107 protein-coding genes (1 of these 107 running past the window's edge) are annotated in these 115343 nt (G+C 54.1%); 38 read left to right on the forward strand and 69 right to left on the reverse strand.

What is annotated here, in order from left to right:
* From ABU190_RS12435 to fkpA, 9 genes are all read right to left on the reverse strand, one after another.
* The coding region (locus tag ABU190_RS12435; protein WP_354691491.1) for a GTP-binding protein at positions 1 to 334 on the reverse strand (334 nt) is incomplete at its 3' end.
* 70 nt (positions 335 to 404) lie between these two features.
* Entirely contained in the window at positions 405 to 2519 is a 2115-nt protein-coding gene (gene fusA / locus ABU190_RS12440; RefSeq protein ID WP_041851438.1) for an elongation factor G, read from the reverse strand.
* Positions 2520 to 2607: 88 nt separating this feature from the next.
* Positions 2608 to 3078: a 30S ribosomal protein S7 gene (gene rpsG, locus ABU190_RS12445; RefSeq protein WP_035894363.1), complete on the reverse strand. Its 471-nt coding sequence runs from the start codon at positions 3076 to 3078 to the stop codon at positions 2608 to 2610.
* 95 nt (positions 3079 to 3173) lie between these two features.
* Positions 3174 to 3548, reverse strand: a complete 375-nt coding sequence (gene rpsL, locus ABU190_RS12450; protein ID WP_000246815.1) for a 30S ribosomal protein S12 — start codon at positions 3546 to 3548, stop codon at positions 3174 to 3176.
* A gap of 124 nt (positions 3549 to 3672) precedes the next feature.
* Complete coding sequence (gene tusB, locus ABU190_RS12455) at positions 3673 to 3960, reverse strand: sulfurtransferase complex subunit TusB (RefSeq protein ID WP_041851437.1); 288 nt, start codon at positions 3958 to 3960, stop codon at positions 3673 to 3675.
* A gap of 7 nt (positions 3961 to 3967) precedes the next feature.
* On the reverse strand, positions 3968 to 4327 hold the full coding sequence (tusC, locus tag ABU190_RS12460) for a sulfurtransferase complex subunit TusC (RefSeq protein ID WP_354691492.1): 360 nt from the start codon (positions 4325 to 4327) through the stop codon (positions 3968 to 3970).
* The gene (gene tusD / locus ABU190_RS12465; RefSeq protein WP_354691493.1) at positions 4327 to 4713 is read right to left on the reverse strand and encodes a sulfurtransferase complex subunit TusD; all 387 of its coding nucleotides are present in this window, start codon (positions 4711 to 4713) and stop codon (positions 4327 to 4329) included. Before tusD ends, tusC begins: the two co-directional genes overlap by 1 nt.
* Entirely contained in the window at positions 4713 to 5435 is a 723-nt protein-coding gene (locus tag ABU190_RS12470) for a transcriptional regulator (RefSeq protein ID WP_041851434.1), read from the reverse strand. Before ABU190_RS12470 ends, tusD begins: the two co-directional genes overlap by 1 nt.
* Before the next feature lie 282 nt (positions 5436 to 5717).
* On the reverse strand, positions 5718 to 6575 hold the full coding sequence (gene fkpA, locus ABU190_RS12475; RefSeq protein ID WP_041851433.1) for an FKBP-type peptidyl-prolyl cis-trans isomerase: 858 nt from the start codon (positions 6573 to 6575) through the stop codon (positions 5718 to 5720).
* Between the two features lie 234 nt (positions 6576 to 6809).
* Here fkpA and ABU190_RS12480 point away from each other — a divergent pair, with 234 nt between their 5' ends.
* Positions 6810 to 7028 carry a protein SlyX gene (locus ABU190_RS12480; protein WP_041851432.1) on the forward strand — a complete coding sequence of 73 codons (219 nt, stop codon included), beginning with the start codon at positions 6810 to 6812 and terminating at the stop codon, positions 7026 to 7028.
* 159 nt (positions 7029 to 7187) lie between these two features.
* On the opposite strand, the gene slyD is transcribed toward ABU190_RS12480, so the two are convergent.
* The 4 genes from slyD to kefG all read right to left on the reverse strand — a co-directional run bounded on the left by slyD (position 7188) and on the right by kefG (position 10440).
* A complete protein-coding gene (gene slyD, locus ABU190_RS12485; RefSeq protein WP_012135442.1) occupies positions 7188 to 7775 on the reverse strand; it encodes a peptidylprolyl isomerase in 588 nt (195 codons plus the stop codon).
* A 94-nt stretch (positions 7776 to 7869) separates the two neighbouring features.
* Positions 7870 to 8070 carry a YheV family putative zinc ribbon protein gene (locus ABU190_RS12490; RefSeq protein WP_041851430.1) on the reverse strand — a complete coding sequence of 67 codons (201 nt, stop codon included), beginning with the start codon at positions 8068 to 8070 and terminating at the stop codon, positions 7870 to 7872.
* Positions 8071 to 8080: 10 nt separating this feature from the next.
* Positions 8081 to 9886 (reverse strand): glutathione-regulated potassium-efflux system protein KefB, encoded by a 1806-nt coding sequence (gene kefB, locus ABU190_RS12495; protein WP_354691494.1) that lies wholly within the window; start codon positions 9884 to 9886, stop codon positions 8081 to 8083.
* Positions 9886 to 10440 (reverse strand): glutathione-regulated potassium-efflux system ancillary protein KefG, encoded by a 555-nt coding sequence (gene kefG, locus ABU190_RS12500; RefSeq protein WP_072039772.1) that lies wholly within the window; start codon positions 10438 to 10440, stop codon positions 9886 to 9888. Before kefG ends, kefB begins: the two co-directional genes overlap by 1 nt.
* A 170-nt stretch (positions 10441 to 10610) precedes the next feature.
* On the opposite strand from kefG, the gene ABU190_RS12505 reads away from it, so the two are divergent.
* Positions 10611 to 12515 (forward strand): ABC transporter ATP-binding protein, encoded by a 1905-nt coding sequence (locus ABU190_RS12505; protein ID WP_041851427.1) that lies wholly within the window; start codon positions 10611 to 10613, stop codon positions 12513 to 12515.
* A gap of 18 nt (positions 12516 to 12533) precedes the next feature.
* The gene (locus ABU190_RS12510) at positions 12534 to 13466 is read left to right on the forward strand and encodes a LysR family transcriptional regulator (protein WP_354691495.1); all 933 of its coding nucleotides are present in this window, start codon (positions 12534 to 12536) and stop codon (positions 13464 to 13466) included.
* 12 nt (positions 13467 to 13478) lie between these two features.
* On the opposite strand, the gene mdcH is transcribed toward ABU190_RS12510, so the two are convergent.
* The 10 genes from mdcH to prs form a co-directional block, all read right to left on the reverse strand.
* A complete protein-coding gene (gene mdcH / locus ABU190_RS12515) occupies positions 13479 to 14381 on the reverse strand; it encodes a malonate decarboxylase subunit epsilon (RefSeq protein ID WP_354691496.1) in 903 nt (300 codons plus the stop codon).
* The gene (locus tag ABU190_RS12520; protein WP_354691497.1) at positions 14382 to 14996 is read right to left on the reverse strand and encodes a malonate decarboxylase holo-ACP synthase; all 615 of its coding nucleotides are present in this window, start codon (positions 14994 to 14996) and stop codon (positions 14382 to 14384) included.
* A gap of 3 nt (positions 14997 to 14999) precedes the next feature.
* Positions 15000 to 15959, reverse strand: coding sequence for an AEC family transporter (locus ABU190_RS12525; protein ID WP_041851423.1), 960 nt, complete (start codon positions 15957 to 15959; stop codon positions 15000 to 15002).
* 130 nt (positions 15960 to 16089) lie between these two features.
* Complete coding sequence (gene mdcE / locus ABU190_RS12530; RefSeq protein WP_354691660.1) at positions 16090 to 16890, reverse strand: biotin-independent malonate decarboxylase subunit gamma; 801 nt, start codon at positions 16888 to 16890, stop codon at positions 16090 to 16092.
* On the reverse strand, positions 16890 to 17723 hold the full coding sequence (locus tag ABU190_RS12535) for a biotin-independent malonate decarboxylase subunit beta (RefSeq protein WP_041851421.1): 834 nt from the start codon (positions 17721 to 17723) through the stop codon (positions 16890 to 16892). Before ABU190_RS12535 ends, mdcE begins: the two co-directional genes overlap by 1 nt.
* The gene (gene mdcC / locus ABU190_RS12540) at positions 17716 to 18015 is read right to left on the reverse strand and encodes a malonate decarboxylase acyl carrier protein (protein WP_041851420.1); all 300 of its coding nucleotides are present in this window, start codon (positions 18013 to 18015) and stop codon (positions 17716 to 17718) included. Before mdcC ends, ABU190_RS12535 begins: the two co-directional genes overlap by 8 nt.
* A 9-nt stretch (positions 18016 to 18024) precedes the next feature.
* Entirely contained in the window at positions 18025 to 18882 is an 858-nt protein-coding gene (locus ABU190_RS12545) for a triphosphoribosyl-dephospho-CoA synthase (protein WP_354691498.1), read from the reverse strand.
* Positions 18882 to 20537, reverse strand: coding sequence for a malonate decarboxylase subunit alpha (gene mdcA, locus ABU190_RS12550; protein ID WP_041851418.1), 1656 nt, complete (start codon positions 20535 to 20537; stop codon positions 18882 to 18884). Before mdcA ends, ABU190_RS12545 begins: the two co-directional genes overlap by 1 nt.
* Before the next feature lie 211 nt (positions 20538 to 20748).
* Entirely contained in the window at positions 20749 to 22239 is a 1491-nt protein-coding gene (locus tag ABU190_RS12555) for a nicotinate phosphoribosyltransferase (protein WP_354691499.1), read from the reverse strand.
* A gap of 13 nt (positions 22240 to 22252) precedes the next feature.
* Positions 22253 to 23113, reverse strand: a complete 861-nt coding sequence (prs, locus tag ABU190_RS12560) for a ribose-phosphate diphosphokinase (RefSeq protein WP_354691500.1) — start codon at positions 23111 to 23113, stop codon at positions 22253 to 22255.
* Between the two features lie 192 nt (positions 23114 to 23305).
* On the opposite strand from prs, the gene ABU190_RS12565 reads away from it, so the two are divergent.
* The 4 genes from ABU190_RS12565 to ABU190_RS12580 all read left to right on the forward strand — a co-directional run bounded on the left by ABU190_RS12565 (position 23306) and on the right by ABU190_RS12580 (position 26272).
* A complete protein-coding gene (locus ABU190_RS12565; RefSeq protein WP_041851415.1) occupies positions 23306 to 24025 on the forward strand; it encodes an NUDIX domain-containing protein in 720 nt (239 codons plus the stop codon).
* Between the two features lie 90 nt (positions 24026 to 24115).
* Complete coding sequence (locus ABU190_RS12570; protein WP_354691501.1) at positions 24116 to 25132, forward strand: hydrolase; 1017 nt, start codon at positions 24116 to 24118, stop codon at positions 25130 to 25132.
* A complete protein-coding gene (locus ABU190_RS12575; protein ID WP_041851414.1) occupies positions 25133 to 25351 on the forward strand; it encodes a YheU family protein in 219 nt (72 codons plus the stop codon).
* A gap of 51 nt (positions 25352 to 25402) precedes the next feature.
* Positions 25403 to 26272, forward strand: coding sequence for a phosphoribulokinase (locus tag ABU190_RS12580; RefSeq protein WP_041851413.1), 870 nt, complete (start codon positions 25403 to 25405; stop codon positions 26270 to 26272).
* Between the two features lie 100 nt (positions 26273 to 26372).
* On the opposite strand, the gene ABU190_RS12585 is transcribed toward ABU190_RS12580, so the two are convergent.
* Positions 26373 to 26777, reverse strand: coding sequence for an OsmC family protein (locus ABU190_RS12585; protein WP_041851412.1), 405 nt, complete (start codon positions 26775 to 26777; stop codon positions 26373 to 26375).
* Positions 26778 to 27086: 309 nt separating this feature from the next.
* Between ABU190_RS12585 and crp the strand changes: the two genes are divergently transcribed.
* Both crp and ABU190_RS12595 read left to right on the forward strand, forming a co-directional pair.
* A complete protein-coding gene (gene crp / locus ABU190_RS12590; protein ID WP_000242758.1) occupies positions 27087 to 27719 on the forward strand; it encodes a cAMP-activated global transcriptional regulator CRP in 633 nt (210 codons plus the stop codon).
* 51 nt (positions 27720 to 27770) lie between these two features.
* Entirely contained in the window at positions 27771 to 29849 is a 2079-nt protein-coding gene (locus ABU190_RS12595; protein WP_354691661.1) for a YccS/YhfK family putative transporter, read from the forward strand.
* Here ABU190_RS12595 and ABU190_RS12600 read toward each other — a convergent pair.
* The 6 genes from ABU190_RS12600 to ABU190_RS12625 form a co-directional block, all read right to left on the reverse strand.
* A complete protein-coding gene (locus ABU190_RS12600) occupies positions 29846 to 31066 on the reverse strand; it encodes an aspartate aminotransferase family protein (protein WP_354691502.1) in 1221 nt (406 codons plus the stop codon). The two genes, ABU190_RS12595 and ABU190_RS12600, sit on opposite strands and share 4 nt — an antisense overlap.
* Before the next feature lie 79 nt (positions 31067 to 31145).
* Positions 31146 to 31718, reverse strand: coding sequence for an aminodeoxychorismate synthase component 2 (gene pabA / locus ABU190_RS12605; RefSeq protein ID WP_354691503.1), 573 nt, complete (start codon positions 31716 to 31718; stop codon positions 31146 to 31148).
* Positions 31719 to 31748: 30 nt separating this feature from the next.
* Complete coding sequence (locus ABU190_RS12610) at positions 31749 to 32351, reverse strand: putative adenosine monophosphate-protein transferase Fic (protein WP_296439890.1); 603 nt, start codon at positions 32349 to 32351, stop codon at positions 31749 to 31751.
* Complete coding sequence (locus tag ABU190_RS12615; RefSeq protein ID WP_064572417.1) at positions 32341 to 32511, reverse strand: YhfG family protein; 171 nt, start codon at positions 32509 to 32511, stop codon at positions 32341 to 32343. The genes ABU190_RS12610 and ABU190_RS12615 overlap by 11 nt, the downstream gene beginning before the upstream one ends.
* A 106-nt stretch (positions 32512 to 32617) precedes the next feature.
* Positions 32618 to 33190, reverse strand: a complete 573-nt coding sequence (gene ppiA / locus ABU190_RS12620; protein WP_132440287.1) for a peptidylprolyl isomerase A — start codon at positions 33188 to 33190, stop codon at positions 32618 to 32620.
* A 152-nt stretch (positions 33191 to 33342) separates the two neighbouring features.
* Positions 33343 to 34638, reverse strand: a complete 1296-nt coding sequence (locus ABU190_RS12625) for a cytosine deaminase (protein WP_041851406.1) — start codon at positions 34636 to 34638, stop codon at positions 33343 to 33345.
* 240 nt (positions 34639 to 34878) lie between these two features.
* Between ABU190_RS12625 and nirB the strand changes: the two genes are divergently transcribed.
* From nirB to ABU190_RS12670, 9 genes are all read left to right on the forward strand, one after another.
* The gene (gene nirB / locus ABU190_RS12630; RefSeq protein ID WP_354691504.1) at positions 34879 to 37422 is read left to right on the forward strand and encodes a nitrite reductase large subunit NirB; all 2544 of its coding nucleotides are present in this window, start codon (positions 34879 to 34881) and stop codon (positions 37420 to 37422) included.
* Positions 37419 to 37745, forward strand: a complete 327-nt coding sequence (gene nirD, locus ABU190_RS12635) for a nitrite reductase small subunit NirD (RefSeq protein ID WP_041851404.1) — start codon at positions 37419 to 37421, stop codon at positions 37743 to 37745. Before nirB ends, nirD begins: the two co-directional genes overlap by 4 nt.
* Positions 37746 to 37945: 200 nt before the next feature.
* Positions 37946 to 38755, forward strand: coding sequence for a nitrite transporter NirC (gene nirC / locus ABU190_RS12640; protein ID WP_354691505.1), 810 nt, complete (start codon positions 37946 to 37948; stop codon positions 38753 to 38755).
* Positions 38756 to 38829: 74 nt separating this feature from the next.
* Positions 38830 to 40194 carry a siroheme synthase CysG gene (gene cysG, locus ABU190_RS12645; protein ID WP_354691506.1) on the forward strand — a complete coding sequence of 455 codons (1365 nt, stop codon included), beginning with the start codon at positions 38830 to 38832 and terminating at the stop codon, positions 40192 to 40194.
* A gap of 312 nt (positions 40195 to 40506) precedes the next feature.
* Positions 40507 to 41847 carry a fructoselysine/psicoselysine transporter FrlA gene (gene frlA, locus ABU190_RS12650; protein ID WP_354691507.1) on the forward strand — a complete coding sequence of 447 codons (1341 nt, stop codon included), beginning with the start codon at positions 40507 to 40509 and terminating at the stop codon, positions 41845 to 41847.
* A gap of 21 nt (positions 41848 to 41868) precedes the next feature.
* Positions 41869 to 42891 carry a fructoselysine 6-phosphate deglycase gene (gene frlB, locus ABU190_RS12655; RefSeq protein WP_041851400.1) on the forward strand — a complete coding sequence of 341 codons (1023 nt, stop codon included), beginning with the start codon at positions 41869 to 41871 and terminating at the stop codon, positions 42889 to 42891.
* Positions 42892 to 42941: 50 nt separating this feature from the next.
* A complete protein-coding gene (frlC, locus tag ABU190_RS12660; protein ID WP_354691508.1) occupies positions 42942 to 43772 on the forward strand; it encodes a fructoselysine 3-epimerase in 831 nt (276 codons plus the stop codon).
* A complete protein-coding gene (frlD, locus tag ABU190_RS12665; RefSeq protein WP_354691509.1) occupies positions 43769 to 44554 on the forward strand; it encodes a fructoselysine 6-kinase in 786 nt (261 codons plus the stop codon). The genes frlC and frlD overlap by 4 nt, the downstream gene beginning before the upstream one ends.
* Before the next feature lie 96 nt (positions 44555 to 44650).
* Positions 44651 to 45382: a GntR family transcriptional regulator gene (locus tag ABU190_RS12670; RefSeq protein ID WP_041851397.1), complete on the forward strand. Its 732-nt coding sequence runs from the start codon at positions 44651 to 44653 to the stop codon at positions 45380 to 45382.
* Positions 45383 to 45496: 114 nt separating this feature from the next.
* Here the strand turns inward: ABU190_RS12670 and trpS are convergent, their stop codons facing one another.
* From trpS to ABU190_RS12730, 12 genes are all read right to left on the reverse strand, one after another.
* Complete coding sequence (gene trpS / locus ABU190_RS12675; protein ID WP_041851396.1) at positions 45497 to 46501, reverse strand: tryptophan--tRNA ligase; 1005 nt, start codon at positions 46499 to 46501, stop codon at positions 45497 to 45499.
* The gene (gene gph / locus ABU190_RS12680) at positions 46494 to 47255 is read right to left on the reverse strand and encodes a phosphoglycolate phosphatase (protein ID WP_041851395.1); all 762 of its coding nucleotides are present in this window, start codon (positions 47253 to 47255) and stop codon (positions 46494 to 46496) included. The genes trpS and gph overlap by 8 nt, the downstream gene beginning before the upstream one ends.
* On the reverse strand, positions 47248 to 47925 hold the full coding sequence (gene rpe / locus ABU190_RS12685) for a ribulose-phosphate 3-epimerase (RefSeq protein WP_041851394.1): 678 nt from the start codon (positions 47923 to 47925) through the stop codon (positions 47248 to 47250). Before rpe ends, gph begins: the two co-directional genes overlap by 8 nt.
* Positions 47926 to 48004: 79 nt before the next feature.
* Positions 48005 to 48826 (reverse strand): adenine-specific DNA-methyltransferase, encoded by an 822-nt coding sequence (dam, locus tag ABU190_RS12690; protein WP_354691510.1) that lies wholly within the window; start codon positions 48824 to 48826, stop codon positions 48005 to 48007.
* A 123-nt stretch (positions 48827 to 48949) separates the two neighbouring features.
* Positions 48950 to 50284, reverse strand: a complete 1335-nt coding sequence (gene damX, locus ABU190_RS12695) for a cell division protein DamX (RefSeq protein ID WP_354691511.1) — start codon at positions 50282 to 50284, stop codon at positions 48950 to 48952.
* Positions 50285 to 50374: 90 nt separating this feature from the next.
* On the reverse strand, positions 50375 to 51463 hold the full coding sequence (gene aroB, locus ABU190_RS12700) for a 3-dehydroquinate synthase (protein ID WP_071194942.1): 1089 nt from the start codon (positions 51461 to 51463) through the stop codon (positions 50375 to 50377).
* Positions 51464 to 51518: 55 nt separating this feature from the next.
* Entirely contained in the window at positions 51519 to 52040 is a 522-nt protein-coding gene (gene aroK / locus ABU190_RS12705; protein ID WP_035892101.1) for a shikimate kinase AroK, read from the reverse strand.
* Positions 52041 to 52334: 294 nt separating this feature from the next.
* Positions 52335 to 53573, reverse strand: coding sequence for a DNA uptake porin HofQ (gene hofQ / locus ABU190_RS12710; RefSeq protein ID WP_354691512.1), 1239 nt, complete (start codon positions 53571 to 53573; stop codon positions 52335 to 52337).
* Entirely contained in the window at positions 53536 to 53892 is a 357-nt protein-coding gene (locus ABU190_RS12715) for a HofP DNA utilization family protein (protein WP_232034373.1), read from the reverse strand. The genes hofQ and ABU190_RS12715 overlap by 38 nt, the downstream gene beginning before the upstream one ends.
* Positions 53879 to 54343 carry a hypothetical protein gene (locus ABU190_RS12720; protein WP_354691513.1) on the reverse strand — a complete coding sequence of 155 codons (465 nt, stop codon included), beginning with the start codon at positions 54341 to 54343 and terminating at the stop codon, positions 53879 to 53881. Before ABU190_RS12720 ends, ABU190_RS12715 begins: the two co-directional genes overlap by 14 nt.
* Positions 54327 to 54866: a PilN domain-containing protein gene (locus ABU190_RS12725; RefSeq protein ID WP_354691514.1), complete on the reverse strand. Its 540-nt coding sequence runs from the start codon at positions 54864 to 54866 to the stop codon at positions 54327 to 54329. Before ABU190_RS12725 ends, ABU190_RS12720 begins: the two co-directional genes overlap by 17 nt.
* Positions 54866 to 55651: a DNA utilization protein HofM gene (locus ABU190_RS12730; RefSeq protein WP_354691515.1), complete on the reverse strand. Its 786-nt coding sequence runs from the start codon at positions 55649 to 55651 to the stop codon at positions 54866 to 54868. The genes ABU190_RS12725 and ABU190_RS12730 overlap by 1 nt, the downstream gene beginning before the upstream one ends.
* A gap of 120 nt (positions 55652 to 55771) precedes the next feature.
* Between ABU190_RS12730 and mrcA the strand changes: the two genes are divergently transcribed.
* Positions 55772 to 58324 carry a peptidoglycan glycosyltransferase/peptidoglycan DD-transpeptidase MrcA gene (gene mrcA, locus ABU190_RS12735; RefSeq protein WP_354691516.1) on the forward strand — a complete coding sequence of 851 codons (2553 nt, stop codon included), beginning with the start codon at positions 55772 to 55774 and terminating at the stop codon, positions 58322 to 58324.
* A gap of 98 nt (positions 58325 to 58422) precedes the next feature.
* Here the strand turns inward: mrcA and nudE are convergent, their stop codons facing one another.
* The gene (gene nudE, locus ABU190_RS12740; RefSeq protein WP_041851386.1) at positions 58423 to 58983 is read right to left on the reverse strand and encodes an ADP compounds hydrolase NudE; all 561 of its coding nucleotides are present in this window, start codon (positions 58981 to 58983) and stop codon (positions 58423 to 58425) included.
* A 320-nt stretch (positions 58984 to 59303) separates the two neighbouring features.
* Here nudE and ABU190_RS12745 point away from each other — a divergent pair, with 320 nt between their 5' ends.
* The 5 genes from ABU190_RS12745 (at position 59304) to pckA (ending at position 65461) form a co-directional block, all read left to right on the forward strand.
* Positions 59304 to 61442, forward strand: coding sequence for an intracellular growth attenuator family protein (locus ABU190_RS12745; protein WP_354691517.1), 2139 nt, complete (start codon positions 59304 to 59306; stop codon positions 61440 to 61442).
* A 64-nt stretch (positions 61443 to 61506) separates the two neighbouring features.
* Positions 61507 to 62187 (forward strand): GMP/IMP nucleotidase, encoded by a 681-nt coding sequence (gene yrfG, locus ABU190_RS12750; protein WP_271849270.1) that lies wholly within the window; start codon positions 61507 to 61509, stop codon positions 62185 to 62187.
* A complete protein-coding gene (gene hslR / locus ABU190_RS12755; RefSeq protein WP_041851383.1) occupies positions 62187 to 62588 on the forward strand; it encodes a ribosome-associated heat shock protein Hsp15 in 402 nt (133 codons plus the stop codon). The genes yrfG and hslR overlap by 1 nt, the downstream gene beginning before the upstream one ends.
* Before the next feature lie 24 nt (positions 62589 to 62612).
* Entirely contained in the window at positions 62613 to 63491 is an 879-nt protein-coding gene (gene hslO / locus ABU190_RS12760; protein WP_041851382.1) for an Hsp33 family molecular chaperone HslO, read from the forward strand.
* A 350-nt stretch (positions 63492 to 63841) separates the two neighbouring features.
* The gene (pckA, locus tag ABU190_RS12765; RefSeq protein ID WP_041851381.1) at positions 63842 to 65461 is read left to right on the forward strand and encodes a phosphoenolpyruvate carboxykinase (ATP); all 1620 of its coding nucleotides are present in this window, start codon (positions 63842 to 63844) and stop codon (positions 65459 to 65461) included.
* 47 nt (positions 65462 to 65508) lie between these two features.
* On the opposite strand, the gene envZ is transcribed toward pckA, so the two are convergent.
* Together envZ and ompR are read right to left on the reverse strand one after the other, a co-directional pair.
* Positions 65509 to 66861, reverse strand: coding sequence for a two-component system sensor histidine kinase EnvZ (envZ, locus tag ABU190_RS12770; protein ID WP_041851380.1), 1353 nt, complete (start codon positions 66859 to 66861; stop codon positions 65509 to 65511).
* Positions 66858 to 67577, reverse strand: coding sequence for a two-component system response regulator OmpR (ompR, locus tag ABU190_RS12775; RefSeq protein ID WP_001157751.1), 720 nt, complete (start codon positions 67575 to 67577; stop codon positions 66858 to 66860). Before ompR ends, envZ begins: the two co-directional genes overlap by 4 nt.
* 216 nt (positions 67578 to 67793) lie before the next feature.
* Here ompR and greB point away from each other — a divergent pair, with 216 nt between their 5' ends.
* The 5 genes from greB to feoC all read left to right on the forward strand — a co-directional run bounded on the left by greB (position 67794) and on the right by feoC (position 74033).
* On the forward strand, positions 67794 to 68267 hold the full coding sequence (greB, locus tag ABU190_RS12780) for a transcription elongation factor GreB (protein ID WP_041851379.1): 474 nt from the start codon (positions 67794 to 67796) through the stop codon (positions 68265 to 68267).
* Between the two features lie 98 nt (positions 68268 to 68365).
* Positions 68366 to 70696: a Tex family protein gene (locus ABU190_RS12785; RefSeq protein ID WP_354691518.1), complete on the forward strand. Its 2331-nt coding sequence runs from the start codon at positions 68366 to 68368 to the stop codon at positions 70694 to 70696.
* Between the two features lie 503 nt (positions 70697 to 71199).
* Positions 71200 to 71427 (forward strand): ferrous iron transporter A, encoded by a 228-nt coding sequence (gene feoA / locus ABU190_RS12790; protein ID WP_041851377.1) that lies wholly within the window; start codon positions 71200 to 71202, stop codon positions 71425 to 71427.
* Between the two features lie 30 nt (positions 71428 to 71457).
* Positions 71458 to 73776: a Fe(2+) transporter permease subunit FeoB gene (gene feoB / locus ABU190_RS12795; protein ID WP_354691519.1), complete on the forward strand. Its 2319-nt coding sequence runs from the start codon at positions 71458 to 71460 to the stop codon at positions 73774 to 73776.
* Between the two features lie 11 nt (positions 73777 to 73787).
* The gene (gene feoC, locus ABU190_RS12800) at positions 73788 to 74033 is read left to right on the forward strand and encodes a [Fe-S]-dependent transcriptional repressor FeoC (RefSeq protein WP_354691520.1); all 246 of its coding nucleotides are present in this window, start codon (positions 73788 to 73790) and stop codon (positions 74031 to 74033) included.
* A 28-nt stretch (positions 74034 to 74061) separates the two neighbouring features.
* On the opposite strand, the gene ABU190_RS12805 is transcribed toward feoC, so the two are convergent.
* Entirely contained in the window at positions 74062 to 74331 is a 270-nt protein-coding gene (locus ABU190_RS12805; protein ID WP_041851374.1) for a YdgH/BhsA/McbA-like domain containing protein, read from the reverse strand.
* A gap of 117 nt (positions 74332 to 74448) precedes the next feature.
* The gene (bioH, locus tag ABU190_RS12810) at positions 74449 to 75222 is read right to left on the reverse strand and encodes a pimeloyl-ACP methyl ester esterase BioH (protein WP_354691521.1); all 774 of its coding nucleotides are present in this window, start codon (positions 75220 to 75222) and stop codon (positions 74449 to 74451) included.
* Between the two features lie 38 nt (positions 75223 to 75260).
* Between bioH and gntX the strand changes: the two genes are divergently transcribed.
* The 3 genes from gntX to gntT all read left to right on the forward strand — a co-directional run bounded on the left by gntX (position 75261) and on the right by gntT (position 78226).
* Positions 75261 to 75944 carry a DNA utilization protein GntX gene (gene gntX / locus ABU190_RS12815; RefSeq protein WP_354691522.1) on the forward strand — a complete coding sequence of 228 codons (684 nt, stop codon included), beginning with the start codon at positions 75261 to 75263 and terminating at the stop codon, positions 75942 to 75944.
* A 58-nt stretch (positions 75945 to 76002) separates the two neighbouring features.
* Complete coding sequence (gene nfuA / locus ABU190_RS12820; RefSeq protein WP_041851371.1) at positions 76003 to 76578, forward strand: Fe-S biogenesis protein NfuA; 576 nt, start codon at positions 76003 to 76005, stop codon at positions 76576 to 76578.
* A 331-nt stretch (positions 76579 to 76909) separates the two neighbouring features.
* Positions 76910 to 78226, forward strand: a complete 1317-nt coding sequence (gene gntT, locus ABU190_RS12825; RefSeq protein WP_041851370.1) for a gluconate transporter — start codon at positions 76910 to 76912, stop codon at positions 78224 to 78226.
* A 67-nt stretch (positions 78227 to 78293) separates the two neighbouring features.
* Here gntT and malQ read toward each other — a convergent pair whose 3' ends face one another.
* Together malQ and malP are read right to left on the reverse strand one after the other, a co-directional pair.
* On the reverse strand, positions 78294 to 80381 hold the full coding sequence (gene malQ / locus ABU190_RS12830; RefSeq protein ID WP_354691662.1) for a 4-alpha-glucanotransferase: 2088 nt from the start codon (positions 80379 to 80381) through the stop codon (positions 78294 to 78296).
* Between the two features lie 9 nt (positions 80382 to 80390).
* The gene (gene malP, locus ABU190_RS12835) at positions 80391 to 82784 is read right to left on the reverse strand and encodes a maltodextrin phosphorylase (protein ID WP_354691523.1); all 2394 of its coding nucleotides are present in this window, start codon (positions 82782 to 82784) and stop codon (positions 80391 to 80393) included.
* Between the two features lie 640 nt (positions 82785 to 83424).
* Here malP and malT point away from each other — a divergent pair.
* On the forward strand, positions 83425 to 86130 hold the full coding sequence (gene malT / locus ABU190_RS12840) for an HTH-type transcriptional regulator MalT (RefSeq protein ID WP_193794546.1): 2706 nt from the start codon (positions 83425 to 83427) through the stop codon (positions 86128 to 86130).
* A 40-nt stretch (positions 86131 to 86170) separates the two neighbouring features.
* Here malT and ABU190_RS12845 read toward each other — a convergent pair whose 3' ends face one another.
* From ABU190_RS12845 to glpE, 3 genes are read right to left on the reverse strand one after another with little or no spacing between them, the layout of a single operon-like run.
* Entirely contained in the window at positions 86171 to 86929 is a 759-nt protein-coding gene (locus ABU190_RS12845; protein ID WP_041851366.1) for a DeoR/GlpR family transcriptional regulator, read from the reverse strand.
* Positions 86930 to 86946: 17 nt separating this feature from the next.
* Positions 86947 to 87777 carry a rhomboid family intramembrane serine protease GlpG gene (glpG, locus tag ABU190_RS12850; RefSeq protein WP_354691524.1) on the reverse strand — a complete coding sequence of 277 codons (831 nt, stop codon included), beginning with the start codon at positions 87775 to 87777 and terminating at the stop codon, positions 86947 to 86949.
* Between the two features lie 59 nt (positions 87778 to 87836).
* Positions 87837 to 88166, reverse strand: a complete 330-nt coding sequence (gene glpE / locus ABU190_RS12855; protein ID WP_090083957.1) for a thiosulfate sulfurtransferase GlpE — start codon at positions 88164 to 88166, stop codon at positions 87837 to 87839.
* A 241-nt stretch (positions 88167 to 88407) separates the two neighbouring features.
* Between glpE and glpD the strand changes: the two genes are divergently transcribed.
* Positions 88408 to 89913, forward strand: a complete 1506-nt coding sequence (gene glpD, locus ABU190_RS12860; RefSeq protein WP_041851363.1) for a glycerol-3-phosphate dehydrogenase — start codon at positions 88408 to 88410, stop codon at positions 89911 to 89913.
* Positions 89914 to 89961: 48 nt separating this feature from the next.
* Here the strand turns inward: glpD and ABU190_RS12865 are convergent, their stop codons facing one another.
* The 7 genes from ABU190_RS12865 to asd all read right to left on the reverse strand — a co-directional run bounded on the left by ABU190_RS12865 (position 89962) and on the right by asd (position 102437).
* Entirely contained in the window at positions 89962 to 91482 is a 1521-nt protein-coding gene (locus ABU190_RS12865) for a PstS family phosphate ABC transporter substrate-binding protein (protein WP_354691525.1), read from the reverse strand.
* 132 nt (positions 91483 to 91614) lie between these two features.
* Positions 91615 to 94062: a glycogen phosphorylase gene (gene glgP, locus ABU190_RS12870; protein WP_193794549.1), complete on the reverse strand. Its 2448-nt coding sequence runs from the start codon at positions 94060 to 94062 to the stop codon at positions 91615 to 91617.
* 19 nt (positions 94063 to 94081) lie between these two features.
* Positions 94082 to 95515 carry a glycogen synthase GlgA gene (gene glgA, locus ABU190_RS12875; RefSeq protein WP_041851360.1) on the reverse strand — a complete coding sequence of 478 codons (1434 nt, stop codon included), beginning with the start codon at positions 95513 to 95515 and terminating at the stop codon, positions 94082 to 94084.
* Between the two features lie 91 nt (positions 95516 to 95606).
* Positions 95607 to 96893 carry a glucose-1-phosphate adenylyltransferase gene (glgC, locus tag ABU190_RS12880; RefSeq protein ID WP_041851359.1) on the reverse strand — a complete coding sequence of 429 codons (1287 nt, stop codon included), beginning with the start codon at positions 96891 to 96893 and terminating at the stop codon, positions 95607 to 95609.
* 14 nt (positions 96894 to 96907) lie between these two features.
* Entirely contained in the window at positions 96908 to 98884 is a 1977-nt protein-coding gene (glgX, locus tag ABU190_RS12885; RefSeq protein WP_354691526.1) for a glycogen debranching protein GlgX, read from the reverse strand.
* On the reverse strand, positions 98884 to 101067 hold the full coding sequence (gene glgB, locus ABU190_RS12890; protein WP_354691527.1) for a 1,4-alpha-glucan branching enzyme: 2184 nt from the start codon (positions 101065 to 101067) through the stop codon (positions 98884 to 98886). Before glgB ends, glgX begins: the two co-directional genes overlap by 1 nt.
* 263 nt (positions 101068 to 101330) lie before the next feature.
* Complete coding sequence (gene asd, locus ABU190_RS12895; RefSeq protein ID WP_354691528.1) at positions 101331 to 102437, reverse strand: aspartate-semialdehyde dehydrogenase; 1107 nt, start codon at positions 102435 to 102437, stop codon at positions 101331 to 101333.
* A gap of 162 nt (positions 102438 to 102599) precedes the next feature.
* Between asd and ABU190_RS12900 the strand changes: the two genes are divergently transcribed.
* Positions 102600 to 103193, forward strand: coding sequence for a YhgN family NAAT transporter (locus ABU190_RS12900; protein WP_041851355.1), 594 nt, complete (start codon positions 102600 to 102602; stop codon positions 103191 to 103193).
* A 248-nt stretch (positions 103194 to 103441) separates the two neighbouring features.
* On the opposite strand, the gene gntU is transcribed toward ABU190_RS12900, so the two are convergent.
* From gntU to ABU190_RS12925, 5 genes are all read right to left on the reverse strand, one after another.
* A complete protein-coding gene (gene gntU / locus ABU190_RS12905; protein WP_041851354.1) occupies positions 103442 to 104782 on the reverse strand; it encodes a gluconate transporter in 1341 nt (446 codons plus the stop codon).
* A 12-nt stretch (positions 104783 to 104794) separates the two neighbouring features.
* The gene (gene gntK / locus ABU190_RS12910; RefSeq protein ID WP_354691529.1) at positions 104795 to 105316 is read right to left on the reverse strand and encodes a gluconokinase; all 522 of its coding nucleotides are present in this window, start codon (positions 105314 to 105316) and stop codon (positions 104795 to 104797) included.
* A gap of 136 nt (positions 105317 to 105452) precedes the next feature.
* A complete protein-coding gene (gntR, locus tag ABU190_RS12915; protein WP_041851352.1) occupies positions 105453 to 106448 on the reverse strand; it encodes a gluconate operon transcriptional repressor GntR in 996 nt (331 codons plus the stop codon).
* Between the two features lie 102 nt (positions 106449 to 106550).
* The gene (locus ABU190_RS12920) at positions 106551 to 107246 is read right to left on the reverse strand and encodes a pirin family protein (RefSeq protein ID WP_041851351.1); all 696 of its coding nucleotides are present in this window, start codon (positions 107244 to 107246) and stop codon (positions 106551 to 106553) included.
* A 123-nt stretch (positions 107247 to 107369) separates the two neighbouring features.
* Positions 107370 to 108407: an oxidoreductase gene (locus ABU190_RS12925; RefSeq protein WP_071194959.1), complete on the reverse strand. Its 1038-nt coding sequence runs from the start codon at positions 108405 to 108407 to the stop codon at positions 107370 to 107372.
* A gap of 298 nt (positions 108408 to 108705) precedes the next feature.
* Here ABU190_RS12925 and ABU190_RS12930 point away from each other — a divergent pair, with 298 nt between their 5' ends.
* Entirely contained in the window at positions 108706 to 109347 is a 642-nt protein-coding gene (locus tag ABU190_RS12930) for a polymer-forming cytoskeletal protein (RefSeq protein ID WP_354691530.1), read from the forward strand.
* A gap of 213 nt (positions 109348 to 109560) precedes the next feature.
* Positions 109561 to 110052, forward strand: a complete 492-nt coding sequence (yhhY, locus tag ABU190_RS12935; protein ID WP_041851348.1) for an N-acetyltransferase — start codon at positions 109561 to 109563, stop codon at positions 110050 to 110052.
* 66 nt (positions 110053 to 110118) lie between these two features.
* Here yhhY and ggt read toward each other — a convergent pair whose 3' ends face one another.
* On the reverse strand, positions 110119 to 111873 hold the full coding sequence (ggt, locus tag ABU190_RS12940; protein ID WP_079496994.1) for a gamma-glutamyltransferase: 1755 nt from the start codon (positions 111871 to 111873) through the stop codon (positions 110119 to 110121).
* Between the two features lie 121 nt (positions 111874 to 111994).
* Between ggt and ABU190_RS12945 the strand changes: the two genes are divergently transcribed.
* Positions 111995 to 112447 carry a DUF2756 family protein gene (locus tag ABU190_RS12945; RefSeq protein ID WP_041851447.1) on the forward strand — a complete coding sequence of 151 codons (453 nt, stop codon included), beginning with the start codon at positions 111995 to 111997 and terminating at the stop codon, positions 112445 to 112447.
* Here ABU190_RS12945 and ugpQ read toward each other — a convergent pair.
* The 4 genes in view from ugpQ to ugpA are tightly spaced (at most 1 nt apart) and all read right to left on the reverse strand, a layout consistent with a single transcriptional unit that may run on beyond the window.
* Complete coding sequence (gene ugpQ, locus ABU190_RS12950; RefSeq protein WP_354691531.1) at positions 112444 to 113184, reverse strand: glycerophosphodiester phosphodiesterase; 741 nt, start codon at positions 113182 to 113184, stop codon at positions 112444 to 112446. The two genes, ABU190_RS12945 and ugpQ, sit on opposite strands and share 4 nt — an antisense overlap.
* Complete coding sequence (locus ABU190_RS12955; RefSeq protein WP_107223573.1) at positions 113181 to 114254, reverse strand: sn-glycerol-3-phosphate import ATP-binding protein UgpC; 1074 nt, start codon at positions 114252 to 114254, stop codon at positions 113181 to 113183. The genes ugpQ and ABU190_RS12955 overlap by 4 nt, the downstream gene beginning before the upstream one ends.
* Before the next feature lies 1 nt (position 114255).
* On the reverse strand, positions 114256 to 115101 hold the full coding sequence (gene ugpE / locus ABU190_RS12960; RefSeq protein ID WP_271849291.1) for a sn-glycerol-3-phosphate ABC transporter permease UgpE: 846 nt from the start codon (positions 115099 to 115101) through the stop codon (positions 114256 to 114258).
* Positions 115098 to 115343: the end of a sn-glycerol-3-phosphate ABC transporter permease UgpA gene (ugpA, locus tag ABU190_RS12965; protein ID WP_041851343.1), read on the reverse strand. 642 nt of this gene lie beyond the right edge of the window; 246 of the gene's 888 nt are visible here — the last part of the coding sequence; its start codon lies off the right edge, out of view; it ends in the stop codon at positions 115098 to 115100. Before ugpA ends, ugpE begins: the two co-directional genes overlap by 4 nt.

Consider the following 115343-nt stretch of genomic DNA (forward strand, 5'->3'; position numbering starts at 1 on the left):
GGCCGTCAGTCGCAGCAACAACCAGGATCGCGCCGTCCATCTGCGCAGCACCGGTGATCATGTTTTTAACATAGTCGGCGTGGCCCGGGCAGTCTACGTGTGCGTAGTGACGGATCGCAGTATCGTATTCAACGTGAGAGGTGTTGATGGTGATACCACGTGCTTTTTCTTCCGGCGCGTTATCGATCTGGTCGAATGCACGAGCCTGGCCACCGTAAGTTTTGGACAGAACGGTAGTGATTGCAGCAGTCAGAGTAGTTTTACCGTGGTCAACGTGGCCGATGGTGCCGACGTTAACGTGCGGTTTTGTACGTTCAAATTTTTCTTTAGACACGGCTATATTCCTTACTATAGTGCTCCCCCCTTATGGAGGGAGCACGGGACTTTGGTTTTAACCCTGCGGCTTATTTACCACGGGCTTCGATTACGGCCTGAGCAACGTTGTTCGGCGCATCATCATACTTCAGGAATTCCATAGTGTACGATGCGCGACCTTTGGTCAGAGAACGCAGCTGAGTTGCGTATCCGAACATTTCAGACAGCGGTACTTCAGCGTGGATCTTAACGCCAGTCACTTCGGATTCTTGACCGCGCAGCATACCGCGACGACGGCTCAAGTCACCAATAACGTCACCAGTGTTCTCTTCCGGAGTCTCTACTTCAACCTTCATGATCGGCTCAAGCAGAACTGGTTTTGCTTTCTTAAAGCCTTCTTTAAAGGCAATAGACGCAGCCAGTTTAAACGCCAGTTCAGAGGAGTCAACGTCATGGTAAGAACCGAAGTGCAGACGCACGCCCATGTCAACTACCGGGTAACCAGCCAGCGGACCAGATTTCAGCTGCTCCTGGATGCCTTTATCAACGGCCGGGATGTATTCGCCAGGAATTACACCACCTTTAATGTCGTTGATGAACTCGTAACCTTTCGGATTTGAGCCCGGCTCCAGCGGGTACATGTCGATAACAACATGACCATACTGACCACGACCACCAGACTGTTTCGCGTGTTTACCTTCAACATCGGTAACTTTCTGACGAATCGCTTCACGGTAAGCAACCTGAGGTTTACCTACGTTAGCTTCAACGTTGAATTCACGTTTCATACGGTCAACGATGATATCGAGGTGCAGTTCACCCATACCAGCGATGATGGTCTGGTTAGATTCTTCGTCAGTCCATACACGGAAAGACGGGTCTTCTTTAGCCAGACGGCCCAGAGCCAGACCCATTTTTTCCTGGTCAGCTTTGGTTTTCGGTTCTACTGCGATGGAGATTACCGGTTCCGGGAATTCCATACGCTCCAGAATGATCGGGTGATCCGGGTTACACAGGGTGTCACCGGTGGTCACGTCTTTCAGACCGATAGCTGCAGCGATATCGCCCGCGCGAACTTCTTTGATCTCTTCACGTTTGTTCGCGTGCATCTGCACGATACGACCAAAACGTTCACGAGCCGCTTTCACGGAGTTCAGTACGGTATCACCAGAGTTAACCACGCCAGAGTACACGCGGAAGAACGTCAGGTTACCTACGAACGGGTCGGTAGCGATTTTGAATGCCAGCGCAGAGAACGGCTCGTCATCACTTGCGTGACGTTCAGCCGGGGTATCTTTACCGTCGTCCAGAATACCGTTGATTGCCGGTACGTCAGTCGGTGCAGGCAGGTAATCAATTACCGCATCCAGCATCGCCTGAACACCTTTGTTCTTAAATGCAGAACCACAGGTTACCAGGATGATTTCGTTGTTCAGAACACGCTGACGCAGCGCTTTCTTGATCTCTTCCTCGGTCAGCTCTTCGCCGCCCAGGTATTTTTCCATCAGCTCTTCAGACGCTTCAGCTGCGGACTCGATCAGGTTCTGGTGCCATTCATCAGCCAGGTCCTGCATGTCAGCCGGGATATCTTCGTAAACGAAGGTAACGCCCTGGTCTGCATCGTTCCAGTTGATGGCTTTCATTTTCACCAGGTCAACAACACCAGTGAAACCTTCTTCAGCACCAATCGCCAGCTGCAACGGAACAGGGTTCGCGCCCAGACGGGTTTTGATCTGACCAACAACTTTCAGGAAGTTCGCGCCCATACGGTCCATTTTGTTAACGAACGCGATACGCGGAACTTTATATTTGTTTGCCTGACGCCATACGGTTTCAGACTGCGGCTGAACACCACCAACTGCGCAGTAAACCATTACCGCGCCATCAAGAACACGCATGGAACGTTCTACTTCGATGGTGAAGTCAACGTGCCCCGGGGTGTCGATGATGTTTACGCGATGCGGTTCATACTGTTTGGCCATACCAGACCAGAACGCAGTAGTTGCAGCGGAAGTGATGGTGATACCACGTTCCTGCTCCTGCTCCATCCAGTCCATGGTAGCGGCGCCGTCGTGAACTTCACCGATTTTGTGGTTCACACCGGTGTAGAACAGAATACGTTCGGTAGTCGTGGTTTTACCGGCGTCGATGTGCGCACTGATACCGATGTTACGGTAGCGTGCGATGGGTGTTGTACGAGCCATTTGATTCCTCGTTTATTGCTTTAGACGTTCAGATTAAGTGAGCCAGAGCGGGCACCGAAGCGCCCGCCTGGTGACTAAACCGAAGGGATTACCAACGGTAGTGTGCGAACGCCTTGTTGGCTTCTGCCATACGGTGAACGTCTTCACGTTTCTTAACTGCAGTACCTTTGTTGTCTGCAGCATCAGAAAGTTCGTTCGCCAGGCGCAGAGCCATGGATTTATCACCGCGTTTACGAGCAGCTTCAACGATCCAACGCATTGCCAGAGCATTGCGACGAACCGGACGGACTTCAACTGGAACCTGATAAGTAGAACCACCAACGCGGCGAGACTTAACTTCTACAGTCGGGCGCACGTTTTCGAGAGCGACTTCGAATGCTTCCAGTTCGTTTTTACCAGAACGCTGAGCCAGGGTCTCAAGCGCGCTGTATACGATAGATTCGGCAGTAGATTTTTTACCATCTACCATCAGGATATTTACAAATTTAGCCAGCAGTTCTGATCCGAACTTCGGATCCGGCAGAATTTTACGCTGACCAATGACGCGACGACGTGGCATGGAAATACTCCGTTGTTAATTCAGGATTGTCCAAAACTCAAAGAGTTTAGTTTGACATTAATTTAAAACGTTTGGCCTTACTTAACGGAGAACCATTAAGCCTTAGGACGTTTCACGCCATACTTGGAGCGTGCTTGCTTACGGTCTTTAACACCGGAGCAGTCAAGCGCACCACGAACGGTGTGGTAACGAACACCCGGGAGGTCTTTTACACGACCGCCACGGATCAGGATCACGGAGTGCTCCTGCAGGTTGTGACCTTCACCACCGATGTAGGAAGTCACTTCAAAACCGTTAGTCAGACGAACACGACATACTTTACGCAGTGCGGAGTTCGGTTTTTTAGGAGTGGTAGTATATACACGAGTACATACGCCACGTTTTTGCGGGCATGCTTCCAGCGCAGGCACGTTGCTTTTCGCAACTTTGCGTGCACGTGGTTTGCGTACCAGCTGGTTAACTGTTGCCATTAAATAGCTCCTGGTTTTAGCTTTTGCTTCGTAAACACGTAATAAATCGACCTCATATAATATGAGGACGCAGAATTTTATGGCTGTGCTGAAAAGGTGTCAAGAAATATACAACGATCCCGTATCACCAACGCATCTGAGTCTCGTGTTTTACCGCCAGGCTAACGAAATCATTATAGCCAACCCTGACGACACTGCTCGAAATTTGACCAGACAGACCTCGCGCATCAATGTCTTCATTCAGCGCATGCACCGTTATGGGGGCATTTAGCAGTAACTCAAGGTATTGCCCGCCTTCCAGAGCCGCAATCACACCATCGGAAAGCAATAAAAGATCGTCCCCACTGCGCACGGTTCGCAATAACGTTGCCATATCACATTGCCAGGGAGAATGAGTCAAAGTGTGCAACATAAATGCCTCAAAACGTCATGACAACATCGTACCCATCTAAGTGATCGCGAAGCGCATCCGGCTCCAGCAGTTGCGCTGGTAACACAAATTGCGTCGCATCACTCAGGCCACGCTCGCGGAGCGATGCCTGGCAAACCCAACAGGTTTCGATGTCATAAAGAGGAAGAACTTTAAAGGTCGCGATGTAATCACGTGCCAGAATAGCCTTCGGCTGTTGATTCACCAGCAACTGGAAGACACCGTCACCGATAAAAAACACGCCGATATCATCGGTAAAAGCGGACGCGGCCATTAATGCATCAAGGCCTTCACGTCCGGCAGCAGATCCATGCGGCGCAGAGCTAAAGATAAAAGCGATACGTTTCATTAAAATTGCACCACACGATCGCACGTTAATGCCGCTTCGGCCAGCGCCCCCAGGCCCGAGAGCGTGAACCCCGGCTGGAGATTAGCGCAAGGCAAGCCTTGTTGACTGGCCTCGTTTTCATCAACAACGCCCCGACGCAGCGCCGCCGCAACGCAGATATGCAATGCAACCTGATGCTGCTCATGCAGACGTTGCCATGCGCGAACGAGATCAAACTCGTCCGAGGCGGGAGAAGTCAACGCGTTCGCATTGCTGACGCCGTCCTGGTAGAAAAAGACACACCCCAGCTCATGCCCACTGGCCAGCAGCGCGCAGGCAAACTGCCAGGCACTGCTCGCCTGCTGGGAACCATAAGCCGGGCCGGTGACCATTAAGGCAAAACGCATTACCGATCCTGCCCGGAGAAGTCGCCGCTTTTGAACTGACGGATATACAGATAAACGGTGTGCTTGGAGATATTCAAACGATCCGCCACCTGGTTGATGGCATCTTTGATATCGAAGATACCTTTTTCGTAGAGGTTCAGAACGATTTGGCGATTCTTGGCGTTATTGGAAACGTTACGATCGGCATTCACTTCTTCAATCGTGAACTCAAGGGTCTGAGTTACCAGATCCTCTACCGAAGAAGCAAAGTTGACAGACGAACCTGCATCCGGTGTTTCTGGCGGGATAAAGGTGTTCATGATTTGCGAAAACGGCACGTCAAGGTTCATGTTGATGCACAACAGACCAATGACCCGATGATCGCGATTACGAATAGCAATAGTCACCGATTTCATTAAAACGCCGCTTTTCGCGCGCGTGAAGTAGCACTTGGACACGCTACTGTCCGCACCGGTCATATCATGCAGCATACGCAATGCAAGGTCAGTAATCGGCGAACCGATTTTACGCCCGGTGTGCTCGCCGTTAGCGATACGAATGGCGGAACATTTCAGATCCTGCAGGGAGTGCAAAACAATTTCGCAGTGAGAACCAATGAGCATCGCTAACCCGTCCACAACGGCTTCGTATGACTTAAGAATATCGAAGTCTGTTTGATCGAAAGGACGTTGATCCAGTAAATCAAGTTCACTGGTTTCGTTGGTTAAAAGCGACCTGGACATGAAAAAAAGCACTCCTTTTCAGGAGCCTGTCATTATGTTTTCAGGGCAGGCTCGACATTTACACAGAGGATTAAATTAATACAGCGTGGGTGACGCTTTCCAGAATTATATACATTTTATGCTTCAAGCTGCTTCTTTGTTGGCGGCATCAGCGCTGTCTGGTCACAGATTTGAGTATGCGTGGGAAATACTGGTATTTCCGCCCCGAAGCAGTATGAATGATGTGTATCTCTGTGCTGCAATAAAAAAACCGCCGCTCAAAAGGCGGCGGCGTTTACATCATTATTTTTTGCTTGCGTCAGCGGGCTTATCGCCGGTAGCGGCTGGCGCATCGGGCGCAGCTGCTGCATCTGGCGCGGCAGATGCGTCTGCTTTCGGTGCTGGTTTGATATCCAGCAGTTCTACGTTAAAGACCAGCGTAGAGTTAGCCGGAATACCCGGAACGCCGTTTTTACCGTAAGCCAGTTCTGGTGGAATCACGAGTTTGATTTTGCCGCCTTTCTTGATGTTTTTCAGCCCTTCGGTCCAGCCAGGGATAACACCATCAAGACGGAAAGAGAGCGGCTCGCCACGGGTATAAGAGTTGTCGAACTCTTTACCGTCAATCAGCGTACCTTTGTAGTTAACGACTACGGTATCGCTGTCTTTCGGCGCATCACCCGTACCTTCTTTCTCTACCTGATAGAGCAGGCCAGTAGAGGAGGTTTTAACGCCTTTCTCTTTAGCGAACGCATCACGGAAAGCTTTGCCCTTGGTTTCGTTTTCCAGAGCGTCTTTTTCCATTTTTTCCTGCGCGGCTGTCTTCACGCGGGTTTCAAACGCCTGCAGAGTCTGTTCGATCTCCTGGTCGGTCAGTTTGCTCTTATCAGCAAACGCATCCTGAACACCTGCGATCAGCTGATCTTTGTCCAGTTTGATGCCCAGTTTTTCTTGCTCTTTCAGGGAGTTTTCCATGTAGCGGCCCAGTGACGCACCCAGCGCATACGCGGATTTCTGGTCGTCATTTTTAAATGCCGCTTTGCTGTCAGCTGCTGCTGCAGTTGCATCTTTCGTTGCGGTTTCAGCAGCGAAGGTCAGCGGCGCATTCAGTGCAACGGCCATCGTGGTCGCCAGCAGCGTGACTTTAAACAGTGATTTCATCCATATCTCCAGGGCCGGGGCATCTCACCCCAGGGTTAAACGTAAATGAGAAACGTACTATAAAACGTTGTGGGCGAAATCAACATAAGGTCTCCCCCTGAAATCGCCTGTTTTCAGACTATTTTTGTTTAAATTAGTTTCGCGTCGCCAGTCGGATGCTGCAGACGGGGTGAAAGTTCAGTAAAATCCGTCATCCTGGCGATAACCGTGCAGAACATTGATACGAGGTACACCATGAACGATTTAACAATGGAAGCGCGGCTGGCAGAACTGGAAAGCAAACTGGCCTTCCAGGAGATGACCATTGAAGAGCTCAACCAGACGGTCATTGCCCATGAACTGGAAATGACAAAGCTGCGGGAACATATGCGCTTAATGGCAGAAAAACTCAAAGCCAGCCAGCCCTCACACATCGCTTCACAGTCCGAAGAGACGCCTCCGCCCCATTATTGAGACGTAAAAAAAGCGGGAATCTCCCGCTTTTTTTGTGCCCGAACATTTACCGAGTCACCGCAAGACATAAAGCTAGTGGAATCCCCGGAGCAAAGATAACTCTGTGACCGGAGTTCGCAAGCGTAGCCCATGCCGCTGTGGCTGGAAAGACGACGGGTATTAGTGGCAGCCGCAACCGCCATTACCGCCGCAACCACCTTTGCCATGCTCATGACCGTGGTCATGATCGTGGCCGTGGCCGCCGCAGCAACCGTCGTGACCATGGTCGTGATCGTGACCGTGAGCACCGTGAACGTGACCATGAGCCAGTTCTTCTTCGGTTGCTTCGCGAATAGCAACAACTTCAACGTTGAATTTCAGGTTCTGGCCAGCCAGCATGTGGTTACCGTCAACCACCACGTGGTCGTCTTCCACTTCGGTAATTTCTACCGGTACCGGACCCTGGTCTGTTTCAGCCAGGAAACGCATGCCAACCTGCAGCTCGTCAACGCCCATGAAGACGTCTTTAGGAACGCGCTGAACCAGATTTTCGTCGTATTGACCGTAAGCGTCGTTCGCGCCTACAGCAACATCAAATTTGTCGCCGACGTCGTGACCTTCCAGCGCTGTTTCCAGGCCAGAGATCAGGGAACCATGACCATGCAGGTAGTCCAGCGGCGCACTCACCGGAGACTCATCAACCAATACACCGTCTTCTGTACGTACCTGATAGGCCAGGCTGACCACCAGGTCTTTTGCTACTTTCATGATATCTCCTGAGCGTGGGAAAATTGCTGGCGCAGATTGTAACGGAAATCCGCCCCTGTGTACCCTTTAGCTTAAAAAAACTCTGGGTATATCGCTAGTCCGGATGAAAGATCCCGATAACTTGCTCATCTTTGCGGACATGTTCACGGGCTTCTTTATCCGCCTCACGCATCTGGTGACCACACTTAACACATTCAACTATATCGACATTATTCTCGCGCCACATTGCCATCGAATCCTGCGCCTGGCAGGACGGGCATACGGCCCCGGCAATAAAACGTTTACGTACTGCCATGGGTTCCCCCTTATTCAAACTCGTCCCAGCCATCCAGTTGGCGACGCTCTTGCTGCATTTCACGCTGAAAAATCTCTTCCAGCTCTCGTCTCGCTTCCCGCACACGGGAAATTTGCATCGTATCGGTATGCACTGGCATCAGCTCACGCAGCATACGCATATCGAGACGCTTAAAGTGCAACTGCGCACGGTGGGCCTGATGCGGGTGCATTCCCACTGAGATAAGCGTCTTACGGCCTAATTCAAGCGCACTGGAAAACGTCTCACGGGAAAATTGTGTCACGCCCACCTGCAAGAGCTCATGTGCTTCCACACGGCCCCGCGCACGCGCCATGATCTTAAGCTGCGGGAAATGTTGCTGACACAGTTCCACCAGCTTCATCGTATCTTCCGGATCGTTACAGGTGATGACGATGGACTGGGCCTCTTCCGCCCCCGCAGAACGCAACAATTCAAGCTGCGTGGCGTCACCGTAATACACTTTATAGCCATATTTACGCATCAGGTTAACGGCGCTGATATCCCGCTCCAGTACCGTTATGCGCATTTTATTGGCCATCAGCAGACGACCAATCACCTGACCGAAACGCCCGAATCCCACCACAATCACCTGCGGTTTATCGTCGTCCACCCACGGCATTTCGCCTTCATCTTCTGGCTGGTTAAAGCGCCGGGACAGCAATTTATCGATGAGCTTCATCAGCGCTGGCGTGGTCATCATGGATAAGGTGACCGTCACCAGTAGCAACGCCATTTGATCATTGTGGAACAGGCGTTGCGAGGATGCCGAGGAAAAAAGCACAAAAGCAAATTCTCCCCCCTGGCTCAACACCCCGGCAAACTGCATTCGCTCGGAACTGCGCAGACCATAGATACGCGCCAGGGAATAGAGCACTCCCGTCTTCACCGCCACCAGCACGGCAACACTCGCCAGTACCCAAAGCAAATGGGTATAGAGCACACCAAGGTTGAGCGCCATGCCGACGGAAATAAAGAACAACCCTAACAGCAGCCCTTTAAACGGATCGATGGCTATTTCCAGCTCATGACGGTATTCACTTTCCGCCAGCAGCACACCCGCAATGAAGGTGCCCAGCGCCATCGACAGCCCCAGCGCATCCATAAACAGCGCCGATCCGAGGACCAGTAACAATGTAGCGGCTGTAAAAACTTCCCGTACGCCGGATGCGGCAATAAAGCGAAACACCGGGCGCAACAGATAGCGCCCGCCAACCAGCACACCCGCAAACACCAGCACCTTGATGCCTATTTTTACCCAGTCAGGATGGTCATCACCGTTACCCGCTAACAGCGGTACCAGCGCCAGCGCCGGGATCACCGCTAAGTCCTGAAACAGGAGCACCGAAAAGCCAAGCTGGCCGGATTCGCTACGGTTCATTCCTTTTTCACGCATCAACTGGAGCGCCATCGCGGTGGAGGACATCGCCAGACCAATCCCGCCAATCACCGCCGCCTGCCAGGAGAATTGTGTCAGCATCAGTAATCCGGCCAGCACGGCCGCGCTCATCAGTACCTGCGCGGCGCCTACGCCAAAGATAGAGCGACGCAGCGCCCAAAGTTTTGACGGATTCAGCTCCAGTCCAATGATGAACATCAGAAAGACGACACCAAGTTCCGAAAAGTGCAGGATCTCATCAACATCGCTGATGAAACCAAGCCCCCAGGGGCCAATGGCAATCCCCGCCAGCAAGTAACCGAGCACCGCGCCGATTCCTAACCTGGCAGCAAGCGGAACCGCCACCACCGCAGCGAAAAGAAACAGGACGCCAGCCAGCAATAAATCCGAACCTTCCATTACAGGCCTCCCGTCATGATCGGCGAGGCCAGCCAGTCGCCGTAGGCTTTCGCATGGTTTGCCAGCGCCTCTGGCGGCTGCCTGCGCGCCCAGTAAATAATGATGGGATTCATCCAGTGCATGCGGCACATGGCCGCCGTTAACTCAAAAGGGCGCAGAATATCGCTTATGGGATAACGGTTGAGCCCGTCATGGCGATAGGCCGCCTCCGGTTCACCGGTGGTGATGACACTACGCCAGTACTTTCCCGCGAGCTGACTCCCTCCCGGGCCGCTGGCGAATTCGCGCGTAAGCACGCGATCAAACCACTCTTTCAGCAACGCCGGGCAACTGTAGGTATAAAGCGGATGTTGGAAAACAATAACCTCATGCTCGCGCAGCAGCGCCTGCTCCCGGGGAATATCAATAAAAAAGTCTGGATAGTGTGCATAGAGGTCATGCACGGTGACATTGTGCAGTTGCTTTGCCGGCTTGAGCAAAACTCGATTTGCCACCGAGTCCTGTGATTCCGGATGGGCATACAGCAGCAGTACTTTCGCTGTCTGGGACATCATCCCCCTCCCGGGCGTAAAACCTGTCATTTTTATTACCGCATTCAGCGGCCAGAATGATTTTGTCTAAATTCTTTGTTTTGGGCTACCATTGCGGGCCTGGTGAGGCGAAACCGCTCACTACTTACATTATCATAATGACAAATTAACATAGTCTGAACATACGGCGCCTTATGATTGTTTTCTCCTCGTTACAAATTCGTCGCGGCGTGCGTGTCCTGCTGGATAACGCCACAGCTACCATCAACCCGGGTCAGAAAGTTGGCCTGGTGGGCAAAAACGGCTGCGGCAAATCTACGTTGCTGGCGCTTTTGAAAAACGAGCTCAGCGCTGATGGCGGTAGTTTTACCTTTCCCAATAACTGGCAACTGGCTTGGGTAAATCAGGAAACCCCTGCCCTGCCGATGCCTGCACTCGACTATGTGATTGATGGCGATCGCGAATACCGTCGTCTCGAAGCAGAGCTGAACGCCGCCAACGAACGCAATGACGGACACGCCATCGCCACCGTCCACGGCAAGCTCGACGCTATCGACGCCTGGACTATCCGTTCGCGCGCCTCCAGTTTGCTACACGGTCTGGGTTTTTCTAACGAGCAGCTCGAACGTCCGGTCAGCGATTTCTCAGGCGGCTGGCGTATGCGTCTTAACCTCGCGCAGGCGCTGATTTGCCGCTCCGACCTGCTGCTGCTCGATGAACCGACCAACCACCTCGATCTCGATGCGGTAATCTGGCTGGAAAAGTGGCTAAAGAGCTATCAGGGCACTCTGATTCTTATCTCCCACGATCGTGACTTTCTCGACCCGGTGGTGGATAAAATTATTCATATCGAACAGCAAACCATGTTCGAATACACCGGCAACTACAGCTCCTTCGAGCGTCAGCGCGCAACCCGTCTGGCGCAGCAGCAGGCAATGTACGAAAGCCAGCAGGAGCGCGTGGCGCATCTGCAAAGTTTCATCGATCGCTTCAAGGCCAAAGCCAGCAAAGCGAAGCAGGCGCAAAGCCGCATCAAAATGCTCGAGCGTATGGAACTTATCGCACCGGCCCACGTGGATAATCCGTTCCACTTTAGCTTCCGTGCGCCAGAAAGCCTGCCCAATCCGCTGCTGAAAATGGAAAAAATCAGCGCCGGTTATGGCGACCGCGTCATCCTCGACTCTATTAAGCTCAACCTGGTGCCAGGGTCGCGTATCGGGTTACTGGGCCGCAACGGTGCGGGTAAATCGACGCTTATTAAACTGCTGGCCGGTGAACTGACGCCGTTTAGCGGCGACATCGGTCTGGCGAAGGGCATCAAGCTTGGCTATTTCGCCCAGCATCAGTTGGAGTTTTTGCGTGCCGACGAGTCGCCATTACAGCATCTGGCGCGTATGGCCCCGCAGGAGCTGGAGCAAAAGCTGCGTGATTATCTCGGCGGTTTTGGTTTCCAGGGCGACAAAGTCAGCGAAGAGACTCGCCGCTTCTCCGGGGGCGAAAAAGCACGTCTGGTACTGGCGCTGATCGTCTGGCAGCGCCCGAACCTGCTGCTGCTCGATGAACCCACCAACCACCTTGATCTCGACATGCGTCAGGCGCTGACCGAAGCGTTAATCGAATTTGAAGGCGCGTTGGTGGTGGTGTCGCATGACCGTCATCTGCTGCGCTCTACCACGGACGATTTATACCTGGTGCACGACGGAAAAGTCGAACCGTTCGATGGCGATCTGGAAGATTATCAGCAGTGGCTGAGCGACATTCAGAAACAGGAAAGCCAGCCGACCGACGCACCGAAAGACAATGCCAACAGTGCGCAGGCCCGCAAAGACCAGAAACGCCGTGAAGCCGAATTACGAACCCAAACGCAACCACTGCGCAAAGAGATCACCCGCCTCGAAAAAGAGATGGAAAAACTCAATGCCCAGCTAGCGCAGGCGGAAGAGAAGCTCGGAGACAGCGGCCTGTATGACCAAAGCCGTAAAGCAGAACTTACCGAGTGTCTGCAGCAACAGGCGAAGGCAAAAGCGGGTCTTGAAGAGTGCGAAATGGCGTGGCTGGAGGCGCACGAGCAGCTTGAGGCCATGCTGCAAACCGATTAATCACGCAGGCAGGCTGAGATGAACCCCGATATCACCAGTGATCTCACCTTTCGCAAACTGGCCATTTTTATGGCCTTCATGGAGAAAGGCAATATCGCCCGAGCCGCCGAGGCGCTGAACCTTAGCGGTGTGAGCGTGCATCGCGCGCTGCATACGCTGGAGGAGAACGTACGCTGCCCGCTGTTTGTCCACAAGGGGCGTAACTTATTGCCCCTTCCGGCGGCCTGGACATTACTGGAGTATTGCCAGGAGGCCACGCAAATCATGGAGCGCGGTCTGGCAGAAGCCCGCAAGATGGCGGGTATCGGCCAGAATCGTTTGCGCGTCGGCACCCTCTATTCGCTCACGCTGGAAACCGTCCCCCAGTTGATCATGGGGATGAAGCTGCGCCGCCCGGAACTTGAGATGGATTTGACGATGGGGTCGAACGAGGCTCTGTTGCATAAACTGGAGGAAGGATCGCTGGACGCGATACTGATCTCGATTTCTGAATCGGAGCTGGATTCAGCCAACCTCGAAATGCTGCCGCTCTTCCACGATGAAATCTTTCTGGCTGCACCGGCGGCCGCGAAACTGAATACCTCCGCTCCAGCCGATTTACGCGACTATCGCCAGCAAAAATTCGTCGCTCTTGCCGAAGGGTTTGCCACCTATGCCGGGTTTCAGGAAGCCTTCCATATCGCCGGATTTGAGCCAGAGATTGTGACGCGGGTGAATGACATCTTTTCTATGCTGAGCCTGGTGCAGGCGGGCGTGGGCTTCACGTTGATGCCGGGGCGGATGAAGAAGGTGTATGAGAATTCCGTGCAGCTACTCAAACTCGCACAGCCCTACCAGATGCAGCAGCAGATAGCCATTGTCTTTGCCCGCAACCGCGAGCATGACCCGAACTTACTGGCGCTGGCGGCGGAAGGCCGTATGTACGCCAGAAACCGGCAGGACAACGCCTGAACCGAACACGGCTTATTCCTGCGATCTGAGCCGTTTTGCGAGGTGTTCTGCGACCGATACGCCACTGCGATCTAATGAAATCGTCTCTCCCGTCCATGCGGCCTGACGGGTTAAGCAGGTCAGTATGCCGCCGGGCGGCATCTCAATCGCCAGCCGGGCTTCACGTTCGTTTGCCGCAATCATCGCCTCCTGCCAGCGCACGGTGCGCGCCATGTTCATCGCCAGATCGTCGGCAATTTTATCAGCCTGCCACAATACGCGCCCGGTGCTACCGCTAAGGTAAGCACAGTTCGGGCGAGCAAGTGTCACCTTGCGAAATGCCTCCGCCAGTTTTTGGGCCGGTTCAGCCAGCAGCGCACAGTGTGACGGTACGCTGACATCAAGACGTCGGACTTTATTTGCGCCTTTGGCGAGCGCTTTCTGCCCCACACTCGCCATCGCCGCATCGCTACCGGCAATCACAATCTGGGTCTCGGCATTCAGATTGGCAATATACGCCCCGCTCCCTTCCACCAGTGCCTCCACCTGCGGTAGCGTCAGGCCCATGATCGCCGTCAGACCATAACCGTGGGGCCAGGCCTGCTCCATTAAATCACCGCGTAATGCCACAAGCCGCAGAGCGTCTGCATAATCCAGCGCTCCGGCGATGACCGCGGCCGGATAGGCGCCAATCGAAAAGCCGCTGACAATATCGGGCGAAACGTCCCGGCGCATAAGTTCACGTGCCCAGGCAACCCCGGCTATCAACAAACAAAGCTGAACGGCGCGCGTATGCTGTAAGGCTTCCGCCGTATCCAGCGTATCGATTTCTGCGCCCAGCACCTCACGTGCCTGCGCCAGTTCCGTTCCCGGAAGCGCGCGCAACATCCCCGGATGCTGAGTCCCCTGCCCGGGAAAGGTGAACAGAATCTTCATTTAATTCCCCTCAAACCAGGGATCGCTGACCAACTGCGGCCCGCGATTCGTTTTCAGAAGCACCCGGCCGTCACGCAGCCACTCCGTCAACGCAAAGCCGCCCTGCGGAACATTGACCTGCGTATCAACACGGCATAAGGCGCCTGAAATCTGCTGCTGCCAGCGAAGCAACGCCTCGCGTGCCAGCGGTTGCGGCGCACGGATCATCAGGTCAAGATCGCTGGCCGCATGCAAAACCGGGATCCCGGTTGCCAGGCTATAACCGCTACTGCCCGTAATTCCCCAGACCCACGGCCAGCGCTGTTGAGCCAACTGGAACGCAACCTGCACGGGCGGCTGAGTGATAAACGGCGAGCGGACCAGCGTCTGCGTATCAACGAGTTCTTCCGGAGAGACAACGCGGACAACGTGCTCCGGGGCAACCCAGGCCGCTGCGCGTTGCTCACGTTTAAGGCCGCGTATCCCGACAGGTACGCGCCCATTAGGATTCACATCACGCCGCACCACCACCGGCAAACCGGGGTGCCATATCTCTTCAACCCACGCTTCGGTAACGCCTTCCAGGGCGCTACGATCGGCAAGCCAGACAAGATCGTGCGGTCGTAATGTTTTCATGGTTTAGATTCCTGAGGTCAGCGAGATAAACAACGGCAACGACAGAATACACAGTACTGAGCTTAACAGCAGCACGGCTTCTGCATCCGGCGATTGCACGCCAAATCGGTTACCGAATACCACGCCGAAGAAACCGGCAGACAGCGCAATCATCAGGATTGCGGTGATCGCCACCGAACCGTGCAGGCCAAAAATCAGCACGATGCCCCAGGCGATAAAAGGCTGAATCAGCAGCTTGGCAATGGTCGAGGTGATGACCATCGTGTTGATCTGCAGTTTACGGGCAGAGAGGATCACCCCGGTCAGGAATAACGCCGCTGCGGTTGCAGACAGGCCCAGCGGTTTAATCGCCGCCAGCAGGAGTTCCGGCATTTTGATACCAATCGCAGAGAGGATCACACCCAACAGCGGCCCCATCACGATCGGTTTTTTCAGCGAGCGCCACATCAAAACCGGCAGCATTGCCAGCGTGGAACCGGAGTTGCCCCCCTGCGCACGGGCTTTTTCACGCTCCAGAATCAGCAGGCAGAATGGGGTCATCAATACTGAACCACAGGCAATCGACACCGCGACGGAAAGCGACGTAGAAGAACCTTCGCCCAGCACGCTACCCAGAATAGGCAGCCCCAGCGCCGCATAGTTCGGCAGCGCGACGGTCAGGGTCAGCACGGCGGCATCCTGCGGCGATTTTTTAAAGACACGGGTCGCCAGGAAGTAGATAACCGCGTAAGTAACCCACATCGCCAGCGTCAGGACCAGAATCAGTGGAGACTGGGCAACGATACCGGTCCATGGAGTTTGTACCGTGGCACTGAACAGGGCCGCGGGGAGTGCAAAATCCATGACGAAAATATTGAGCAGGGAAACATTCTTGTTATCCACCATTTTGGCCTTGCCCGCCCAGAAGCCCAGCAACATGATGATAAAAATCGGCGCGAGGGCATGAACAATTACATAAGTCATAAATCACCTGTAATAAATAAAGAAACGTTTAGCACTGGTGCGATGATTATTATTTTCAGGATGCACGCTCCCGCGTGGGCACAGTGGCTGTGCCCACGGAGTTAATGCATCTGGCAGGTCTCTTTTTTACTTACCAGCTCGCTTTCATGCGTTCACGCACAAGCGCAGAGCTGCGGCGATTGTCAGCGCCCAGACGGTTTTTCAGGGTGGCATCCTGACGAGCGGCGTGGATAGCCTCTTGCAGCGTGGTTTTCACCAGCGCCAGATCGGACGACGATGGCGCATCCGGATTGCTGATATCCAGCAGATTTTCCAGCAGCCCCAGGGTGGCGTAGTTACTGATGTCATAGGCCATCGGTGGGATGGTCGCCGCCAGTTTTTCCAGCGCCTCTACGGTACGCAAGGTGATACGCGCGGCGGACTCTTTACCCATCGCGTGAATCAACACGCCTTTGTCGTTGAAGGCTATCAGCCGGTTAGCCTGATAACCGTGCGCCAGAAACGCGCCGGACATCGCTTTACCAACAATGAGACCAATCACCGGATGGTCCGCCAGGCGCGCACTGGCATAGGCCGCAGCGGCACCGGCCAGCGCCTGGTGAATACCAAAACCTTCTTCACGGCGACCGTACGCCTGGCTTGGTACATCAATTACCGCCACAATCGGGCGTTTCTCGGCTTTATCCGCATCAGCGGCGACCGTTTCGCTGATAACTTTCGCCAGCGTCCAGCCTTCCAGCAGGCCCACCTCGCCTTTGGCGGCGCGCGGGAAATGGTTATTCGCATCCGGCACAACGGCAACAAAGCGCACCGTTTCACCGTTCAGTTCACCATCGGCTACCTGTACGGACGGGCATAAGCCTGCCCGGCGCCGGGCGTTTGGGGCGAGAGTTTCCAGCCAGAGTTCGCCACGGCTTATTGCAGTACTCATCATTTCACCTCCCGGGCAAAAAGGGCTTTAATCTGTTCGGCATCAGCCTGTTTGCGGGTGTCGAAATTGGTCAGACGGGCAAGGTAGTCGTCGTAGTTATCGGTGCGATGTTTTGCCGGTACGCCTTTGGCAATCGCCTCGTTCATGGCTTGCTTCACCGCGTTTACACCATCGCCCACCAGCGCATCCACCAGCCCGCTTTGATAGCGCACTTCCCCACCGGTCATGCTCCAGATAAACGGACGGTCACGGGAGTCGTACTCTTCAATACCCGCTTCCTGTTCGATGACCTGCGGACCGTTCAGCCCCAGGCGGGCTTCGCGGGTAACAATCAGATAACTGCACAACGCTGCGGCAATGGACATCCCACCGAAGCAGCCCACAGTCCCGGCCACAATACCGATCACCGGGGTATAGCGGCGCAGGTCAACAATCGCGGCATGAATATCAGCAATCGCCGCCAGGCCAAGGTTGGCCTCCTGCAGACGAACGCCACCGGTTTCCAGACTCAGCACCGCCTGGGTCGGGATACCGTTGCGGTTATCTTCTGCCGCCAGTTCCAGCGCCGCTGCCATTTTGGCACCGGAGACTTCGCCCATACTGCCGCCCTGGAAGGCGCCCTCAATGGCGACGACCACGGCAGGTTTGCCGTTGATGGTGCCTTTCGCCACCACCATGCCGTCATCGGCCTGTGGCACGATGCCCTGCGCGCCCAGCCACGGGGAGACAATCCCTTCAAACGGGTCGAGCAGTTCACGGTAGCTGCCTTCATCCAGCAGCGCATGCGCACGCTGGCGTGCTTTTAGTTCGATAAAACTGCGATCATCACGCATAGCTCACCTCTTCAAAGACCTGCTCAATACGAATGCGCGCGACACCTGGCGTGGCGCCGAAATCGTGAATGATCAGTTTGCCCGCAGGCAGGCTGCTGACGGTTTGCAGACGGTTGAACAAGGCTTCCCAGCGGCCACGGCTGTTGTCGACGGAAGTCGTGATATCTATAGTGAGTGTCTGGCTCTGGTCGGCGGTGAATAACACCTCCATATCCCCTGAACCAACAACCCCTGCCAGCGCTTTGCCATTTAAGGTACGGCTGGCGGGCACGGTTAATGTGATTTTTTCCATAACATCCTCTTAATGCTTGAAATAGGGCGTCCCGATACGGTCAAGAAACAGAGTGGCAGCCAGTAAGTCTGCCGCACCACCCGGTGAGGCGTTCAGCGCCAGCATTTGACGATCCAGGAGATGGAGCGCCTGCTGCCCTTCCGGGGTCGCACTGCCCCCCGCGGTTAAGACGGCACGCGCACCGTGCTGCATGGCCTCAAGCCCTTCCATCCCGGCACGGGAGAGCACGCAGGTATCGGTAAGCGAGGTCATGATGGCCATCAGGGCATCAATCCGGGCTTGAGATTCACAGCCACCGTTCATCCGGCTCAAACGCAACTGCGGTAAGGCGAGCTGCAAAATATGCGGGAAGGCCTGTTGTGCCTCTTCTCTGGCACCGGGTACGCGATAGCGATGTGTAGCACGAAGCCCTTTACTGAAAATTTTGGGCGCGGCGTCATCCGGTAGTTTCGCCAGTGTGGCGGCGGTCGTTGCAATAACAGGTGCGCTCGCATCGCCACCACACATCGCCACCGCGCTGACCAGCAGCCCCAGCGCCCAAATCGCACCACGGTGGGTATTCACGCCACCTGTTGCCGCCATCATCTGCTGTTCGCCAACACGTCCGAGTCGTCCAATGGTTTGTCGCAGCGCAATGTCCGCCGGACGTTGCCAGCTTTGTTGCGCCAGCGCCTGAAACGTGGGGGTCAGGCTATGGGCAGAGCGCTCCATCAGCGCAAGCGTTAAGTCGTGGTGCGCGCCGTTCCCCCGACTGTCCACCAGACCGGGTTTCGGGCTTAATCGTGCTTCGTCAATCAGACACTGCGTGGCGGTTCGCGCCAGCCATTCGGCACCGCCTTCAACCTGAATCTGTGGCAGAAGTTTCATTACCAGCTCCGGAATTTCGCAGGCGGGTTATAAAGACCACCGGACCATTCCACCAGGTCTGCCACGCTGCTTGCCGCCAGTAACGAACGGGTGGCCTCGGTACGGCGAATACCCATATCTTCCGGGTAAACCACTTTGCCACTGCGGCGCAGTTCGGCGACGCGTTTGGCGTCTACGCCCAGGCCAATATCGGTGATACCCGCCACGGCAGCGACCATCGCACGGCGCTCTTCAAGGCTTTCAGCACGATAGAGGTAAGCAATGCCTTCTTCGGTCAGCACATGGGTGACGTCATCGCCATAAATCATGACCGGCGCCAGCGGCATACCGGACGTTTTGGCCACCTCTACAGCATCAAGCGTTTCCACAAAGGTGGGTTTTGCACCGGCCTGGAAGGTCTCAACCATCTGCACCACCAGCTTTTTACCGCGCTGCATGGGGTCAGGTTCGGTGATCATATTCAGCCAGGCAGGCGTCGCATGACGACGACCATGCGGGTCATGGCCCATATTTGGCGCACCGCCGAAACCAGCCAGACGCCCACGGGTGACCGTCGACGAGTTTGCCAGGCCATCCACCTGCAGGGTCGAGCCGATAAACATATCCACTGCGTACTGACCCGCCAGTTGGCAGAAGGCGCGGTTGGAACGCATAGAACCGTCTGCGCCGGTAAAGAACACGTCCGGGCGGGCGCGGATGTACTCTTCCATCCCCAGTTCGCCGCCGAAGCAGTGCACGCTCTCCACCCAGCCGCTTTCAATGGCCGGAATCAGCGTCGGATGCGGGTTCAGCGTCCAGTGCTTACAGATTTTGCCTTTCAGACCAAGCTGTTCGCCGTAAGTCGGCAGCAACAGTTCAATCGCCGCGGTGTTAAAGCCGATACCGTGATTCAGCGATTGCACCTGATGCTCGGCGTAGATGCCTTTGATGGCCATCATCGCCATCAGAATGTGTTCCTGTTTGATCAGGCGCGGGTCGCGGGTAAACAGCGGTTCGATAAAGAAAGGCTTATCAGCCACGACCACGTAGTCAATCCACGAGCCAGGGATGTCCACACGCGGCAAATCGCATTCGTCATCCACCAGTTCATTGACCTGGGCGATAACAATGCCGTCGCGGAAGGCGGCCGCTTCCACCAGCGCCGGGGTGTCTTCGGTACTCGGCCCGGTGTAGAGATTGCCTTTACGGTCCGCTTTGTAACCGGCAATCAGTGCCACGTTTGGCGAGAGGTCAACATACAGGCGGGAATACAGCTCGATGTAGGTATGAATAGCGCCGATTTCCAGCAGACCATCTTCCAGCAACTGTGAGATACGCAGGCTTTGGGTACCCGAGAAAGAAAAATCCAGCTTGTGAGCGATGCCTTTTTCGAAAATGTCGAGATGTTCACTGCGTCCGACGCTTGGCATGATCATATGCAGGTCATGGACTTTTTGCGGGTTGACCGACGCCAGCGCGCGGGAGAGAAAATCGGCCTGTTTTTGGTTATTCCCTTCCAGTACCACTTTGTCGCCCGGCGCGATCAATTTTTCCAGCATGGCGACCAGATCGTCGGTCGGCAGCACCTTGCCCTGTACGGGTACGGATGCCAGGCGACGCTGTTTTTCCGTGCGCCGCGTATTCCACACCCGTTCTGGTGTTTGTCCAGATAACATTATTAACCTCCTGATTCAGCGAATCATTTTGATTTGCTTAACACTGAGTAAAGTGTGCGCGCTGGTGAGAAAGGCATCAATTAAGGATAAAAGACGATTGTTAGCCTGAGAGTAATAATCAAAGTGATGATTTGTGACGAGGATCATTTTAAGAGGGGAAAATGTGTAGCACGTAGGGGGCACAATGCGCCCCCGGAATGGAGTAGAGCGGTTAGCGCTGGGCGGTCAGTCGCTGGCGAATCTGTTCAAAATGGTCAACGTTATACAGTTTGCCGTCCAGGAAACGCGTTTTCAGTTCACCGGTTTTTTCCTGCTCCCAGGTTTGTTCATCATGCAGTTGCAGTTCACCCTGCGCGTCTCTTTCTACCCGTAACAGCCCGCGCGCTGAGCGTTTCAGGCCGCTGTCAGTTTTTGGCTCTTTGAAGATCATCCGCCCTTCGCCGTTAACCGCGCCCCATGTCGCTTTCATCGCAAAACCAAACGTGTCGCGTGTGTTGTACTGATAGGTAAATGATCCCACCCCGAAGACAACGTTTGAGCTGGCAAAACCTTTGGCTTCCAGGCGACGCAGGATTTCATCTGCCCGCGCAAGGGTAATGGAGTCGCCATAAATCAGGCCAACATGCGGGTCGAGTACCTTATAGCCCTTATCATTCACGGTGCCGCCGAAGATCTCCCATAACACTTCCACAGAACCTTTCTCCTCCGGGGTGCGCGTGTTGCGGGTATCATCATCAGCCCCGGTGCCACACAGGATCTCAACCGGGTCACCGCTGTCCGGGCGGAACACGACGCGCCCTTCACGATTAAGGATTATCTGTTTCAGTTCACGGGTGTATTCCGTCATCACCCGCCAGTAATCCCAGGTATCTGAGACGATTGAGACAAAGCCCTGCGGATAGAGATCGACAATCAAACGACGGAAGGTTTCAATTTCTTGTTCCTTCTCGCCCATGCACATCACGCTATGCTCGGTGGCCGGAATGCTCGCGCCGATAAAATAGTCCTCACCAACGGTGTAGTGGTCACGGGCGTAGAGCAGTGACGGAATGCTGTCGGTACCTTTAAAACTCAGCAGGTGCCCGGCACCGGCCTGCATAGTGTCCTGGAGACCCGCCATGCCACGGAAGGAAAAGTCGTGGCACTGGAAATCAAGATGTGACATGTCGCTGCAGGTTTTTACCGCCCACTGTTCACAAACTTTACGGTAGTGGTGCGCAATGGTGGCGTTGGTGGAGGCTTTCCACAATTCAGCGGAGAGCACCGTCTCAAGATAATTCACCAGCCAGAAGAACTCGTCACGGGTATTGGTGATGGTCAGCACCGGCACTTTCATGGGCACTTTGCTGCCCTCATCAAGAGATTTAATGTGCAGAGGCAGATAACCCAAATTGTGCAGTGTGCGAATGTGGTCAACCGGCACGGCGTCTTTGCCCAGGTAGCTGTCCATCACCGCTTTGTATTCATTCACCACGTCTTCTTGTGGGCGGGCAAAAAAGGCATCGTTGAACAAATCGACCATAAACCACTGCAAAAACCCCTGCAGGCCAAAGAACACCAGCTTGCCGTCCGCCACGGGAGATGAGAAAAAGCGATCGCTGCGCGGCGTAAAGTTGGAGTACACCTGCGTGGTCCCTTGCGGGTACTGCGCACGGTGGGAAACTTTGTAACCGTCGATAGCCAGGATGGGGTTCATTTTCATGGTGTTATCTCCCTTAAGCGCAAAAAATAGTGTCGATGTCGATAAGCTCAACGCGAGGTTCGCGAAGCTCAGAAGAGGCAAAAGAAGTAGTGGTATAAATGGCGTCAATACCATTGTTCAGCAGGTTCCCGACCCCTTTAGAAAACACGCCGTGGGTTACATATAAACTCACGCTGCGCGCGCCGGCATCACGTAGTACCTGAGCAGAGCCGATAAAGGTACCGCCCGCATCGCAAAGGTCATCCACAATTAGCACGTCTTTGCCTGCCACATTGCCGGAGACGAGGGAAAAACCAGTCAGGTTACCCGTTGCAACATCACGTTCTTTCGTGAGGATGGCATAGTCCCGCGCCCCACTGGCTTTGGCTACGTTATGAATTTTCTTCAATGCCCCGGCATCGGGCGCTACAAGCATCAATTTGCCTGTGCTTATCGCCTGACGCAGATTTTCGCTTTTCATCAGGCAGGTTTCCTGTGCAATCACCACGCTATTGTTGATGGCCGCCGCTGCCGCATCACTGTGGGGATCCAGCAGAAAAACTTTGTTGAAGTTCAGTGTGTTCAATTGATTAGCGAATACTTTAAGCGCAAAACTGTCGCCGTTAACCATGTGTCGGTCCTGGCGCGCCCAGGGCAGCCATGCCAGTTCAAGATGGCTTACGGCGATGTCCGTAACATGACGCACCGCATCAACCAGTTGGGCTAACAGCATGAAATCGTTCATATCGCGCATGGCGGCAACGCGAACCCGCATGACCTGAGCAAAACGTGGCAGTTCACCGATGACTTTCAGCCATACCGCGCCGTCGGGAAAGACACCTCGTTCGATTTCAACGGGTTGATTATCAAGTGTTAACACGATTCTGCTGGTCATGATTCACCTCACCATTAATTAATGTCTCTAAGACACTTATAATATTGTCCATGAGACACTTATTGGCAAGGGATTTTTTCCCTACCGCGCAAATAAAAAGCTAACTAATTGATATTTAAGGAGTTAAAAGTTAGCTTGCCGCCATTGGGTGGGCTGATAAACTTGTGGCGTGTTTAACAAGCCGAGTAAGCGATGATCAGCGAAGCAGAGTATCTGGATTCTTATGATGCCAGCCGGTTCCCTTCCCCCCTGGTGACGGTAGACAGTGTGCTGTTCACGCTGCATGAGCAGGCGCTTCGCGTTTTGCTGGTGAAACGAGCGAGTCACCCGCAACAGGGGCGTTGGGGCCTGCCTGGCGGATTTATCGATATGGAAAAAGATGAATCCACGCGAGCCACGGCATTACGTAAGCTGACAGAAAAAACGGGCGTCTCCCCTTCCTGGCTGGAGCAACTGGATACGTTTTCCGGGGCAAAACGCGATCCCCGTGGCTGGAGTCTGACCATCGCCTGGTATGCGTTAATCTCCTGGGTAGCCTGCGCGCCGCATATCGCGAGCGTCAGCGATGCCAAATGGATGCCCGTAACCGGGCTGGATGATATCGACCTGGCCTTCGATCACCGGGAAATAATTCAGACGGCGCTACAACGGTTACGACAGAAAACAATGTACTCTTTACTGCCAGTGTATTGTCTGCCTGATACCTTTACCCAGACACAATTGCAGGAGGCGACGGAGATTATCCTCGGCCAACCTATCCAGCGAAAAAGCCTGATTCGCCGATTTGAGGCCTCAGGCATGTTTGAAGAGACAGGCGAGAGCGTAGCGACAGGTGCGCGAAAAGCACGCTTGTGGCGACGTAAGCCGGGTGTCGATATTCATCTCTTTTCCCGAAATTTACTGACGGACTAGTATGGCCTGCACGATGTCCCGCGAAATGAAAAAACGGCGCAACATCGAGCAGCTATAGTTGTCCCATTCTTGATTCTATTGTTCTTTACTATGGCTGAAATTACACCTTCACGACTCTCGGAAATGGCTGCTGATAGCTCTGCGTTCCGCCCACTGCGCGGCGGAAGCAATCCGCATTTCCAGACCATGCTCCCGCGACTGATCCGCCGGAAACTGGGCTTTACGCCGACCTGGCAGCGCCTGGAACTGCCCGATGGCGATTTTGTGGATCTCGCCTGGAGCGAAGACCCTGCACTGGCAAAACATAAACCACGGCTGGTGGTCTTTCACGGGCTGGAAGGCAGCCTGCACAGTCCCTATGCTCATGGTCTGATAGAAGCAGCAAAAGCGCGCGGCTGGCTGGGCGTGGTGATGCATTTCCGTGGCTGCAGCGGTGAACCTAACCGCCTTAACCGCATTTATCACTCTGGCGAAACCGAAGACGGCACCTGGTTTTTGCACTGGCTGCAACGGGAGTTTGGTCAGGTCCCTACCGCGGCGGTGGGCTATTCGCTGGGCGGCAATATGCTGGCCTGCCTGCTGGCTAAAGAGGAAAATCGCGTACCTCTGGATGCTGCGGTCATTGTCTCTGCCCCCTTTGTCCTGGAAGCATGCAGCGCCCATATCGAAACCGGCTTTTCACGGGTGTATCAGCACTATCTGCTCAACCTGCTGAAAGCCAATGCGTCGCGCAAATTAAAAGCCTATCCGGGTTCCTTACCCATTGATTTGCGGCAGTTGAAACGTCTGCGTCGTCTGCGCGATTTTGATGATGCGATTACGGCGCGTATCCATGGTTTTGCCGATGCGATTGACTATTACCGCCAGTGCAGCGCCATGCCGCTACTGAATAAAATCAGCAAACCGACGCTGATCATCCATGCTAAAGATGACCCCTTTATGGATCAAAATGTGATCCCCGATACGCAGACATTACCGCCGTCGGTAGAATATCAACTCACCGAACATGGCGGTCACGTGGGGTTTGTGGGCGGCACGTTACTTCACCCGGAAATGTGGCTGGAAAAACGTATCCCCGACTGGCTGCAAACTTATCTGGAAAGCTAAATGATTATTCCCTGGCAGGACCTGGCGCCTGAGACGCTCGACAGCCTGATTGAAAGCTTTGTCTTGCGTGAAGGCACCGATTATGGTGAACATGAGCGCTCACTCGAACAAAAGGTCGCCGATGTGAGACGGCAACTTAAAAACGGTGAAGCCGTACTGGTGTGGTCAGAACTGCACGAAACCGTCAACATTATGCCGCGCTCGCAGTTTCGCGAGTAACTCACTGGCGGCAGGCTTCGTCTACAACAATGGTTTACTCAGGGAGCTGCTATGTCCGCTAAACATCCGGTTATTGCCGTAACAGGTTCCAGCGGTGCGGGAACCACCACCACCAGCCTCGCGTTTCGCAAAATCTTTGCTCAACTGAATTTGCATGCCGCCGAGGTTGAAGGTGACAGTTTTCATCGCTATACCCGCCCTGAAATGGACATGGCAATTCGTAAAGCCCGCGATTTAGGTCGACATATCAGCTATTTTGGCCCGGAAGCGAATGACTTCGGCCTGCTGGAACAAACGTTTATTGAGTACGGACAAACCGGCACAGGCCAGGCACGAAAATATCTTCACACCTACGATGAGGCCGTTCCCTGGAACCAGGTTCCCGGTACGTTCACCCCCTGGCAGCCCCTGCCGGAGCCAACAGATGTGCTGTTTTATGAAGGGTTGCACGGCGGCGTGGTGACGCCCCAGCACGATGTCGCCCGCCACGTCGATCTGCTGGTAGGCGTGGTGCCCATCGTCAATCTCGAGTGGATGCAAAAGTTGGTACGCGATACCAGCGAGCGTGGCCATTCCCGTGAGGCAGTGATGGATTCGGTGGTTCGATCGATGGAAGACTACATCAATTTCATCACCCCACAATTTTCCCGCACCCATATTAATTTCCAGCGCGTGCCGACGGTGGATACTTCCAACCCGTTTGCCGCCAAAGTGATCCCATCGCTCGATGAGAGCTTTGTGGTGATTCATTTTCGTAATCTTGAAGGGATCGACTATCCCTGGTTGCTGGCGATGTTGCAGGGTTCGTTCATTTCGCACATGAATACGCTTGTGGTGCCTGGTGGCAAAATGGGGTTAGCAATGGAGCTGATCATGACACCGCTGGTCCAACGGCTGATGGAAGGGAAGAAGATTCAATAGGCCTCCTGCCGACACAACCTCTGCCTCCCTCTGCAGCCCCGGTAAGCGCGGCGCCACCGGGGAATGTGTCGGATGCGCGACGCTTATCCGACCTGTGTTCTCAGGCCTCAATCACCTCATATGAATGCGTGATTTTCACCGCTTTCTCCAGCATTAATGCCACGGAGCAATACTTCTCGGCAGAGAGATCCACCGCGCGCGATACCGCCGCCTCTTTCAGCTCTTTGCCGGTCACGATAAAGTGCAAATTGATATGCGTGAACAGACGCGGAGCCTCTTCACGACGCTCTGAGGTCAGCTTCACTTCGCAATCTTTCACATCGTGGCGGCCTTTCTGTAGAATAGATACAACATCGATAGCGCTGCATCCGCCTGCGGCCATCAGCACCATTTCCATCGGGCTTGGGGCTTTGTCGCCTGAGTTACCATCCATCAGGATCTGGTGCCCGGACGCAGACTCGCCAAGGAACGTTAAACCTTCTACCCATTTCACACGAGCTTGCATTTTTAATTCACTCCGGAGTTACAGTTTTCTTTACAGATTACGCGCACATAAGAAAACTCGCAACGGAAGGCGACCTGCGTCAAGCTGAAGCGAGACACCAGGAGACAGGCGTTAAAAGCTATGCTAAAACAATCACGATGCTACAGTGATACATTGACGTTATGCATGTATGCAGAGGACATCACATATTACAGGCCGCAGGCATGTCTGACGGTCCACTTCCCAGGTATGGGGAAGATAGATTGCAACCCCGGACGCGATATGTGAATCCAGCGTCTGGAGCCAGCTTATAACAGAGGATAACCGCGCATGGTGCTTGGCAAACCGCAAACAGACCCGACTCTCGAATGGTTCTTGTCTCATTGCCACATTCATAAGTACCCGTCGAAGAGCACGCTGATTCACCAGGGTGAAAAAGCGGAAACGTTGTATTACATCGTCAAAGGCTCAGTGGCTGTGCTAATCAAGGATGAAGAAGGTAAAGAGATGATCCTCTCTTACCTTAACCAGGGAGATTTTATCGGTGAACTGGGTCTGTTCGAAGAGGGTCAGGAGCGCAGTGCATGGGTACGCGCTAAAACCGCTTGTGAAGTGGCCGAAATCTCCTACAAAAAATTCCGCCAGTTAATTCAGGTGAACCCGGATATCCTGATGCGTTTGTCTTCCCAGATGGCGCGTCGCCTGCAGGTCACCTCGGAAAAAGTCGGTAACCTCGCCTTCCTTGATGTAACGGGCCGTATCGCACAGACGCTGTTGAATCTGGCGAAACAACCGGATGCAATGACCCACCCGGACGGTATGCAAATTAAAATTACCCGCCAGGAAATTGGTCAGATCGTTGGCTGTTCCCGCGAAACCGTCGGCCGTATCCTGAAAATGCTGGAAGATCAAAACCTGATCTCTGCGCACGGTAAAACCATTGTCGTGTACGGTACACGTTAATTCTCAAGCGGCGCATCCCTTAACGATGCGCCGTTTTTGTCTCTCTTCCCCATGTGGCGCAGGCTGATTTATCATCCCGAAATCAACTATGCACTGCGACAAACGCTGGTGTTATGCCTCCCTGTGACCGTGGGTCTGATCGCAGGTCGTCTCGATCTTGGTCTGCTGTTTTCTCTCGTTCCCGCCTGCTGCAATATTGCCGGTCTGGATACTCTGCATAAACGTTTCTTCAAACGCGTCATTATCGGCGGCACGCTCTTTGCGGGCAGTAGCCTCACCGTACAACTATTACTGACGCAAAATATTCCGCTGCCGCTGATTCTGACCGGATTAACGCTCTTGCTGGGCGTCACAGCAGAAATCAGCGCATTACACGGGCGGCTTCTACCCGCCTCGCTCATTGCCGCCATCTTTACTCTCAGCCTCGCCGGTAACATGCCCATCTGGGAGCCGTTGCTGATTTATGGGCTGGGTACCCTGTGGTACGGCGCGTTTAACGCCTTCTGGTTCTGGCTGTGGCGAGAACAACCGCTGCGCGAATCCTTGAGCCTGCTGTATCGCCAACTGGCGGACTATTGCGAAGCGAAATACAGTTTGCTGACGCAGCACGTCGATCCAGAAAAAGCCCTTCCGCCACTCCTGGCACGCCAGCAAAAGGCGGTGGATATGATCAGCCAGTGTTACCAACAACTGCATATGCTGGCGGCAAATAACAACAACGACTATAAGCGGTTACGCCGCGTCTTCCAGGTGGCGCTGGACTTACAGGAACATATTGCCGTCAGCCTCCACCAACCGCAGGAAGTGCAGGAGCTGGTCGAACGCAGCCATGCCGAGGAAGTTATCCGCTGGAATGCGCAAACCGTTGCTGCGCGGTTACGGGTCATAGCCGATGATATTCTTTATCACCGCTACCCCAAACGCTTCAATATGGATAAACAGATTGGCGCGCTGGAGAAAATTGCCCGCCAGCACCCGGATAACCCGGTTGGGCAGTTTTGCGCCTGGCATTTCAGCCAGATAGCCCGGGTTCTGCGTACCCAGCGCCCGCTCTATGTCCGTGATCTGATGGCGGAGAAGCAGCGCCGTTTGCCCCTGATCCCGGCCCTCAAAAGTTATCTGTCGTTGAAATCCTCCGCCTTACGTAATGCGGCACGCATTAGCGTCATGCTCAGTATTGCCAGCCTGATGGGCAGCGCGCTCCATCTGCCTAAACCTTACTGGATCATGATGACGGTGATGTTTGTTACGCAAAACGGTTATGGGGCGACACGCGTGCGCATCCTGCACCGGGCGGCAGGCACCATGGCCGGGCTCATCATTGCCGGCGTGACGCTGCACTACCACGTACCGGAAGGCTTCACGCTCACCGCGATGCTAATCGTCACGCTGGTGAGCTATCTGATTATCCGCAAAAGCTACGGCTGGGCGATGGTGGGTTTTACCCTCACCGCGGTCTATACGCTCCAGTTGCTTACACTGAATGGCGACCAGTTTATTGTTGCCCGTCTTATCGATACGTTGATCGGCTGCCTGATTGCTTTTGGTGGCATGGTCTGGCTGTGGCCTCAATGGCAAAGTGGCCTGCTGCGAAAAAATGCTCATGACGCGCTGGAAACTTACCAGGATGCCATTCGGCTGATCCTGAGCGATGATCCCCAGGCGACGCCGCTGGCCTGGCAGCGCATGCGGGTAAACCAGGCGCATAACGCGCTCTTTAACTCGCTTAATCAGGCCATGCAGGAGCCAGGTTTTGATACACGTTACCTGGCAGACATGAAGCTGTGGGTCACGCACAGTCAGTTTATTGTCGAACATATTAATGCAATGACCACGCTGGCGCGGGAGCACACCATGCTCACGCCGGAACTGGCTCAGCGTTACCTGCAGTCCTGCGAAATTGCCCTGCAACGTTGTCAGCAGCGGCTGGAGTATGATGGTCCGGGAAGTTCAGGAGATGTGAATATTCTGGAGGCGCCGGAAAGCATGACGCATGGTCCAATGAGCACGCTGGAGCAACATCTGCAACGGATCCTGGGGCATCTGAACACCATGCACACCATTTCGTCGGTGGCATGGCGTCAGCGCCCACATCACGGCATCTGGTTAAATCGCCGCTTGCGCTCTTAAGCGTTAACCACGTTGGCTACAGCTTTGGCGAAGCGCAGCATACCTTCTGCGATATCGTTCTCTTCAATGATAAGCGACGGCGCAAAACGCATTACGTCAGGACCGGCATTAAGCACCATCAGCCCTTCATTTGCCGCCGCGTAGAGGAAATCACGCGCACGGCCTTTGTACTGCGGTTTCAGTTCCGCGCCAACCAGCAGCCCCATGCCGCGAATTTCGCTGAACAGGTCGTACTGCGCATTGATGTCTTCAAGATGCTTAACGAACAGTTCGCGTTTCGCATTGACGCCATTTAAGACCTCTGGCGTATTAATGATGTCGAATGCCGCACCGGCAACAGCACAGGCCAGCGGGTTACCGCCGTAGGTTGAACCGTGGGACCCCGGATGGAACGCGCTGGCGATTTCCTGAGTGGTGAGCATGGCGCTTACCGGGAAACCACCGCCGAGCGCTTTGGCGCTGGTCAGGATATCCGGGGTGACACCATAGTGCATGTAGGCGAAGAGATCGCCGCTGCGCCCCATCCCACACTGCACTTCATCAAACACCAGCAGCGCTTTGTGTTCATCGCACAGGTCACGCAAACCCTGTAAAAACTCTGGCGTTGCCGCCGTCACCCCGCCTTCTCCCTGAATCGGTTCAACCACGACCGCACAGGTATGATCGTCCATGACCGCTTTTACCGCATGCAGGTCGTTATAGGGCACATGAATGATATCCGCGGGTTTCGGGCCGAAGCCGTCCGAGTATTTCGGCTGACCGCCCACGGTCACGGTGAACAGTGAACGGCCATGGAACGCGTTGTGGAAAGCGATGATTTTGGTTTTATGCGGACTGTGGCGGGTAGATGCATAATAACGCGCCAGTTTGAATGCCGTTTCGTTGGCCTCGGTGCCGGAGTTCATAAACACCACGCGCTCGGCGAAGGTGGCGTCGATCAGCTTACGCGCCAGGCGCAATGCGGGTTCATTCGTAAACACGTTGCTGATATGCCACAGCGTTTCGCCCTGTGTTTTTAACGCCTCCACCAGCGCCGGATGGCAATGCCCCAGCGCAGTAACGGCGATACCGCCCGCAAAATCAACGTACTCTTTACCCTGCTGATCCCACACGCGGCTACCTTTTCCTTTCACCGGAATAAATTCGGCCGGTGCGAAAATTGGTAGAATGACTTCGTCAAATGTTGCGCGCGTGATTGCACCCTGCTGAGTTGCCATGTAACCCCACCCTTTTTAAACAAGAAGTAGAAGTGAAAATATAATCACGAAATATGCATAAAAAATCACTCAATGGCAACTAAAAATCGGCGCGATGCAAAAAGTTATTCAATAACGCATGTCCCTGCTCGCTAAGAATACTTTCCGGGTGAAACTGCACGCCTTCCAGATCCCACTGACGATGGCGAATCCCCATGATCTCTTGCGTCTCGCTCCAGGCGGTCACCTCAAAGCAATCCGGTAATGAAGGCGGATCGATCAACAAAGAGTGGTAGCGCGTGACGGTTAACGGATTATTCAGGCCGCGAAAAACGCCCAGCCCGGTATGGGTTATCGGAGAGGTTTTCCCGTGCATAACCTGTTGTGCCCGGACAATGCGGGCGCCAAAAACCTGGGCGATGGCCTGGTGACCGAGGCAGACGCCGAGAATCGGCAACGTGCCAGCATAGTGGCGAATAACCTCCAGCGAGATACCCGATTCATCCGGCGTGCAGGGGCCTGGGGATATCACGATCTTTTTGGGGGCCATAATCGCAATATCCGCCAGGGTGATCTCATCATTACGCCTGACCTCGACCTGAGCCCCCAATTCGCAAAAGTACTGATACAGGTTCCAGGTAAAAGAGTCGTAATTATCAATAAGCAGGATCATGGCGGCCTCATCATTTTAAGCCGCCCTATTCTACTCAGTTTCGACGGCTTCGCTTACCACTTTGCCGAAGATCTCGCACAGCGGTTTTAGGTCCCCCATCGCCCCGGTCTGGTTCGCTTTACTCCAGTTTTCCGGGTCGACGCCACGCCAGTCCAGTCGGTATCCGGCATGCAGCGCAAGCTGCTCAAAGAAAATCCGCTGGGCAATGCCATTGCCAATGCGAAATGGGTGCAGCACATTGATTTCACAGTAGTAATGCGCCAGTCGCTCAATAAATTCTTCCTTCCCAAGCTCCTGTAGCCACTCTTCGTCTTCAAGCGACTGCATTAACGCATTCCCCTCTTTTTCGATGTATTCGAAATGGCAGAAACGCGTATCTCCCTGATAGATATCCACTTCGCGTACCTGTCCCGCCCAGTCGAAGACATCCTGGTAAATATGACGGTGAATGGCGCACAGATGTGGCAGCCCACGGGCCAGCGGACCCAGTTCCAGCGTGGCGGCACGTAACGCCGTGAGCTCCCATGCCGCTTGTTCCAGCCGTTGCGCCTCGCGAATACCCAACCTGTTGCGCATAACATTGAGGCCAGAGTAGAGGTAAGGATCGCGACCGTCGCCGAATTTATCGCTCATAGTGCCTCCTTAGCTCTTCAATACGCGCCAGCGCTTCATCGGCTGTAAGCGTTACCAGCGGGCTTTCAACGCCTTCAAGACGCCTGCTGGCCTGAAAATTGACATTACGGTCTTGCTCCCAGAGACGGGATTTTTGTCGGTCGGTGAGTTTTTTGGTCATAACGCCTCCCTGATGTCTCGCTCATGTGCCACAAGTATAAGCAGCAATTTCGCGTCACGCAGGGAGGAGAACGCGCACAGGCCGGGCGGCCCATGCGAAAAAAAGATTATGGCAGGACTTTAGCAGAGAGGATAACAACCGGTTTTGTCGGCACATTCTGGTAAGGACCGACGTCGTGGGTTGGAACCTGAGAAATCTTGTCGGCAACATCCATCCCTTTGACAACTTTACCAAATACCGCATAGCCAAAATCACGTTGGCCGTGGTCCAGGAAGGCGTTGTCAGCGACGTTAATGAAGAATTGACTGGTGGCGCTGTCTTTATCTGCGGTACGGGCCATGGAGATGGTGCCGCGCGTATTGCGTAAACCGTTATCGGCTTCGTTTTTAATGGGCGGGTTAGGCTGCTTTTGCTGCATTTGCTCAGTAAAACCGCCACCCTGAACCATAAAACCCGGGATCACGCGGTGAAACGTGGTGTTGTTATAAAAACCGTTATTCACATAATCCACAAAGTTTTTCACCGACACGGGGGCTTTCTGACTGTTCAGCTCCAGTTCGATGTTGCCGGCTGACGTGGTGAGCAGAACATGGGGATCACCTTTTGCCGCCAGTGCGGAAGAGGAGATTGCAGAAAGGGCACAAATAGCCGCAATTGCCGCCAGAGTCGATTTAACCATGAGGTTTCCTTAACGAAATACAGGTAAGAAAGCGAGTGGCTTGATTCTAAAGAGCACTCCGCCACCAGGCCAGCCTTTTACTTAATTTTACGCAATTGAAACATATGTTACGCAGGCTGACCACGCATTGTGTGGTCATTCTGCTATCAGCTTCACTCACTCTTGCGATGAAACGCCACTTCTTCACCGCCGCTGTCCGTCTGAATCCAGGTTTGCGCAGGCTGCGTGGTAGCAATTACCCGCCCCTGGCGAATGGACCAGCGCACCGGCGACTGACATCGCACCGCGTCAAAACCGCTCTCAACCGGCAAAATGATCATATTCGCCGGGTTGCCCGTCTCAATACCGTAATCATCCAGACCAAAGGTTCTGGCGCTATTATCGGTAATCAACCGCAGGCCATCGTCGATTTGCTGATACCCCATCAACTGGCAAACATGCAGACCCATATGCAGCACCTGCAACATATTGCCCGTGCCGAGTGGATACCAGGGATCAAAGACATCATCATGGCCGAAGCAGACGTTAATCCCGGCGGCCAGCATCTCCTTCACGCGGGTGATCCCACGCCGCTTCGGATAATCATCAAAACGCCCCTGCAGATGGATATTCACCAGCGGATTGGCGACAAAGTTGATACCGGAGAGTTTCAGCAAGCGGAAAAGGCGAGAAGTATAGGCACCGTTATAGGAGTGCATCGCCGTCGTGTGGCTGGCGGTAACGCGCGACCCCATTTCCATTTTCAGCGCCAGCGCGGCGACCGTTTCGACAAACCTCGACTGTTCGTCGTCGATCTCGTCACAGTGAATATCCAGTGGTCGGTCATATTTCTGCGCCAGTTCAAAGGCGATATGCAGTGATTCCACCCCATACTCGCGGGTAAATTCAAAATGGGGAATCGCCCCTACCACATCCGCGCCAAGCTGTAAGGCCTCTTCCAGCAACGCTGCGCCGTTGGGGTAAGACAAGATCCCCTCTTGCGGGAAGGCGACGATTTGCAGGTCTATCCAGGGGGCGACTTCCTGTTTCACTTCCAGCATTGCTTTGAGCGCTGTCAGCGTCGGGTCGGAGACATCGACATGGGTGCGTACATGCTGAATACCGTTCGCCATTTGCCATTTTAACGTCTGCCAGGCGCGCTTTTTCACATCATCATGGCTGAGTAACGCTTTGCGTTCCGCCCAGCGTTCAATCCCCTCAAATAACGTTCCCGACTGATTCCAGTTTGGCTCGCCTGCGGTTTGGGTGGTATCCAGGTGGATGTGCGGTTCAATAAACGGCGGCAGCGCCAGCCCGCCCCTGGCGTTTAAGACTTCATAACTTTCATGCTGTGGGGCGCTCATCGGGGTGATGTCACCGAAGTGGCCCTTCTCAATCGCGATTTGCCATAGCCCTTTTCGCCCAGGTAAATGAACGTTCTGAACCAGCCAAAGTGGTGTTGCCGTCATGCTTCTACCCCCGGGTTATCACTGAAACGTTGTTTCAGGCAATTGCCATAAATTCACATCTTTTTTTGTACACAATTTCCACAATCCTGAAAAGCCTGACAGATCCGCGACTTATAAAAAACCATCAAAATCAATTATCTACCCATTAAGTGGTAGGTGAAGATGTATTTGACCTGCATCAATAAGTGCCAGGGCTGAATCGTTAAGGTAGGCAGTAATAGAAAAGAAATCGAGGCAAAAATGAGCAAAGTCAAACTCGCTATAATCGGTAACGGCATGGTCGGCCACCGTTTTATTGAGGATCTCCTCGATAAAGCAGATGCCAGCCAGTTCGATATTACCGTTTTTTGTGAAGAACCCCGTAAAGCCTACGATCGCGTTCACCTGTCTTCCTACTTTTCGCATCATACTGCGGAAGAACTGTCGCTGGTACGTGAAGGTTACTACGAAAAGCACGGCGTTAACGTTCTCGTCGGCGAACGTGCAATTACCATCAACCGCAAGGAGAAAGTGATCCACTCCAGTGCCGGTCGTACCGTCTATTATGACAAACTGATCATGGCGACTGGCTCTTACCCGTGGATCCCGCCCATTAAAGGCTCCGAAACCCAGGATTGCTTTGTTTACCGCACCATTGAAGACCTCAACGCCATCGAATCCTGCGCTCGTCGCAGCAAACGTGGTGCGGTGGTCGGCGGTGGCCTGCTCGGTCTGGAAGCCGCCGGCGCACTGAAAAACCTCGGTGTTGAAACGCACGTTATTGAATTTGCTCCCATGCTGATGGCTGAACAGCTCGATCAGATGGGCGGTGAACAGCTCAAACGCAAAATCGAAAGCATGGGCGTGCGTGTGCACACCAGCAAAAACACCAAAGAGATCGTCCAGGAAGGCACAAACGCGCGTAAAACCATGCGCTTTGCCGACGGTACCGAACTGGAAGTCGACTTTATCGTCTTCTCAACCGGTATTCGCCCGCGCGACAAACTGGCGACCCAATGTGGGCTGGCTGTCGCGCAGCGCGGTGGTATCGTAATTAACGACACCTGTCAGACCTCTGATCCTGATATCTACGCGATTGGCGAATGTGCGAGCTGGAATAGCCATGTGTACGGTCTGGTCGCACCGGGCTACAAAATGGCGCAGGTCGCCGTGGACCATATCCTCGGCAATGCTAACGCCTTTGCGGGTGCAGACATGAGCGCCAAGCTGAAACTGCTGGGCGTGGATGTTGGCGGTATCGGCGATGCGCATGGTCGCACGCCGGGCGCACGCAGCTACGTTTACCTCGACGAAAGCAAAGAAGTTTACAAACGCCTTATCGTTAGTCCTGACAACAAAACCCTGCTCGGCGCGGTACTGGTGGGTGACACCAGCGACTTCGGCAATCTGTTGCAACTGGTGCTGAATGCTATCGAACTACCGGAAAACCCGGATGCCTTGATCCTGCCAGCACACGCCAGCAGCGGCAAACCGTCTATCGGCGTGGATAAACTGCCGGACAGCGCACAAATCTGTTCCTGCTTCGACGTCACCAAAGGCATGCTGGTCGCCGCCATCAACAAAGGCTGCCACACCGTTGCCGCACTGAAAGCAGAAACCAAAGCCGGTACTGGCTGCGGCGGCTGTATTCCGCTGGTCACCCAGGTGCTGAACGCCGAGCTGGCGAAGCAGGGCATCGAAGTCACAAATAACCTGTGTGAACACTTCGCTTACTCCCGTCAGGAGCTCTATCACCTGATTCGCGTTGAAGGCATTAAATCTTTCGACGAGTTGCTGGCGAAATATGGCAAAGGCTACGGTTGTGAAGTGTGTAAACCGACCGTGGGTTCTCTGCTGGCCTCCTGCTGGAACGAATACATTCTGAAACCGCAGCACACGCCGCTGCAGGATACCAACGACAACTTCCTGGCAAACATCCAGAAAGACGGTACCTACTCCGTTATCCCGCGCTCTGCCGGTGGCGAAATCACCCCGGAAGGGCTGATGGAAGTGGGCCGTATCGCCCGCGAATTTAATCTCTACACCAAAATCACCGGCTCGCAGCGTATTGGCCTGTTTGGTGCGCAGAAAGACGATCTGCCGGAAATCTGGCGTCAGTTGATTGAAGCAGGCTTCGAAACGGGTCACGCGTATGCTAAAGCGCTGCGAATGGCGAAAACCTGCGTGGGCAGCACCTGGTGCCGCTACGGCGTCGGCGACAGCGTGGGCTTCGGCGTCGAGCTGGAAAACCGCTACAAAGGCATCCGCACTCCGCACAAAATGAAGTTTGGCGTTTCCGGCTGTACCCGTGAATGTGCCGAAGCACAGGGTAAAGACGTAGGCATTATCGCTACTGAAAAAGGCTGGAACTTGTATGTTTGCGGCAACGGTGGGATGAAACCACGCCATGCGGATTTGCTGGCGGCGGATCTCGACCGTGAAACCCTGCTCAAATACCTCGACCGTTTCATGATGTTCTATATCCGCACGGCCGACAAACTGACCCGTACGGCCTCCTGGCTGGATAATCTGGAAGGCGGCATCGCTTACCTCAAAAGCGTCATCATCGACAACAAACTGGGTCTGAACGACCAGCTTGAAGCCGAAATGGCGCGTCTGCGCGACGCCGTTATCTGCGAATGGACAGAAACCGTCAACAACCCGCAGGCGCAGGTTCGCTTCAAACACTTTATCAACAGCGACAAACGCGACCCGAACGTTCAGGTTGTGGCAGAACGCGAGCAACATCGTCCGGCAACGCCATATGAACGCATCCCGGTCAAAATGGTGGAGGAAACCGTATGAGCCAGTGGAACACTATCTGCAAAATTGACGATATCGTCCCGGCAACCGGCGTCTGTGCCCTGCTGAATGGCAAACAGGTGGCCATTTTCCGCCCGCGTCACGATGACCAGGTTTACGCGATCAGCAATATCGACCCGTTCTTTCAGGCAAGCGTGCTGTCGCGCGGCCTGATTGCCGAGCACAACGGGGAGTTGTGGGTCGCCAGCCCGCTGAAAAAACAGCGTTTCCGCCTGCGTGACGGCATGTGCCTTGAAGATGAAAGCCGTTCTGTCGACCATTTCGACGCCCGTGTAAAAGACGGTGTGGTGCAACTTAAAGCGTAATTTCAGTGGGGGTGCAATGCCCCCGCTTTAAAATATTCTCCCCTTTGGGAGCCTTTCAACTTTTTACACGAAATCATTTGTGCTGCATCGCGGCGGCAACTGAACGAATCCCCAGGAGCATAGTTCACTATGTGACTGGGGTGAGTGAAGGCGGCCAACAAAGAGGCAGCGCGAAGGATGAAGTGTAAAGGATAATCACTATGTTTACCGACACCATTAATAAGTGTGCGGCTAACGCTGCGCGCATTTCACGCCTCTCGACAAATAATCCTGTGGGTTTCTGGATAAGCTCCGCTATGGCCGGCGCTTATGTGGGCTTAGGGATTATTTTGATTTTTACCCTCGGTAACTTACTTGACCCGTCAGTGCGTCCGCTGGTGATGGGCGCAACCTTCGGTATCGCCTTAACACTGGTTATCATCGCAGGGTCCGAACTCTTTACCGGCCATACCATGTTCCTGACTCTCGGTGTGAAAGCAGGCACCATCACTCAGGGCCAGATGTGGACCATTCTGCCGCAAACCTGGCTGGGTAATCTGTTAGGTTCCGTTCTGGTTGCGCTGCTGTATAACTGGGGTGGTGGTAGCTTACTGCCGCTGGATACCAGCCTTGTGCATACCGTTGCACTGGCCAAAACCAACGCGCCCGCAGGCGTGCTGTTCTTTAAAGGCGCGCTATGTAACTGGCTGGTTTGTCTGGCAATCTGGATGGCGATTCGTACTGAAGGCGCTGCAAAATTCCTCGCCATCTGGTGGTGTCTGCTGGCCTTTATCGCCTCTGGCTACGAGCACTCCGTTGCCAACATGACGCTGTTTGCCCTCTCGTGGTTTGGTCACCACAGCGAAGCGTATACCCTCTCTGGAATTGGTCATAACCTGTTGTGGGTAACCCTGGGTAATACTTTATCCGGTGCCGTGTTTATGGGCCTGGGTTACTGGTATGCTACGCCGAAAGCGGAGCGTCCGTCTGCAACCCAGACAGCGAAGAGCCAACCAATAACAACCCATTAATAAAGACACAAATAATTCGAGTTGCAGGCAACGCACCTGCGGCACGCAGAATGATGTGTATTTGAGGTGATGTCGTGGACCATTTACCCATTTTTTGTCAATTACGCAAACGCGACTGCCTGCTGGTCGGCGGTGGCGATGTCGCAGAACGTAAAGCCCGACTTTTGATGGACGCTGGTGCACGACTGACCGTGAACTCACTCGCCTTTGCTCCCCAGTTTCATGTCTGGGCGAACGAAGGGATGCTGACGCTGGTAGAAGGCGGTTTCGACGAGCGCCTGCTCGACCCTTGCTGGCTGGTGATTGCCGCGACCGATGATGAAGCGGTTAACCAGCAGGTCAGCGACGCGGCAGAATCCCGCCGTATCTTCTGTAACGTGGTGGATGCGCCGAAGCAGGCGAGTTTCATCATGCCCTCGATTATCGACCGTTCTCCATTGATGGTTGCCGTCTCCTCAGGCGGCACTTCGCCGGTACTGGCCCGTCTGCTGCGTGAAAAGCTCGAATCGATTCTGCCGCAACATCTTGGGCAAGTCGCCCGCTATGCCGGTAAACTGCGTCGCCGTGTGAAAGACCACTTTGCCAGCGTCGCTGAACGCCGTCGTTTCTGGGAAAAGCTGTTTGTGAATGACAGGCTTGCGCAGTCACTGGCGAACCAGGATTCTCCGGCTGTTGAAGCCATTACCGGGCAACTGCTTGCCGAACCGCTGGATCATCGTGGCGAAGTGGTGCTGGTCGGCGCAGGCCCGGGCGACGCCGGTTTGTTGACGCTCAAAGGGCTGCAACAGATCCAGCAGGCCGATGTGGTGGTGTATGACCGCCTGGTCTCAGATGAAATCATGAATCTGGTACGTCGTGATGCCGACCGGGTGTTTGTTGGCAAACGCGCGGGTTATCACTGTGTGCCGCAGGAAGAGATTAATCAGATTCTGCTGCACGAAGCGCAACAGGGCAAACGTGTAGTGCGCCTGAAAGGGGGCGATCCGTTTATCTTCGGACGCGGCGGAGAAGAGCTGGAAACCCTGTGCCATGCAGGCATTCCCTTTTCGGTTGTCCCAGGCATTACCGCAGCCTCAGGGTGTTCTGCTTACTCCGGCATTCCGTTAACCCACAGGGATTATGCCCAGAGCGTACGCCTGGTCACGGGGCATTTAAAAACCGGCGGCGAACTGGACTGGGCAAATCTGGCGGCAGAAAAACAGACGCTGGTCTTCTATATGGGATTGAACCAGGCGGCGACCATTCAGGAAAAATTGATTGAGCACGGCATGCAGGCAGATATGCCCGTCGCGCTGGTAGAAAACGGCACCTCGGTAAAACAGCGTGTCGTCAGCGGAGCTTTGACGGAGCTGGGTGAACTGGCCCGGCAGGTAGACAGCCCGGCGCTTATTATCGTTGGCCGCGTCGTCGGCCTGCGCGACAAGCTAAAGTGGTTTTAACATTTCCTTCCACAGGTTAGTCATTTCACAGAGGTAACCCGGATAGGCGCTTGTGCCGCATCCGGGAGCCCGGCTCCATAATCCCGGAACGCACCCGGATTATTTAAATATCAAAATCAATAAGTTAAACCCCATATAGCGTCACGATTGCTCTCTCGTCGCAAATTTGTGATCTCTCTCGCCAATACAATTCATCATGTGTTGTTATATTGATTATGTGTCGTCATATACTGAGGTAAGCCGTTGGCTGTCGGCGGATTTCAGGCGACACCCTTTTGACCCTACATACAACATTCTAAGAAAGGTATTGATATGGAAAGCCAGGAACTTCAACGCAAGCTCGGCTTCTGGGCCGTGCTCGCTATCGCCGTCGGGACAACCGTCGGTTCCGGTATTTTCGTTTCAGTGGGAGAAGTTGCAAAAGCGGCAGGATCGCCGTGGTTAACCGTACTCGCCTTTGTGATTGGCGGTCTGATCGTCATTCCACAAATGTGTGTCTACGCCGAACTCTCAACCGCCTACCCTGAAAACGGCGCGGATTATATTTATCTGAAAAATGCGGGCAGCCGTCCGCTGGCCTTTCTCTCCGGCTGGGCCAGCTTCTGGGCCAACGATGCCCCCTCATTATCGATTATGGCGCTGGCGGTGGTCAGTAATCTCGGCTTCCTGATGCCGCTCGATCCGCTCACCGGCAAGCTGGTGGCAACGGCGTTAATCATCCTGTTTATGCTGCTGCATCTGCGCTCCGTCGAAGGCGGCGCCGCCTTCCAGACGCTGATCACCATCGCCAAGATTATTCCCTTCACCATCGTTATCGGCATTGGCATTTTCTGGTTCAAAACCGACAACTTCGCCGCACCAGAAACAACGGCCACCGTTACTGCGGCCTCCGGCATTATGGCACTGCTGGCGGGCGTATCGGCCACCAGTTGGTCTTATACCGGTATGGCCTCCATCTGCTATATGACCGGCGAAATCAAAAACCCCGGCAAGACCATGCCGCGCGCATTGATTGGCTCCTGCCTGCTGGTTCTGGTGCTCTACTCCCTGCTGGCGCTGGTTATTTCCGGTCTGATGCCTTTTGAAAAACTGGCGGCCTCCGAAACGCCCATCTCCGACGCTCTGACCTATATTCCGGCGCTGGGCAGCATGGCGGGCATCTTCGTGGCGATCACTGCGATGATCGTCATTCTTGGCTCGCTTTCCAGTTGCGTGATGTACCAACCGCGTCTGGAGTATGCGATGGCGAAGGACAAGCTGTTTTTCAAATGCTTCGCCCATGTTCACCCGAAATACAACACCCCGGATGTATCAATTATTTTGCAGGGAGCGCTCGGGATCTTCTTCATCTTCGTCTCCGATCTGACCAGCCTGCTCGGCTACTTCACGCTGGTGATGTGCTTCAAAAACACCCTCACCTTCGGCTCGATTATCTGGTGTCGCAAACGCGACGACTACAAACCGCTCTGGCGCACGCCCCTGTTTGGCCTGATGACATTCCTTGCCATCTGCTCAAGCCTGATCCTCGTCGCCTCTACCTTTGTCTGGGCGCCCATTCCTGGTCTGATCTGCGCCCTGATCGTTATCGCCACCGGTCTGCCCGCTTATGCCTTCTGGGAAAAGCGCAATCGTCGGCTGGCCGCACTTTCGTAAACCCGTCTGGAGAAACGTTACATGTTGGATATTGATAAAAGCACCGTGGATTTCCTGGTTACCGAAAATATGGTGTCTGAAGTGGAGAAAGTTCTGCAACAGGATGTTCCCCGCGTTCACGGCATCGTTGATGAAATGCTGCGTCGCGGCATTGACCGGATCTATTTCGTGGCCTGTGGCTCGCCGCTCAACGCTGCGCAAACGGCGAAGCATCTTGCGGATCGTTATTCCGATTTACAGGTTTACGCGATGTCTGGCTGGGAGTTTTGCGATAACACCCCGCACCGCCTGGACAACCGCTGCGCGGTGATAGGGGTATCGGATTACGGCAAAACCGAAGAGGTCATTAAAGCGCTGGAACTAGGCCGTGCCTGTGGCGCACTGACCGCTGCCTTTACTAAAAAACCGGACAGCCCGATCACCGTCCCGGTGGAGTATGTTGTGGACTACCAGGCCGACTGCATCTGGGAAATCCATCTGCTGCTCTGCTACAGCGTGGTACTGGAGATGGTGACCCGCCTCGCGCCGCATGCGGAAATCGGCAAAATCAAAACCGATCTGCAGAAACTGCCGCAGGCACTGGGCTACCTGGTGCGTAACTGGGAAGAGAAAGGTCGTCAGCTTGGCGAGCAGGCAAGCTCATGGCCGATGATCTATACCGTTTCCGCCGGCCCGCTGCGCCCGCTGGGCTACAAGGAAGGGATTGTTACCCTGATGGAGTTTACCTGGACACACGGCTCGGTTATTGAGAGCGGGGAATTCCGCCACGGCCCGCTTGAAGTGGTGGAGCCTGGCGTCCCCTTCCTGTTCCTGCTCGGCAATGACGAAAGCCGCCACACCACTGAGCGTGCCATCCGCTTCGTCAAAGAGCGTACCGATAACGTCATCGTGATTGATTACGCCGACATTGCCCAGGGCCTGCACCCATGGCTGGCACCCTTCCTGATGTTCGTGCCGATGGAGTGGCTCTGCTACTACCTGTCGATTTACAAAGATCACAACCCGGATGATCGTCGCTATTACGGCGGCCTTGTGGAGTATTGATTTCGCTATCCGGCCCGACCGGGCCGGTTTTCCTTAAAAGGAGCAGAGCAATGAAAACAGGCATGTTTACCTGCGGTCACCAGCGTTTACCGGTGGAAGAGGCGTTTCGCGACGCGCGTGAGCTGGGCTATGACGGTATCGAATTGTGGGGCGGGCGTCCCCACGCTTTCGCCCCCGATTTAAAAGCGGGCGGGATTAAGCAAATCAAAGCACTCGCCCGGACATACCAGTTGCCCATTATCGGCTACACGCCAGAGACCAACGGTTACCCGTGGAATATGATGCTGGGCGATGAACGGATGCGCCGCGAAAGCCTGGATATGATCAAACTGGCGATGGATATGGCCAAAGAGATGGGCGCAGGCTTCACACTGATTTCCGCTGCCCATGCCGGCTATCTGACCACACCGGATGTTATCTGGCAGCGTCTGGCCGATAACCTGCATGAACTGTGCGAGTATGCGCAGGACATTGAGATGGATCTGGTGCTCGAACCGCTTACGCCCTATGAGTCCAACGTGGTCTGCAATGCCAATGACGTGCTACGCGCTTTCTCGCTTGTCCCCTCGCCACGCCTGTACAGCATGATTGATATCTGCGCCCCCTGGGTGCAAGGCGAACCGGTGATGAGTTACTTCAATAAGTTGGGGAATAAACTTCGCCATTTGCACATCGTCGACAGCGACGGCGCAAGCGACAGCCATTACATACCCGGTGAAGGCAAAATGCCGCTGCGGGAGCTGATGCGCGATGTTATCGCCAGCGGCTACAACGGTTATTGCACGATCGAGCTGGTGACCATGTACATGAACGAGCCGCGTCTCTTTGCCCGTCAGGCGCTGGAGCGCTTTCGCGCGTTGCTGCCGGAGGAAAGCGCATGAAACGGCTGGCGACCATTGGCGATAACTGCGTCGACATCTATCCGCATCTCGGTAAAGCCTTTTCCGGCGGCAATGCGGTGAATGTGGCGGTTTACGGCACCCGTTACGGCATGCGGCCTGGCTGCGTGACATGGGTTGGCGAAGACGACTATGGTCGGATGTTAAAGGACGACCTGGCAAAGATGGGGGTCGACACCAGCCATGTGCATGTCAAACGCGGCGTCACCGCGCAAACGCAGGTAGAGCTGAAAGGTAATGATCGGGTGCTGGGCGACTATACCGAAGGTGTCATGGCAGATTTCACTCTGCAGGAGAGTGATTTTGCCTGGCTTGATGGCTATGACATTATTCACTCCGCTATCTGGGGCCACGCTGAAAGCGCCTTTCCCCGGCTGCATGCGGCGGGCAAGCTGACGGCTTTTGACTTTGCCGATAAATGGGACAGCCCGCTCTGGCAAACCCTGCCGCCGCATCTTGATTTTGCCTTCGCCTCGGCGCCGCAGGAGGACACGGCGTTAAGGGAACGTATGCAGGCGGTAGTTGCGCATGGCGCAGGCATCGCTGTCGTCACGTTGGGTGAAAATGGCAGCATCGCCTGGGATGGCGAGCAGTTTTACCGCCAGGCCGCGGCTAGCGTTGATGTCATCGATACCATGGGCGCAGGGGACTCTTTTATTGCCGGCTTCCTCTGCGCTGTGGCCTGCGGCAGGCCGCTGACTGTGGCGATGGAGCAGGGTACATTCAGCGCGGCGCGTACCATTCAATACCACGGCGCATGGTAATACTGTGCTGGCATGAGCCGCATCATGCCAGCGCTCTGTTACTCGCTGATAAACAACCCTATAATTCCCCTATTCCATTATTTTCAGGGTTGAGCCATGCCAGCTACGGACCGCTATTCTCACCAACTGCTCTACGCCACGGTTCGCCAGCGCCTGCTGGATGACATTGCCCAGGGCGTTTACAAAGCCGGGCAACAGATCCCCACCGAAAGTGAATTGTGCGCGCAGTATAACGTCAGCAGGATCACGATCCGCAAGGCCATAAGCGATCTGGTGGCAGATGGGGTGTTGATTCGCTGGCAGGGGAAAGGAACGTTTGTACAAAGCCAGAAGGTGGAAAACGCCTTGCTGACCGTCAGCGGCTTTACCGATTTTGGCGTCTCGCAGGGCAAACCGACGAAAGAAAAGGTGATTGAACAGGCGCGTATCTCTGCCGCGCCGTTTTGTGAAAAGCTGAACATTCCGGGTAACAGCGAGGTTTTCCACTTAAGCCGGGTGATGTATCTGGACAAGGAACCGCTATTTATCGACAGCTCATGGATCCCGCTGTCACGCTATCCGCAATTTGACGCGTATTACAGCGAGGGAGAATCAACCTATCAGCTATTTCAAAAACATTTTGACACGCGGGTAGTGAGCGACAAAAAGACGATCGATATTTTCGCCGCCACCCGTTCACAGGTGCAGTGGCTTAAGTGCGAACTGGGCGAGCCGCTGTTTCGCATCAGCAAAATCGCCTTCGATCAAAACAGTAAACCGGTCCATGTTTCCGAACTTTTCTGCCGCGCGAACCGTATTACGCTAACGATTGATAACCAGCACGCGTAGGTAAGAGATCCCGGATGCGGCGTAAACGTCTTATCAGGGCTACCATCCGGCCCCATCCCGCACAATCGATCCCCTCACCCCATTGGGGAGAGGGGAACATACGCCCCGGCGGACTTACGGCTTCGCCACGAACCCAATAGCTTCGTAGACTTTTTTCAGCGTTTCAGACGCACGGGCGCTGGCTTTTTCCGCGCCCTCTTTCATGATTTTCTGCAAAAACGCTTCGTCATCGCGATAGCGGTGATAACGCGCCTGCAGCTCAGTCAGCATACCGGACACGGCGTCCGCGACTTCGCCTTTCAGATGACCATACATTTTGCCTTCGAAGTGCTGCTCCAGTTCCGGAATGCTCTGGCCGGTTACGGCAGAGAGAATATCCAGCAGGTTAGAAACGCCCGCTTTGTTCTGGATGTCGTAACGCACGACCGGTGGCTCGTCACCGTCGGTCATCGCACGTTTGATTTTCTTCACCACCGATTTCGGATCTTCCAGCAGGCCGATAACGTTATTGCGGTTATCGTCAGACTTGGACATTTTCTTCGTCGGTTCCAGCAGGGACATCACGCGCGCGCCGGATTTCGGAATGAACGGCTCCGGCACTTTGAAGACGTCGCCGTAAATCGCATTAAAACGCTGGGCGATGTCGCGGCTCAGCTCCAGGTGCTGTTTCTGGTCTTCGCCGACCGGAACCTGATTAGTCTGGTACAGCAGAATATCCGCCGCCATCAGTACCGGATAATCGAACAGACCGGCATTAATGTTTTCGGAGTAGCGCGCTGATTTATCCTTGAACTGGGTCATACGGCTCAGTTCGCCGAAATAGGTGTAGCAGTTCAGCGCCCATCCCAACTGTGCATGCTCCGGCACGTGTGACTGAACGAAAATGGTACTTTTCTCAGGATCGATACCGCATGCCAGATAGAGCGCCAGCGTGTCCAGGGTCGCTTTGCGCAGTTTTTCAGGATCCTGACGCGCGGTGATGGCATGCAGGTCAACGATGCAATAGATGCAATGGTAGTCATCCTGCATGTTTACCCACTGACGCAGCGCACCCATGTAGTTACCAATGGTCAATTCACCTGAAGGCTGTGCGCCACTAAATACGATGGGTTTAGTCATGTTTCACGTCCTGATTTTCACTGTGCGGGAGCCCGAGTGCGGGCAGTAGTTCGTTGAAGCGGTCGTACACGTAGTCCGGCTCACTCAATGTAATGGCTTCGCCGTAATTGTAACCATAGGTCATACCGACAGAGCAACAGCCAGCAGCCTGGGCGGCGAGAATATCATTACGAGAATCGCCAACGAACAGCAATTCGTTCGGCGCCAGACCCAGCTTTTCCGCCACCAACAGCAGCGGTTCCGGATGCGGCTTTTTGTTTTTCACGTCGTCACCACCGATGACCACGCTGAAATAGTGGGCAATACCCAGCGTTTCAAGGAGCGGAGCAACAAATGGCGTAGGCTTGTTGGTGACCAGCGCCAGCGGGAAACCTTTTTCGTGCAGTGCAGCCAGCGTATGGGCCACATCAGGGAACAGAAAACTGCCCTCTTCCACCGACTCAGCGTAGTAGCGGTCAAACAGCTTACGCAGCATCACAGCCTGCTCTTCCTGTGGAATATCCGCATGGTTAATCGCCGGTTTACCGGACGCAGCGCGTTGCGCGTTGCGCTCCTGCAGCGACCAGGTCAGAGCGCGTGACATCAGCACATCTGCGCCATTACCAATCCAGGTGATGACCCGATCTTCACCCGCCTGAGGCAGTTCCAGCGCATATAATGCGTTATCTACCGCTGCCGCCAGCCCCGGCGCGCTATCCACCAGCGTACCGTCGAGGTCAAAGGCTATCCCACGAATTACCTGCATTTTATCCATGACTTACCTTTGCCAATTCACTGCGCATTTCATCAATGACTTTTTTGTAATCCGGCTGATCAAAAATCGCCGAGCCCGCCACAAACATATCTGCACCTGCGGCAGCTATTTCAGCGATGTTGCTGACCTTAACACCGCCATCCACTTCCAGGCGAATATCCAAACCGGATTCATCAATCCGACGGCGCACTTCGCGCAGTTTATCAAGCGTATGTGGAATGAAGGATTGACCGCCGAAGCCCGGGTTCACTGACATCAGCAAAATGACATCCAGCTTATCCATGACATAGTCCAGATAACTCAGCGGCGTGGCGGGATTGAATACCAGACCGGCTTTACAGCCGTTCTCTTTGATCAATTGCAGCGTACGATCAACATGCTCAGAAGCTTCCGGATGGAACGTAATAATGCTTGCCCCGGCGGCGGCGAAATCCGGCACCAGACGATCAACCGGTTTCACCATCAGATGCACGTCAATCGGCGCCGTAATACCGTACTTACGCAGCGATTTCAGTACCATCGGTCCAATGGTCAGGTTCGGCACATAGTGGTTGTCCATTACATCGAAGTGAACCACATCTGCACCGGCAGCCAGCGCACTGGCAGTGTCTTCACCCAAACGGGCAAAATCAGCCGACAGAATCGAGGGGGCGATCAAATACTGTGTCATCCGCATCTCCTTGAGAAGAATCTACATTCATTTTACAGGGTGTAGACAAACGCATTTCTGACGGCGAAGCCGCTCTGGCTCAGGCAGTTGCCGGGCGATAGAGCGCCAGCAGTTCATCCACCTTTTTACGTGTCCCACCGTTGCTGCTGATACTGCGTCGTACTTTCACAACGTGCAGTTTCGCCTGGCTATACCACTCACGCGTCAGCGCGGTGTCGTGATTGGAAATCAGTACCGGGATCCGGTTATTCACAAGGCTCTCGGCAATGGCCGCCAGATGGGCCTGTTGCTCCAGGGTAAAGCTATTCGTATGGTACGCCGTAAAGTTCGCCGTGGCTGAGAGCGGAGCATAAGGCGGATCGCAATAGACCACCGAATTCGCATCCGCACGCGCCATGCTCTCGGCATAGGATTCGCAATAGAAGAAGGCATTTTGCGCCTTTTCCGCGAAATGGTACAACTCAGCTTCCGGGAAGTACGGTTTTTTGTAGCGGCCAAAGGGTACGTTAAATTCGCCGCGCAGATTGTAACGACACAGGCCGTTATAGCCGTGACGGTTAAGGTACAAGAATAACAGCGCGCGCCGGAAAAGATCCTGGCTCTGGTTAAACTCAGTGCGCAACTGATAATAAGTTTCCGACTGGTTCGTCGCAGGCGTAAAGAGCTCCCGCGCGCCCTGAACATATTCATCCGCGCGTTCTTTGACGATGTTATAAAGGCCAATCAGATCGCTGTTAATATCCGCAAGAATGTAACGGGAAAATGAAGTATTGAGAAATACCGAGCCAGCACCAACGAAGGGTTCGATCAGGCATTCGCCTTTTGGCAAATGTCGTTCAATATCGGCAAGCAGAGGGTACTTTCCCCCTGCCCATTTCAGAAAAGCGCGATTTTTTTTCATGCTGGATGATTGATTACACTCTCTCCGGCTGTGGAGACAGCTCCGACAGCATCCTGCGCTTTATACACGTTATCATTCAGGCAAGGCCTGGGTGGCCTGCCTGAATGATGTTGTGACGTGAAATTATTTCAGGTCGGCCTGTACCTGATGAATAGGCTTGGCCCACGGGTTCTTAGCCTGAACATCTGATGGCAGTGCAGCGACAGCGCGTTTTGCATCATCCTTAGAGGCATACACACCGCTGACCAATACATACCACGGCTGGCCATTACGTGTTGTCTGATAAACCACAAAGTTTTTCAGATTTTCTTTTTTGGCCCAGGCATTCAGGTTGTTGTAATTAGAAGAACTGCTCAACTGCAGCGTGTAATGGTCGGCGGGCGCAGCTTTCAGTGAGCCCACGTTACCCGTCGCCACGCTCGCGCTGGCTGCAGGTGCAGCAGCAGTAGCTGCCGGTGCCGCAGGTGCAGTCGTGCTGGTTGTCGCTTTCGGCGTCGTCGCGGCCACGGTCGGTGCTTTGACCGGCTCAGAGGCAACAACTTTCGGTTGCGCTGCCGGAGCCTGAACAACAGCTTTCGGCTCTGCCTTCACCACCGGCGGTTTAACCTGCTGCTGTGGTTTCGGTTCGACAACCGCTTGTTTGTGTTCCGGGCGAGTCGTTGCCGTATGGTTTTCTGCGGTTGCTGCGGTTGATCCGGTATGAGTCGCATTCCCGCCGCCGTTACGTACTGGCGCAACGGTTGCAGGTTCCGTCGGCAGCGTGCTGTTTGCCACCGCGTTGTTGATCTGCGCCTGGTTTTGCGGCGAAGTGAGCGCGTTGTTCAAATCACCCTGCACTTCAAGACGCTGCTGGGCACCTGTGGTTGCAGGTGCCTGGCTTTGAGAAGGCGTAGAGGAGATGGGCGGCAGGGAAATATCCTGCGCTCCATTGCTATTGCCCGTCGTCGGCTGTGCAGCACCCGCAGTTTGTTCTGCAGAGGTGGTGCCCGGCGCGGGCTGAGTAGCATTAGCCTGATCGGCAGTACCACCGTTCCCCGAAAGGTCGATGTTTTTACTGCCAGATGAACTCTGTTGGGCCGTACTGTTGCTGGAAGGGGCTTTCAATGCGGAACCGATGCCGACAATCAGCAGCAGCAGCACCAGAACACCGACCCCCATCATCACGTACTGACGTGATGCAGGTTTTGCGGCGGCGGCTTTTTTACGCTTACGTGGGCGACGCTCTGCGCGCTCCTCGTCCAGTGAGTTTTCTTCCGCTTCATAATCTTCTTCTGCGTATTCTTCGCGATCATCGCGCGTCTTACGTGTTCTCGAAGGGCGACGCTCGTCAGCATCAAGTTCAACATCATCAAAATTGATCTGCGGCTCATCAACACGTTCAGAAGATTGACGAGAACGACCAGTACGACGATCGCTGGGATCGGGTTTCAGCTCGTCTTCTGGTTTGAATTCATCCATTTAACACCCCACTCAAAGGCTCATGCTAACAACAATTGCATTCGCCCGAAGTTAAACGCCACGCACGCGCAGCAAGACCTTTCTAATAAATTACGCCTGCTGACAATCAGCAATAGCGCCAAGTACAACGTCTTGTGACACTCCGCCACGAACTTCGCTTTTCCCTATTGCCAGCGGGAGCACCAAACGTAGCTCGCCGGCCAGAACTTTTTTGTCACGCAGCATGTGCGGGATATATGCCTGTGCGGTCATTTCCTTCGGTCCATGAACCGGCAGACCTGCGCGCTCAAGCAGGGTAATAATGCGTTGGGTATCATCTTTACTGAACTGCCCAAGACGCTCGGAGGCACGTGCTGCCATCACCATTCCAGCAGCGACCGCTTCACCATGCAACCAGTTGCCGTAACCCATCTCGGCTTCAATGGCATGCCCAAAGGTATGCCCCAAATTCAGTAAAGCACGTAAGCCTGTTTCCCGCTCGTCAGCCGCCACAACTTCGGCTTTCAGCTCACAACAACGACGAATACAGTACGCCATTGCCGGGCCATCCAGACGCAACAGCGCGTCCAGATTTTGCTCAAGCCAGTCAAAAAAAGCGCCATCAAGGATGATGCCGTATTTGATAACTTCGGCGAGACCAGAGGAAAGTTCGCGCGCAGGCAGCGTTTTCAGGCAGTCGAGATCCACCACCACCGAGGCTGGCTGATAGAACGCGCCAATCATGTTTTTGCCCAGTGGATGGTTTACCGCCGTTTTGCCGCCAACAGAAGAGTCGACCTGCGAAAGCAACGTTGTGGGGACCTGAATGAAACGCACGCCACGCTGATAGCTGGCTGCGGCAAAACCGGTCAGATCGCCCACCACACCGCCACCCAGCGCGACAAGCGTTGTGTCACGACCGTGCGGTTTTTGCAAAAGCGCAGTGAAAACCGAGTCCAGCACCGTCAGGCTTTTATACTGCTCACCATCGGGTAAAACCACGCTATCGACTTTGATACCGGCCTTTTCAAGGACATGGCGAATCTTGTCGAGATAGAGTGGAGCCAGCGTTTCATTAGTGACCAGCATGACCTGGTCACCGGATTTCAGGGGCGAGAAGGAAGCTGGATCGTCGAACAAACCAGCCGCGATGGTGATAGGGTAACTACGATCCCCGAGAGTGACTGTGATCCTCTCCATGACGCGACATCCACCTTATTTGCTTAAACCCGCAGGCCTGTGTATTACGCCAGAATTAGTTGCTTTCCAGCATGTGAATAATCTGGTTTGCGACGACTTTCGCGCTCTGATCGTCTGTGCGAATGGTAACGTCGGCAATCTCTTCATACAGCGGATTGCGTTCATCAGCCAGCGCTTCCAGCACTTCACGCGGCGGCGTTTCCACCTGTAAAAGTGGACGTTTTTTGTCACGTTGAGTACGAGCCAGCTGCTTCTCGATAGTGGTTTCCAGATAAACCACTACGCCACGGGCGGAGAGACGATTACGGGTTTCGCGAGACTTCACAGAGCCACCACCGGTTGCCAGTACAATTCCCTGTTTTTCCGTTAGCTCGTTAATGATTTTTTCTTCGCGATCGCGGAAACCTTCTTCACCTTCTACATCGAAGACCCAGCCCACATCAGCTCCGGTTCGTTTCTCAATCTCTTGATCAGAATCGTAAAATTCCATATTGAGTTGTTGAGCTAACTGACGCCCAATAGTGCTTTTGCCGGCACCCATAGGCCCAACCAGAAAGATATTGCGTTTCTCTGCCATTTTTTCGGTACTACTAAGACTATTCGTTGATGATAAATCCGCTCCGTAGACACCGTGCGAAGCCGGACATGAACTGAAACCTCATATGCGATAGTGCGAGAGTCAGACCAAAAATTATCTCAGTACTGAGACTGGTTTGGCAACTGAATAAATCGCCGACCAGACGTTAACACTACTTATGGTAAGACGGAGATAGCTGACGCTCAAATCGGTACTCCTTGTAAGCTAAATCATCTCTCACGTCAAACACCTGTAGCGAGTTAGGCAGAAAAAGCGATACAGAATATGTATCGATCAACGAACTGGCACGAGCCTTGGTGTAATAAAGACCACCAGTTCACGGCGCTCATTATCTTTACCGTCATGACGAAACAGTCGGCCAAACCAGGGTATCCCCCCTAAAATTGGTACACTGTCGGAACCGAGCTTATTCTTTTGTGAGAAAATGCCTCCCAGCGCCAGGGTATCACCGCTTTTTATTTCGACCTGGGTTTCAATCTCCTGTTTATCAATCGCCAGTACCTCGCCATCAGCCTGCTGGAGCACCTGGCCCGGCATGTTCTGGGTAATACGCAACTTGAGACGCACACGGCTATCAGGCAGCACGGTCGGCGTCACCTCCATACCCAGCACCGCCTCTTTAAACTCCACCGATGTTGCGCCGCTTTCGCCGCTGGAGACCTGGTATGGGATTTCACTGCCTTGTTTAATGCTGGCAGGCTGCATGTGAGAGGCCAGTAATCGTGGACTGGCGATGATCTCCAGTTGCTGTTTTTGTTCCAGTGCGGATAACTCAATATCCAACAATCGCCCGTTAATACTGCCGATATTAAAACCGACCCGGGTGCTGGCACTTTCAACCGACAGATCGCTTGAAAGCGATGACACCTGCCCGCGTTTTCCGGGCTTTGTCGCCTCCCCCAGCCCCCATTTCACGCCGAGTTCGCGCAGGCTCTTTTCATTTATGGTGACAATGTGTGCGGCCAGTTCAACCTGTTCAACGGGCAAATCCATCTGCGCAACCCACTTTTCCAGCACGTTAAGCGAGGCCTGATGATCGCGAAGCAACAGCCGGTTGAGCCGATTGTCTACCGTGATCGTTCCTTTTGGCCCAAGGAGCTTTTCGCCAGCCTTTGCCAACTCACTGGCCTGCGCATAACGCAGCGTCAGGCTACGCTCCTCCAACGGCAGACTCTGTTTTTGCTTTTCCCGTGCCGCCTCACGCGCATCGTACTGTTGCTGTTGCCAGTTTGCGGAATGCACATACAGGATGTTGCCCTCTCTGCGTAGTGTCAGCCCGGCGCTGGCAATCACCGTGTTTAGCGCCTGCTTCCAGGGAACATCGACAAGATGCAAAGAGAGTGTCCCGCTGACGTCCGGCGAGATCACCAGATTATGTTTTTCCTGCTCGGCAAGCGCCTGTAGGACCTGGGTGACGGGAACATCATCCACCATTAATGTCACGGGAGCTGGTGTTGCCGCGCTCGCCGCCAGGCTACTGAGGCAAAGAGCCACCACTGCTGTTCTTTTCATGCTGAGATCCTTCTCGTTTCCAGCGCCAGTGCGCGGGTTCACAACCTTCCCCTGTCGCGATGCGCATCTCTTCTTTATTAAATTCCACCACGCGCCAGCCTCCCGCAAGCGTTTCCCCCTTCTGCACGCGTCGCCATCTCCCGGCGGGATCGCGCACAATCCCTGTCGCGGCCTGAGACCTGCTTACCACGCCCTGGTAATGCCAAAGCGCAAGCTGACTGACCATGCAGCGATCGGGAGGCGGCTTGAAAGGATCACGCATACCCGCCAGCATTAGCACCAGCAAACATGACGCTGCAATGCGTTTAGCCGCCATCATCGCTCTCCACCTGGAGCACAAAACGCAGCGCCTTGTCCTGCGCGGTGATGGAAAAAGCAGGCGCGAGCATTTGCCGTTCGGCAAGCCAGGAAAACGTCCGGGGAATCGATACCCACTGCGCCTCCAGCACCATCTCGCCCCCCTGATGGGCAGGACGCCAGCCAATCAGTTGGGCATCAGGAGTATGAAAATCCAGCGGTGAAAAGGCCTTTGGGATATCTGCTTGAGAATGCGCTATCACCGGTGGTTTAAGGGCCAGGAGCTCTCGCCAGCTTTCCTGCAATGCCGCCTGCTGCACAAGGTGCTGTTGCTCCCGTGCCGTTTGTTCACGCGTTATGGGCTGAATCTGCCACCACCACACCGCAAGCAGGAGAAGAACCATAAGCAATAATCCGTACCCTGCACGGGTTACAGGCGAGAGGGCGTACCAGAGTTCAAGGCTGCGCGGCATGCTCATCTTCCTTATTAAGCTGATAGTGAAACTGCCAGTGCCCTTGCGCATCTCGCCCGGTCGAACCGGTTTGGCAAAGACGAAAACCGGCGGTCGTGTCCAGCGCCTGCTCCAGTTCGCTTAATGACTGAAACGTTCTGGCAATCCCCGACACGCTGAGTTGCCCTTGCTGAAAATGCACCTCCGTAAGCCAGGCGCTGTCGGGCATTTTTTCCGCCAGTTCTGCCAGCCGCTGCTGCCATTGGCGGGTCTGGTTGTGCCGCTGCATTCTGGCCTGCTGTTTTAACCACAACTGGCGTTGCGCCTGGAAATGCGGCTGTTTTGCCTTTAGCGCTGATAGCATCTGCGCGTCAGATTGCAGCCACAACGTAGCGATCTGCTTGTCCTGGCTCGCCTTTACCTGAAACACCAGGGTAATCAGCGCCATCAGGCCCACAGCGTACGCCAGCAGTTGCCCCCAAAAGCGCCGACATGCCTGTTGTCGCTGCTCTCGCCAGGGCAGCAGGTTGATCATCTGCTCCATTAGCGAACCGCTCCCAGGGCCAAGCCAATCGCTACCGCGAAACGCATGCCATTTGGCGGTAAAGGCGGTTGCCGCTGCACAATGGCACTCCAGGGGTCAAACTCGGGCGTTGCCGCTGTGCATAGCGCAATATCGGCAATGTCCAGCCCGAGGCTTGCGCTTAGCTCGTTTACGGTGGGCTGATCTTCGTGCGACCGCCGCCCCCATCCGGTGCGCGTCGCCCACAGCCATTGCGCGTCGCCTTCCCAAATAAGACAACGTGCCGGAGGTGGTAAAAAAGGGACAAGATGCTGTAACGCGCAGGCATCAGGCGTCAGGGAGGTCAAATTCAGGTGCAGAGAGGTTGCCAGCTCCAGCATTTCAGCCACGTCTTTATGCTGCGCCGCCGTCACGCTATAGGCCTGCGCCAGTGAATCTTCGGTATAGTCGAAACGCAAATCTGCCGCTGCCATTTCAAGTTCACGCGCCATGGCGTGAGAAACCCAGCTTGCCAGTTCGTTTTCCCGCAAAGCCATTGCCGGGCGGGGGAGCTTACGCTGCAATGTGCGCGCTGCCGGAAATGCCAGCCGTACCCGGTGGCGCTGCGGTAACGATTTTCGCCACGGTAAGAGCGTGGTCAACAACTGTTGTGGTGCTTTAAGCTGCCCGTTTTCAACTGTGCCCAATGGTAACGGGATGTGCCACCAACGGCGTAGCGCCCACCCTGTTCTGCCTGGGGTTAATGCGACGCTGAAAACGCTATCTTGCTGAATATGCAGTCCAATCTGCCAGTGCCCGAATGCCATAAATCGCGACCTCCTTATCGCCAGGAAAGATGACGGCTATATCAATGCATCAGGCTTGCATTTATACTACCGCGCGGTTGTTTATAAACTGCCCAAATGAAACTAAATGGGAATCCTCCGGTGAAGTTCGTAAAGTATTTATTGATCCTTGCAGTGTGTTGCATTCTGCTGGGAGCAGGCTCGATTTATGGGTTGTACAAATTCATTGAGCCGCAGCTACCTGACGTCGCGACGCTGAAAGACGTGCGACTACAAATCCCGATGCAGGTCTATAGCGCCGACGGCGAATTGATTGCGCAGTACGGTGAAAAACGTCGTATTCCGCTGACGCTGAATCAGATTCCACCAGAAATGGTGAAAGCGTTTGTTGCCACAGAAGACAGCCGCTTCTATGAACACCATGGCGTTGATCCGGTGGGGATTTTCCGTGCGGCCAGCGTAGCGCTTTTCTCTGGTCACGCCTCACAGGGCGCCAGCACCATCACGCAACAGCTCGCACGTAACTTCTTCCTGAGTCCGGAACGCACGCTGATGCGTAAAATCAAGGAAGTGTTCCTGGCTATCCGCATCGAGCAGTTATTGAATAAAGACGAGATCCTCGAGCTTTACCTCAATAAGATTTACCTCGGTTATCGTGCTTATGGTGTGGGTGCGGCGGCACAGGTCTACTTTGGCAAACCCGTCGACCAGCTCACCCTGAGTGAAATGGCGGTCATTGCCGGGTTGCCCAAAGCGCCATCCACCTTTAACCCGCTCTATTCGCTTGATCGCGCAACGGCTCGCCGTAATGTGGTGCTGGCCCGTATGCTGAGCGAGGGATACATCAGCCAGACGCAGTATGACCAGGCGCGTGGCGAAGCTATTGATGCGGATTACCATGCGCCGGAAATTACCTTCTCAGCACCGTACCTCTCAGAAATGGTGCGTCAGGAGATGGTGAATCGCTACGGCGATAAAGCATACGAAGACGGTTATCGTGTTTACACCACCATCACCCGTAAAGTGCAGTTGGCGGCACAGGATGCCGTGCGCAATAACGTGATGGACTACGATATGCGCCACGGTTATCGCGGCCCGTCGAATGTGCTGTGGAAACCGGGCGAAAGCGCCTGGGACAGTAAAAAAATCACCGACACCCTAAAAGCGTTGCCGACCTACGGGCCGCTGGAGCCGGCTGTCGTGACGGCCGCCAACGCGCAAGAAGCCACCGCGATGCTGGGCGACGGGACCTCCGTATCCCTGCATATGGACGGAATGCGCTGGGCACGCCCTTATCGTTCCGACACCGCACAGGGCCCAACCCCACGCAAAGTGACCGATGTAGTGCTGGCAGGTCAGCAGATTTGGGTGCGCATGGTAAATGAAGGCTGGTGGCTGGCCCAGGTGCCGGATGTTAACTCAGCCCTGGTCTCCATTAACCCGCACGATGGCGCCGTGCTGGCGCTGGTTGGCGGCTTCGATTTCAATCAAAGCAAATTTAACCGCGCCACTCAGGCGCTGCGTCAGGTTGGCTCTAACATCAAACCATTCCTTTATACCGCGGCGATGGACAAAGGCCTGACGCTGGCCAGTATCCTGAACGATGTGCCTATCTCCCGTTGGGATGCAGGGGCGGGTTCCGACTGGCGTCCGAAAAACTCGCCAGATGAGTATGCCGGGCCAATTCGCCTGCGTCAGGGGCTGGGGCAGTCGAAGAACGTGGTGATGGTACGCGCTATGCGTGCAATGGGGGTCGATTACGCCGCCGAGTATTTACAGCGATTCGGTTTCCCGGCACAAAATATCGTGCACACGGAGTCGCTGGCGCTGGGTTCCGCGTCGTTCACGCCCATGCAGGTAGCACGCGGCTATTCGGTCATGGCAAACGGCGGATTCCTCATCGATCCGTACTTCATTACCAAAATTGAAAACGATCAGGGTAATGTCCTGTTCGAAACCCGGCCAAAGGTCGCCTGCGCGGAGTGTAATATCCCGGTAATTTATGGGGATACGCCGAAGTCAGACGTGCTGGAAAACAAAGATATGGAAAACGTCGCTATCTCTCAGGAGCAGCAGAATCCTTCCATACCGATGCCGCAACTGGAGCAAGCCAATCAGGATCTGGTGGTGAAGAGCGGTGGTCAGGAGTATGCACCGCACGTGATCAGTACGCCGCTATCGTTTTTAATCAAGAGCGCGCTTAACAGTAATATCTTCGGTGAACCAGGCTGGCAAGGCACAGGCTGGCGCGCAGGTCGCGATCTCAAACGTAATGATATCGGTGGTAAAACCGGGACCACCAACAGCTCGAAAGATGCCTGGTTCTCCGGTTATGGTCCGGGCGTAGTGACGTCGGTCTGGATCGGTTTTGATGATCACCGTCGCGATCTGGGACGCACCTCCGCGTCGGGCGCTATCAAAGATCAGATCTCGGGTTACGAAGGCGGCGCGAAGAGTGCGCAGCCAGCATGGGATGCTTACATGCAGGTTGTTCTCAATGGCGTACCGGAGCAACCGCTCACGCCACCGCCAGGAATAGTGACGGTAAATATCGACCGGAGTACAGGGCAACTGGCAAGTGGAGGCAGCAGTCGTCAGGAGTATTTTATTGACGGGACGCAGCCGACACAGCAGGCCGTGCACGAAGTGGGAACCACCATTATTGATAATGGCGAGACGCACGAATTGTTCTGATAAAAGCCTGCCAGGGCTCCCCGGATGGGACGCAAAAACGTTTTATCCGGGCTGGCCGCAGTTCTGACAGACATAAAAAAAGCGCTTACGCGCTTTTTTTATAACCTGCCCTGCCCTTTAAGCCACTCTCTTAACAAGAACAGTGCGCTTACATTGCGGGCCTCATTGAAATCAGGCTCTTCCAGCAAGTCCATTAAATGGGCCAGTGGCCAACGCACCTGCGGTAACGGCTCTGGCTCATCACCGGGCAGCGACTCAGGGTATAAATCCTCAGCGACCATGATATTCATTTTGCTGGAGAAATAAGACGGAGCCATGCTGAGTTTTTTCAGGAATGTTAATTCCTTCGCGCCAAAACCCACCTCTTCTTTAAGCTCGCGGTTGGCCGCCTCATACATATTTTCACCGGGATCGATCAATCCCTTGGAAAATCCCAGCTCATAAGATTCGGTACCCACAGCATATTCGCGAATGAGAATGATATGATCGTCTACAATAGGCACAATCATCACCGCTTCACGTGACGAGGGACGCATACGTTCATAGACACGACGTACGCCGTTGCTGAATTCCAGGTCCACACTTTCGACGTTAAAAAGTCGTGAAGACGCGACAGTTTCAACGTTAAGAATGGTGGGTTTTTGCAATGATTCGCTCATTATTATCGGTCTTTCCAGAGATTACTGGCATTATTGTGCGACATGCGACACTGTTTCGGCAATGTTCTTCGCGCCTCATTTACATTCCTGTAACTTAGCAGAAGCTATTTCCCAAATAAACCTAAAAGTCAAGAGGTTGAAATAAAACTAAGAATTTGCTGATATTCGCTCTATTGCGACTTTGCTACTATTTTGCATGTTGTCAGGCGCTCACCTATTAGACTAACGATTTGCCCGATAACGCTCCAGCCATATTCATTGAATTTACGGGAAAGGGTGCAACTGACTACACCTGCTAGTAAAAGTAAGATGGGGAAAGCATGAGCACCATTTTGATTTATTTCGCTGCTATGCTGGCCTGCGTATGCCTTGTTGGGTGGTTTTACAGAGCGCGATCGCAAAGACGATACCGCCTGCCACATCTGCAAGCTTTCGCTGGCGCGACAACCCGCAAATTAACTCCTGATGAGCGCAGCGCTGTTGAAAGCTATCTGGAATCGCTCTCCCGTACCCGTCAGGTACCGGGCCCGACCGGTGCGACGGCCGCCCCGATATCCCTCACGCTCAACGCGCAAAGTAATACAGTCATCAGCGTCACCCGTGCGATCACCCGTTACGGGATTACGACCGATGCCCCTAACAAATGGCGCTACTATCTCGATTCTGTCGAAGTCCATCTGCCGCCGTTCTGGGAGCAGTATATCAATGACGAAAACAGCGTTGAGCTTATCCGTACCGACACTCTGCCGCTGGTCATTTCGCTAAATGGCCACGCCCTGAATGAATTCCGTCCGGAAGAACACAGCCTGGTGCCAGAACAGATTCCCTCGTCGCACTCAGCTATCCGCGGCGAAGAGACGGAGCAAATTGAGCTACTTAATATTCGCCGTGAAACGGTGGAAGAGTATGCGCTGAGCCGCCCGGACGGCATGCGCGAGGCCTTACTGATTTCAACATCGTTTTTACTGTTCTTTTTCTGCCTGGTCGCCCCGGACGTGTTTGTCCCGTGGCTTGCTGGTGGCGGAATTATGCTGCTTGCGGCCGGGCTCTGGGGTATTTTCGCACCGCCCGCGCAAACTGCGCTGCGCGAAATCCACTGCCTGCGCGGCACGCCCAAACGGTGGGGGCTTTTTGGTGAGAACAATCAGGAACAGATCAACAATATCTCGTTAGGCATTATTGATCTTATCTACCCAAAACACTGGCAACCTTTTATCGCCCAGGACCTGGGGCAACAAAGCGATATTGATATCTATCTCGATCGTCACGTGGTTCGACAGGGGCGCTTTTTATCGCTGCATGATGAGGTCAAGAACTTCCCCCTTCAGCATTGGGTGCGCAGCGCCGTGATTTCAGCCGGGGCGCTGCTGGTTCTGATTATGCTGCTGATGTGGGTTCCGCTGGATATGCCCATCAAGTTTACCCTTTCATGGATTAAAGGAGCGCAGACCATCGAAGCGACGAAAGTTAGCCAGCTTGAAGAAGCTGGGCTGCGTATCGGTGACTCGCTAAAGATTCACGGCACCGGCATGTGTAGCATCCATTCGTCAAGCAACTGGACCGCTCGCCAAAGTTCGCCTTTTGCGCCGTTCGACTGTTCACAAATTATCTGGAACGATGCGCCGCCGCTGCCCTTGCCGGAATCAGAAACCGTCACCAAAGCGACAGCACTGGTGGAAGCCGTCAACCGCCAGTTGCATCCGAAACAGGATGACGACTCTCGCGTTAGCCCGGCACTGCGTACGGCAATCCAAAAATCAGGCATGGTCTTACTGGATGATTTTTCTGAGATCGTGCTGAAAACGCAGGATCTCTGTTCAGCAGAGGATGACTGCCTGCGGCTTAAAAACGCGCTGGTTAATCTGGGGAACAGTAAAGACTGGGATACGCTGACGTCGCGCGCCAGTGCGGGCAAACTCACCGGCGTGAATGTGTTGCTGCGCCCGGTCAGCGCAGAATCGCTGGATAATCTGGTCACCACCTCCACCGCGCCTTTTATTTTGCGCGAAACAACCCGCGCGGCACAGGCGCTTAACAGCCCGGCACCAGGCGGCTTCCTGATTATTAGTGAAGAAGGTAGCGAACTGGTGGATCAGCCCTACCCCGGCGTCACGTTATATGACTATCCCGCCGCCGAGCAGTGGACAGAGTTCCAGCGCCTGGCGGGAATGCTGATGCAAACTCCCTTCACCGCCGAGGGTATCATCACCAATATTTCGACTGACGCCAATGGCACTCGCCATGTCAGCCTGCACCGTATGCCAAATAGCACAACGGGGCTCTGGCGCTACGTCAGCACCGCGCTTCTGCTTCTGGCAATGATTGTCTGCTGCGTTTATAACGGCGTCCAGGCGCTGCGCCGCTACCATCGAAACCGCACGCGTCTGGCTGAAATTCAGCAATACTACGAAAACTGCCTGAATCCCGGGCTTATCCCCGCACCCGATAGCCTGACCTGATAAATGTCATGCGCGCCGGGTATGTTAACCTGACGCGCATCGTTATTTCTGGCTGGAGTTTCTTATGCATTTTGATATCGACTGGCAGAACGTGGATACCGTTCTGCTGGACATGGACGGTACGCTGCTCGATCTCGCCTTTGATAATTATTTCTGGCAAAAACTGGTGCCGGAGACGTTTGGCGCAAAGCAGGGCATTTCACCCGCAGAGGCTCAGGCCATTCTTCGTCAGGAATATCATGCCGTTCAGCATACGCTAAACTGGTATTGTCTGGATTACTGGAGCGAACGCTTAGGGCTGGATATCTGCGCAATGACAACGCAGCAGGGGCCGCGCGCCATACTGCGTGAAGATACTGTCCCTTTTCTTGATGCGCTGCAAAAAAGTGGTAAGCGGCGCATTCTGTTGACCAATGCGCATCCGCATAATCTCGCGGTGAAACTTGAGCACACCGGTCTGGCATCACACCTTGATTTATTACTTTCAACCCACACATTTGGTTATCCGAAAGAGGATCAGCGTTTGTGGCAAGCCGTGGCGCAAGAGACCGGCTTAAACGCCGACAGAACGCTGTTCATTGATGACAGTGAACCCATTCTGGATGCCGCCGCAAAATTTGGCATTCGTTACTGCCTGGGCGTAACCAACCCGGATTCAGGTCTGGCGGAGAAAAGCTATTTACGTCACCCTGGCATGAACGATTATCGCCACCTGATTCCCTCGCTGAGCGTGAAGGAGGGGTAATGAAAGAACAGTCAGCACCTGATGTTCGCCTCGATAAATGGCTGTGGGCGGCGCGTTTCTATAAAACACGCGCCTTAGCCCGCGAAATGATCGAAGGCGGCAAAGTGCATTACAACGGTCAGCGCAGCAAGCCGAGTAAAATCGTCGAACTGAATGCCACGCTGACGCTCAGGCAGGGCAATGACGAACGTACGGTGATTATTAAAGCTATTACCGAACAACGCCGCCCCGCCGCAGAAGCCGTCGAAATGTATGAAGAGACTGCGGAAAGCGTAGCGAAGCGCGAAAAAATGGCGCTGGCACGGAAGATGAATGCGCTTACAATGCCGCACCCCGATCGCCGTCCGGATAAAAAAGAACGCCGCGACCTGATGAAATTTAAATACGGTGACAGCGAGTAACGCGCACCCGCAAGAGAGAAAACTATGGCTCAACATGACCAATTACACCGTTACCTGTTCGAGAACTACGCCGTACGCGGTGAACTGGTGACCGTCTCCGAAACCTGGAAGCAGATCCTGGAAAACCATAGCTATCCGCAGCCAGTGAAAAACATTCTCGGCGAGTTGCTGGTCGCGACCAGCCTGCTGACTGCCACCCTGAAATTTGCGGGCGATATTACCGTTCAGCTACAGGGCGATGGCCCAATGAGCCTGGCCGTCATCAACGGTAACAACCGTCAACAGATGCGTGGTGTCGCGCGCGTACAGGGCGACATTGCTGACGATGCCGATCTGAAAACGCTGGTTGGCAATGGCTATCTGGTCATTACCATAACGCCGGAAGAAGGTGAACGTTATCAGGGCGTCGTCGGTCTGGAAGGCGATACGCTGGCAGCGTGTCTGGAAGACTACTTCCTGCGTTCCGAACAACTGCCGACCCGCTTGTTCATCCGTACAGGAGATGTGGAAGGTGCACCGGCCGCAGGCGGTATGTTGCTGCAGGTTTTACCCGCTCAGGATACCCAGGCGGTGGATTTTGAACACCTGGCAACGCTGACTGAAACGATCAAAGCAGAAGAGCTGCTTACGCTTCCGGCGCAGGATGTTCTGTGGCGTTTGTACCACGAAGAAGAAGTCACCCTGTACGACCCGCAGGATGTGGAATTCAAATGCACCTGTTCTCGTGAACGCTGTGCTGGCGCACTAAAAACCCTGCCAGATGAAGAAGTTGACAGCATCATTGCCGAAGAGGGCGAGATCGACATGCATTGCGATTACTGCGGTAATCACTATCTGTTCAACGCCATGGATATCGCTGAAATCCGTAACAACGCCTCGCCTGCCGACCCGCAGGTCCACTAAGACCTTCCTTAATCGTCAGCAAAAGCGCCACCTTAACGGTGGCGCTTTTGCATAGCACGTCACGTTTCCGTTAAAATGTTTTATGAAAGTCTTACGTAATTTACTTTCATGAAAGCGATTACAGTCACAAAGCTGCCGTTAAAAATATCGCTTTACGTCGCTTTAGTGACATTTTCTCGATTATTCTGGCTATTATTGCCAGAAACTGTGTCGCCACGTGACCCATGTCACAGCGTTTTCCGCGTTCCTGGGCTTGTCGAGATACGTAAATCTATGAGCCCCGTCGCGGTCAGGGAATGAGCAACAACCCTACAATTTCAGGCAGTACATATTGGCTAAGGAGTAGTGACATGCGCGTTAACGTTTTAACCCCGCAAGATCTCAAGGCTTATGGTATCAACGATGTTCAGGATATCGTCTATAACCCCGACTACGATACGCTGTATCAGGAAGAGCTCCGTCCAGACCTGGAAGGATACGAGCGCGGAGTATTGACGAATTCTGGTGCTGTCGCCGTCGACACCGGTATTTTTACCGGCCGTTCGCCGAAAGATAAGTATATTGTCCGTGATGACACCACCCGAGACACCGTCTGGTGGTCTGATAAAGGCAAAGGCAAGAACGACAACAAACCGCTCTCGCCCGAAGTCTGGCAACACTTGAAAGGGCTGGTGACGCAACAACTCTCCGGTAAACGTCTGTTTATTATCGACGCCTTTTGTGGCGCCAACGCGGATACCCGTCTCTCCGTTCGCTTCATCACAGAAGTCGCCTGGCAGGCGCACTTTGTGAAGAACATGTTTATCCGTCCGACAAACGAAGAACTCGCTGAGTTTAAACCTGATTTTATTGTCATGAACGGGGCGAAATGCACAAACCCGTTATGGAAAGAACAGGGATTGAATTCAGAAAACTTCGTTGCGTTCAACCTGACCGAACGCATTCAGTTGATTGGTGGTACCTGGTACGGCGGCGAAATGAAAAAAGGGATGTTCTCGATGATGAACTACCTGCTGCCGCTGAAAGGCATCGCATCGATGCACTGCTCAGCAAACGTCGGCGAGAAAGGCGATGTCGCCGTTTTCTTTGGCCTGTCAGGCACCGGGAAAACCACCCTTTCTACCGATCCAAAACGCCGCCTGATTGGCGATGACGAGCATGGCTGGGACGACGACGGCGTCTTCAACTTCGAAGGGGGTTGCTACGCCAAAACCATCCGACTGTCAGAGGAAGCGGAACCGGATATTTTCCACGCCATCCGTCGGGATGCTCTGCTGGAAAACGTGAGCGTACGCGCTGACGGCAGCATCGATTATGACGATGCCTCGAAAACAGAAAATACCCGTGTGTCGTACCCGATCTACCACATCGACAACATCGTTAAGCCCGTTTCAAAAGCCGGGCATGCAACAAAAGTTATCTTCCTGACCGCAGACGCGTTCGGCGTGCTGCCGCCTGTTTCCCGCCTTACCGCAAGCCAGACGCAGTATCACTTCTTGTCCGGCTTTACGGCTAAACTGGCGGGCACGGAACGTGGCGTAACGGAGCCTACGCCCACCTTCTCCGCCTGCTTTGGCGCAGCATTCCTGTCGCTGCACCCTACGCAGTACGCAGAGGTGCTGGTGAAACGTATGCAGGCCGTCGGTGCGCAGGCATATCTGGTGAATACCGGCTGGAACGGGACCGGCAAACGCATCTCCATTAAAGATACGCGCGCGATTATCGATGCAATTCTCAATGGTGAACTGGATAACGCCGAGACCTTCACCCTGCCGATGTTTAACCTGGCCATTCCCACAACATTGCCCGGCGTGGAGACAAAAATCCTCGACCCGCGTAATACTTACGCATCGCCGGAACAGTGGCAGGAGAAAGCAACGCAACTGGCTAAACTGTTCGTCAGTAACTTTGAGAAGTATACGGATACCCCTGCGGGTGCCGCACTGGTGAGCGCCGGACCGAAGCTGTAATTTTCCAACGCAAGCCAAACAAAACCCGCCGAAAGGCGGGTTTTCTGTTAGTTCTCTTTGCCCGGCGTGTTCAGGCGAGTAATGGGAATCGGCAGCCAGGCACGGATCGACAAGCCTCCCCGCTCACTGGTACCAAGCTCAAGCAAACCGTTGTGGTTATCGACAATACGCTGAACAATCGCCAGCCCAAGACCCGTACCGCTGGTGCTACGCGCACTGTCGCCACGGACAAACGGCTGGAACAGATGTTTGCGCTGCTCCGGCTTGATGCCAGGGCCGTCATCCTCCACCTGGAACCAGGCGCGATTAAGCTCTGTACCGCTACTGACCTTGATCCAGCCATTACCGTAACGGGCAGCGTTCACCACCATATTGGCAACGGCACGCTTAATCGAAAGCGGGTGCATACGAACCAGAATTTCGCTGTCATTAAGCGCCGTATCAATTTCACGCTCATAGCCACTCTCGGCCGCCACCACTTCGCCCAGGACCGCGTTTAATTCGGCAATTTCCATCGGCATCTCCTGCCCGGTTCGCAGGTAGTCGATAAACTGCTCGATGATGGCGTTGCACTCTTCGATATCTTTATTGATCGATTCCGCAAGGTAGCCATCTTCTTCGGCCATCATCTCTGTGGCCAGACGAATACGCGTCAACGGCGTACGCAAATCGTGGCTCACTCCGGCCATCAGCAGGGTACGGTCATCCGCCAGTTGCTTGACCCCAGATGCCATCTGGTTAAACGCGCGCGTCACAGAACGTACTTCGGAGGCTCCGTATTCACGCAGCGGCGGTGGAATATGTCCTTTGCCCACTTTTAGCGCGGCATGTTCCAGGTCGACCAGCGGTCGGTTCTGTATTCGGATAAACAGCCATGCGCCCCCTATCGCCAGCAGCATAATAGCCAGCGTGTAGCGGAACAGCGGGGAGAAATCGCCCTGATGAATTTCCGTCAACGGCACGCGTACCCAAATATTGGGCGACAGCCAGGTTTTCAACCAGACAACCGGCGAGCTCTTGTTAACCTCAACGCGCACTTCCGTTGGGCCACCCAGTTGCTGCGCCATCTGCTGGCTTAAAAATTCATAGTGCTGTGCCCAACGCAGGCCTGCGTCTTCTGCGGCTTCATTGGAATAGAGTGAGATACCGAGTTCGCGATAAATTTCACGGCGAAATGCCGGAGGAACCACCAGTTGTGTGCCGTCCTCCAGTTGCAGTTTATCGGTCATCAACATACGAACTTCGTAGGCGAGAACCTTATTAAACTGCTGGAGGCTGGGCAAAATCGCGAAATTCAGCACCACGAGGTAGGTCGTCACAAGGCTGACGAACAGCAATGTGACGATCAACAACAGCGTGCGGGCAAAAGAACTGCGCGGTGAGAAGCGCATTCGCCTCATGCTTTAGAACCGTCCGGCACAAAGACGTAGCCCAGACCCCAAACGGTCTGAATGTAACGTGGGTGAGCCGGATCCTCTTCCACCATGCGACGCAGGCGGGAGATTTGCACGTCGATAGAACGCTCCATCGCGGAGTATTCACGACCACGCGCCAGATTCATCAGCTTATCGCGCGACAGCGGCTCACGCGGATGGCTCACCAGCGCTTTCAGCACGGCGAACTCACCGCTGGTCAGCGGCATCGGCTCATCTTCGCGGAACATTTCGCGGGTACCGAGGTTCAGCTTGAACTTACCAAATGCGATAACCGCTTCTTCCTGCGAAGGCGCACCGGGCAGTTCATTTGCCTGACGACGCAGTACCGCACGAATACGCGCCAGCAGTTCACGCGGGTTGAACGGTTTTGGAATGTAGTCATCAGCACCGATTTCGAGGCCAACGATACGGTCAACTTCTTCCCCTTTCGCCGTCACCATAATGATCGGCATCGGGTTACTCTGGCTACGCAGGCGGCGACAGATGGACAGGCCATCTTCACCCGGCAGCATTAAGTCGAGAACCATCAAGTGGAATGATTCGCGGGTCAACAGGCGGTCCATTTGCTCCGCGTTAGCGACGCTACGAACCTGGAAGCCCTGCTCGGTAAGATAACGCTCAAGCAGCGCGCGCAGGCGCATATCGTCATCCACTACCAGAATCTTATAATTCTCTTGCATTGTTTTTACTCCCAAAGGTTCCGACAATTATGAATACGTATTCTAAAAAAGTGCGCGTCGAGGACCAGCTAAATCTGGTATAAATTCTAGTCGAAATTGTTACAAAGCATATTTAACAGTAGCTTATATGCACATTGCATCACAGAAATGATGATTAATCCGCACCTTAAGGGGCGGTGATTTGTAAAGAAACCAGAGAAAAAAGAAGGCCACGAAATGAAAACGCCCCTGATCACCCGAGAAGGCTACGACAAGCTGAAACAGGAACTGGATTTTCTCTGGCGTCAGGAGCGCCCGGAAGTCACCAAAAAAGTCACCTGGGCGGCGAGCCTCGGCGATCGCAGTGAAAATGCCGACTACCAGTACAACAAAAAGCGCCTGCGTGAAATAGACCGCCGCGTTCGCTATCTAACAAAGTGCCTGGAAAACCTGAAAATTGTCGATTACTCACCGCAACAGGAAGGCAAAGTCTTCTTCGGCGCGTGGGTGGAAATCGAGAATGACGATGGCAACACATTACGTTTTCGCATTGTCGGTTACGACGAAATTTTTGGTCGCAAAGACTACATCTCCATCGACTCGCCAATGGCGCGCGCGCTACTGAAAAAAGAGGTCGGTGATGTCGCAGTGGTGCAGACGCCCGCCGGGGAAGCCACCTGGTACGTTAATGAAATCGAGTATGTAAAGTAACGCACCAGGAACTATCCGGTAGCCCCCGGCGCGACTGGCATTTTTCTGTCTCAGTCCGTATAACTATCCCCTGATTTTGTTCAGAAGATGATATTGAAATGATGAATGATTCGCTCTGCCGCATTATTGCGGGTGAACTTCAGGCCAGATCCGAACAGGTAGAAGCTGCCGTTCGCCTGCTTGATGAAGGGAACACCGTGCCGTTTATCGCGCGTTATCGTAAAGAAGTCACCGGCGGTCTGGATGACACGCAGCTGCGTAATCTGGAAACCCGCCTGGGGTATTTGCGTGAACTCGAAGAACGCCGCCAGGCCATCCTGAAGTCGATTGGCGAGCAGGGTAAGCTCACTGATGAATTGAGCAAAGCCATCAATGGTACGCTCAGTAAAACCGAACTCGAAGATTTGTATTTACCGTACAAACCCAGGCGCCGCACCCGTGGGCAAATCGCCATTGAAGCAGGCCTTGAGCCGCTGGCGGATTTGCTATGGAACGAGCCTTCACACGACCCGGAAAGCGAAGCCGCAAAATACATCGATGCCGACAAAGGCGTTGCCGACACCAAAGCAGCACTGGATGGTGCACGCTACATCCTGATGGAGCGCTTTGCCGAAGATGCGCAGTTGCTGGCGAAAGTGCGTGATTATCTGTGGAAAAACGCCCATCTGGTCGCCACCGTAGTGAGCGGCAAAGAAGAGGAAGGCGCAAAATTCCGTGATTATTTCGATCACCATGAGCCGATTTCCACCGTGCCGTCACACCGCGCGCTGGCCATGTTCCGTGGCCGCAACGAAGGAGTATTGCAGCTCTCACTGAATGCCGATCCGCAATTTGATGAGCCGCCAAAAGAGAGCCATTGCGAGCAAATTATTCAGGATCACCTCGGCCTGCGGCTGAATAATGCGCCGGCAGATAGCTGGCGCAAAGGCGTTGTCAGTTGGACGTGGCGCATTAAGGTGCTGATGCACCTGGAAACCGAACTGATGGGTACAGTGCGTGAACGTGCGGAAGATGAAGCGATCAACGTCTTCGCCCGTAACCTGCATGACCTGCTGATGGCCGCACCCGCTGGCCTGCGCGCGACGATGGGTCTCGATCCGGGTCTGCGTACCGGTGTGAAAGTCGCCGTTGTCGACGGCACGGGTAAGCTGGTCGCCACTGACACCATTTACCCACACACCGGCCAGGCAGCAAAAGCCGCCGTGGTGGTCGCCGCGCTGTGCGAAAAACACAACGTTGAACTGGTCGCTATCGGCAACGGAACGGCATCGCGTGAAACCGAACGTTTCTTCCTGGACGTGCAGAAACAGTTCCCGAAAGTCACCGCACAGAAAGTGATCGTCAGCGAGGCCGGAGCGTCGGTCTATTCCGCCTCTGAGCTGGCGGCACAGGAGTTCCCGGATCTGGACGTTTCGCTGCGTGGCGCGGTGTCAATCGCCCGTCGTCTGCAGGACCCGCTGGCAGAACTGGTGAAAATCGATCCGAAATCTATCGGGGTTGGTCAGTATCAGCACGACGTCAGCCAGACGCAACTGGCGCGCAAACTGGACGCGGTCGTCGAAGATTGCGTGAACGCCGTCGGCGTGGACCTGAACACCGCGTCTGTTCCCCTGCTGACTCGCGTAGCCGGTTTAACCCGCATGATGGCTCAGAATATCGTCGCCTGGCGTGATGAGAATGGTCAGTTCCAGAATCGCCAGCAACTATTAAAAGTCAGCCGACTGGGGCCAAAAGCCTTTGAGCAGTGCGCGGGCTTCCTGCGAATCAACCATGGTGATAACCCGCTGGATGCCTCTACCGTGCATCCGGAAGCGTACCCGGTTGTGGAACGTATTCTGGCGGCGACAGAGCAGTCTCTGCGCGATCTGATGGGCAACAGTAGCGGTCTTAAGTCACTGAAAGCGTCCGACTTTACCGACGAGCGTTTCGGGGTACCGACCGTTACTGACATCATCAAAGAGCTGGAAAAACCAGGCCGTGACCCGCGCCCGGAGTTCAAAACCGCCCAGTTTGCTGACGGTGTTGAAACGATGAATGACCTGCTGCCTGGCATGGTGCTTGAAGGTGCGGTGACCAACGTTACCAACTTCGGTGCGTTTGTGGATATCGGTGTGCATCAGGATGGCCTGGTACATATCTCTTCGCTTGCCGATAAATTTGTTGAAGATCCGCATACCGTCGTGAAAGCGGGGGATATCGTCAAAGTAAAAGTGCTGGAAGTGGATCTGCAGCGCAAACGTATTGCGCTGACCATGCGCCTTGATGAGCAGCCGGGAGACAGCAATTCACGGCGTGGTAATGGTGGCGCTCGCGAGGCAGGCAACCGCCCTGCCGCCCGTCCGGCGAAACCACGCGGGCGCGAGTCGCAGCCTGCTGGCAACAGCGCCATGATGGATGCGCTGGCGGCCGCCATGGGCAAAAAACGTTAAACCCTTCGCCCTCTCCTTCGGGAGAGGGCACTCCCCTTTCCAGATGTTCAAATCTAAACAAACAGATGGATTGCGTTATTTCTTACCTGCCAGTAACCCTTTGAATAAGCTCTGGATTGCTTTTCAAAATTATTAACTAATTTTATATTGGTTATATTTTAGTTAATAAACCCGCCTCATAACTCTTTATTATTTAAACTTTATTCTTATTATTAATTTAACCTTAAGTCCGGGTAATAAATTAAATATCCCTTCACTGTTTCTTATTTGTTATTGCAAACGGGAAAGGCAAAACAACATAAATTTTGAGCCATATCAACAATGGCTCGGATTGTGGTTCCGCTTTGCGCAATATCGCGGTTTAATAGTGATGATAAAAACTATTCTCATTATCATTGTATGAGTGGAGTGACACTCATTGCTGTGCTGGCTAACTAACTGGTTTCATGCGCTTTACTGGCGCATGGTGGGAATGTTGTTTGCGATACAGATAAGTAGGTCCTATGCAATTCTCTCCTGACAGTGCGTGGAAAATAACGGGGTTCTCTCGCGAAATTAGCCCTGCGTGGCGCCAGAAACTCCTCTCATTAGGCATGTTGCCCGGCTCATCATTTAATGTCGTGCGCGTAGCTCCCCTTGGTGATCCTATTCACATTGAAACCCGGCGCGTTAATCTGGTCTTGCGTAAGAAAGATCTCGCGTTTCTGGAACTGGAAGCCGTTTCCCGCTAATGGCCCGGCCATGAAAGAGAGAAAAGAACAATGAAAAAATTGACCGTGGGATTAATTGGTAATCCTAATTCCGGCAAGACCACATTATTCAATCAGTTAACTGGTGCGCGCCAGCGCGTGGGGAACTGGGCGGGTGTCACGGTTGAGCGCAAAGAGGGGCAATTCTCTACCACCGACCATCAGGTTACGCTGGTCGATTTGCCCGGTACCTACTCCCTGACCACTATCTCGTCACAGACCTCACTGGATGAGCAAATTGCCTGTCACTACATTCTGAGCGGCGATGCAGACATCCTGATTAACGTCGTGGATGCCTCAAACCTCGAGCGCAACCTCTATCTCACGTTGCAGTTGCTGGAACTGGGCATCCCCTGCGTAGTGGCGCTGAATATGCTGGATATTGCCGAGAAGCAAAAAGTCCGCATTGATATCGACGCCCTCTCCGCTCGCCTCGGCTGCCCGGTTGTTCCGCTGGTGTCCACCCGTGGTCGCGGTATCGACGCGTTAAAAATCGCGCTTGATCGCCATCAGAAAAATAAACAAATCGAGCTTGTTCACTATGCCCAGCCGCTGTCGCGTGAAGCCGATGAGCTGGCGCAAGGCATGGCCGCGGACATGCCCATCCAACAACGTCGCTGGCTGGGCCTGCAAATGCTGGAAGGCGATATCTACAGCCGCGCTTACGCTGGTGATGCCGCCCACAAGCTGGATATTTCACTGGCACGCCTGCAGGACGAAATCGACGATCCCGCACTGCACATTGCCGATGCCCGTTATCAAACCATTGCCGCCATTTGCGAGGCGGTCAGTAACACCCTGACGGCGGAATCCAGCCAGTTTACGGCAGCCGTTGACCGAATCATTCTGAACCGCTTCCTTGGCTTACCGATTTTCCTGTTTGTGATGTACCTGATGTTCCTGCTCGCCATTAACATCGGTGGTGCGTTACAGCCGATTTTTGATGCGGGTTCAGTGGCGATTTTCGTCCACGGTATCCAGTGGCTGGGCTATACGCTGCATTTCCCGGAATGGCTGACCGTTTTCCTTGCTCAGGGGCTGGGCGGTGGTATCAACACGGTGCTACCGCTGGTACCGCAAATCGGCATGATGTACCTGTTCCTCTCATTCCTTGAAGACTCCGGCTATATGGCACGTGCGGCCTTCGTCATGGACCGTTTGATGCAGGCGCTGGGGCTGCCGGGTAAATCCTTCGTGCCGCTGATTGTCGGCTTTGGCTGCAATGTTCCCTCGGTGATGGGGGCCAGAACCCTGGATGCGCCACGTGAACGTCTGATGACCATGATGATGGCACCGTTTATGTCCTGCGGCGCGCGTCTGGCCATTTTCGCTGTCTTCGCATCGGCCTTCTTCGGCCAGCAGGGGGCGTTACTGGTCTTTTCGCTGTACGTGCTGGGCATTGTGATGGCAATCCTTACCGGCCTGATGCTTAAACACACCATCATGCGTGGCGAAGCGTCACCGTTCATTATGGAACTACCGGTCTACCACGTGCCGCACCTGAAAAGTCTGGTGCTGCAGACCTGGCAGCGTCTGAAAGGCTTTGTGCTGCGGGCCGGTAAAGTCATTGTGATCGTGAGCATTTTCCTCAGTGCTCTCAATAGCTTCTCTTTGAGCGGTAAAACGGTCGATAACATTAACGATTCTGCGCTGGCGTCAGTAAGCCGCGTCTTTACCCCCATACTGGAACCGATTGGCGTGCACGGTGACCACTGGCAGGCGACCGTTGGCCTGGTGACGGGGGCAATGGCGAAAGAAGTGGTGGTCGGGACGCTCAACTCACTCTATACCGCCGAACACATTCAGAAAGCGGAATTCAATCCCGCAGAATACAGTCTCAGCGATGAACTGATCGCCGCACTCGACGAGACCTGGAGCAGCCTGAAAAACACCTTCAGTCTGAGCGTACTGGCCAACCCTATTGAAGCCAGCAAGGGCGACGGTGAGATGGCAGAAGGCACTATGGGCGTGATGAGTGAGAAATTCGGCAGCGCCGCTGCGGCCTACAGCTACCTGATTTTCGTTCTGCTCTACACCCCGTGCATATCCGTAATGGGCGCCATTGCCCGTGAATCGAGCCGTGGCTGGATGGGGTTCTCCGTGCTGTGGGGGCTGAATATCGCCTATTCACTTGCCACGCTGTTCTATCAGGCCGTGAGTTTTGATGAGCACCCGGTTTACAGCCTCACCTGTATTCTCGCGGTGATCTTGTTCAACGTCATCGTGATTGGCGGTCTGCGTCGCGCCAGAAGTCGCGTGGATGTGAATCTCCTGGCCAGCCGCAAAACCGTCGCCAGTTGTTGTGAAAGCCCGGCGGGCGACTGCCACTAAGGACACGAAACATGGCATCGTTAATTGAGGTTCGCGATATGCTTGCTTTACAGGGCCGGATGGAAATCAACCAGCTCTGTAACGTGCTGCATCTCTCCCGGCCAATGGCCGATGCCATGCTGACGCGCATGGAAGCCATGGGCAAAGCAGTACGTATTCAGGAAGAGGCGGACGGCTGTCTGAGTGGCGAGTGCAAACAATGCCCGGAAGGAAAATCGGCCTGCCAGCGTGAATGGTGGTCACTGACAGGATGCTGATAGCGGGTCAGGCGACCCGCTCATAACATTACTTATAGACATCCGCCGTAGCATGGATGTCTTTTTCATTCTTCTCGCCGCTGGTCACAACGAAATATTTGCCGCCCAGCTCATCCGCTTTTTTTGACAGCTCTTTTTTCGCGTCCATGGGTGCCGAGGTATCAGACGTGGTAATCGTCCCCACTTTTGTCAGATTCATACCCGCGACCTTATCTTTTTCGAGTTCCTGCGCCGCCATAACGCCAAACGACAGGGAGCCAATCACCAGAGATGCAACAATACCTGTAACAAGTTTCATAGACTTGATTCTCCTCGGTTTTTTAGATTGTGATGCTGCGGTAAAGAAAGATAAGCCAACCGCAGCAACGCTCTGAGTATTGTCGTGAAACAGCATTTTTTCCAGGCGGCAAAATAATTACATCGCGAAACTATTAAATTCTGCCAATGCTCTGCAGAAATCGTCCGGGTGAGAAATAAAAGGCGCATGGGCAGCTTTAGGAAAGATCAGCGACTGGCTTTGTGGCCAGCGCGTATCCAGCGTGGCAACAATTTTGCGCGGCACCAGCCCATCTAATCGCCCGTACAGCCGCAAGAAGGGAATCTCCAGCCCTGACAGCGCGTCGCGCAGATCTTCTGTTTTGAGGATCTCCAGCCCACCGTTCAGCACCTCTGTTGAGGGCATCGGTAACGACAATACCGCCTGCTTGAGCTGACGTGCATCCTGACGGGCTGTCTCCGTACCCATCGTCTGCAGAGCGAGAAAGCGCTCGACCGTACGTTGAAAATCCTCGCTGAGCTGTCGCTGGAAACCGGCCAGCACATCCGGTTTGATGCCAGGCCATTCATCCTGTGCGCCAAAACAAGGAGATGATGCAACCGTCACCAGGCCGCTGACGCGCTCAGGGGCAAGAAGCGCCACCTTGCTTGCGACAAGCCCGCCGAGGCTCCAGCCCAGCCAGACGGCGCGCTGCGGTGCCTGCGCCAACACACACTCCGCCATCTCTTGCAATGTCATTGCCGAAAATCCGCTACTGCGCCCATAACCCGGCAGGTCCACCAGATGCAGTGTAAATTGCGAGCTCAGTTGCGGCACAATGCAATCCCAAACCTGCGCGTTCAGCCCCCATCCGTGCAACAGCACAAGATGGCAATTTCCTTCGCCTTTGGTTTCCCACCAGATGTTGTTCATCAGTTATCGTTCTCTTTCTTAAAACAGGGAGGGTGAACATGCTAACAGCGCCGGGCTTGTGCTGGCTATGTCGAATGCCGCTGGCGGTAGCGCACTGGGGCTTGTGTTCCTGCTGCACTCGGGCGGTGGTAGCCCCCCTGTCCGTTTGTCCAGCCTGTGGTTTGCCTGCCGCGAGCCGGATACTGCCTTGCGGCAGATGCCTGCAAAAACCGCCGCCGTGGCAACATCTGGTGGCGGTCAGCGACTACGCATTGCCATTGAGTATGCTGGTGCATCAGTTCAAATTCGTGCGACGACCCGAAATGGCAAATGCGCTGGCCCGGCTGCTGGTACTGGCAGTCATCAACGCACGCAGAATAACACGGTGGCAGAAACCCGATATGCTTATCAGCGTACCGCTTTATCGGCATCGCCAGTGGCGCAGAGGATACAACCAAAGTGATCTGCTCTGTCGTGCGCTTGCCCACTGGTTATGCTGTCGCTATGAACCGAGCGCCATTGTCCGCATTCGGGCAACGTCCATTCAGCATCATCTCAGCGCCCGGCTACGCAAACGCAACCTGAAAAATGCCTTTCGCCTTGAATTGCCCGTCCAGGGACTCCATATGGTTATCGTGGATGATGTCGTTACGACCGGCAGCACCGTCGCGGAAATAAGTCGGTTGCTCCTGCGCAACGGCGCGGCGTCTGTTCAGGTATGGTGCCTTTGTCGAACCTTGTAGACCCTCGATGATGGGCGTATTATAACCAAGTAAAATAGTCAACTATTAGGCCATTGCTATGATCCGTATCTCTGATGCTGCGCAAGCGCATTTTGCTAAACTGCTGGCAAATCAGGAAGAAGGGACACAAATCCGTGTATTTGTGATTAACCCAGGCACGCCAAACGCTGAATGCGGCGTCTCTTATTGTCCGCCAGATGCAGTGGAAGCAACTGACACCGCCCTGAAATTTGAACAACTGACCGCCTATGTCGATGAGTTAAGTGCACCGTACCTGGAAGATGCGGAAATTGATTTTGTCACCGATCAGTTGGGTTCTCAGCTCACCCTGAAAGCACCAAACGCGAAGATGCGTAAAGTGTCCGAAGACGCGCCGCTGATGGAACGTGTTGAGTATCTGCTGCAATCGCAGATCAACCCGCAACTGGCAGGTCACGGTGGCCGCGTCACGCTGATGGAAATTACGGATGAAGGCTATGCCATCCTCCAGTTTGGCGGTGGTTGTAACGGCTGTTCAATGGTGGATGTAACGCTGAAAGAAGGGATCGAAAAGCAGTTGCTTAACGAATTCCCGGAACTGAAAGGTGTACGCGATCTTACCGAACACCAGCGCGGCGAGCACTCCTACTACTAACCTGCCTCTTATCCGATGCTCTCCCGATGCGGGAGAGCATGTTACCTGTATCTTTCCCCGCCATATCGCGCCTCTTTTTTGCACTCATTTCCAGCCTGGAATATGACCGGTATCTCACTTCGTAAATTTTGACCCGCAGGGTGATTCTCTTTTCATGAATGTTACCCGTATCATCTGTACCAGTACCAAAAATATAAAAACATCCAGCTATCCTTTTAAAAAGTGGATGTAAGGCATATCGGTACTCCAGCGCTTCGTTTTTACAGGGCTAAAACCTGCAATAACCGCTGAAAACTGACGTTACCCATAACAAATTAAGGCCAGGTAAATCATGCCATTAGTCATCGTTGCTATCGGTGTAGTCTTGTTGTTGTTATTAATGATCCGCTTCAAATTGAACGGATTTATCGCTCTGATCCTGGTGGCACTCGCCGTCGGTATGATGCAGGGCATGCCTCTGGACGCAGTTATCAAATCTATCAAAGCCGGTGTGGGCGGAACACTGGGCAGCCTTGCGCTGATCATGGGCTTCGGCGCCATGTTGGGTAAACTGCTGGCGGACTGCGGCGGCGCACAACGCATCGCCACAACGCTGATTGCAAAATTTGGCGAAAAACACATTCAGTGGGCCGTCGTACTGACCGGCTTTACCGTGGGTTTTGCGCTGTTCTATGAAGTGGGCTTCGTCCTGTTACTGCCGCTGGTTTTCACTATCGCTGCCGCAGCCCGTATCCCGCTGCTGTATGTGGGTGTCCCGATGGCGGCCGCGCTTTCCGTTACTCATGGTTTCCTGCCTCCACACCCTGGCCCGACCGCAATCGCTACCATTTTCCATGCGGACATGGGTAAAACGCTGCTCTACGGTACGCTGCTCGGTATCCCGACAGTGATTCTGGCCGGCCCGGTCTATGCTCGCTTCCTGAAAGGCATCGACAAGCCGATTCCGGAAGGGCTGTACAACAAGAAAACCTTTACCGAAGAAGAAATGCCGGGCTTTGGCGTCAGCGTCTGGACCTCTCTGGTACCGGTGGTACTGATGGCGCTGCGTGCGGTTGCAGAGATGCTGCTGCCGAAAGGCCATGCGATTCTGCCTTACGCTGAGTTCTTCGGCGATCCGGTGATGGCGACTCTCATTGCGGTACTGATTGCCGTCTTCACCTTCGGCCTGAACCGTGGTCGTTCCATGGACGACATCAACGAGACGCTGACCAGCTCAATCAAAATCATTGCCATGATGCTGTTGATCATCGGCGGTGGCGGCGCATTCAAACAGGTTCTGGTTGATAGCGGCGTGGATAAATATATCGCTTCGCTGATGCATGAAACCAACATCTCGCCAATCTTTATGGCGTGGTCAATTGCCGCCGTACTGCGTATCGCGCTGGGTTCTGCAACCGTTGCAGCCATTACCGCAGGCGGGATTGTTGCGCCGCTGATTGCCACCACTGGCGTGAGCCCTGAGCTGATGGTTATCGCGGTTGGTTCCGGTAGCGTGATTTTCTCTCACGTGAACGATCCAGGCTTCTGGCTGTTCAAGGAGTACTTCAACCTGACCATCGGGGAAACCATGAAGTCCTGGTCCGCACTGGAGACCATTATCTCTGTCTGCGGTCTGGTTGGCTGTCTGCTGCTGGGAATGGTGGTGTAAGTTCTACCGTCCAACTGATTGTTAAAAAGAGAACCCGCCGAGTGGCGGGTTCTTTGTATTTACTTATTTACTTCTTCCCTGCCGCTTTCCGGCGTTTATCCAGGTCTTTAATCAGCTTGTTGACGTTCTCATCGGCAAACATTTTTTCCAGTGACACGGCGAGCTTACGCCGCCAGTTTTTGTACTGGTAGCTGGTGCCCGGAATGTTCACCGGTCCGGCCATATCCAGCCAGTCTTCCGGCTGTAGCCCAAGCAACGCACTATTACTGTCAGCGATATAGCGTTGCATACCACGATTAAGTACCGCACTCATTGGCATACGTGAGGCTTTATGCCCCACTCGTTTTGGCAAACAACCATGGGCGTGGAGCGCATCCAGCAGCCCCTGTTTTGCCAGTTCGCGATCAAGATACAGCCCACGTAGCACCACTTCATCCGGGTACAGACCCAGCGTTTTACCGAGCGTCAGGTCACCACTTTCCCAGTATCCCCGCAGCGTCGGCAAATCATGAGTGGTCGCCACCGCCATTGACTGGGCCGGGTAAGCTTTAGGTGCACGGTATCGCTTCTCGTGGTCATTTTCAAAATAGAGGACTTTATAGGAGTAAACGCCGCTGTCGCGCAGCTTGCTGACGATCTCCACCGGCACCGTTCCCAAATCTTCGCCAATGACCATGCACTGATGACGCTGACTTTCCAGCGCGAGGATCGACAACAGGTCGTCCACCGGGTACTGCACATACGCCCCGTGATCTGCCGTTTCGCCATACGGGATCCACCACAGGCGCAGCATCGACATCACATGATCGATACGCAGCGCGCCACAGCTTTTCATATTGGCGCGCAGCAGCTCAATAAAGGGTTCGTAAGCGCGCGCGGCGATAATGTGCGGGTCCATCGGCGGCAATCCCCAGTTTTGCCCCAGCGGGCCGAGAATATCCGGCGGTGCTCCCACAGAGGCTTTCAGGCAGTACAACTCACGATCGCACCAGGTTTCCGAACCGCCTTCGGCAACGCCCACGGCGAGATCCCGGTACAACCCAATAGGCATATTGTGGCCCTGGCTCTCCTGCCAGCACTCGGCAAATTGCGTATACGCCAGCCACTGCAACCACAGGTAAAAGTTCACTTCATCGGCATGGCTTTCGCAAAAGGCTTTAACCGCCGGGCTGTCGGTTGACTGAAAACCTTCCGGCCAGGCAGGCCAGCCCCAGCGTAGCGGATCTTCTTTCACCTGGTTGGCATGTAGCGCATCAAACGCCGCCTGCCAGTACAGACTTTCCCCCTCTTCCTTCACGAAGGCGTGAAACGCAACGCGCAAATCGTCATCATCTTTACGCTGTGAAAACTGCAGCCAGGCCAGGCGTAATGCCGCCAGTTTGAGGGCGGTCACACCTGCGTAATCGACAAACTCCGCGTCGCGAGCGGCATCCAGCGCCTTGCGCGTCGTGGGGAGTTTCCACCACGCCTGCGCCTCTTTGCTCAACTGAAAATCTTCTACCGCATTAACGTCGATATAAATAATATTCAGCCAGCGACGAGAGGAAGGGCTGTAGGGGCTGGCGCTTTCCGGGTTGGCCGGATAGAGGGCGTGAATAGGGTTCAGGCCGATGAACGCGCCACCGCGCTGCCCCACCTCGCCCAACATGACTTTCAGATCGCCAAAATCGCCGATCCCCCAGTTACGCTCAGAACGCAAGGTATAAAGCTGTACACACGCCCCCCAGAGTTTTTTCCCTTCCAGCAGCGCCTGCGGTTCATAGCAGCGCTTTGGGGTAACAATTAAGCGACAATGCCAGCTCTGCTCACTTTGCCGCAGCGTCAGGGTGTGATACCCCTGCGGCAACTTCGTTGGCAGGGTGAGGTTTTTCCCTGCGTCGACCAGGCCTTTATGCTGCTGACCGTCTTCGGTGGTGATTATCCAGTTGAAAGTACCGTTTCCCTCAATCGGCAATGACTTCTTCTTTCCCTGAGTATGCACCAGCACATTTGGGACCGGCGTTACCGCGACGGGTGTCGCGGTAACAGCGTGCATAGCGTCAAGCAAACGTCGTTTGGTTTCCGCACCAATAGACTGTGGTTTGCCATGCGCATTGATGTAATCCGGGCTAATTCCCGCCGCCAGCGCGGCATTATCAAGACGTTTGCTCACTATGGCGTTTCCTTAGCGTTTTGCCTGCCAGATACGGGTTTGGTAATCACGGATCGAACGATCCGAACTGAACATGCCGCAACGTGCGGTATTCAATATTGTAGCCCTCGTCCAGGCTTCTTCATCGCGATAGAGCGTATCAACCCGTTTTTGCGCTTCAACATAGGCGGCGAAATCCGCCAGAACCAGATAGGGATCGCCGCCCTGCTTACCGATGCTGTGCAGCATCTGGTCGAACGCATGCTTGTCGCCCTCGCTATATTTGCCGCTCTCAAGTTCTTTGAGCACCGCATCCAACAGCTTGTCTTTCTTACGCCATTTCACCGGATCGTAGCCTTTGGCTTTCAACGCCTTCACCTCTTCCACGGTATGACCGAAGATGAAGATGTTTTCATCGCCAACCTGCTCGGCAATCTCCACGTTGGCACCGTCAAGGGTACCGACGGTGAGCGCACCGTTCAGCGCCAGCTTCATATTGCCGGTACCCGAGGCCTCTTTACCTGCGGTAGAAATCTGTTCAGACACATCTGCCGCCGGGATAAGACGTTCCGCCGCCGAAACGCAATAATCCGGCAGGAAAACCACTTTCAGCTTATCGCCCACCGTCTTATCGTTATTGATTACAGCGGCCACTTTATTGATGGCGTAAATGATATTTTTCGCCAGGTAGTAGCCCGGCGCGGCTTTCGCACCGAAGAGGAATACGCGTGGTACGCGGTCTGCCTGCGGATTTTCACGAATCTCTTTATACAGCGCCACAATATGCAGCAGGTTCAGATGCTGGCGTTTATATTCATGCAGGCGTTTGATTTGAATATCAAACAGCGCATGCGGATTGATCTCAATGCCGGTACGCGCTTTGACGAACGCCGCAAGCTGCACCTTATTTTCCTGTTTGATAGCGCGATATTGCGCGCGGAATTTCGCGTCGTCGGCAAATTTCTCCAGATGAATAAGCTGGTCGAGATCGTTCGCCCACTCATTTTTCAGCGACTTATCCAGTAATGCCGCCAGCGCCGGGTTGCACTGTTTAATCCAGCGACGCGGCGTAATACCATTAGTAACATTGTGGAATTTCGTCGGCCACAGTTGATGATATTCCGGGAACAGATCTTTGACGACCAAATCTGAGTGCAGTGCCGCAACGCCGTTCACCGCAAAGCCGCCGACCACACACATATTGGCCATCCGCACCTGTTTGTTGTGCACCACCGCCAGTTTCGCCCACACGTCCTCATCGCCAGGCCAGGTTTGCTCAACCAGTACCTTAAAGCGATCGTTAATCTGTTTGATAATTTGCATGTGGCGAGGCAGCAGCGCTTTTACCAGTTTTTCATCCCAGCACTCCAGCGCTTCCGGCATCAGCGTATGGTTGGTGTAGGCGAAGGTTTTGCTGGTAATAGCCCAGGCGTCATCCCAGCTCAATTGATGTTCGTCCATCAGCACGCGCAACATTTCCGGGATCGCAATGGTCGGATGCGTATCGTTAAGCTGAATAACTTCAAAGTCCGGCAATTGGGCAATTTTGCGCCCGGCCAGGTGATGACGACGCAGAATGTCCGCCACGGAGCAGGCACACTGGAAATATTGCTGCATCAGACGCAGCTTCTTGCCCGCCTGGTGGTTGTCATTCGGGTAGAGCACCTTGGTCAGTTTTTCTGCATCGATGCCCTGCTGCTCGGCACGCAGGAAATCACCGTCGTTGAATTTGGTCAGATCGAACGGGTGCGCATGGGTCGCCTGCCACAGTCGCAGCGGCTGCGCTACGCCGTTACGATAACCCAGTACCGGTAAATCCCAGGCTTCGCCGACAATCGTAAATTCCGGCGTCCAGTGGCCGTCTTTACTCACTTTACCGCCAATCCCCACCTGCACGTTCAATTGTGCATTATGGCTAAACCAGGGGTAGCTGCGACGCTGCCAGTCATCCGGCGCCTCTTTCTGCTGACCATCGTCAAAAGACTGACGGAACAAGCCATACTGATAGTTCAGGCCATAGCCGGTGGCGGACTGGCCTACCGTTGCCATCGAGTCCAGGAAGCACGCCGCCAGACGTCCTAACCCACCGTTACCCAGCGCCGGGTCGGTCTCTTCTTCCAGCAGATCGCTCAAATTGATATCGCTTTCCTGCAGAATATCGCTCACCTCTTGATACCAACCAAGGTTGAGCAAGTTGTTACCCGTCAGGCGACCAATCAGAAATTCCATTGAAATGTAGTTTACATGGCGCTGGTTTTTCGCCGGTTTAGCCAGCGGTTGTGCCACCAGCAACTCTGCCAGCGCGCCGCTAACGGCCTGCCACCACTGGCGAGATGTCATCTCCTGAGCTGTGTGCAAACCAAAATGTTGCCACTGACGCGTCAGGGCCGCCTCAAATTGCGCTTTGTTAAACGTGGGCTTTGACATAGAGAATTCGGATCCTGTAATTGAAAAAACAACGTTAGCGCTAGTGTGCCAGGCTCATGAAACGACTTCCTCATCCTGCCAGGGATTCAACGGGGAGGAGCAGCAGGGATGAGCGAAAAGTGTGATCTCTGCCACCTAAAGTTAGCTGTTTTTTTAAGCATTCTTCAAGCATTTACTGCCTCAAGCGGGAGGAAAAAACACGGCGATGCGTCGTTCACTTACCGTGGGGATAACAGGGGAGAATGTCAAAGAATTGAAATATTGTTTCAGGGAAATTATCACTCGCGGCATCAATATAATTTGAGTAAATAATATTTTCTTAAATGATAATTTCGCCTTTTGCTATTTGTGCGATTACCTCGCCGTTTTGGGAAATATTTCACCAAAGCCCCCAAAAGATGCAAAACTATTTCGCCTTATTTTGACGCGTTTTGCTGCAAATCGGGCTGCATACCCTTTCGCCACGGGTGCTGTCTCTTTTTTCGCAACTCAAATAGAAATGTGACATAGTGCAAATTCACAATCGTCAGATCCGGACATAACTTGCAATAATTCGGAATTTATCCGACCTTATTTATATTAATTACGAAGCGCAAAAAAAATCGTTTTTCCCCTTTGTCCTCACAGTGAAGTGATAACTATGTTGATTCCGTCTAAATTAAGTCGCCCGGTACGCCTCGACCATACTGTCGTTCGTGAGCGTCTGTTGGCTAAACTTTCCGGCGCGAACAATTTTCGGCTTGCGCTGATCACTAGCCCTGCTGGGTACGGAAAAACAACGCTCATTTCCCAATGGGCTTCCGGTAAAAATGACGTGGGCTGGTTTTCGCTGGATGAAGGCGACAACCAGCAGGAACGTTTTGCCAGCTATTTTATTGCTGCTATTCAACAGGCCACGGGTGGGCATTGCGTCACCAGTGAGGCGATGGCGCAAAAACGCCAGTACGCCAGCCTCTCCTCCCTCTTTGCTCAGTTGTTTATTGAGCTGGCAGAGTGGCAACGCGCGCTCTATCTGGTAATAGATGACTACCACCTCATCACCAACCCGGTGATTCATGAAGCCATGCGTTTTTTCTTGCGCCATCAGCCGGAAAACCTGACGCTGATTGTGCTGTCGCGCAATTTACCGCAGTTAGGCATTGCCAATCTGCGCGTACGTGAGCAACTGCTGGAGATCGGCAGCCACCAACTGGCCTTTAATCATCAGGAAGCAAAGCAATTTTTTGATTGCCGCCTGACTTCCCCTATCGAAGCGGCAGAGAGCAGCCGTCTGTGTGATGACGTTGCCGGCTGGGCCACCGCGCTCCAACTCATTGCCCTTTCCGTACGCCAGAATCACAGTGCCGCGCAGCAATCCGCTCGTCGTCTGGCGGGGATCAACGCCAGCCATTTGTCCGATTATCTGGTGGATGAGGTGCTGGATAATGTCGATGCCAGCACGCGTCTGTTCTTACTGAAAAGCTCGCTATTGCGCTCGATGAACGATGCGCTAATTGTCCGTGTCACCGGTGAAGAAAATGGTCAGATGCGGCTGGAAGAAATTGAGCGCCAGGGGTTATTCCTGCAGCGCATGGATGATTCCGGCGAATGGTTCAGCTACCACCCGCTATTCGGCAATTTCCTGCGCCAGCGCTGCCAGTGGGAACTGGCGACTGAACTGCCGGAAATTCATCGCGCCGCGGCGGAAAGCTGGATGGCGCAGGGATTCCCCAGCGAAGCCATCCACCACGCGCTGGCGGCGGGCGACGGCATTATGTTACGGGACATTCTGCTGCATCACGCGTGGGGCTTATTCAACCATAGCGAACTCAGCCTGCTGGAAGCCTCGCTGAAAGCGCTACCGTGGGAGAGCCTCCTGGAGAACCCGCGCCTGGTGCTGCTACAGGCCTGGCTGATGCAAAGCCAGCATCGCTACAGCGAAGTGAATACCTTGCTGGCCCGTGCTGAACAGGAGATGACCACCCAAATGGACGCCTCCCTGCACGGTGATTTCAACGCATTGCGCGCGCAGGTCGCGATCAATGATGGCGATGCCGCCGAAGCGGAACGCCTGGCGATGGTGGCGCTCGCTGAACTGCCGCTTGCCAATTACTACAGCCGTATTGTCGCCACGTCGGTGCACGGTGAAGTGCTCCACTGCAAAGGGCAACTGACCAACTCGCTGGCGTTAATGCAGCAAACCGAGCAGATGGCGCGCCGCCATGATGTATGGCATTACGCCTTGTGGAGCCTGATTCAGCAGAGCGAAATTCTGTTTGCGCAAGGGTTCTTGCAGGCTGCCTGGGAGACCCAGGAAAAAGGCTTTGTCCTGGTGCGCGAGCAGCACCTTGAGCAGTTGCCGATGCACGAGTTCTTACTGCGCATTCGTTCGCAACTGCTCTGGGCCTGGGCGCGTCTTGACGAATCCGAAGCCGCCGCTCGTCAGGGGATGGAAGTTCTCGCCTCCTTCCAGCCGCAGCAACAGTTACAGTGTCTGGCACTGGTGATTCAAAATTCGCTGGCTCGCGGTGACCTGGATAATGCTCGCGCGCATTTGCATCGTCTGGAAAATTTGCTGGGTAACGGCCAGTATCACAGCGACTGGGTGTCGAACGCCGATAAAGTCCGGGTGATTTACTGGAACATGACGGGCGATCGCAAATCAGCAGCGCAGTGGCTTCGCCAGACGCCTAAACCCGAATTTGCCAATAACCACTTCCTGCAAGGACAGTGGCGTAATATCGCCAGAGCGCAAATTCTGCTTGGTGATTTCGACCCGGCTGAAATGGTGCTTGAAGAGCTCAACGAGAATGCCCGCAGCTTGCGCCTGATGAGCGATTTGAACCGCAACCTGCTGTTACTGAATCAATTGTACTGGCAGTCCGGGCGTAAAAACGACGCACAGCGCGTGCTGCTTGAGGCGCTGCAACTGGCCAACCGCACCGGGTTTATCAGCCACTTTGTTATTGAGGGCGAGGCCATGGCGCAGCAACTGCGTCAGCTTATTCAACTCAACACACTGCCGGAGCTCGACCAGCACCGCGCGCAGCGTATTCTGCGTGACATCAACCAGCATCACCGGCATAAGTTCGCCCATTTTGACGAGAGCTTCGTTGAACGCTTACTGAACCATCCGGAAGTGCCGGAGTTGATCCGCACCAGTCCGCTAACCCAGCGAGAGTGGCAGGTACTGGGGCTAATCTACTCAGGCTACAGCAATGAGCAGATCGCCGGTGAACTCGCCGTGGCGGCGACCACCATTAAAACGCATATCCGTAATTTGTATCAGAAGCTGGGGGTTGCCCACCGTCAGGATGCCGTATTGCATGCCCAGCGGCTGCTGAAAATGATGGGGTATGGCGTCTGAGTATCAGGTCGGGCTGCGCAACGCCGCCCGACGCGACTGCTTAGCATAACTCTAACTGGACGTTATTACTGGTGATCACCTGCATAACGCCTGCGGGTGGCATGATGTCGGTGTAAACGGCATTGACCATGCTGATACTGCCCATGTTGACCATCGCGTTGCGTCCAAACTTCGAGTGATCTACCACCAGCATCGCATGGCGCGAGTTTTCAATGATCGCCCGTTTGGTGCGCACTTCATGATAGTCAAACTCCAGCAACGAACCATCAGCGTCAATACCGCTGATGCCAAGAATGCCGAAGTCCAGACGGAACTGAGAAATAAAGTCCAGCGTGGCTTCGCCAACAATACCGCCGTCACGGCTACGCAATTCGCCGCCAGCGAGGATGACGCGGAAATCTTCTTTTTTCAGCAGCGTGTTCGCCACGTTGAGATTGTTCGTCACCACGCGTAAATCGCTGTGATCGAGGAGCGCGTGCGCCACGGCTTCCGGGGTGGTGCCAATATCAATAAACAACGTTGCGCCGTTTGGGATCTGACTGGCCACTTTACGGGCAATGCGTTCTTTCTCTGCCGTTTGCGTCGCCTTACGATCGTGCCAGGAGGTATTGACGGAGCTGGAAGGTAGCGCGGCGCCTCCGTGGTGGCGCAGAATTTTGTTTTGATCGGCCAGATCGTTCAGATCGCGCCGAATAGTCTGTGGACTTACCGAGAATTGCTCTACCAGTTCTTCCGTGCTGACATATCCCTGCTGTTTAACCAGTTCAATGATCGCGTCATGACGTTGTGTTTGTTTCATGAAATGTCTCTGGATAATTATGTTCGTTTTCGCGCATTCAATGTATCTACCAGCGCCATCGCAAGGCCAATCAACAGCCCGCCGGTGTGTGCGCCGATAGCCGTATCCACTGCTGAGATGCCAAACCAGTCAGCAACCAGTAACACGACCGTAAAAATAGCCAGTCCACGAGGCAGCCAGACCGGGCGTTGCGGGTCCAGCTCACCACGTAGCCACACATAACCAATCAATGCATAGACCACACCTGACAAACCGCCAAACCACGGACCAGCGAGTTTGTACTGTAAAAAGCCGCTCAGTAACGCGCTGATAAGGGTGATCACCACCAGCTTGCCGCTTCCCAGGCGTTTTTCCACCGCTCCGCCAAGATACCACCACCAGAACAGGTTAAAGATGATATGAACCAGCGAAAAGTGCATTAGCGCATGGCTAAAATAGCGCCAGGCTTCAAATTGCACCGAGGCATCGTAGGGCCAGGCAAGCCAGACCATCACATCCTGATCGCTATACAAACTCATCAGAATAAAGACCAGGACGCAGGCCGCGAAGACAGAGAGAGTCATTGGCCCACCCCGTTCCCTCAGCGCCGCGCGCAGGGTAAAACCACGGTACTGCAGACCGCTGCCCGTCTCGCCGGATTGCCAGCTTGCGGCGAGATAACGCGGATCGGTGGGGTTTTCCAGAAAACGCGCCAGTTCAGCTTTCACGCGCTCTGCCTGGCTTTCGTCCGCCAGCCAGATATCGCATTGTGAGTGGTGTTGAATCGTAAGAATGACGCCCTGGGTTTGCATGTAATCAACAAACGCCTGGGCGACACGCGGATTGGTAAATGATGTAATCATCAACATGGCAGGCGGTCGCTTTGTCTCTGGAAAAGAGCACAGTATAGCGGCAGAGTCTTCACTCTCTAAAGGGATCCCTGCTCGACTTCCGCTGGAAAATGACGATGCCAGGCATCAAAGCCGCCATCAACACTGAATACCGCATCATAGCCTTGCTGGAGCAGGTATTGCGCCGCGCCTTTACTGCTATTGCCGTGATAGCACATCACCATCACCGGGGTATCGAAGTCGGTTTCGCGCATAAACGCACCGAGGGTGTCGTTTGTTAAATGAAAAGCGCCCGGCGTGTGGCCAATCGCATAGCTTTGTGGGTCACGAATATCAACCAGTACCGCCTGTTTAAGCTGCAGTTTCTGGTGGGCTTCTTCAACATTAATACAGACAAAATGATCCATTCTGATCTCTTTTCTTTTTCGTATGGCAGGTGGTACGCCTACGTTCTTTCCACACGTTCAGGGTGGAAAAATCAGGCAACATAAGTTTACCGCTTAGTGTACGTCCTCCAGGCGGAGAAACACCATTATGTTATGTATATCACTCTAAATTGTTTTTCTGATGTTACCAAAAGCGCGATCTTTTGCTATTATGAGCGATATCGAACATTTGTGAGCTTTAACGAAAGCGCGTGAGGGCAGCATGGAAACCAAAGATCTGATCGTTATTGGCGGGGGCATCAACGGTGCCGGTATCGCGGCAGACGCCGCCGGGCGAGGTTTATCCGTGCTGATGCTGGAAGCCCAGGACTTAGCTTGCGCAACTTCCAGCGCCAGCTCAAAATTGATTCACGGTGGCCTGCGCTACCTTGAACACTATGAGTTTCGGCTGGTTAGCGAGGCGCTGGCCGAGCGCGAAGTGCTGTTAAAAATGGCACCGCACATCGCCTTTCCGATGCGTTTCCGCTTACCGCATCGCCCGCACTTACGTCCGGCATGGATGATCCGTATCGGTCTTTTTATGTACGACAACCTGGGTAAACGCACCAGTTTACCCGGATCGCAAAGTTTGCGTTTTGGCTCAGAATCGGTCCTCAAACCTGAAATCGTGCGCGGTTTCGAATATTCTGACTGTTGGGTCGATGATGCCCGTATGGTCCTTGCAAATGCGCAAATGGTTGTGAAAAAAGGCGGCGAAGTACGTACCCGTACGCGTGCTGTCTCAGCAAAACGTGAAAACGGTCTGTGGATTGTTGAAGCGGAAGATATCGACACCGGGGAAAAATTTAGCTGGCAAGCACGCGGTCTGGTCAATGCCACCGGCCCATGGGTTAAACAGTTCTTTGATGACGGGATGCATTTGCCGTCTCCGTATGGTATTCGCCTGATTAAAGGCAGCCATATCGTTGTGCCACGCGTTCATTCACAAAAGCAGGCCTATATTCTGCAAAACGAAGATAAACGTATCGTCTTCGTGATCCCGTGGATGGATGAGTTCTCCATCATTGGTACAACCGATGTGGAATATAAAGGCGACCCGAAAAACGTCGAAATCGACGAAAGTGAAGTGAATTACCTGTTGAAGGTCTATAACGCGCACTTTAAAAAGCAACTGACGCGCAATGACATTGTCTGGACTTACTCCGGTGTGCGCCCGCTGTGTGACGATGAGTCCGACTCTCCACAGGCAATCACTCGCGACTACACGCTGGATATTCATGATCAGGACGGTAAAGCGCCGCTGCTGTCCGTCTTTGGCGGCAAGCTTACGACCTATCGCAAGCTGGCTGAACATGCGATGGAAAAACTGGCCTCCTACTATGAAGGTATTGGCCCGGCCTGGACCAAAAACTGTGTATTGCCTGGCGGGGAGCTGGGGGGCGATCGCGATGACTACGCCGCGAAACTGCGTCGTCGTTACCCGTTCATTACCGAGTCGCTGGCCCGCCATTATGCCCGGACTTACGGCAGCAACAGCGAGCTGATTCTGGGGCAGGCAGGCTCAATTGAAGACCTGGGCGAGCATTTCGGCCATGAGCTTTACGAAGCCGAACTGCGTTACCTGGTTGAGCACGAATGGGTGCGCCGTCTGGACGACGCTATCTGGCGGCGTACCAAACTGGGCATGTGGCTCAATGCCGAGGAGCAGTCCCGTGTGGCGCAGTGGCTGACCCGCCACAGCAAAGCGGAATTATCGCTGGCCTCTTAATTTTGAATGCCCCCGCTGACGCACGTTCAGCGGGGTTCTTTTAGGATGCTAGTTTGCCGGACTGTGCAACGGCACGTAACCCACATCCTCCACCAGCGCCTGCCCCTGCGGACTTAAAAACCACGCCACCAGCTTTTGCGTTTCCGCCGTTGGGTTTTCACGCGTCACCATGTAAACATCCACAACGAAAGGGTATGTCTCGTTACGAATGTTCTCTTTCGTCGGCGCGACGCCATCGATGGCTAATAACTTGATACCCGCATTGGCATTCATCTTCGTGGCATAGTAGCGGAAGGTGTAACCGATTGCCCCTTTGCTGTTTTGGTACTCAGCCACTTTACGGATCACGCCCCCCATTCCCCTCGCCACTTCGGTCTCTTTTGGCGGCAGCATGGGCGTCTCTTTCATCACTTTCGCCAGCATGGTGGACTGACTTCCGGAATCTTCTGGCCGTTGCCAGACTTCGATATCACACGCGTCACCGCCCACGTCGCTCCAGCGCGTCGTTTTGCCACTGAAAATGTCGCGCACCTGCTGCTGAGTCAGACTGTCGACAGGGTTATCGGCATGTGTAATGAACACAAAGGCTTCACGAGCAAACGGCGTGTAGGTCAGATTGACGTTCGCCGCCTGTGCCCGCTTTTTCTGCCCCTCAGAAGGTTGGGCGACAAAGATGATATCGGCTTTATCGGCAATAATATTTTTATAGGCGTCTGGCGTGCGTGACAGGGACAGGCAGCAGGCCTGAATACCATAAGATGATATGTCTTGCGGGAAACGGTTCAGTGCAAAGAAGGCCGAGGCGTATAGCGGGTAGGCTGCGGTCGCACCATCAAGGCGTGGGTGTTTGTCCGCGAAGGTAAAAGGAGCGGCACCGCGCAACGCCGTGAGTTTGTTATTGGGCCTGTCAGGGTAATAATCCCGGCGATCAAGAGATTCACTGACGGCATGCTCACTTGTTACCCGAGGGAATTTCTTCTGTCGTAACGCCGCCTGCCAGCAGGCCACCAGAGTTAATATAATCAGCGCTAACACCAGCAGATTTCGCAAGCAAAGCGAGGCGCGAGAATCGGGCGCGTAGCGATGACGCCAGTAACAGCCGAGGGTAAAGCAGGCCTGGGTACCCACCGGGATAATCACCATCGCCCAAAACCAGCCGGTTAACAGCGCAATAAGGTTAATGCCCATCCAGGGTAGACCGAGTTTCAACATTATCCCGAACCAGCGGCTGCTAAAGCCCAGGCCAGACCGCTGCATAATGACTATCCAGCACAGCAATACGAGCAGCGCAGGCAGCAGTAACAAACTCTGGCGTAAGGCATTGTTCTCTTTCGGTTGGGTAAAGCGCGCCCACAGCCAGCCCATAAGAAACATCATGACGCCACCCAATGCGTAAAACACACATGTGGCGATATCACCATTCGCAAATGAGCGTGAAAGATCCAGCGCAATAAGCGCTTTTTTAAGTAATTCGTGGACAAATAAACACACCGCAGCCGCACCATGTGCTAACAACGGAACGCCAATAAACATCAATAAAAGCGATCTTACCCACCATCCGAATCCCATATCCTGCCACCTCATCCTTGTTTGTCGGCCAATTATAAAGGCGCGACCTGGCAGCTCATCCCCCTTCATATTCTGAAAAAAAAACGGAGCCCTGAGGCTCCGTGAGATATTTATGGCGAAAACGAAGGTGACTTACAGGCGTACCGGATCGATATGCCAGATCTGCTCGGCATACTCCTGAATCGTTCGGTCAGACGAGAAGTAGCCCATATTAGCGATGTTGTGCATCGCCTTCGTGGTCCACTCTTCCGGGTTACGATAGAGCTCGTCTACTTTGTCCTGACAGTCAACGTAGCTGCGGAAATCGGCCAGTACCTGATAATGGTCGCCAAAGTTAATCAGCGAATCCACGAGATCGCGATAACGACCCGGCTCATTCGGGCTGAACAGGCCGGTCGCAATTTGCGTCAGTACCTGATGCAGCTCCTCATCTTTTTCGTAGTATTCACGCGGTGAATAGCCTTTACGGCGCAGCTCTTCAACTTCTTCGGCGGTATTACCAAAAATGAAGATGTTATCCGCCCCCACATGCTCAAGCATTTCTACGTTCGCACCGTCCAGCGTACCGATGGTCAACGCGCCATTGAGGGCAAACTTCATGTTACTGGTGCCGGACGCTTCCGTCCCTGCCAGCGAGATCTGCTCAGAAAGATCCGCCGCCGGGATGATCACCTGCGCGAGACTCACGCTGTAGTTGGGAATAAAGACCACTTTCAGCTTATCGCCAATCTGCGGATCGTTGTTGATCACCGCCGCCACATCATTGATAAGGTGAATGATGTGCTTCGCCATGTAGTACGCCGACGCCGCTTTACCGGCGAAGATATTGACGCGCGGTACCCACTCTGCGGTCGGATCTGCTTTGATACGGTTGTAGCGGGTGATCACGTGCAGCACATTCATCAACTGACGCTTATATTCGTGGATACGTTTGATCTGCACATCGAAGAGCGCTTTCGGGTTGACCACTACATTAAGCTGCTGGCCTATTACAGCCGCCAGACGCTTTTTGTTCTCCAGCTTGGCATGGCGAATCGCCTGGTTCACCGTCGGGTAGTCGATATGCTGTTCCAGCTCGCTGAGCTGGCTCAGATCGGTACGCCAGGTACGGCCAATATTCTCATCCAGCACGCCTGACAACGGCGGGTTCGCCAGTGCCAGCCAGCGACGCGGTGTGACACCGTTGGTCACGTTCGTAAAGCGCATCGGGAAAATGTTGGCGAAATCGGCAAACAGGGACTGCACCATCAGGTTGGAGTGCAACTCAGACACGCCATTCACTTTATGGCTCACCACCACGGCCAGCCACGCCATGCGCACGCGCCGCCCGTTCGACTCATCGATAATCGACACACGACTCAGCAGGCCAATATCGTTAGGGTACTGTTCCTGAATGGTTTTCAGGAAGTAGTCATTAATTTCAAAGATGATTTGCAGGTGGCGCGGCAGGATCTTACCGAGCATATCAATCGGCCAGGTTTCCAGCGCTTCGCTCATCAGCGTGTGGTTGGTGTAGGAGAACACCTGGCAGGTCACCTCGAACGCTTCATCCCATGAGAATTTATGCTCATCAATCAGCAGACGCATCAACTCAGGGATCGACAATACCGGGTGGGTATCGTTCAGGTGAATCGCCGTTTTCTCCGCCAGATTGGCGTAGGTTTTGTGGAGCTGGTAATGGCGGCTCAAAATATCCTGAACGGTTGCCGACACCAGGAAGTACTCCTGACGCAGGCGCAACTCCCGGCCAGAATAGGTCGAGTCATCCGGGTAGAGCACGCGAGATACGTTTTCGGAGTGGTTTTTATCTTCCACCGCCGCAAAATAGTCACCCTGGTTAAATTTACCCAGGTTGATTTCGCTACTCGCCTGCGCATTCCACAACCGCAGGGTGTTAGTCGCGTCGGTATCGTAACCAGGAATAATTTGGTCGTAGGCCACGGCCAAAATCTCTTCGGTCTCCAGCCAGTTAGACTTTTTGCCTTCCTGCTGGACGCGCCCGCCAAAACGCACTTTATAGCGGGTGTTATGGCGTTTGAATTCCCATGGGTTACCGTATTCCAGCCAGTAATCCGGAGACTCTTTTTGCCGACCATCAACAATGTTCTGCTTGAACATGCCGTAGTCGTAGCGAATACCATAACCGCGTCCGGGCAGCGCCAGCGTTGCCAGAGAATCCAGGAAGCAGGCCGCAAGACGCCCTAACCCCCCGTTACCCAATCCTGGGTCATTTTCTTCGTCAATCAGCTCTTCCAGATCCAGCCCCATCTCTTCCAGTGCGTTTTTGACATCGTCATAAATACCTAATGACAACAAGGCGTTGGAAAGGGTGCGGCCAATCAAAAATTCCATCGACAGGTAATAAACCTGGCGCATTTCCTGAGAGAGCTGTGCACGGTTGGAACGTAACCAGCGTTCTACCAGGCGGTCACGCACCGCAAACAGCGTGGCGTTCAGCCACTCATGCTTGTTGGCGATGACCGGATCTTTACCTATGGTAAACATCAGCTTGTAGGCGATCGAATGTTTTAACGCTTCGATGCTCAGTGTGGGTGATGCATATGTAAAAGGTGCATTCATACAAGTGATTCCTGGAAAACTATTTCAACCGATAGTAAAGATCGCGATAGGATTGCGCGGCGACCTGCCAGCTAAAATCCATGCCCATCGCCTGGCGCTGAACAAAGCGCCAGAGAGAAGGGCGGGACCACAACACGAAAGCACGCCGAATCGCGCGAAGCAGCGACCAGGCATTACTGTCTTCAAATACAAAACCACTGGCGATTCCATCTGCCAAATTCTCCAATGAGCTATCGGTCACGGTATCCGCCAGCCCGCCCGTGCGACGAACTAACGGCAACGTGCCGTACTTCAATCCATAAAGTTGCGTTAACCCACACGGCTCAAAACGGCTCGGGACCAGGATGACATCCGCCCCGCCCATAATGCGATGTGAAAACGCCTCGTGATACCCAATTTGCACGCCGACTTGCCCTGGATGCTCCGCCGCCGCCGCAAGGAAACCTTCCTGCAAAACCGGATCGCCCGCGCCAAGTAGCGCCAGTTGCCCGCCTTGCTCCAGCAAACCGGGTAATGCCTCCAGCACCAGATCCAACCCTTTCTGGCTGGTTAAGCGACTCACCACCGCAAAAAGCGGCGCTTTGTCGTTCACTTTCAGCCCCATGGCGATCTGTAGCTGGCGTTTGTTCTCCGCTTTTTCCTCCAGCGTATCCCGCGTATAACGCGATGAAAGCAGCAGGTCTGTTGCCGGATCCCAAATTTTTTCATCCACGCCGTTCAGAATACCGGACAGGCGCCCTTCAACTTGCCGCTGACGCAGCAGCCCCTCCATGCCATAGGCAAACTGCGGCTCGGTAATTTCGCGAGCGTAGGTCGGGCTGACCGCCGTAATATGATCGGCGTAATAGAGACCGGCTTTCAGGAAAGAGATCTGTCCGTTGAATTCCAGCCCATGCATATTAAAGAACGACGATGGCAACTGTATTTCACTCATATGTTGCGCGTAATACATCCCCTGATAAGCCAGGTTATGTACCGTGAACACAGACTTCGCCGGTCTCCCCTTCGCCGCCAGATAAGCGGGCGCCAGCCCTGCATGCCAGTCGTGGGCATGGACGATATCGGGCCGCCAGAACGGGTCCAGCCCGCTGGCCATCTCTGCGCCGACCCAGCCAAGCAAGGCAAAACGCAGAACGTTATCGGTATAAGCAAAAAGATTGGTATCGTGATACGGGCTCCCGGGACGATCGTAAAGATGCGGCGCATCAATTAAGTAGATCCCCACCCCGTTGAAATGTCCGAACAGCAATGAAATACGACCAGCAAATGTATCCCGCCGCGAGACCACTTGAGCATCAGTCACGCCGCGACGAACATCCGGGAATGCAGGCAGCAAAACGCGCGTATCAACGCCATCGGCAATTTGCGCCGCAGGCAATGCGCCAATAACATCAGCCAGACCACCGGTCTTCAGCAACGGAAACATCTCAGAACATACATGTAAAACCTGCATTATCGCTCCTGTCAAAACCGCTAACACTTAGCGGGCGCTAGCGGGAAAAACAGCGCGCGGACCCCTTCCGCGCAAGGTTATCTCGATGCTGTTACTCTTGTTGCAATTTACGCAGCATTTCGCGCGTCACCAGTACGATGCCCTCTTCGGAGCGGTAGAACCGACGGGCGTCCTCTTCTGCGTTTTCACCAATGATCGTCCCTTCCGGGATGACACAGGCCCGGTCAATAACGCAACGCCGCAAGCGACAGGAGCGTCCGACCCAGACCTCCGGTAAAAGAACAGCAGAGTCGATATTGCAGAACGAATTCACACGTACCCGTGAGAACAATACCGATTGCACCACTACCGATCCGGATATCACACATCCACCGGAAACCAGTGAGTTCAGTGTCATACCGTGACTTCCCGATCTGTCCTGAACAAATTTCGCCGGTGGTAAAGATTCATTATAGGTACGTATTGGCCAGTTACGGTCATACATGTCCAGTTCAGGTACAACTGATGCGAGATCGAGGTTTGCTTTCCAGTACGCTTCGAGGGTTCCTACGTCACGCCAGTAGGGTTCTGAGTCAGGGTCCGAATGCACACAGGATAATGGGAAGGGATGTGCATAAGCCATGCCAGACTTGGTTATCAGCGGGATGATATCTTTGCCGAAATCGTGACTGGAGTTTTCATTCTTGTCGTCTTGTTCAAGCAACTCGTAAAGGTACTCAGCATCGAAAACATAAATCCCCATGCTGGCGAGCGATTTAGTGCTGTCATTGGGCATAGAAGGCGGGCTGGCGGGTTTTTCAACAAACTCGATAACTTTGTCGTTTTCATCCACAGCCATAACGCCAAACGCGCTTGCCTCTTCAATGGGCACCGGCAGACAGGCCACGGTGCAACGCGCACCTTTTTCGACATGATCAATAAGCATGCGTGAATAGTCCTGCTTATAGATATGGTCACCGGCCAGAATGACGATGTACTCCGCACCATAGCGGCGAATGATGTCGAGGTTCTGCGTGACCGCATCGGCGGTGCCGCGATACCAGCTCTCGCCATGCACACGCTGCTGCGCAGGCAGCAGATCGACAAATTCATTCATCTCTTCGTTGAAGAAGGACCAGCCACGCTGAATATGCTGCACCAGCGTGTGGGATTGATACTGCGTGATCACACCAATACGACGAATACCGGAGTTAATGCAGTTGGATAATGCGAAATCGATAATACGGAACTTACCGCCGAAGTGAACCGCGGGTTTGGCGCGTTTTTTTGTCAAATCTTTAAGGCGGGTCCCGCGCCCTCCCGCAAGTATCAGGGCTACAGATTTTAATGGGAGCTGGCGCGCTAACATTAAGGGATCGTTCTTATCTAATCTAACCATGACTAACTCCTTTTTTATGACCTTTCAAAGACGCACACTCCGTGCGCGGGCCCATGCCAGACAGCCATCACTACCGGATTATCCTCACCGGCAAACGGAGGAACAGCACGCCATTCCCCTTCTGGTAGCGCAATCTCAGCAACGTCATGCGTGCCGTTAATCGCCAGCAGTACACGATCGGACAGCAGGATTTGCAGGCGGTGGACACCGCTTTGCCACTCCGCAACGCTGAGAGGTTGCGCTTCCTGATTAAGCCAACGCACGTTGCCATCGCCCTCTTCCCACCATGCATCCCGGGTTAAGGCGGGAATGCGCTGGCGAAGGTGAATCAACGCGGCGGTAAATGCCATTAGCCCACTGTTTGCGTTTTGCCAGTCAAGCCAGGTCAACGCATTGTCCTGACAGTAAGCGTTGTTATTACCGTGCTGGCTATGACCATGTTCGTCACCGGCCAACAGCATTGGTGTTCCCTGGGAAAGTAGCAGTGTTGTCAACAGGGCATGGACGCTTGCTCGCCTCCTTTCTGTCACATCAAGACTGCTACTTAACCCTTCTATACCATGATTATTGCTATGGTTATTGTTAGTACCGTCGCGATTTTCCTCGCCATTCGCTTCGTTATGCTTATGGTTGAAACTCACGCAGTCACGCAACGTAAACCCGTCATGCGCCGTCACCAGATTGACCGACGCATGGGGCAGACGCCCTTCGCGACGGAACATATCGCTGGATGCGGCAAAACGCCCGGCAAATTCCCCAGGCGAGAGTGACTGCTCCAGCCAGAAGCGGCGGGCAGCATCACGAAAATGATCATTCCATTCGGCAAATAAGGGCGGGAAATTGCCCACCTGGTAACCGCCTTCGCCAATGTCCCACGGCTCCGCAATAAGCTTCACCTGTGAGAGTAACGGACAGTTTTTAATTGCCTCGAACAAGGGCGCCTGCTGGCTGAATCCCGGCATGCGCCCCATAATTGTTGCCAAATCAAAGCGAAAACCGTCGATATGGAACGTCTCAACCCAATATTTCAGGCAGGCCATGGCATAGGCCACGCCGCCTGGGTTGCTCAAATTGAGTGTGTTTCCGCAACCGGTCCAGTTTTCATAATCACCGTCGCCCCTGATCCAATAATAGCTACGGTTATCAATTCCGCGCAGGGAGAGCGTCGGGCCATCCAGGTCAATTTCAGCGCTGTGGTTGAGCACAATATCGAGGATGACCTCAATACCGTTTTGATGCAGGGACTTAACTGCCTCACGAAACTCATTGATGGCGAATTCGGGAGCGGTGGCATAACGCGGGTCAAGAGCAAACAGCGCCAACGGGTTATAACCCCAGTAGTTGCTTAACCCCAGCCGTTGCAGACGCGGCTCGCTGATAAAATGCGCCACTGGCATCAGTTCCAGCGCCGTGATACCCAGCGTCTTGAAGTGGTTGATCATGACCGGATGACCAAGGGCTTTATAGGTACCGCGGATCTCTTCTGGCAAATCCGGGTGCAGCCAGGTCAGCCCTTTGACATGGGCTTCATAGATGACCGTATTGCCCCATGGTGTGCGTGGCGCGGCATCATTCCCCCAGTCGAACGTCTCATCCACGACCACGCTTTTCGGCGCGATTGCCGCGCTGTCATGCGGATCAGGAACCTCATAACCGCCGTGCAACAATGGGCTGTCTTTCACGTCACCGTCGACACGGCGCGCACAGGGATCGAGCAGTAACTTCGCCGGGTTAAAGCGATGCCCCTGCCCCGGTTCCCACGGACCGTGTACGCGATAGCCATAACGCGTACCAGGCCGCGCATCTGCCAGGAAACCGTGCCAGACATCGCCGCTGCGGGCGGGCAAGTCATAACGTTGCTCGTTGCCTTCGTCATCAAAAATGCACAGTTCGACTCGCTCCGCATGTGCCGAAAATAGCGTGAAATTCACGCCATTTCTCTCTACATGGGCCCCAAGTGGCGTCGCGTTGCCTGCGGTCAGTTTGGTCATCACCCCTCCCGCACAAACCAGACGGTTGCCAGCGGTGGGATCGTCACAGAGAGAGAGTGCGCCCTGCCGTTCACCGGGATCTCATCACTCTGTACACCACCGCCATTGCCGGCATTGCTGCCGTGGTAGTGCATCGAGTCCGTGTTCAGCTCTTCACGCCAGCGTCCCGGCTGGTTGATACCAAAGCGGTAGTTATGGCGCGGAACCGGTGTGAAATTGCTGACGACAATGATCTCGTTGCCGGCTTTATCGCGACGTACAAAGACAAACACCGAGTTCTCATGGTCATCCACCACCAGCCATTCAAAGCCATACGGGTCGAAATCCAGCTCATGCAACGCTTTGTGATGACGGTAGACGTGGTTCATATCCCGCACCAGACGCTGCACGCCGTGGTGCCAGTTATCGCCCCCTTCAAGCAGATGCCAGTCGAGGCTACTGTCATGGTTCCACTCACGCCCTTGCGCAAACTCGTTACCCATAAACAGCAGTTTTTTACCGGGGAAGGCCCACATCCAGGCGTAGTACGCGCGCAGGTTGGCAAACTTCTGCCACGCATCACCGGGCATACGGTCAAGAATGGATTTCTTGCCATGTACAACTTCGTCATGGGAGAGCGGCAACACGAAATTTTCCGTGTAGTTGTAGAGCATGCCGAAGGTGAGTTTGTCGTGATGGTGTTTGCGATAGACCGGATCGAGTTTCATGTAATCCAGGGTGTCGTGCATCCAGCCGAGGTTCCACTTGTACCAGAAGCCCAGGCCGCCCAGTGATGGTGGACGCGAGACGCCGGCAAAGTCGGTGGACTCTTCCGCCATACTCACTGCGCCAGGAACCTGCTCGCCGAGGATACGGTTGGTGCTACGCAAAAATTCGATGGCCTCAAGGTTTTCCCGACCACCAAATTCGTTGGGGATCCACTCACCTTGTTTACGGCTGTAATCGCGGTAAATCATGGAGGCGACCGCGTCCACGCGCAGAGCGTCGATACCAAAACGCTCAACCCAGTAGAGCGCATTGCCCACCAGATAGTTGCTGACTTCGCGGCGACCGTAGTTATAAATCAGGGTATTCCAGTCCTGATGGTAACCTTCACGCGGATCGCTGTGTTCATAAAGCGCGGTCCCGTCAAACTCGGCCAGGCCAAAGTCATCGGACGGAAAATGACCGGGTACCCAATCCAGAATCACGTTCAACCCGGCAGCGTGAGCCGCTTTGATAAAGTAGATAAAGTCGTCGCGGGTGCCAAAGCGGCGCGTCGGGGCATAGAGACCCGTCGGCTGATAGCCCCAGCTTCCGTCAAACGGGTGCTCATTAACGGGCAGCAACTCCAGATGGGTGAACCCCATCCATTTTGCATACGGCACCAGTTGGTCCGCCAGCTCACGGTAGCTCAGCCAGAAATTATTGTCCGTGTGGCGACGCCATGACCCTAAATGCACCTCATAGATGGAGATGGGCGCATCAAACTCGTTGGCCTTTTTACGCACCTCTGTCTGCTCTACCTTTTCCGGCAGATCGCAAATCATAGAGGCCGTTTCCGGGCGCATCTGGGCTTCAAAGGCGTACGGGTCAGATTTGATCCGCAGATTGCCATGCGCATCAATCATCTCAAACTTATAGAGCTGGCCGTTGTGTGCACCCGGAATGAAAAGCTCCCAGATACCGCTTTCACGGCGCAGGCGCATCGGATGGCGGCGACCATCCCAGTAGTTGAATTGCCCGACCACGGAAACACGGCGGGCGTTTGGCGCCCAGACAGAGAAGCGAGTCCCGGTCACGCCGTCCATCGTATCCGCATGTGCGCCCAGCGTTTCGTAAGGCCTGAGGTGGGTACCTTCGGAAAGCAGCCAGGCGTCCATATCCTGAATCAATGGACCAAAGCGGTAAGGATCGTCGATAAGGTTTTGCTGGCCATGCCAGATAACGGCTAACTGGTAGCGAAAGGGGTTTTTGCGGCGCGGCATAACGCCACTAAAGAAACCACGTGAATCAAGGCAGTCCAGATTGCCTACTTTGCGCCCGGTTTTGGGTTCAATGACCCAGACCTCGGTCGCATCAGGTAATAATGCGCGAACTTCCAGCCCGGCTTCCGTTTGGTGCATGCCGAGTACGGAAAAGGGGTCTGCAAAATGGCCTTCAATTAGCGCATTAATCACGTCTCTATCTACAAAAACAGACATGGTTTAATCCTTGTTATCTATGTCACACCTTCCCGGCAAGGTTATACGCCCGGCTGTGACATTCTTTTTGACCTGAACGGCGCAAGCACATAATGTGCATCCTCTCTGCTCCGTCCCACCTTCAGGCAAGATGCGTAAACACCCCACTTAAAGCATAGCCAACGCTTTATCTGACTCCCGAGAAAAATATCAACATCTGCGTACACTCCGTTAATACGCAAAAAAAAGGGGTGACAAGCACCCCTTTTTAAATAAATTTTTGATTACGCCAGTTGGCGTAGTATGCGGCGTAGTGGCTCCGCTGCGCCCCACAGGAGCTGGTCCCCTACGGTGAATGCGGAGAGGAAGTCCGACCCCATATTCAGCTTACGCAGACGCCCTACAGGGGTCGTCAGCGTGCCGGTTACCGCCGCAGGCGTCAGTTCGCGTATGGTGATTTCACGATCGTTCGGCACCACTTTCGCCCATGGGTTATGGGCCGCCAGCAGCTCTTCGATGGTCGGGATAGATACATCTTTTTTCAATTTAATGGTAAATGCCTGGCTGTGGCAGCGCAGTGCGCCAACACGGACACACAGGCCATCAACCGGAATCGTGGTGGTTGTGCCCAGAATCTTGTTGGTTTCAGCCTGGCCTTTCCACTCTTCGCGGCTTTGGCCGTTATCGAGCTGTTTGTCGATCCACGGAATCAGGCTGCCTGCCAACGGCACGCCGAAATTGTCGACAGGCAGTTCGCCGCTGCGGGAAAGCTGGGTGACTTTGCGTTCGATATCGAGGATGGCAGACGCCGGATCTGCCAGTTCAGCAGCCACGAGGCCGTGCAGTTGCCCCATTTGCGCCAGCAGTTCACGCATATGACGCGCACCGCCGCCGGAAGCCGCCTGATACGTCGCCACAGAAACCCATTCAACCAGATCATTGGAGAACAGACCGCCCAGTGACATCAGCATCAGGCTGACTGTACAGTTACCGCCAACGAAGGTTTTGATGCCTTTGTTCAGGCCGTCGGTGATGACAGCCTGGTTCACCGGGTCAAGAATGATGATGGCATCATCTTTCATACGCAGAGAAGAGGCAGCATCGATCCAGTAACCCTGCCAGCCGCTTTCACGAAGCTTTGGATAAATTTCGTTGGTATAATCGCCGCCCTGGCAGGTGACAATGATGTCGAGGGCCTTCAGCGCTTCCAGATCGAATGCGTCCTGCAACGTACCGGTAGACTTACCGCCGAACGTCGGGGCTGCCTGACCAAGCTGGGAAGTTGAAAAGAAGACCGGGCGAATGGCGTCGAAGTCGCGCTCTTCTACCATGCGTTGCATGAGTACGGAGCCGACCATTCCGCGCCAACCGATAAAACCAACATTTTTCATAGCGTATTTCCTGCGAAGGTGTGTGCTGTTAGTGCGAGCCAGTATCCAACTGGCGCTAATAGTCCACCTTACAAAATGCACGCAAAGTCGCAAGTGAAATTAATCAATGATGGGCAAGCCATCAGAAATACCGCTAATCAGCGGCAAAATGGGTAATTGATAATGAGCGAAATCATTTCGGTGGCAGTGTTGTTGATCCTGATTATGGACCCTCTCGGGAACCTGCCGATATTTATGTCAGTACTCAAGCATACTGAGCCGAAGCGCCGCCGAAAAATCATGATTCGCGAGCTGCTCATCGCACTGGTGCTGATGCTGGTTTTCCTCTTCGCGGGCGAAAATATTCTGGCGTTTCTCAACCTACGCGCCGAAACGGTTTCGATTTCCGGCGGCATCATCCTGTTTCTGATCGCCATTAAGATGATTTTCCCCAGCGAGTCCGGCAGCAGCATGGGGCTGCCGGCGGGTGAAGAACCGTTTATCGTACCGCTGGCGGTTCCGCTGGTGGCCGGGCCAACGCTGCTTGCCACCCTGATGCTGCTTTCACACCAGTACCCTAATCAGATGGGCCATCTGGTGATTGCCCTGTTGATAGCCTGGGGCGGTACCGTGGCGATCTTGCTGCAATCATCGCTGTTCCTGCGTTTGCTCGGCGAGAAAGGGGTAAACGCGCTGGAGCGTTTAATGGGGCTGGTTCTGGTGATGCTCGCAACCCAGATGTTCCTGGACGGCATCCGCCTGTGGATGAAGGGTTAGGTAAAAGCAAAACGGCAACGGGAACAAAAGCAAAACGGCAACCTGAGTTGCCGTTTTTGGTGTTTGCTCCCTCTCCCCGTGGGAGAGGGCCGGGGTGAGGGCATCAGACCGCACCAGAATAAAAGCAAAACGGCAACGGACATAAAAGCAAAACGGCAACCTGAGTTGCCGTTTTTGGTGTTTGCTCCCTCTCCCTGTGGGAGAGGGCCGGGGTGAGGGCATCAGACCGCACCGTCTCCCTGCAATTCTTAACTCAACAACGTAAACGCAATCATCCCGACAATCGCCCCTGTGGTGCCCAGAATCGTTTCCATTAACGTCCAGGTTTTCAGCGTCTGCGCTTCGGTGGCGCCGGTAAACTTACCGAACAACCAGAAACCCGCATCATTCACATGGCTCACCACAATGGAACCACCCGCGATACAAATCGACAGGGCCGCCAGTTGCGCACCGGAAAAATGCAGTTGCTCAATCACCGGCATCACCAGACCCACCGCAGTCAAACAGGCAACGGTCGCCGACCCCTGAATAATGCGCACGGCGGCTGCCAGCACGAAACAGGTCACTGCGATCGGCAGCCCCATACCGGTCAGCGCTTCGCCCAGCGCCGGGCCAACACCGGAATCCACCAGCACCTGCTTGAATACACCGCCCGCACCAATCACCAGCAGGATAATCCCGGCAGGCTGCAATGCCTGACCGCAGATCTCCATGACCCGGTCTTTCGCCATGCCCTGGCGAATCGCCAGACCGTAGATTGCCACCAGGCAAGCCACCAGAATCGCGGTGAACGGGTGACCGATAAACTCCAGCCAGTTGTAGAGATCTGAACCCTCTGCCACAAAACGTGCAGCGATAGTTTTCAGCCCCACCAGCACCAGCGGCAGCAGAATCAGCGACAGGCTAAAGCCGAATGACGGCATTTTACCCTCGCCCAGATGCGGCTCAGTGATGTCGTCGGGGATATGCAGCGCGACATAGCGGCTGATAAAATTGCCCCACAGCGGCCCGGCAATCAGCATCCCAGGAACGGCAGCGCACAGCCCAATCAGGATCATCCAGCCAAAGTCAGCGTGCATCTGGGAAGCCAGCAGCATCGGCGCAGGCCCAGGCAGCAGAAACGCTGCGGCTGCCGCCACGCCCGCAAACAGCGGAATCACCAGCTTCACAAGGTTAGTACCGGTATGGCGCGCCATAGAGAAGGCAACGCTTATCAGCAACACCACCGCCACTTCAAAGAACAGCGGCAGAGCGCAAATCAGCCCCGCCAGGCCAATCGCGAAATGCGCGCGATTGTGACCAAAAGATTTGAGCATCTTCACGGCAATCTGATCGACCGCGCCGGTCTCATGCAGAATTTTGCCGAACATCGCCCCTAAAGCCACCACAATGGCGAGGAAGCCCAGCGTCCCGCCCATCCCTTTTTCCATGGTCGCCGCAATCTTGATCAACGGCATACCGGAAAAAAGCCCTGCACCAATAGAAACCACCATCAAAGCAACGAAAGCATGCATACGCGCTTTCATGACTAAAAACAGCAGCAGCAACACAGAGCCAACTGCTGTTAAAACAAGCGTCAATGTACTCACAACAAACTGCCTTTATTTGTTAATCACTTCAATTGTGCTGGCGACAACACCTTCCAGGGGCTGGTCAATGTCAACGATCAGTACGTCGCGCTCATCCGCACCCGGCTCTTCCAGGGCTTCAAACTGGGTCACCAGCATTTGCGTTTTAAAGAAGTGGCCTTTACGCGCTTTCAGGCGGCTTTCGATAACATCGAAGCCCCCTTTCAGGTAGATAAAGGAGAGATTAGGGTTGCCGTCACGCAGCAGGTCGCGGTAACGCTTTTTCAGCGCCGAACAGACAATCAGCGACACTTTGTTGGTGCGCTGCATTGCAAAGGCCGCATCGTTGAGTGCCTGCAACCAGGGTTTACGGTCATCGTCATTCAACGGCTCGCCTGCGGCCATTTTCATGATGTTGGCGCGTGGATGAAGGAAGTCGCCGTCAAGAAACGCGGCATGGAGTTGATGCGCCACTTCACTGGCGACAGCGGATTTACCACTGCCAGATACGCCCATCAGGACATAGACGTGGTGATCATGGTTAGTCGTGCTCAAAGCGTAGCTCCCACAGGTACAAAGTGAATTGTTACGGGTAACAGTTATCGGTAACATTGTCCTGCCGGGGTAATGGATAAGCAATAACCATTCGTGCCAGAAGTGAATAAGTGTGAGCTACTTCAAATTTGTCAGACTAAATAGATCCACCCGGTGACAATGTGAAACCTAAATCTAACAATTTTGGCGTAACAGATTCACCACGAATGCGCGCCAGCAGGCGTTCTGCGCCAATACGCCCCATACGTTCACGCGGCGTAAGGACGCTCGCCAGACGCGGCTCCATTACCTGGCCAATGTCGTGACCGTGGAACCCGGCGATCGCCATATCATCAGGAACTTTGAGCCCCAAACGCTGGCATTCGAACGCCGCGCCGACCGCAAGGTCATCGTTAGTGCAAAAAATTCCGTCCAGTTGCGAGTATTCGCGACGTGCCTGCCGCATAAGCTCAATGCCCGCGGTATAGGACGAGGACTGTTCTACCATCACGCTGTATGGCGTCAGACCCGCATCAAGCATCGCCTGCTCATACCCCTTCTGTTTGATGATAGTACGTTCGTCGAGACGTGCGCCCAGGTAGGCCACCCGGCGATGACCACGTTCAATAATGGCCGCCGTCATCTGCCGCGCCGCTTCAAAGTTGTCGAAGCCAACGGCGATGTCCAGGCAAGGCGACTTGCTGTCCATCAGTTCAACAACAGGGATACCCGCCACTTCAATCATTTTCAGCGTGCGAGGCGTATGGGTACGTTCAGTGAGGATAAGGCCGTCAATATTCCACGACAGCATGGATTCAAGCCGCTCTTCTTCCAGCTCAGGCTTATAGCCGAAGTGCGCCAGCATGGTTTGATAGCCAAACGCATCCGTCACGCTTTCAATGCCGCGCAGGACTTCTGCGAACACCTGGTTGGTTAAAGAGGGAAGCAGCACGCCAACCGCACGGCTGGTGGCATTGGAGAGAATATCCGGAGCCCGATTCGGAATGTAGCCCAGTTCATCAAGTGCAGCCGCTATTTTAGACCGAAGCGCCACGGAGACTTGCTCCGGGTTGCGTAAAAATCGGCTGACCGTCATTTTGGTCACGCCAACGCGATCGGCCACATCCTGAAGTACGGGTCTTTTCTTTTTCATCGTCCTGAATTGATAAACGGGGAAACATCAGGCCAGTTTACCACGGACAGCACGCAACCTTCTGGTGTTAACCAGAAGGTTGCGTCATTTATTTAAGCCCGATCAAACTGGCGGCAGGTCGAAAAGTAAAATTTCGCTGTCGCTATCGGCATGAATGGACAGAGCCTGCTCGTCCCAGATGGCCAGGCCATCGCTGGTGGTCGCTTTCGTGCCGTTAATGGATACCTCACCTTTCACCACCTGAATCCAGATTTTGCGGTCTGCGGAAACCTGATACACAGACTGCTCATCTTTCAACAGCGCCCAGCGATAAAGCTCCATGTCCTGATGCACTTTCAGCGAACCGTCGCGAGCATCCGGCGACAGCACCAGTTGGCGGCCCTGCGTTGCATCAAAGCGGCGTTGTTCGTAACGCGGCGTGATGCCGTTTTCTTCTGGAATAATCCAGATCTGGTACAGACGCAGCGGTTCAGTGGCGCTGGGGTTGTACTCAGAGTGCCGCACACCGGTGCCAGCGCTCATGATCTGGAACTCACCCGCCGGAACCTGTTCTTTATTGCCCATGCTGTCCTGATGTTCGACCGCGCCTTGCAGTACATACGTCAGGATTTCCATATCTTTGTGGGGATGGGTGCCAAACCCCTGCCCGGCATCGATCACGTCGTCGTTAATCACACGCAGTGCAGAAAAGCCCATAAAGTTTGCATCGTAATAGTTGGCAAACGAAAAGGTATGCCAGGAGTCAAGCCAGCCATGATTTGCGTGGCCACGGTCGTTTGCTTTGCGTAAATAAATCATGTTTTCACCCTCATGTTCGTTTCGATGGAGTAAGTGTGGACCCGATCGCTGACCAATCATAGAGGGTGAAAATTGACTCCTCTGTTCAAAAAAAATGAACAACTTTTGTAACCTTAAGACCACTTATTTTGCGAGGGTTACCGTGGATGGAGAGGCCTGTTCGAAGGCGCGCTCCAGGATCTCCAGGTTGGTCAGAACATCAGATTCCTTGACGTAATTATCCGCCCCGGTGGTCAACGTGGCATAGAGCGCATCATAGACCCGGCCATAGTCACCGATTTCCGGTTTCAGCTCCTCACGCACCGTTTCGCCCGCGTCATTCACATACTCCAGCACGCCGATACTGTCATCTGCCGCAAACCCCGCTTCACCGGGCATGATATTGGCCTTCAGGCTGGTCTCCTGCTGGTCGATGCCGTACTTGATAAATGATCCTCTGGTCCCGTGGACAATAAACTTCGGATAGTCGATTTTGACCAGATAGCTGGTTTTTACGATGGCTTTCAGATCGCCATAAAAGAGCTGCGCTTCAAAGGTGTCATCCGGGTTGGCCTTGTTGCGCAGGCTACGAATGTCATACGCCACATGATCCGGGCGACCAAACAGTGAAATAATTTGATCCATCGTATGCACGCCAAGCCCGTAGAAGGATCCATCCTGCGGCAGGCCCGGTTTCGTTTCTGCAACCGGGCGGTAGTAATCGAAGTGGCTCTCTACTTCAACAATTTCACCTAACTTTCCGCTTTCAATGGCTTTTTTGGCCATCAAAAAACAGGTGTCAAAGCGGCGATTCTGATACGGCGTGACGGTCAGACCTTTACTTTTTGCCAGTTCAAAGAGGGTGACGGCTTCGGCAATCGTTGGCGTGAATGGCTTTTCTACCAGCACGTTTTTCCCGGCTTCCAGCGCCCGTTTCGCGTACTCAAAATGGCTGTCCGCGTGGGTACAAACGATGACCAGCCTGACCTGCGGATCATTGAGCACCTCATCAAGATCGCTGGTGAAGTGAATATGCTGATACTGCGGATGCTGCTCTTCCGGTTTCGCATGGCGGCGAAAGATATGGGCCACATGCCAGGTATCTTTGCGATTCAGAACGTAAGGGAGGTGGTAGCGGGTGGTGCTTTTACCAAAGCCGATAAATGCGCAATGCAGAGTCATAATGCTGTCCTTGTTTAGCGTCGCAGCCTTAAACCTTAGCGCAAGACGCCCACCGATAAAAACCACTGTCATCAACGAACAAGACATACAGCTAAATCATCCTGAACTTACGATGCATTCCCCGTGATTATAAAAGCAGAATAAACAACCACTTCCATTCTTAAAATCCTCTGACACGTCTTGATCTCATTGACCAAATTGCCGATAAAAGTGCCGCGAAAAGCAGGATGTTTCTCGCAATAACGGGTCAGCCACGCATCAGGCTGGCTGCCATGGAAAGCGGCTCAGGGAATTCTGCATGGACAGAAAATATCTCCTGCTAAACCTCACCCTTCTGGTCTGGCTGTTTGCGCTGTTGGCCTGGTGCGTCGGCGCATCATCGCTGGCGCGTTACGCAGGACTGCTGGCCTTTGCCACCTTTAGCGCTTTTATCCTGAGAGGATTCATAACAGGCATGTTCAAAAAACATAAAAACAGCGAAAACCCCGGCGCGATAGCTGCCACCCCTTCTACCGATAATCAACATCAGGCTGAGTTGGAAACATCTACGGCGATCGCCCGTGATGTTCATCTTGAAGGCAATATTGCTTCATCCAGCCCGGTGTACGTTTACGGCAGCGTACGGGGTGATATCGACGTGAAAGAGAGTCTGGTCAACGTCATGCGTGAAGGACGGGTCGAAGGCAACATTAACTGCCAGCAATTGATTATCGACGGCACCGTGACAGGCCAGTGTACGGGCGATGCGGTAGATATTGCCGAAAACGGTACGCTAACCGGCACGCTGGTTTATCGCACGCTGAGCATAAAACAGGGCGGCACCTTTACAGGCCAGGCGGAACTGCGTGCCCCACGACAGGAGCAGACGAACGTTGTGGGGCTGGTGCTCGACACCACCACGGAGGCCATAAGCAAAAAGGCTGAGGGAAAACGCAGGTAAAAAAAAGCCAGCACCCGGCTGGCTAAGAAATACTGGAAGCAATGTGAGCAATGTCGTGCTTTCAGGATTACCGCATTGGTTTCCCTGAACGCATGGCAATAATAATCATTATCATTCGCACTTGTCTACCCTTTTTTGCAAAAAATGGCAGTTGACGCACTTTGCAAACTTCGTGATGTTGAAGAGGATATTTCACTAAAAGAGGAAAAAGGAATGAGTGACATTGTGATACGCCATATTGAAGCCAGCGATGCAGAAGCATTACGCCATATCAATTCACATCCTGGGGTGTATCACGACACGCTACAAATTCCTCATCCTTCCATGGCAATGTGGCAAGAAAGGGCCGCCGTCAAACCAGGCCGACGCCACCTCGTCGCCTGTCTTGACGAAGAGGTCGTCGGACACCTGGCTCTGGATATCATGGAAAATCCCCGGCGCGGCCACGTTGCCACCTTTGGAATTGGCGTTTCAGCGGAAAAGCATGGGCGTGGCGTAGGCAGCGCGTTAATGCGCGAAATGGTGAACCTGTGCGATAACTGGCTGCGAATAGAACGTATTGAACTGACCGTCTTCGTTGATAATGCCCCGGCGCTGACGCTGTATCAGAAGTTCGGTTTTGAAATTGAAGGAACCGGAAAGCGCTTCGCCCTGCGCAACGGCGAATACGTGGATGCCTATTTTATGGCACGGATAAAACAGTAAGCCTCCACGATTAACAAACCGCTCAACCCGTCCCCTCTCCCTTTCAGGAAGAGGGGATTGAGAAACTTAATATCCCGCCGTTAAATCATCCACCGTACGCGGGTCAGACGCACCGTACAGCGTGCCGTCCGGGCCAACCATAATGCTCTGCGTACTGCCCATCGCCTCTTTCACAACAACTTTCTGCCCTTTCTGCTCAAGCAGCTTGAGGGTGTCCGGGCTAAAGCCTTTTTCGACGCGCAGCTCATCCGGCAGCCACTGATGATGGAAGCGCGGGGCATTGGTCGCTTCGGCGACGTTCATCCCAAAATCGATGCTGTTTACCACGATTTGCAGCACAGTTGTGATGATTCGGCTACCGCCAGGACTCCCCGTAACCAGCCAGGTTTTCCCGTCTTTCACTACGATAGTCGGCGACATGGAAGAGAGCGGACGCTTGCCCGGCCCCACCGCATTCGCATCGCCCCCCACTAGCCCATAGACATTCGGCACGCCAGGTTTGGCCGAGAAATCATCCATTTCGTTGTTCATCAGGATGCCAGTATTTCCCGCCACAATCCCGCTACCAAAGGTTGTGTTGAGGGTGTAGGTTACCGCGACGGCATTACCGTCTTTATCCACCACCGAATAGTGCGTTGTTTGGTTACTCTCGTAGGGCTCAAGCTTGCCCGGACGAATCTGGCTCGATGGCTTCGCTTTATTGACGTCGATTTGCTGAGCCAGCGATTTTGCATAATCCTTGTTGGTCAGCGCCTGCCAGGGCACCTTCACAAAATCCGGATCGCCAAGGTATTCAGACCTGTCGGCATAGGCGTATTTTTCCGCCTCCGCCATTACCTGCAAAGTATCCGCGCTGCCGAAGCCATATTTTGCGAGGTCAAAGTTCTCAAGGATATTGAGGATCTGCACGATATGGATCCCCCCGGAAGAGGGCGGCGGCATGGAGAAAACCTGGTAGCCGCGATAGTCGCCGCTGATGGGGGTGCGCTCGACGGCTTTGTAATTGGCCAAATCTTCTTTCGTGATCAGCCCGCCGTTTTTACTCATCTCCTGAGCAATCTGATCGGCAATCGAGCCTTTATAGAATGCGTCCGGGCCTTTTTCAGCAATCATCTCCAGGCTCTTTGCCAGGTTCGCCTGAACCAGTTTGTCGCCTTTTTTCAGGGGCTCGCCGTCTTTCCAGAAAATGGCTTTGCTGTTTTCATGGTTTGGCAGCACTTCACTGCCATAGGTTTTGAGATCGTCAGCCAGGGCGTCATTCACCACGAAGCCCTGCTTTGCCAGCTTAATGGCCGGCTGTACGACTTTATTCAGCGGCAATGTGCCATATTTTTCCAGCGCCAGCGAAAAGCCCGCCACTGTGCCCGGCGTACCGGAAGCTAAGTGTGACGTGAGGGACTTTTTGCTGTCCGGGTTGCCCTGGTCGTCAAGAAACATATCGCGCGTTGCTGCTGCCGGGGCCATTTCACGAAAATCAATTGCGGTCGTTTTGCCATCTTTGGTACGGATCATCATAAACCCGCCGCCACCGAGATTACCGGCCTGCGGGTGCGTTACGGCCAGCGCATAGCCAACCGCCACTGCGGCATCCACGGCGTTGCCCCCCTGTTTGAGGATATCGACACCAACACGGGTTGCGGTTTCGTCAACGGACGCCACCATCCCCTGTTTCGCACGAACCGGATGAAAGACATCCGCCTCAACGCCATACGACACCGGAGCCGGTGCCGCAACGGGCGGAGGTGCCGCCGCAACGCTAAAACATCCTCCCGCCATCAGAGCGGCTATTGCCACCCAACGCGCAAACTTCTGTTTCATCATCGTCGTTCTCCTGAGAAGGGGCTACAGTCCCCGCTTAAGTCTGGTTCAGAACTCCTAAAAGATCATCGTAGTGCGTGAAACGGAGTAAACTTAGAAGAACCTTCAGAAGGAGGAGAAGATGATGAAACGACTATTTATTCTGGCCGCGTTCTTGCCCTTGGCCGCTTTCGCACAGCCGCTCAATACCACCAATAACCCGAACCAACCGGGTTATCAGATACCGAGTCAGCAGCGAATGCAGACGCAAATGCTTAATCAGCAACAGCAGCAAAAAGGGATGTTAAATCAGAATTTGCAGACGCAGACGCGCCTGCAACAGCAGCATCTGGAAGCACAGATTAATAATAATTCCCAGCGGGTAAGGCAGGCGCAGCCGGGGGAGCTCGACCCGGGTACCCAGCAGATGCTCCCCAATACAAACGGCGGCATGCTGAACCAAAGCGTTAATAACGATGCGACACTGGGTCAGCAGCAACATATGCTGCCCGCTAACCAGGCCGGCAGCAGCATGCTGAATCAAAACCATACCAGCACGCCGCAAGCGAATATCCCGCTGAAAACCGTTACGCCTTAAGGCTGAAAATCTGGCCCGATGACTTCAATGTTGTCGGTACAGATGCAATCAACGCCCCAGCGTAGCAACTCAGACGCACGCTGCGGGCGATTGACGGTATAAACCAGAATGCGTAACCCGGCATCCCGCAGCATATCCACGCGTTCTTCATCAAGAAGCGTGTGATTAAGATGGATGGAGAAACATTCCAGATGGATGGTCAGCTCCCGCCAGTCATCGCGCCATTCATCCAGCAGCAACCCACGCGGTAGTTCCGGTGCAGCCGCTTTCGCCGCCTCCAGCGCATCAATTTCAAACGACGACAGCAGCGGTGTCGGCATATCAGCCCAGAGTTCGCGCGCCGCCAGTGCCACCACTTTGCCCGTCAGCGGGCCAGTGCCGGTCGTCGGTTTAATCTCGATATTCGCCATCATGCCATACTGACGGCAGCGGTCGGCAACCTGCGACAGCAGCGGCAGCGGTTCACCTTTGAATTCGCCGCCAAACCAGCCGCCTGCGTCTACTTTCAGCAGATCGTTCCATTCCAGATCCCCGGCAACTCCCCAGCCATTGCTGGTGCGCTCGAGATTATCGTCATGCAGCAGAAAAATATGCCCGTCTTTCGACAACTTCGCATCGAACTCGATCATCGTGTGACCGTAGCGAGCGCCCACATCAATTGCCGCCAGCGTATTTTCCGGGGCGAGTTTCCCACCGCCACGATGGGCGGCGACGTGGGGGTAAGGCCAATTGCTCATACACGTTGTCCTGTTTCACCGTCAAAAAGGTGCAGGTGATTCTCCGGCAAATGCAGCCACAGCGTACTGCCCTGCTTGGGTCTGTCCTGATGTGCAAGGCGCACCACCAGCTTATGGTCGCCCCAGCGACCGTGGGCCAGGTTATCTGCGCCAAGCATCTCAAGCGTATCCATCACCAGCGGTACGCCACCTGCGGACTGTGAGCTTAACGCAATATGTTCCGGGCGGATACCCAATGTCATTTTACGCCCGGCATAGCCCCGGTAGTACCAGTTAATGGGCAGGGCCATACCGCTATCCAATTCAAAATGGGTACCGGTGTGGCTGATACGCCCATCCAGCAAGTTCATCGCCGGGCTACCGATAAAACTCGCCACAAAGCGGCTGGCCGGTTTTTCGTACACCTCTACAGGTGTGCCGATCTGTTCCGCCACCCCTTTATTCATCACCATCACGCGCTGCGCCAGCGTCATTGCCTCTACCTGGTCGTGGGTCACGTAGAGCGACGTCGTTTTCAGGCGACGATGTAAATGCTGCAGTTCCAGCCGCATCTGGACGCGTAGTTTTGCATCAAGGTTTGATAGCGGTTCATCAAACAGAAACACCGCCGGATCGCGCACAATGGCACGCCCCATCGCCACACGCTGACGCTGGCCGCCGGATAATTCGCGCGGACGGCGCTTTAACAGACCATCCAACTCCAGAATACGGGCCGCCTCTTTTACGCGCTCGGCAATGTGCTCTTTACCCATGCCGCGAATTTTCAGCCCCCAGGCCATGTTCTCTTCCACACTCATATGCGGGTAGAGCGCATAGTTCTGGAACACCATCGCAATACCGCGATCTTTCGGCTCCGTTTCCGTCACGCGCTGGCTATCAATCCAGATATCGCCCGTGCTGACGCGCTCAAGGCCGGCGACCATGCGGAGCAGCGTCGACTTTCCGCAACCGGATGGTCCCACCATTACAATAAATTCGCCGTCCGCCACGTCCAGCGTCAGCGGTTGGATAACCTGCGTTTTGCCGTTATCCCAGCTTTTGGTTACGGCCTGTAATTTTAATCCTGCCATCTTATTTCTCACTGTCGACCAGGCCACGCACAAAGGCACGCTGCATGGCAAAAACGATAACCACCGGGGGAATCAGCGTGAGCAGCATTGCCGCCATCACCTGGTTCCATTGTGTTGAGCCCTCACCTACGGCAATCATGCCTTTAATGCCCGCAACAGCCGTGCCCAGATTGACGTCGCTGATGATAAGCAGCGGCCACAAATACTGGTTCCAGCCGTAGATAAAGGTAATGACAAACAGCGCCGCCAGATTGGTTTTTGACAGTGGCAGCACGATGTCCCAGAAAAAGCGCATCGGCGAGGCTCCATCAATACGCGCCGCTTCCATCAGTTCATCGGGAAGCGTCATAAAGAACTGGCGAAACAGAAATGTCGCCGTAGCGGAAGCCATCAGCGGTAGCGTTAACCCGGTGTAGCTGTCGAGCATTTTCAGGTTCGCAATCACTTCCACCGTCGGGAAGATACGCACTTCAACCGGCAGCATCAGGGTGATAAAAATCATCCAGAAGAAGAGGTTACGCAGCGGGAAACGAAACCAGACGATGGCAAAAGCGGATAGCATCGAAACGGCGATTTTCCCCACAGTAATGGCGAACGCCATGATGAAGCTGTTAAGCATCATCAGCCAGAATGGCGCACTGTTAGCCCCCACGCCGTTAATCCAAATCGCTTTCATGTTTTCCAGCAGGTGCGTGCCGGGAATCAGGGTCATTGGCGTTTCAAAAACGGCTTTGTTATCCAGCGTTGCCGCCACAAAGGCGACATACAGGGGAAACAGGATCGTCACAATGCCCAGGATAAGCAGAAGGTGGCTGAAAAAAGTCAGCCCGGGACGATTCTCAATCATTGGTAGCGTACCTTGCTTTCAACATAACGGAACTGAACGACCGTCAGCACGATCACCAGGAACATCAATACCACGGACTGTGCAGCGGATGCGGACAGATCCAGACCGGCAAAGCCCTCACGGTAAATCTTATAAATCAGCGTGGTCGTTGCCTGTACCGGGCCGCCCGCCGTCGCGGCATCAATCACCGGGAAGGTATCGAAGAAGGCGTACACAAGGTTGACCACCAGCAGGAAGAAACT

The sequence above is a fragment of the Phytobacter sp. RSE-02 genome, assembly GCF_040578655.1.
Classification (GTDB): domain Bacteria; phylum Pseudomonadota; class Gammaproteobacteria; order Enterobacterales; family Enterobacteriaceae; genus Phytobacter; species Phytobacter diazotrophicus.

Bases quoted from the DNA above. Each gene is read 5' to 3' on its own strand.
- ABU190_RS12920 (WP_041851351.1), bottom strand. From the start codon at position 107,246: ATGATTTATTTACGCAAAGCAAACGACCGTGGCCACGCAAATCATGGC.
- ABU190_RS12900 (WP_041851355.1), top strand. From the start codon at position 102,600: ATGAGCGAAATCATTTCGGTGGCAGTGTTGTTGATCCTGATTATGGAC.
- ABU190_RS12525 (WP_041851423.1), bottom strand. From the start codon at position 15,959: ATGACTTATGTAATTGTTCATGCCCTCGCGCCGATTTTTATCATCATG.
- frlB (WP_041851400.1), top strand. From the start codon at position 41,869: ATGTTGGATATTGATAAAAGCACCGTGGATTTCCTGGTTACCGAAAAT.
- glgB (WP_354691527.1), bottom strand. From the start codon at position 101,067: ATGTCTGTTTTTGTAGATAGAGACGTGATTAATGCGCTAATTGAAGGC.
- malT (WP_193794546.1), top strand. From the start codon at position 83,425: ATGTTGATTCCGTCTAAATTAAGTCGCCCGGTACGCCTCGACCATACT.
- mdcC (WP_041851420.1), bottom strand. From the start codon at position 18,015: ATGGAAAAAATCACATTAACCGTGCCCGCCAGCCGTACCTTAAATGGC.
- ABU190_RS12510 (WP_354691495.1), top strand. From the start codon at position 12,534: ATGAACCCCGATATCACCAGTGATCTCACCTTTCGCAAACTGGCCATT.
- ABU190_RS12625 (WP_041851406.1), bottom strand. From the start codon at position 34,638: ATGACGGCAACACCACTTTGGCTGGTTCAGAACGTTCATTTACCTGGG.
- aroB (WP_071194942.1), bottom strand. From the start codon at position 51,463: ATGGAGAGGATCACAGTCACTCTCGGGGATCGTAGTTACCCTATCACC.
- gph (WP_041851395.1), bottom strand. From the start codon at position 47,255: ATGGATAAAATGCAGGTAATTCGTGGGATAGCCTTTGACCTCGACGGT.
- trpS (WP_041851396.1), bottom strand. From the start codon at position 46,501: ATGACTAAACCCATCGTATTTAGTGGCGCACAGCCTTCAGGTGAATTG.
- ABU190_RS12610 (WP_296439890.1), bottom strand. From the start codon at position 32,351: ATGAGCGATAAATTCGGCGACGGTCGCGATCCTTACCTCTACTCTGGC.
- kefG (WP_072039772.1), bottom strand. From the start codon at position 10,440: ATGATGTCCCAGACAGCGAAAGTACTGCTGCTGTATGCCCATCCGGAA.
- glpE (WP_090083957.1), bottom strand. From the start codon at position 88,166: ATGGATCATTTTGTCTGTATTAATGTTGAAGAAGCCCACCAGAAACTG.
- ABU190_RS12480 (WP_041851432.1), top strand. From the start codon at position 6,810: ATGAACGATTTAACAATGGAAGCGCGGCTGGCAGAACTGGAAAGCAAA.
- ompR (WP_001157751.1), bottom strand. From the start codon at position 67,577: ATGCAAGAGAATTATAAGATTCTGGTAGTGGATGACGATATGCGCCTG.
- bioH (WP_354691521.1), bottom strand. From the start codon at position 75,222: ATGAACAACATCTGGTGGGAAACCAAAGGCGAAGGAAATTGCCATCTT.
- envZ (WP_041851380.1), bottom strand. From the start codon at position 66,861: ATGAGGCGAATGCGCTTCTCACCGCGCAGTTCTTTTGCCCGCACGCTG.
- ABU190_RS12545 (WP_354691498.1), bottom strand. From the start codon at position 18,882: ATGAAACTTCTGCCACAGATTCAGGTTGAAGGCGGTGCCGAATGGCTG.
- yhhY (WP_041851348.1), top strand. From the start codon at position 109,561: ATGAGTGACATTGTGATACGCCATATTGAAGCCAGCGATGCAGAAGCA.
- ABU190_RS12600 (WP_354691502.1), bottom strand. From the start codon at position 31,066: ATGGCAACTCAGCAGGGTGCAATCACGCGCGCAACATTTGACGAAGTC.
- nirB (WP_354691504.1), top strand. From the start codon at position 34,879: ATGAGCAAAGTCAAACTCGCTATAATCGGTAACGGCATGGTCGGCCAC.
- ABU190_RS12730 (WP_354691515.1), bottom strand. From the start codon at position 55,651: ATGGCATTCGGGCACTGGCAGATTGGACTGCATATTCAGCAAGATAGC.
- feoA (WP_041851377.1), top strand. From the start codon at position 71,200: ATGCAATTCTCTCCTGACAGTGCGTGGAAAATAACGGGGTTCTCTCGC.
- ABU190_RS12555 (WP_354691499.1), bottom strand. From the start codon at position 22,239: ATGAAAATGAACCCCATCCTGGCTATCGACGGTTACAAAGTTTCCCAC.
- slyD (WP_012135442.1), bottom strand. From the start codon at position 7,775: ATGAAAGTAGCAAAAGACCTGGTGGTCAGCCTGGCCTATCAGGTACGT.
- nirC (WP_354691505.1), top strand. From the start codon at position 37,946: ATGTTTACCGACACCATTAATAAGTGTGCGGCTAACGCTGCGCGCATT.
- ABU190_RS12575 (WP_041851414.1), top strand. From the start codon at position 25,133: ATGATTATTCCCTGGCAGGACCTGGCGCCTGAGACGCTCGACAGCCTG.
- feoB (WP_354691519.1), top strand. From the start codon at position 71,458: ATGAAAAAATTGACCGTGGGATTAATTGGTAATCCTAATTCCGGCAAG.
- gntX (WP_354691522.1), top strand. From the start codon at position 75,261: ATGCTAACAGCGCCGGGCTTGTGCTGGCTATGTCGAATGCCGCTGGCG.
- damX (WP_354691511.1), bottom strand. From the start codon at position 50,284: ATGGATGAATTCAAACCAGAAGACGAGCTGAAACCCGATCCCAGCGAT.
- ABU190_RS12505 (WP_041851427.1), top strand. From the start codon at position 10,611: ATGATTGTTTTCTCCTCGTTACAAATTCGTCGCGGCGTGCGTGTCCTG.
- hslO (WP_041851382.1), top strand. From the start codon at position 62,613: ATGGCTCAACATGACCAATTACACCGTTACCTGTTCGAGAACTACGCC.
- ABU190_RS12745 (WP_354691517.1), top strand. From the start codon at position 59,304: ATGAGCACCATTTTGATTTATTTCGCTGCTATGCTGGCCTGCGTATGC.
- ABU190_RS12845 (WP_041851366.1), bottom strand. From the start codon at position 86,929: ATGAAACAAACACAACGTCATGACGCGATCATTGAACTGGTTAAACAG.
- hofQ (WP_354691512.1), bottom strand. From the start codon at position 53,573: ATGAAAAGAACAGCAGTGGTGGCTCTTTGCCTCAGTAGCCTGGCGGCG.
- glgC (WP_041851359.1), bottom strand. From the start codon at position 96,893: ATGGTTAGATTAGATAAGAACGATCCCTTAATGTTAGCGCGCCAGCTC.
- ABU190_RS12715 (WP_232034373.1), bottom strand. From the start codon at position 53,892: ATGATGGCGGCTAAACGCATTGCAGCGTCATGTTTGCTGGTGCTAATG.
- crp (WP_000242758.1), top strand. From the start codon at position 27,087: ATGGTGCTTGGCAAACCGCAAACAGACCCGACTCTCGAATGGTTCTTG.
- greB (WP_041851379.1), top strand. From the start codon at position 67,794: ATGAAAACGCCCCTGATCACCCGAGAAGGCTACGACAAGCTGAAACAG.
- fusA (WP_041851438.1), bottom strand. From the start codon at position 2,519: ATGGCTCGTACAACACCCATCGCACGCTACCGTAACATCGGTATCAGT.
- mdcA (WP_041851418.1), bottom strand. From the start codon at position 20,537: ATGTTATCTGGACAAACACCAGAACGGGTGTGGAATACGCGGCGCACG.
- nudE (WP_041851386.1), bottom strand. From the start codon at position 58,983: ATGAGCGAATCATTGCAAAAACCCACCATTCTTAACGTTGAAACTGTC.
- ABU190_RS12955 (WP_107223573.1), bottom strand. From the start codon at position 114,254: ATGGCAGGATTAAAATTACAGGCCGTAACCAAAAGCTGGGATAACGGC.
- pckA (WP_041851381.1), top strand. From the start codon at position 63,842: ATGCGCGTTAACGTTTTAACCCCGCAAGATCTCAAGGCTTATGGTATC.
- malP (WP_354691523.1), bottom strand. From the start codon at position 82,784: ATGTCAAAGCCCACGTTTAACAAAGCGCAATTTGAGGCGGCCCTGACG.
- ABU190_RS12720 (WP_354691513.1), bottom strand. From the start codon at position 54,343: ATGCCGCGCAGCCTTGAACTCTGGTACGCCCTCTCGCCTGTAACCCGT.
- ABU190_RS12725 (WP_354691514.1), bottom strand. From the start codon at position 54,866: ATGGAGCAGATGATCAACCTGCTGCCCTGGCGAGAGCAGCGACAACAG.
- ABU190_RS12595 (WP_354691661.1), top strand. From the start codon at position 27,771: ATGTGGCGCAGGCTGATTTATCATCCCGAAATCAACTATGCACTGCGA.
- glgX (WP_354691526.1), bottom strand. From the start codon at position 98,884: ATGACCAAACTGACCGCAGGCAACGCGACGCCACTTGGGGCCCATGTA.
- hslR (WP_041851383.1), top strand. From the start codon at position 62,187: ATGAAAGAACAGTCAGCACCTGATGTTCGCCTCGATAAATGGCTGTGG.
- aroK (WP_035892101.1), bottom strand. From the start codon at position 52,040: ATGGCAGAGAAACGCAATATCTTTCTGGTTGGGCCTATGGGTGCCGGC.
- glgA (WP_041851360.1), bottom strand. From the start codon at position 95,515: ATGCAGGTTTTACATGTATGTTCTGAGATGTTTCCGTTGCTGAAGACC.
- frlD (WP_354691509.1), top strand. From the start codon at position 43,769: ATGAAACGGCTGGCGACCATTGGCGATAACTGCGTCGACATCTATCCG.
- ugpQ (WP_354691531.1), bottom strand. From the start codon at position 113,184: ATGAGCAATTGGCCTTACCCCCACGTCGCCGCCCATCGTGGCGGTGGG.
- frlC (WP_354691508.1), top strand. From the start codon at position 42,942: ATGAAAACAGGCATGTTTACCTGCGGTCACCAGCGTTTACCGGTGGAA.
- rpsG (WP_035894363.1), bottom strand. From the start codon at position 3,078: ATGCCACGTCGTCGCGTCATTGGTCAGCGTAAAATTCTGCCGGATCCG.
- gntR (WP_041851352.1), bottom strand. From the start codon at position 106,448: ATGAAAAAGAAAAGACCCGTACTTCAGGATGTGGCCGATCGCGTTGGC.
- tusC (WP_354691492.1), bottom strand. From the start codon at position 4,327: ATGAAACGTATCGCTTTTATCTTTAGCTCTGCGCCGCATGGATCTGCT.
- ppiA (WP_132440287.1), bottom strand. From the start codon at position 33,190: ATGGTTAAATCGACTCTGGCGGCAATTGCGGCTATTTGTGCCCTTTCT.
- ggt (WP_079496994.1), bottom strand. From the start codon at position 111,873: ATGATGAAACAGAAGTTTGCGCGTTGGGTGGCAATAGCCGCTCTGATG.
- ABU190_RS12470 (WP_041851434.1), bottom strand. From the start codon at position 5,435: ATGTCCAGGTCGCTTTTAACCAACGAAACCAGTGAACTTGATTTACTG.
- gntT (WP_041851370.1), top strand. From the start codon at position 76,910: ATGCCATTAGTCATCGTTGCTATCGGTGTAGTCTTGTTGTTGTTATTA.
- mdcH (WP_354691496.1), bottom strand. From the start codon at position 14,381: ATGAAGATTCTGTTCACCTTTCCCGGGCAGGGGACTCAGCATCCGGGG.
- prs (WP_354691500.1), bottom strand. From the start codon at position 23,113: ATGACCAGCAGAATCGTGTTAACACTTGATAATCAACCCGTTGAAATC.
- ABU190_RS12520 (WP_354691497.1), bottom strand. From the start codon at position 14,996: ATGAAAACATTACGACCGCACGATCTTGTCTGGCTTGCCGATCGTAGC.
- rpsL (WP_000246815.1), bottom strand. From the start codon at position 3,548: ATGGCAACAGTTAACCAGCTGGTACGCAAACCACGTGCACGCAAAGTT.
- fkpA (WP_041851433.1), bottom strand. From the start codon at position 6,575: ATGAAATCACTGTTTAAAGTCACGCTGCTGGCGACCACGATGGCCGTT.
- ABU190_RS12535 (WP_041851421.1), bottom strand. From the start codon at position 17,723: ATGCGTGATGATCGCAGTTTTATCGAACTAAAAGCACGCCAGCGTGCG.
- tusD (WP_354691493.1), bottom strand. From the start codon at position 4,713: ATGCGTTTTGCCTTAATGGTCACCGGCCCGGCTTATGGTTCCCAGCAG.
- tusB (WP_041851437.1), bottom strand. From the start codon at position 3,960: ATGTTGCACACTTTGACTCATTCTCCCTGGCAATGTGATATGGCAACG.
- ugpE (WP_271849291.1), bottom strand. From the start codon at position 115,101: ATGATTGAGAATCGTCCCGGGCTGACTTTTTTCAGCCACCTTCTGCTT.
- kefB (WP_354691494.1), bottom strand. From the start codon at position 9,886: ATGGAAGGTTCGGATTTATTGCTGGCTGGCGTCCTGTTTCTTTTCGCT.
- ABU190_RS12490 (WP_041851430.1), bottom strand. From the start codon at position 8,070: ATGGCAGTACGTAAACGTTTTATTGCCGGGGCCGTATGCCCGTCCTGC.
- glpD (WP_041851363.1), top strand. From the start codon at position 88,408: ATGGAAACCAAAGATCTGATCGTTATTGGCGGGGGCATCAACGGTGCC.
- dam (WP_354691510.1), bottom strand. From the start codon at position 48,826: ATGAAAAAAAATCGCGCTTTTCTGAAATGGGCAGGGGGAAAGTACCCT.
- ABU190_RS12805 (WP_041851374.1), bottom strand. From the start codon at position 74,331: ATGAAACTTGTTACAGGTATTGTTGCATCTCTGGTGATTGGCTCCCTG.
- ABU190_RS12930 (WP_354691530.1), top strand. From the start codon at position 108,706: ATGGACAGAAAATATCTCCTGCTAAACCTCACCCTTCTGGTCTGGCTG.
- ABU190_RS12670 (WP_041851397.1), top strand. From the start codon at position 44,651: ATGCCAGCTACGGACCGCTATTCTCACCAACTGCTCTACGCCACGGTT.
- pabA (WP_354691503.1), bottom strand. From the start codon at position 31,718: ATGATCCTGCTTATTGATAATTACGACTCTTTTACCTGGAACCTGTAT.
- glpG (WP_354691524.1), bottom strand. From the start codon at position 87,777: ATGTTGATGATTACATCATTTACCAATCCGCGTGTCGCCCAGGCGTTT.
- feoC (WP_354691520.1), top strand. From the start codon at position 73,788: ATGGCATCGTTAATTGAGGTTCGCGATATGCTTGCTTTACAGGGCCGG.
- yrfG (WP_271849270.1), top strand. From the start codon at position 61,507: ATGCATTTTGATATCGACTGGCAGAACGTGGATACCGTTCTGCTGGAC.
- ABU190_RS12925 (WP_071194959.1), bottom strand. From the start codon at position 108,407: ATGACTCTGCATTGCGCATTTATCGGCTTTGGTAAAAGCACCACCCGC.
- frlA (WP_354691507.1), top strand. From the start codon at position 40,507: ATGGAAAGCCAGGAACTTCAACGCAAGCTCGGCTTCTGGGCCGTGCTC.
- ABU190_RS12785 (WP_354691518.1), top strand. From the start codon at position 68,366: ATGATGAATGATTCGCTCTGCCGCATTATTGCGGGTGAACTTCAGGCC.
- ABU190_RS12580 (WP_041851413.1), top strand. From the start codon at position 25,403: ATGTCCGCTAAACATCCGGTTATTGCCGTAACAGGTTCCAGCGGTGCG.
- ABU190_RS12570 (WP_354691501.1), top strand. From the start codon at position 24,116: ATGGCTGAAATTACACCTTCACGACTCTCGGAAATGGCTGCTGATAGC.
- asd (WP_354691528.1), bottom strand. From the start codon at position 102,437: ATGAAAAATGTTGGTTTTATCGGTTGGCGCGGAATGGTCGGCTCCGTA.
- ABU190_RS12615 (WP_064572417.1), bottom strand. From the start codon at position 32,511: ATGACCAAAAAACTCACCGACCGACAAAAATCCCGTCTCTGGGAGCAA.
- nfuA (WP_041851371.1), top strand. From the start codon at position 76,003: ATGATCCGTATCTCTGATGCTGCGCAAGCGCATTTTGCTAAACTGCTG.
- nirD (WP_041851404.1), top strand. From the start codon at position 37,419: ATGAGCCAGTGGAACACTATCTGCAAAATTGACGATATCGTCCCGGCA.
- ABU190_RS12565 (WP_041851415.1), top strand. From the start codon at position 23,306: ATGATCAGCGAAGCAGAGTATCTGGATTCTTATGATGCCAGCCGGTTC.
- ABU190_RS12865 (WP_354691525.1), bottom strand. From the start codon at position 91,482: ATGGGATTCGGATGGTGGGTAAGATCGCTTTTATTGATGTTTATTGGC.
- rpe (WP_041851394.1), bottom strand. From the start codon at position 47,925: ATGACACAGTATTTGATCGCCCCCTCGATTCTGTCGGCTGATTTTGCC.
- ABU190_RS12945 (WP_041851447.1), top strand. From the start codon at position 111,995: ATGAAACGACTATTTATTCTGGCCGCGTTCTTGCCCTTGGCCGCTTTC.
- ABU190_RS12585 (WP_041851412.1), bottom strand. From the start codon at position 26,777: ATGCAAGCTCGTGTGAAATGGGTAGAAGGTTTAACGTTCCTTGGCGAG.
- mdcE (WP_354691660.1), bottom strand. From the start codon at position 16,890: ATGAGTACTGCAATAAGCCGTGGCGAACTCTGGCTGGAAACTCTCGCC.
- glgP (WP_193794549.1), bottom strand. From the start codon at position 94,062: ATGAATGCACCTTTTACATATGCATCACCCACACTGAGCATCGAAGCG.